At 50.8% G+C, this 115343-nt stretch carries 86 protein-coding genes and 2 tRNA genes; 62 read left to right on the top strand and 26 right to left on the bottom strand.

Going from position 1 to position 115343, the window contains the following annotated elements; genetic code table 11:
- Positions 1-434: 434 nt before the first annotated feature.
- The 3 genes from B0I18_RS06850 to B0I18_RS06860 form a co-directional block, all read right to left on the bottom strand.
- Positions 435-812, bottom strand: a complete 378-nt coding sequence (locus B0I18_RS06850) for a hypothetical protein (RefSeq protein ID WP_106521884.1) — start codon at positions 810-812, stop codon at positions 435-437.
- Between the two features lie 180 nt (positions 813-992).
- Entirely contained in the window at positions 993-1364 is a 372-nt protein-coding gene (locus B0I18_RS06855; RefSeq protein WP_106521885.1) for a hypothetical protein, read from the bottom strand.
- Positions 1365-1646: 282 nt separating this feature from the next.
- Positions 1647-1859, bottom strand: a complete 213-nt coding sequence (locus B0I18_RS06860; RefSeq protein WP_106521886.1) for a hypothetical protein — start codon at positions 1857-1859, stop codon at positions 1647-1649.
- A 285-nt stretch (positions 1860-2144) separates the two neighbouring features.
- On the opposite strand from B0I18_RS06860, the gene B0I18_RS06865 reads away from it, so the two are divergent.
- Positions 2145-4163 (top strand): hypothetical protein, encoded by a 2019-nt coding sequence (locus tag B0I18_RS06865; RefSeq protein WP_106521887.1) that lies wholly within the window; start codon positions 2145-2147, stop codon positions 4161-4163.
- 74 nt (positions 4164-4237) lie between these two features.
- On the opposite strand, the gene B0I18_RS06870 is transcribed toward B0I18_RS06865, so the two are convergent.
- Both B0I18_RS06870 and B0I18_RS06875 read right to left on the bottom strand, forming a co-directional pair.
- Entirely contained in the window at positions 4238-4627 is a 390-nt protein-coding gene (locus tag B0I18_RS06870; protein ID WP_146146675.1) for a hypothetical protein, read from the bottom strand.
- Positions 4628-4831: 204 nt separating this feature from the next.
- Positions 4832-5206 (bottom strand): hypothetical protein, encoded by a 375-nt coding sequence (locus B0I18_RS06875; RefSeq protein WP_106521889.1) that lies wholly within the window; start codon positions 5204-5206, stop codon positions 4832-4834.
- Between the two features lie 503 nt (positions 5207-5709).
- On the opposite strand from B0I18_RS06875, the gene B0I18_RS06880 reads away from it, so the two are divergent.
- The 10 genes from B0I18_RS06880 to B0I18_RS06925 all read left to right on the top strand — a co-directional run bounded on the left by B0I18_RS06880 (position 5710) and on the right by B0I18_RS06925 (position 15182).
- On the top strand, positions 5710-6582 hold the full coding sequence (locus tag B0I18_RS06880; RefSeq protein WP_106521890.1) for a toll/interleukin-1 receptor domain-containing protein: 873 nt from the start codon (positions 5710-5712) through the stop codon (positions 6580-6582).
- Between the two features lie 3 nt (positions 6583-6585).
- On the top strand, positions 6586-7398 hold the full coding sequence (locus tag B0I18_RS06885; RefSeq protein WP_106521891.1) for a hypothetical protein: 813 nt from the start codon (positions 6586-6588) through the stop codon (positions 7396-7398).
- Between the two features lie 79 nt (positions 7399-7477).
- Entirely contained in the window at positions 7478-8161 is a 684-nt protein-coding gene (locus B0I18_RS06890) for a vWA domain-containing protein (protein ID WP_106521892.1), read from the top strand.
- A 14-nt stretch (positions 8162-8175) separates the two neighbouring features.
- The gene (locus B0I18_RS06895; RefSeq protein ID WP_106521893.1) at positions 8176-9174 is read left to right on the top strand and encodes a protein phosphatase 2C domain-containing protein; all 999 of its coding nucleotides are present in this window, start codon (positions 8176-8178) and stop codon (positions 9172-9174) included.
- Positions 9171-10229, top strand: a complete 1059-nt coding sequence (locus B0I18_RS06900; protein WP_106521894.1) for a protein kinase domain-containing protein — start codon at positions 9171-9173, stop codon at positions 10227-10229. Before B0I18_RS06895 ends, B0I18_RS06900 begins: the two co-directional genes overlap by 4 nt.
- Positions 10230-10237: 8 nt before the next feature.
- Entirely contained in the window at positions 10238-11458 is a 1221-nt protein-coding gene (locus tag B0I18_RS06905) for a hypothetical protein (protein ID WP_106521895.1), read from the top strand.
- Complete coding sequence (locus B0I18_RS06910) at positions 11455-12036, top strand: hypothetical protein (protein WP_106521896.1); 582 nt, start codon at positions 11455-11457, stop codon at positions 12034-12036. The genes B0I18_RS06905 and B0I18_RS06910 overlap by 4 nt, the downstream gene beginning before the upstream one ends.
- The gene (locus tag B0I18_RS06915) at positions 12029-13429 is read left to right on the top strand and encodes a DUF4407 domain-containing protein (protein ID WP_106521897.1); all 1401 of its coding nucleotides are present in this window, start codon (positions 12029-12031) and stop codon (positions 13427-13429) included. The genes B0I18_RS06910 and B0I18_RS06915 overlap by 8 nt, the downstream gene beginning before the upstream one ends.
- 227 nt (positions 13430-13656) lie before the next feature.
- Positions 13657-14454, top strand: coding sequence for a class I SAM-dependent methyltransferase (locus tag B0I18_RS06920; protein WP_106521898.1), 798 nt, complete (start codon positions 13657-13659; stop codon positions 14452-14454).
- 26 nt (positions 14455-14480) lie between these two features.
- Positions 14481-15182: a uracil-DNA glycosylase family protein gene (locus B0I18_RS06925; protein ID WP_106521899.1), complete on the top strand. Its 702-nt coding sequence runs from the start codon at positions 14481-14483 to the stop codon at positions 15180-15182.
- A gap of 110 nt (positions 15183-15292) precedes the next feature.
- Here the strand turns inward: B0I18_RS06925 and hmpA are convergent, their stop codons facing one another.
- Complete coding sequence (hmpA, locus tag B0I18_RS06930) at positions 15293-16498, bottom strand: NO-inducible flavohemoprotein (protein ID WP_106521900.1); 1206 nt, start codon at positions 16496-16498, stop codon at positions 15293-15295.
- Between the two features lie 70 nt (positions 16499-16568).
- Positions 16569-17009, bottom strand: a complete 441-nt coding sequence (locus B0I18_RS06935) for an RrF2 family transcriptional regulator (RefSeq protein WP_106521901.1) — start codon at positions 17007-17009, stop codon at positions 16569-16571.
- Positions 17010-17496: 487 nt separating this feature from the next.
- On the opposite strand from B0I18_RS06935, the gene B0I18_RS06940 reads away from it, so the two are divergent.
- On the top strand, positions 17497-20010 hold the full coding sequence (locus B0I18_RS06940; RefSeq protein ID WP_181358358.1) for a PKD domain-containing protein: 2514 nt from the start codon (positions 17497-17499) through the stop codon (positions 20008-20010).
- A gap of 98 nt (positions 20011-20108) precedes the next feature.
- Positions 20109-20618, top strand: a complete 510-nt coding sequence (locus B0I18_RS06945) for an ATP/GTP-binding protein (RefSeq protein ID WP_106521903.1) — start codon at positions 20109-20111, stop codon at positions 20616-20618.
- A 225-nt stretch (positions 20619-20843) separates the two neighbouring features.
- Here the strand turns inward: B0I18_RS06945 and B0I18_RS06950 are convergent, their stop codons facing one another.
- Both B0I18_RS06950 and B0I18_RS06955 read right to left on the bottom strand, forming a co-directional pair.
- Positions 20844-21626 (bottom strand): TIGR03915 family putative DNA repair protein, encoded by a 783-nt coding sequence (locus B0I18_RS06950; RefSeq protein WP_181358359.1) that lies wholly within the window; start codon positions 21624-21626, stop codon positions 20844-20846.
- An 8-nt stretch (positions 21627-21634) separates the two neighbouring features.
- A complete protein-coding gene (locus B0I18_RS06955; RefSeq protein ID WP_106521905.1) occupies positions 21635-22891 on the bottom strand; it encodes a putative DNA modification/repair radical SAM protein in 1257 nt (418 codons plus the stop codon).
- Positions 22892-23063: 172 nt separating this feature from the next.
- On the opposite strand from B0I18_RS06955, the gene B0I18_RS06960 reads away from it, so the two are divergent.
- The 6 genes from B0I18_RS06960 to B0I18_RS06990 all read left to right on the top strand — a co-directional run bounded on the left by B0I18_RS06960 (position 23064) and on the right by B0I18_RS06990 (position 30943).
- Positions 23064-23894 (top strand): hypothetical protein, encoded by an 831-nt coding sequence (locus tag B0I18_RS06960; protein ID WP_106521906.1) that lies wholly within the window; start codon positions 23064-23066, stop codon positions 23892-23894.
- Positions 23895-24004: 110 nt separating this feature from the next.
- Entirely contained in the window at positions 24005-25918 is a 1914-nt protein-coding gene (locus B0I18_RS06965; RefSeq protein ID WP_106521907.1) for a WG repeat-containing protein, read from the top strand.
- Between the two features lie 97 nt (positions 25919-26015).
- Positions 26016-27095 carry an aminotransferase class V-fold PLP-dependent enzyme gene (locus tag B0I18_RS06970; protein ID WP_106521908.1) on the top strand — a complete coding sequence of 360 codons (1080 nt, stop codon included), beginning with the start codon at positions 26016-26018 and terminating at the stop codon, positions 27093-27095.
- Between the two features lie 12 nt (positions 27096-27107).
- The gene (locus B0I18_RS06975) at positions 27108-27467 is read left to right on the top strand and encodes a hypothetical protein (RefSeq protein ID WP_106521909.1); all 360 of its coding nucleotides are present in this window, start codon (positions 27108-27110) and stop codon (positions 27465-27467) included.
- 228 nt (positions 27468-27695) lie between these two features.
- The gene (locus B0I18_RS06985; protein ID WP_106521911.1) at positions 27696-28229 is read left to right on the top strand and encodes an RNA polymerase sigma factor; all 534 of its coding nucleotides are present in this window, start codon (positions 27696-27698) and stop codon (positions 28227-28229) included.
- Between the two features lie 2 nt (positions 28230-28231).
- Positions 28232-30943: a VWA domain-containing protein gene (locus B0I18_RS06990; protein ID WP_106521912.1), complete on the top strand. Its 2712-nt coding sequence runs from the start codon at positions 28232-28234 to the stop codon at positions 30941-30943.
- A gap of 66 nt (positions 30944-31009) precedes the next feature.
- Here B0I18_RS06990 and B0I18_RS06995 read toward each other — a convergent pair whose 3' ends face one another.
- Positions 31010-32563, bottom strand: a complete 1554-nt coding sequence (locus tag B0I18_RS06995) for a M28 family peptidase (RefSeq protein ID WP_106521913.1) — start codon at positions 32561-32563, stop codon at positions 31010-31012.
- Positions 32564-32814: 251 nt separating this feature from the next.
- Between B0I18_RS06995 and B0I18_RS07000 the strand changes: the two genes are divergently transcribed.
- From B0I18_RS07000 to B0I18_RS07040, 9 genes are all read left to right on the top strand, one after another.
- The gene (locus B0I18_RS07000) at positions 32815-34209 is read left to right on the top strand and encodes a S41 family peptidase (protein WP_181358360.1); all 1395 of its coding nucleotides are present in this window, start codon (positions 32815-32817) and stop codon (positions 34207-34209) included.
- Positions 34210-34219: 10 nt separating this feature from the next.
- The gene (locus B0I18_RS07005; RefSeq protein ID WP_106521915.1) at positions 34220-35224 is read left to right on the top strand and encodes a sensor histidine kinase; all 1005 of its coding nucleotides are present in this window, start codon (positions 34220-34222) and stop codon (positions 35222-35224) included.
- Positions 35221-35985, top strand: coding sequence for a LytR/AlgR family response regulator transcription factor (locus B0I18_RS07010; protein WP_219905914.1), 765 nt, complete (start codon positions 35221-35223; stop codon positions 35983-35985). Before B0I18_RS07005 ends, B0I18_RS07010 begins: the two co-directional genes overlap by 4 nt.
- Before the next feature lie 353 nt (positions 35986-36338).
- Entirely contained in the window at positions 36339-38708 is a 2370-nt protein-coding gene (locus B0I18_RS07015) for a TonB-dependent receptor plug domain-containing protein (protein ID WP_106521916.1), read from the top strand.
- Between the two features lie 38 nt (positions 38709-38746).
- Entirely contained in the window at positions 38747-40000 is a 1254-nt protein-coding gene (locus B0I18_RS07020) for a DUF4374 domain-containing protein (RefSeq protein ID WP_106522065.1), read from the top strand.
- 92 nt (positions 40001-40092) lie between these two features.
- Positions 40093-40425, top strand: a complete 333-nt coding sequence (locus B0I18_RS07025) for a hypothetical protein (RefSeq protein WP_106521917.1) — start codon at positions 40093-40095, stop codon at positions 40423-40425.
- Between the two features lie 3 nt (positions 40426-40428).
- Entirely contained in the window at positions 40429-40719 is a 291-nt protein-coding gene (locus B0I18_RS07030) for a hypothetical protein (protein ID WP_106521918.1), read from the top strand.
- 12 nt (positions 40720-40731) lie between these two features.
- A complete protein-coding gene (locus tag B0I18_RS07035) occupies positions 40732-42312 on the top strand; it encodes a PepSY-associated TM helix domain-containing protein (RefSeq protein ID WP_106521919.1) in 1581 nt (526 codons plus the stop codon).
- Positions 42313-42632: 320 nt separating this feature from the next.
- Complete coding sequence (locus B0I18_RS07040; protein WP_106521920.1) at positions 42633-48953, top strand: choice-of-anchor Q domain-containing protein; 6321 nt, start codon at positions 42633-42635, stop codon at positions 48951-48953.
- Positions 48954-49038: 85 nt separating this feature from the next.
- On the opposite strand, the gene B0I18_RS07045 is transcribed toward B0I18_RS07040, so the two are convergent.
- Positions 49039-49602: a Crp/Fnr family transcriptional regulator gene (locus B0I18_RS07045; RefSeq protein WP_106521921.1), complete on the bottom strand. Its 564-nt coding sequence runs from the start codon at positions 49600-49602 to the stop codon at positions 49039-49041.
- Between the two features lie 81 nt (positions 49603-49683).
- Between B0I18_RS07045 and B0I18_RS07050 the strand changes: the two genes are divergently transcribed.
- The 12 genes from B0I18_RS07050 to B0I18_RS07105 all read left to right on the top strand — a co-directional run bounded on the left by B0I18_RS07050 (position 49684) and on the right by B0I18_RS07105 (position 65019).
- Entirely contained in the window at positions 49684-50379 is a 696-nt protein-coding gene (locus tag B0I18_RS07050) for an HAD family hydrolase (protein ID WP_106521922.1), read from the top strand.
- Positions 50376-51011, top strand: coding sequence for a chloramphenicol acetyltransferase (locus B0I18_RS07055; protein ID WP_106521923.1), 636 nt, complete (start codon positions 50376-50378; stop codon positions 51009-51011). The genes B0I18_RS07050 and B0I18_RS07055 overlap by 4 nt, the downstream gene beginning before the upstream one ends.
- A gap of 123 nt (positions 51012-51134) precedes the next feature.
- On the top strand, positions 51135-52658 hold the full coding sequence (locus B0I18_RS07060) for a tail fiber domain-containing protein (protein ID WP_106521924.1): 1524 nt from the start codon (positions 51135-51137) through the stop codon (positions 52656-52658).
- 40 nt (positions 52659-52698) lie between these two features.
- A complete protein-coding gene (locus B0I18_RS07065; protein ID WP_146146676.1) occupies positions 52699-54060 on the top strand; it encodes a T9SS type A sorting domain-containing protein in 1362 nt (453 codons plus the stop codon).
- Between the two features lie 267 nt (positions 54061-54327).
- Positions 54328-54888 (top strand): RNA polymerase sigma factor, encoded by a 561-nt coding sequence (locus tag B0I18_RS07070; RefSeq protein WP_181358361.1) that lies wholly within the window; start codon positions 54328-54330, stop codon positions 54886-54888.
- 46 nt (positions 54889-54934) lie between these two features.
- Positions 54935-55879 carry a FecR family protein gene (locus tag B0I18_RS07075; RefSeq protein WP_181358362.1) on the top strand — a complete coding sequence of 315 codons (945 nt, stop codon included), beginning with the start codon at positions 54935-54937 and terminating at the stop codon, positions 55877-55879.
- Positions 55880-55933: 54 nt separating this feature from the next.
- A complete protein-coding gene (locus B0I18_RS07080; protein WP_219905915.1) occupies positions 55934-59437 on the top strand; it encodes a SusC/RagA family TonB-linked outer membrane protein in 3504 nt (1167 codons plus the stop codon).
- A 38-nt stretch (positions 59438-59475) separates the two neighbouring features.
- Positions 59476-60924: a SusD/RagB family nutrient-binding outer membrane lipoprotein gene (locus B0I18_RS07085; RefSeq protein ID WP_106521928.1), complete on the top strand. Its 1449-nt coding sequence runs from the start codon at positions 59476-59478 to the stop codon at positions 60922-60924.
- Between the two features lie 23 nt (positions 60925-60947).
- Positions 60948-62228 (top strand): DUF5689 domain-containing protein, encoded by a 1281-nt coding sequence (locus B0I18_RS07090; protein ID WP_106521929.1) that lies wholly within the window; start codon positions 60948-60950, stop codon positions 62226-62228.
- Between the two features lie 27 nt (positions 62229-62255).
- Positions 62256-62564 carry a hypothetical protein gene (locus B0I18_RS07095; protein WP_106521930.1) on the top strand — a complete coding sequence of 103 codons (309 nt, stop codon included), beginning with the start codon at positions 62256-62258 and terminating at the stop codon, positions 62562-62564.
- Positions 62565-62605: 41 nt separating this feature from the next.
- Positions 62606-64060, top strand: coding sequence for a calcineurin-like phosphoesterase C-terminal domain-containing protein (locus tag B0I18_RS07100; protein WP_245882063.1), 1455 nt, complete (start codon positions 62606-62608; stop codon positions 64058-64060).
- 107 nt (positions 64061-64167) lie between these two features.
- Positions 64168-65019, top strand: a complete 852-nt coding sequence (locus tag B0I18_RS07105; RefSeq protein WP_106521932.1) for an NAD(P)-dependent oxidoreductase — start codon at positions 64168-64170, stop codon at positions 65017-65019.
- 91 nt (positions 65020-65110) lie between these two features.
- On the opposite strand, the gene B0I18_RS07110 is transcribed toward B0I18_RS07105, so the two are convergent.
- Complete coding sequence (locus B0I18_RS07110) at positions 65111-65749, bottom strand: response regulator (protein ID WP_106521933.1); 639 nt, start codon at positions 65747-65749, stop codon at positions 65111-65113.
- 14 nt (positions 65750-65763) lie between these two features.
- Positions 65764-67725 (bottom strand): tetratricopeptide repeat-containing sensor histidine kinase, encoded by a 1962-nt coding sequence (locus B0I18_RS07115; RefSeq protein WP_106521934.1) that lies wholly within the window; start codon positions 67723-67725, stop codon positions 65764-65766.
- Between the two features lie 168 nt (positions 67726-67893).
- Between B0I18_RS07115 and B0I18_RS07120 the strand changes: the two genes are divergently transcribed.
- From B0I18_RS07120 to B0I18_RS07135, 4 genes are all read left to right on the top strand, one after another.
- Positions 67894-70881 carry a DUF7948 domain-containing protein gene (locus B0I18_RS07120; protein WP_106521935.1) on the top strand — a complete coding sequence of 996 codons (2988 nt, stop codon included), beginning with the start codon at positions 67894-67896 and terminating at the stop codon, positions 70879-70881.
- A 68-nt stretch (positions 70882-70949) separates the two neighbouring features.
- Positions 70950-73499 carry a T9SS type B sorting domain-containing protein gene (locus B0I18_RS07125; RefSeq protein WP_106521936.1) on the top strand — a complete coding sequence of 850 codons (2550 nt, stop codon included), beginning with the start codon at positions 70950-70952 and terminating at the stop codon, positions 73497-73499.
- A gap of 18 nt (positions 73500-73517) precedes the next feature.
- Entirely contained in the window at positions 73518-75623 is a 2106-nt protein-coding gene (locus B0I18_RS07130) for a T9SS type B sorting domain-containing protein (protein WP_106521937.1), read from the top strand.
- A 52-nt stretch (positions 75624-75675) separates the two neighbouring features.
- The gene (locus B0I18_RS07135) at positions 75676-75984 is read left to right on the top strand and encodes a GIY-YIG nuclease family protein (protein WP_106521938.1); all 309 of its coding nucleotides are present in this window, start codon (positions 75676-75678) and stop codon (positions 75982-75984) included.
- A gap of 638 nt (positions 75985-76622) precedes the next feature.
- Here B0I18_RS07135 and B0I18_RS07140 read toward each other — a convergent pair.
- The 5 genes from B0I18_RS07140 to B0I18_RS07160 all read right to left on the bottom strand — a co-directional run bounded on the left by B0I18_RS07140 (position 76623) and on the right by B0I18_RS07160 (position 86720).
- Entirely contained in the window at positions 76623-77795 is a 1173-nt protein-coding gene (locus tag B0I18_RS07140; RefSeq protein WP_106521939.1) for a TIGR03364 family FAD-dependent oxidoreductase, read from the bottom strand.
- 63 nt (positions 77796-77858) lie between these two features.
- Entirely contained in the window at positions 77859-81539 is a 3681-nt protein-coding gene (locus B0I18_RS07145) for a LamG-like jellyroll fold domain-containing protein (RefSeq protein WP_106521940.1), read from the bottom strand.
- 62 nt (positions 81540-81601) lie between these two features.
- Positions 81602-82900 carry an alkaline phosphatase family protein gene (locus B0I18_RS07150; RefSeq protein WP_106521941.1) on the bottom strand — a complete coding sequence of 433 codons (1299 nt, stop codon included), beginning with the start codon at positions 82898-82900 and terminating at the stop codon, positions 81602-81604.
- A gap of 385 nt (positions 82901-83285) precedes the next feature.
- Positions 83286-86225 carry a TonB-dependent receptor gene (locus tag B0I18_RS07155; protein WP_106521942.1) on the bottom strand — a complete coding sequence of 980 codons (2940 nt, stop codon included), beginning with the start codon at positions 86223-86225 and terminating at the stop codon, positions 83286-83288.
- 3 nt (positions 86226-86228) lie between these two features.
- Complete coding sequence (locus B0I18_RS07160; protein ID WP_106521943.1) at positions 86229-86720, bottom strand: hypothetical protein; 492 nt, start codon at positions 86718-86720, stop codon at positions 86229-86231.
- 171 nt (positions 86721-86891) lie between these two features.
- Between B0I18_RS07160 and B0I18_RS07165 the strand changes: the two genes are divergently transcribed.
- From B0I18_RS07165 to B0I18_RS07175, 3 genes are all read left to right on the top strand, one after another.
- Positions 86892-87461 carry a helix-turn-helix domain-containing protein gene (locus B0I18_RS07165; protein WP_106521944.1) on the top strand — a complete coding sequence of 190 codons (570 nt, stop codon included), beginning with the start codon at positions 86892-86894 and terminating at the stop codon, positions 87459-87461.
- A gap of 83 nt (positions 87462-87544) precedes the next feature.
- Positions 87545-88861: a DUF5690 family protein gene (locus B0I18_RS07170; RefSeq protein WP_106521945.1), complete on the top strand. Its 1317-nt coding sequence runs from the start codon at positions 87545-87547 to the stop codon at positions 88859-88861.
- Between the two features lie 48 nt (positions 88862-88909).
- A complete protein-coding gene (locus tag B0I18_RS07175; RefSeq protein ID WP_106521946.1) occupies positions 88910-89611 on the top strand; it encodes an HAD-IA family hydrolase in 702 nt (233 codons plus the stop codon).
- Between the two features lie 50 nt (positions 89612-89661).
- Here B0I18_RS07175 and B0I18_RS07180 read toward each other — a convergent pair whose 3' ends face one another.
- Positions 89662-90204 (bottom strand): GNAT family N-acetyltransferase, encoded by a 543-nt coding sequence (locus B0I18_RS07180; protein WP_106521947.1) that lies wholly within the window; start codon positions 90202-90204, stop codon positions 89662-89664.
- Positions 90205-90319: 115 nt separating this feature from the next.
- Between B0I18_RS07180 and B0I18_RS24915 the strand changes: the two genes are divergently transcribed.
- On the top strand, positions 90320-90505 hold the full coding sequence (locus B0I18_RS24915; RefSeq protein WP_146146678.1) for a hypothetical protein: 186 nt from the start codon (positions 90320-90322) through the stop codon (positions 90503-90505).
- Between the two features lie 183 nt (positions 90506-90688).
- The gene (locus tag B0I18_RS07190; RefSeq protein WP_106521949.1) at positions 90689-93976 is read left to right on the top strand and encodes a tetratricopeptide repeat protein; all 3288 of its coding nucleotides are present in this window, start codon (positions 90689-90691) and stop codon (positions 93974-93976) included.
- Between the two features lie 1033 nt (positions 93977-95009).
- Here the strand turns inward: B0I18_RS07190 and B0I18_RS07195 are convergent.
- Positions 95010-97031 (bottom strand): T9SS type B sorting domain-containing protein, encoded by a 2022-nt coding sequence (locus B0I18_RS07195; RefSeq protein WP_106521950.1) that lies wholly within the window; start codon positions 97029-97031, stop codon positions 95010-95012.
- A gap of 181 nt (positions 97032-97212) precedes the next feature.
- Between B0I18_RS07195 and B0I18_RS07200 the strand changes: the two genes are divergently transcribed.
- The 3 genes from B0I18_RS07200 to B0I18_RS07210 all read left to right on the top strand — a co-directional run bounded on the left by B0I18_RS07200 (position 97213) and on the right by B0I18_RS07210 (position 101315).
- Positions 97213-99339 (top strand): S46 family peptidase, encoded by a 2127-nt coding sequence (locus B0I18_RS07200; protein ID WP_181358363.1) that lies wholly within the window; start codon positions 97213-97215, stop codon positions 99337-99339.
- 112 nt (positions 99340-99451) lie between these two features.
- The gene (kdsB, locus tag B0I18_RS07205) at positions 99452-100189 is read left to right on the top strand and encodes a 3-deoxy-manno-octulosonate cytidylyltransferase (protein ID WP_106521952.1); all 738 of its coding nucleotides are present in this window, start codon (positions 99452-99454) and stop codon (positions 100187-100189) included.
- A 49-nt stretch (positions 100190-100238) separates the two neighbouring features.
- On the top strand, positions 100239-101315 hold the full coding sequence (locus B0I18_RS07210; RefSeq protein WP_106521953.1) for an iron-containing alcohol dehydrogenase family protein: 1077 nt from the start codon (positions 100239-100241) through the stop codon (positions 101313-101315).
- Positions 101316-101369: 54 nt separating this feature from the next.
- Here B0I18_RS07210 and B0I18_RS07215 read toward each other — a convergent pair whose 3' ends face one another.
- Positions 101370-101819 carry a hypothetical protein gene (locus B0I18_RS07215; protein ID WP_106521954.1) on the bottom strand — a complete coding sequence of 150 codons (450 nt, stop codon included), beginning with the start codon at positions 101817-101819 and terminating at the stop codon, positions 101370-101372.
- Positions 101820-102049: 230 nt separating this feature from the next.
- On the opposite strand from B0I18_RS07215, the gene B0I18_RS07220 reads away from it, so the two are divergent.
- Complete coding sequence (locus B0I18_RS07220) at positions 102050-103471, top strand: T9SS type A sorting domain-containing protein (protein WP_281257987.1); 1422 nt, start codon at positions 102050-102052, stop codon at positions 103469-103471.
- The gene (locus tag B0I18_RS07225) at positions 103471-103962 is read left to right on the top strand and encodes a hypothetical protein (RefSeq protein WP_106521956.1); all 492 of its coding nucleotides are present in this window, start codon (positions 103471-103473) and stop codon (positions 103960-103962) included. The genes B0I18_RS07220 and B0I18_RS07225 overlap by 1 nt, the downstream gene beginning before the upstream one ends.
- Positions 103963-104014: 52 nt before the next feature.
- On the opposite strand, the gene B0I18_RS07230 is transcribed toward B0I18_RS07225, so the two are convergent.
- The 3 genes from B0I18_RS07230 to dnaN form a co-directional block, all read right to left on the bottom strand.
- Positions 104015-105097, bottom strand: a complete 1083-nt coding sequence (locus tag B0I18_RS07230; protein WP_106521957.1) for a hypothetical protein — start codon at positions 105095-105097, stop codon at positions 104015-104017.
- Positions 105098-105109: 12 nt separating this feature from the next.
- Positions 105110-106291 (bottom strand): carbamoyl phosphate synthase preATP-grasp domain-containing protein, encoded by a 1182-nt coding sequence (locus B0I18_RS07235; RefSeq protein WP_106521958.1) that lies wholly within the window; start codon positions 106289-106291, stop codon positions 105110-105112.
- A 69-nt stretch (positions 106292-106360) separates the two neighbouring features.
- Positions 106361-107500, bottom strand: coding sequence for a DNA polymerase III subunit beta (dnaN, locus tag B0I18_RS07240; RefSeq protein WP_106521959.1), 1140 nt, complete (start codon positions 107498-107500; stop codon positions 106361-106363).
- A 192-nt stretch (positions 107501-107692) separates the two neighbouring features.
- Between dnaN and B0I18_RS07245 the strand changes: the two genes are divergently transcribed.
- Positions 107693-107765: transfer RNA gene (locus B0I18_RS07245), tRNA-Phe, on the top strand.
- A gap of 70 nt (positions 107766-107835) precedes the next feature.
- Positions 107836-107908: transfer RNA gene (locus tag B0I18_RS07250), tRNA-Phe, on the top strand.
- Between the two features lie 72 nt (positions 107909-107980).
- Here the strand turns inward: B0I18_RS07250 and B0I18_RS07255 are convergent.
- A complete protein-coding gene (locus B0I18_RS07255) occupies positions 107981-108487 on the bottom strand; it encodes a dihydrofolate reductase family protein (protein ID WP_106521960.1) in 507 nt (168 codons plus the stop codon).
- Positions 108488-108574: 87 nt separating this feature from the next.
- Between B0I18_RS07255 and B0I18_RS07260 the strand changes: the two genes are divergently transcribed.
- From B0I18_RS07260 to B0I18_RS07275, 4 genes are all read left to right on the top strand, one after another.
- Positions 108575-108919, top strand: a complete 345-nt coding sequence (locus tag B0I18_RS07260; RefSeq protein ID WP_106521961.1) for a winged helix-turn-helix transcriptional regulator — start codon at positions 108575-108577, stop codon at positions 108917-108919.
- Between the two features lie 137 nt (positions 108920-109056).
- Complete coding sequence (locus B0I18_RS07265; RefSeq protein WP_219905916.1) at positions 109057-109236, top strand: hypothetical protein; 180 nt, start codon at positions 109057-109059, stop codon at positions 109234-109236.
- 484 nt (positions 109237-109720) lie between these two features.
- On the top strand, positions 109721-110053 hold the full coding sequence (locus B0I18_RS07270) for a type II toxin-antitoxin system HigB family toxin (protein WP_106521962.1): 333 nt from the start codon (positions 109721-109723) through the stop codon (positions 110051-110053).
- A gap of 32 nt (positions 110054-110085) precedes the next feature.
- The gene (locus tag B0I18_RS07275; protein WP_106521963.1) at positions 110086-110544 is read left to right on the top strand and encodes a helix-turn-helix domain-containing protein; all 459 of its coding nucleotides are present in this window, start codon (positions 110086-110088) and stop codon (positions 110542-110544) included.
- A gap of 394 nt (positions 110545-110938) precedes the next feature.
- Here B0I18_RS07275 and B0I18_RS07280 read toward each other — a convergent pair whose 3' ends face one another.
- Entirely contained in the window at positions 110939-111571 is a 633-nt protein-coding gene (locus B0I18_RS07280; RefSeq protein WP_106521964.1) for an NAD(P)H-dependent oxidoreductase, read from the bottom strand.
- A 102-nt stretch (positions 111572-111673) separates the two neighbouring features.
- Here B0I18_RS07280 and B0I18_RS07285 point away from each other — a divergent pair, with 102 nt between their 5' ends.
- Both B0I18_RS07285 and B0I18_RS07290 read left to right on the top strand, forming a co-directional pair.
- On the top strand, positions 111674-112027 hold the full coding sequence (locus B0I18_RS07285) for a winged helix-turn-helix transcriptional regulator (RefSeq protein ID WP_106521965.1): 354 nt from the start codon (positions 111674-111676) through the stop codon (positions 112025-112027).
- A 232-nt stretch (positions 112028-112259) separates the two neighbouring features.
- The gene (locus B0I18_RS07290) at positions 112260-115160 is read left to right on the top strand and encodes an ATP-binding protein (protein ID WP_106521966.1); all 2901 of its coding nucleotides are present in this window, start codon (positions 112260-112262) and stop codon (positions 115158-115160) included.
- The last annotated feature ends 183 nt before the right edge of the window (positions 115161-115343 follow it).

A 115343-nucleotide genomic window follows, 5' to 3' on the forward strand; every position in this document is an offset into this window, starting at 1 on the left:
AGGTGAATACCTGTAGAGCTGCTATAGCTCCCATGCGCAACGCCCTCTATGAGAGACGTCGCGGGGAAGTCGATCATTTGTTGTGGTTGGAGTATCTCCCTGAAGTACGCTGCGAAGAATGAGGAAAGTATTATTTGCAGTCGTCGCAGCGTCTCCTGCAAGGGACGCTGCGAGAAAGGTGGATACCTGTAGCGCGGCTATAGCTCCCCCGCACAACGTCCTCTATGAGAGGCGTCGCGGGGAAGTGTGCGCTTCTGTCGTCGCAGTGTCTCCTGGTAAGGGACGCTGCGAGATAGGTGGATACCTGTAGTGCGGCTATAGCCCCTCCCCCGCAACATCCCCTGCGAAGGACGTTGCGCGGGAAGCCAATTGTTTGCTGTCCGGTAAGGGGTACTGGAGATCGTGAATCCGGCCGGGCAGCGTAAGCTTGGGTTTTAGAATATAATTAAGGTTGCATTAGCAGTAGGCGAAGACTGGGTCCAGATCGCAGAGTAGAAATTGCCGTTGACACATGGCGGATTGTTCATGTTGGTAGCGCTGGTTGCGTAAGTGTTATAGTTGGGCGATATGCCTACGATAAGAACAATCCGGTTAGGCGAGTAGTAGTCGTAGGTCACTTTGCAGGCGATGAAGTCGTCTTCCTGCCAGAGGGGATCGATGTATGTCGTACCCGGTGGTGCTGTAGCGTATTGGGTAAAGCTGAAATCCAGCGTAAACGTACAGCCCGTATGGTTATTTACCGTTACGGAATTGGCACGGGAGTTGCCGGCAGCACCGGCTATAAGGCATGCTGCTAAAACGAATCTTTTCATGACGCAAAAATTAAATGGTTGAGCTAGAAAAAAGAGGAAGAAGCGGACCAGGTTGCGATTTGTAGCTGTTTTTGCCTGAAGGAGGGAATGCCGGGGGCGCGGTAAATTAAGTGAGATGCGGTTATTATGGAAACAGCCCGGTCGATAAAATCGGCCGGGCTGTGTTGCTTGTGCTTTTGGTTAGAATATCACTAATGTAGCATCAGCGGTAGGCGTGGACTGCGCCCAGCTACAGGTATAGAAGCTGGAGCTGGTAAGGCAGGCCGGGCCAGGCGAGTAAGCCGAGCTGTTGGCATAAGGCGGAAAGCCCGGAGGAATGCCCACACCGATAGAGATAGACCCTGGCAAACCATAGTTGTACACGATCTTGGTGGCAACAAAGTCGGGGCTGGACGTAAAGGTATACGTGCCGGGGCCTACCACCAGTAAGGTGCCCGCGCTGGTGCTCAAGGTGTAGGTACATGGGGTCAGGTTGTGCACGGTCATGGTGTTGGCCGTAGTGGTGCCATAGGCGCCCAGCAGGGTAGCGGCAGCTAATAGTAATCTTTTCATAAAATAAAAATTGTGAGGTTAATGGATATTTAAATGTATGTATGTTGTTTGAATATTACCGGCCCCGTTTGACCAAGCGCTATTTTATCGGTACGAACACATGGTTTTTTTGATAACTTCCTTTTACAGTTCTTGTCGTCGCAGTGTTTTCCGAAAGGAAGCTATGTGCAGTATAGAAAGTACCCGCTTGTTGTAATAGGCTGCTGATCGCTATTAATAGCCAAAAAGCAGACCACCCGTTGGGGTGGCCTGCTTTTTTTAGTTTTTCGCATCAACAAAAGCTTAGCAAATAGGGGTGCGTGTGGTCCAGGTACCGCCGCATTCCGGTCCGCAGGTGTAACCGGCAGTAGCGCAAGCTACCTGGGGTGTAGAGCAAGCCGATACTGTCCAATCTGTAGCGGCGCCACCGACAACTTTTTCCTGTACGGTCAGGCTGGAAATAATGCCTTTGCTTAAAAAAAGTTTTTTGTCCAAAGCTAATTTCCCTTTTTTCATAAAATGTGGTTTAGGTGAATGTCAAAGTTCAGAAGCTACAAGTGCATTTTATGCCCCTGCTCATTTTGTTTGCCGGAGTCGTTTAATACGGCTGTGTAGATTGAATCAGCTTTCGATTGCTATCGGTCGAACAAACTTAAGGATTGGGTGTCACTGTAGCGTTTCCTGCCAAGGGGTGCTGCAATGTCTAAACCTGCTCTGCAGGAAGCATCTCACGCCGAAATAATAAACAACATACCGCCAATCCTGGTTTTTAGTTATTTTGCGGAGCCCTTGCGTGTCACGATGAATAAAAAGTATAACGCCGCAATACGCCTGCGCCTGCCGGTAATAAGAGCATTGCGCTTCCTTAGCCTGCTTGCCTGTTGTGGCATGTATTATACCTGTCCTGCGCAGCAAAAGAACGGCAACAGTTACGAGGCAGCTATCGCCCTGATAGATGATGCTACCGGTTATGATATAGCCGGCTACGACACCCTATACCGGCTTATGGTATTACATAGCAGTCGTAATAAACGGCAAAGTACCGTGTATTGGGGCTGGATTATATCCCGCAACAAAGACGGTATTGATTTTCTCTGCGACCAGGGGCGGGAAATGCACATCGCCAGTGCGCATATCGTGGGTACAAAGGCGTTTGCCCACCACAGCAAGGACATCGGGGCTTACCTGGACGAGCCTGTATACGATGCCTGGACAGCGGTTTGGGCTTATAATTATTTGCCCGCTTTATGGTTCCACAAAAAAGAAAGATCCGATGATGCGCGCCGTTTGCTGAGCAGGAATAATATCTTCCCCGACAGCGCAACGATAATTACCAATGTAGGTACTTTTTATTTTGATGCGATGCTCAAAGCTTATACCGAAGAGCGCAACTATGCAAAAGCAATACAGTTCGGTACTCATTTAAGCAAACCGGTGTTTAAGGACTACCCTTACCAGCCGGAAATTGTAAAGCTTACGGCACAGCTCCGGGGGCGCCCCGATGATTTTATGACGTTCCGTTTGCCCGGATATAAAGCATGGGATAGTATAAAGCAAACCCTGAACAGGACCGGGCAAATTCAATTCCTGGCAGACCGCCTGCGCCTGATCAATTGCATCCAGCCCGGGCAGCCGGCCGGTATCAGTTATACCATGGACCAGGTTGCTGTTTCCTATGCTTATTGTACCGAAAAGAAGGATTGCGATTACTGGGAGCCTGCCGGACGATACGCCGTACTGAATCCCTATAACGAGCTAAAAGCAATGCACCTCAATACGCAGGAGCTTAAGCTGCTCCTGCCTTTAATGCCGGAGGGCGCCTATATCCCGTCCTATTCTTATTTCCGGAACTTTGCACCCGGGCGTACGTTGCATCGCTTAAGCTGGGTGGTAAACGACCTGCTGTTCGATATCACGCAAAAACGGTTTGTTCGTAACGGCGATTTCGATAAGCTGGATGCTGCGCAGCAAAAAGAGCTGGTAGCCAGGATAGCCGCCTGGTGTGATGAACATAGAGATCTTGACGCCGCGGGAATAACCCGGCAAATCCTTTATGAAACAGATGCCTGGCAGGAGTTTAATAAAGCGCTGGCTTCGGCTGTTAACGCAGGCGATAGTGTGGTCGTTCCCGTACTGGAAAAACGGTTTGATGATTTTACCGGTGGTAGCTGGCCCAGTCAGCAAGGTGTGATGGCCCGTGTTATGTTTGAAAAAGGAAGCATAAAAAATAATGCCACGGTAAGCCGCTGGCATAAGGACGCTGCAGACAATTGGGTCGTGTTGTGGACTTCGCTTTTTCTTGTAAAAAATGATCCTGCCGCTTATACAATGGCGATGCAGCGCTTAACGGCCCTGTTGAAGCAATGCGACGGTACCACCTATTATCCGCACGTTATAGATCTGCTGCTGGCACTTCCTGATCCGGCGGCGCGGCAATTGGCCGAAGGTATACTGGCTAAAGAACATTTTCAAAGCATGATGGATTGGGAATACTATTGTGGCTTTGTCAAAAAACTGCTGCAGGCCCGCAGCGATTATACCTGCCGCTTTCTGTGTGAGGGGCTCAATGGTCTGAAGTTTACCGAAAGCAAGGCCGGTAGGCTTTATCCTGACGATAGGTTTGTAATGGCGGCCGAACAGTTGCGTGGCCGGGCTTATGATTCCGGGTGGCCGGCCCGGAAGAAGAAGGACTACAGCCTGGAACTGGCACAGTGGCTGGCCCGGGAATATGAGGTATATAAGAACGGTGGCAAGTGTGCTTTAGACCTTTCGGTTACTAAAGCGGGCGCCCCCGATTTTTTCCTGGATGCACCGGAGTAAAGCCGCTTAAGGGTTTGACGCTATTACCCGTCCATGATGCGGCTGCCCGGTTGACCGGGCAGCCGGGCAGCCGCTTAGAATATGACCAGTTGTATATCGGCGGTCAACGATTGTTGCTGCCAGAAGATCGTATAATAACCATTGGCAACGCAAAGCATATCGTTGATTAAAAGGGAGCTGTTGGCATAGGAAGGGAACAAGGGGGTAAAACCCGCTTCGATTGAAATGGCATTCGGTGTGCCATAGTTATAGATGGCCGATCCGGAGATGAAATTGTTCGCAGTCGTAGACTGGGCGGTAACTGTTCCCGGTACAGACTGGAGGATATAGTAGGGAAAAGGAACATCTGAGCGGAGCTTAACCATAAAAATGCAATCCGTCAGGTTGTAGACCGTGATTTTGTTGGCGTGGACCATGCCCGAACTAAAGAGCAGGACGAGGACGCCTGTTAATAATCGTTTCATTTAATAAAATTTGTACGGTTAAAAAATAAGGAGCGGTTGTTAATACGCAAATACGAAGAAAAGCACATTGCTTGCCGGTTCTGTTGCAACAACTCTTTTCTGCAGCCGGGTGAAAAAAAAATCCTGGCGCAGCAGGAGCAGGTTCCTGTTATTAAAAAAAGCCCGGTCACTTATAAAGTGGCCGGGCTTTGTGTTTGATCGCTATTAGAATATCATCAATTGCGCATCTGCCGTTGGCGACGACTGCGACCAGGCTACGGAATAAAAACCGTTGGTAACGCAAGGCGGATTATTGGGAGACGAAAGACTATTGGCGTAAGAAACGTAACCGGGCACGATACCTGCACCGATAGAGATACGGCCTGGTAAGCCATCGTTATAGATGACTTTACAAACGGTAAGATCAGCGGCTCCGGGAGCGGAAGTGACGATGGTTTCGCCGGGAGCCATGGTCATCATTATAGAGCTGAAGTCTAAGGTAAAGGTACAGCCCGTAAGGTTGCGAACGGTTACTGAATTGGCGTGTGTAAAGCCGCAAGCGCCGGCTAAAGCAACTGCTGCTAACAGTAGTTTTTTCATGAAATAATAATTTTTTAGGTTAATGGATACGCTAATGTAGCGGTATTCAACCTATGACTGATTACATATTGTGCAAAACGATAATTTGTAAGGACGAACATAGAACTGCAAATGGCAAACGAAGTACCGTATACATACAGGCATCGGAACGCCTGTTGGCCTGAGCTGCCTTTTCCTGGTTGTTAACTACACGAAGCTTAAAGCTTGTCCTTCCTTTCCTGTTGATGGCGACATAAATATCCCGGTTTTGTAGCCGGTTATTTCGTGATCGACGGGATGATGCGTTGGGCATTATATTGTCCGGCCTGATGTTAGGGACTATTGAAAGTCTTATGCAGCGTGTTTTTTAGGCGGAGGAGCGGTGTCGCTCCGGAGTGCCTGGTCCCGGAGTATGCTGGCGCCGGTTTTTAAAACTACCTATCGATAGGTATATGGTATTTTTTTAATGCCTGTTAGTTTTGTCCCATTGTTCATCATTAACACGTATACCCTTACGCTTCATTATGCTAAACGACGTATTTATAAGTTATACCCAACCGGACCGGCATGTTGCGTGCTACATGCATGATATGTTGCAGCATAACGGTTGGGTCAGTTGGATGGCGCTTTCCAGCAGCCACGGTATCTCTACCGGGATCCCGTTTGAAAGTCAGGTAGTGGAAGCGATCCGCAATAGCAGGGTATTTGTTTTGATCTACTCCGATTATTGTAACCGGTCGGCAGATGTGATCCAGGAAATACGGCACCGTAATAAACTGCATCCGACCATCATTATACGGCTCGATGATTCTGAGTACCGTGCCGATCTTTCTTATCACCTGAGGGGCATCCAGCATATACAGACAGATCCCGATAATCTGGCACCCGCGGCAGACGCTTTATCGCGGGATGTGCAAAAAGTTATTAAAGGCGCCAACCCTGAAGGTATAGGATCGGCAGACTCTACGGACAAAATCCTTTTCAAGGAAGGGCTAGCGGCACTTCGCGTAAAAAACTATGCGCTGGCCGTCGAGAAATTCCGGAGGCACAAGACGATTGCGTCATCCGGTGCCGATACCCTGTTCTATTTGTCGCTCGCCACTATCGGGGGCAGGAAGATCAGGAAAATGGATGGCCTGCAGGTACATGCATTGGAAGATATATTGTCTCCTGCCGTGCCGGATAAAAAGGGAGCCGGGCACGCCAGTATATTGCTTGCGATCATCAAACAGGATTACTACCAGGGAAATGGCTTCAGGATACCTGCTCCGGGGATCGGGGAACTGCTTGCCGGTGCCGTTTTACCCCCCGACAAAAGGGATGATTTGCTCTGTCATCTTAATGAGCCGCAAAGCCAGGTATGGCGCGAGTTGCTTCACAAACAAAAACATGGATAACATATGACTACCTATAGCCGGAAAGAACGAAAGGAACGCGTACTTAAATATTTTATGGCAACACCGTCGAAACCCAAAAATGTGTTTTGGGGCATTATATTGGTTGGCCTGGTAGTGCTCATAATTAAAGGTTACCTGCAAGATGATGCAACGGGTATTGCGTTCATCATCGTTGGACTGCTGGGTTTATACGCCGCGCTGAAAAAGTTTATAACGATTACGCGTAAATATTGGTTTGAGTTTAAGCGCTCGGAACCCAAAGCTACCGATAAGGAAATGGATGGATGGCTTAGTGACTGCTACCGCATTGTGCTGGAAGAGGCGAAACGAAGGCTGGGTATTGATGAAGAAGACATCAGCGCAGATCCTTTCTGGATCGACGGACCGGGCGCCGCATCATCGATAGCCCCGGGAAGAGACCTTGTACTGCGTTTTAACCAGCACAATATCCTGCTGCTGTTTCTTACGGATCATAATATAGCAACCTATAAGTGCATCTTCGACCTGGGACTCGGCGAGATCCTGTCGGATAGTACGCAGGAGTTTCCTTATCGCGATATTACCAACCTGGAAACAAAAACGGCTGCAGATACCTTCTACTACTACAAAGGGGCGGAGAAAACTATGGTAAGAGGTATCCAGACGTTAAGCCTGCACACATCGGGCGGCAACCTGACTTCGGCCAACTTCTTTTTTAGGAGAGACATCGATGAGGATTATAAAGTGCCGCCCTCGAATGCGGATCTTACCATAAAAGCCATTCGCCAAAAACTTATGGAATACAAAAACAGGTATGGCCATCACCGTACTGCTTAAAACACAAAAGGACAGCAGGTTTCCTGCCGCCGCGATCTGAAATTGTCATCTCTTCTTTAAACGCAAAACAAACATAAATATGAGCAACCAGGGACTTAAATACAATGTAGACCTTGTATTCTGTATCGACGTTACAGGAAGTATGCACGGTATACTGGAAACCGTGAAATCAAATGCATTGAAAATGTACCCCGATTTACAGCGGGCTTTGGAGGAAAAGGATAAGAACGTTGAAGCCCTCCGGATTAAAGTAATTGCCTACAGGGACTTCTATGCCGACGGTAGTGATGCCGTCCTGAGTACCGAGTTTATAGACATAAAGAATGATGCCGGTAAATTCGAATCCTTTGTGCGTACCCTACGTCCCGAGGGCGGCGGTGATGAGCCGGAAAATGGCCTCGAAGCTTTAGCGCTTGCCATGAGGTCCGACTGGGTAAGGGAAGGAGACCGGCAGCGGCATATCATCGTCGTATGGTCCGATGCTTCTACTCATCCCCTCGAGAAAAGCAGGCATGGTGCTGGCGAAAACTATCCGGAAGGTATGCCTGCTGACTTTAACGAGTTGACGGATTGGTGGGACGGCCAGACTTATATGAGCAACCGTTCGGCAAAGCGCCTGGTTATATTCGCACCGGATTGTAATGCCTGGACCGATATTGCCACACATTGGGAAAACACGGTACACTACCCGTCGAAGGCGGGACAGGGACTGGCCGATGTGGATTATAAAACGATTATGAGTGCAATTATCAATAGTATTTAAATACGGGCTTTATCATGAACTTTGAAATAGATGTACCCAAAAAAGAAGGCGCAGGAGAAGATGCGCCCCCGATCAATCTTATCGCGGATAACGGGATACAATTCCTGGTCGCGGTATTCGACGGCCTGGGTGGTTCGGGGAGTACGGTATATGAAGAAAACGGCATTGCGCATACAGGCGCATATGTCGCTTCCCGTGGGGTGAGGGACGTTGTAAACGAATACTTCGGAAAGACCGGTATGCAGGACATCCGGGTCGATGACACGATGATTGCCGAACTGAAACAGAAAATAAAGGAACAACTGGAGGCCCGGTTAAAATCGCAAAAGTTTGAACCGACAAAATTGAGAAGCTCCCTGATCCGGACCTTCCCCACCACGCTGGCATTGGGCCTGGTTACGCAAGCAGCGGACCAGGCAACCATAGACGTGCTCTGGGCAGGCGATTCCAGGGTTTATGCTTTGAATCCTGTACAAGGTTTGATCCAGTTGACGAAGGACGATCTGGCGCTGGGTAATGACCCTTATGGTAATATCGAACGCGATTCCCCGATGTCCAATGTCGTTTACCTGGGAGATGATTATACGATTAATAGCCTCCATGTGTCTATGGCATATCCCTTCTTCCTGCTCGCCGCAACAGACGGATGTTTCGGGTACTTTCCCACGCCCATGCATTTTGAGCATTTGTTGCTGGATAGCTTGTCCCGGGCATCTTCCGCAGAAGACTGGAAGGAACATATTACCTCGGCGCTGCAAGCGGTATCCGGCGATGATTTTACCCTTTCCCTGAGATTAGCCGGCATGGAGCATTCCTCCTTCACTGCGATAAAAGAACTGTTCAGGGAGCGAACAGAAACCATGTACCGGGACTATATGCAAACTATACAGGAGATCGAATCGGCACTGTTGAAGCTGGAGGACCTGAAGGCGCACCAGAAGAAGACCTATAAAGAGCTGTGGCATAAATACAGGGAGGTGAATTATGTACATTTTAATAAAGAACCGTTATGAAGCAGGGAGATGTAATCGGAGGATATGAGATTCTCCGGGATTTTATAGTGGCGGGTGGTATGAGTAAGGTTTCCTTCGCAAGAGAGGGGGAGACCGAATACTTTATCAAAGAGTTCCTGTCGCCGAAATACCCGGTAGCCGGGGCTCCCGGCGGTGCGGCAACCCTTGCCCGGCGGCAAAAGCAGTGTGATGAATTTGAAATGCATCATAAAAAGCTCAATGATGCCATCGGCAGTAAATGTGGCTTTGGAGGCAACCTAGTGTATGCCATCGACTTTTTCCGGGACGGAACTTCTTATTATAAAGTCACGGAAAAAATAGAGATCGCATCCCTGTCTACCCGGGATATCGCAAAGCTTCCGCTCGAAAAGATCCTGATCATATTGAAAACGGTAACGCATAGCGTCAAGATCCTGCATGATCTGGGGATCGTCCACGGAGACCTGAAACCGGACAATATCCTGATCAAACAAACGGTAACCGGTGGTTATACAACCAAGCTTATCGATTTCGATAACAGTTACTTTTCGGGCCTGCCGCCCGAAAATAAAGAGGAGGTAGTGGGCACTCCCGAATATTACTCACCCGAGTTGGCGCACTATATTAAATCGGGAGAAACGGGCGAAGACAAAGCCCGGCTTACCGTTCAGTCGGACCTGTTTGCATTGGGCGTAATTTTTACGGAATACCTGACCGGCGAAAAACCCGGTTTCCCCAAAGCCTGCCAATATACCTGGGAAGCCGTCAATCGCGGTATAGCACCGGAGCTTAAGGGCGGTGGCCGTACCGGGAAGCTCCGGGCATTGCTGATGTCCATGTTGCAGGCAGATAAAGACAAACGCCCTTCTATAACAGAAACGTTCAGTCAACTGAAAGACCCCGATATCACGAAGGAGGTTATTACAGAAACAAAAGAAGGTGTTGCGGGCACTACCACGTCGAAGTTGGTCATGAGCAAAAATCTCCGGCCGGAAGCCGCCGTGGATAGGACCCCGGAGGCTATGAAACCGAAGAGCGGAGGACTCCGGGTAAGGGGATTGAACACCGATAAATAGCACATATCATGTATAGAGATACCTGGATCTGTAATAACGACGAACATGTCAACAGCAGTATAGCTACTGCCTGTGAGATATGTGGCGCATGGCCTCCTGCGTTACAAACCTTCAGCTATGAACTTACGGATGTTTTTGGCCAGGTCAGCATTTGCTGGGATGTGGATCATGCCGACCGGGTGGCCGTATTGAGAACCGGCGCCAGGGTAGAACTGCCCTCGGGAAAAGGGACACAGATACTAAAAGGGCTCAGGAACGGCGAGGATATCACTTTATGCATGGCCAATGAAGTGGCCTCCTGTTATAAGTCGATAAGGGTTGTGCTGGAGCGGCCCGGGATCATTTTTTTCAAGACAGACAAGGAGAAGGTATTGAAAGGAGGGCGCTTCGCGCTTTCCTGGAGTACGAAAAACGCGGCTGCAGTCTCCATAAGCGGTATCGGGCCGGTGGCGCTGAGTGGTATGCAGGAACGGGATGCTACAGAGGCTTCGTATAAGATCGTTGCGGAAAACGAAGTAGGCAGCACGGAATTGATATTGGAACAGGAGTTACTGCCTGCGCCCGGAATCAAGGTGTTTAAGGTGCGGCGCGGAAAACTTGCCTGGGGCGAAGAGACGCAGCTGGTGTGGGATGTAGCCACTGCCAGTAAGGTGGAGTTATGTTATGGGGATGTGAGAGAGGCAATCGGCCCTGCCGGCGAAAAAAACGTACGCCCCTCGGAAACTACCGTTTATAAATTGCTTGTTCAGGCAATGGACGGTATAACGCTGCTGGAACAGGATCTGGAGCTTAAAGTCTATCGTAAAGTTGAAGTCCGGAGTTTCGAGTCGGATATGAAATTTGTGGTGGAGAGTCTGCCGGTTAGGCTGACCTGGGATGTTGCATATGCCGACCAGGTTTTTATTGAAGATAATTTCGGAACTCGGACGGAGGTGACACACGAAAGCAGCCTGGAGGTGATAACCCGTAAGGATACGCGATACTTTAAACTTATTGCTTCCGACTTGTTGCATAACGTGCTGGAGCGCAAATTAGAGGTAAGCGTCAAAGAGCTTCCCGCCCCGGTAATTACGCTGCCGCAAATAAAGCTACCGGATTTTGACTTGTCATTGGGCGCCAGGGTTATGGAGCAAACCCTGTTTGAACAGGCATTCCGCGAGGCAAAAAGAACACGTAAACCATCGGTATCATTTAAAAGCCTGGTTAGGTTTCTTTATAGTAAATCATGAATCGAAATGTTTTTAAACTTTCCGCTTTCGATGCGGAAGCCTTGAAAGAATGTCCCACACTGCAATCCGGTGCTTCATTCATCAGGTACATCGCTTGGTTCCCGGTCTTACTTTCATTTTGTTCCGGTTATGTTGCCTTGTCGCTGGTCAACTGGTCGCATTGGTGGAGCGATTTGGCCTTGGCATGTCTGCTGGCCTTTTTACAGGCACAGCTCATCCGCAAATCCGATGCCTGGCTGCATCGTAAAAGAAGTTGGAAGGCCCTTTTGGCGATCTCGTCCTGCCTGATCCTTATTGCTTTTTTACAAACAATGATCATCAGCAATTACCTGTTTCGTACCGAAATGCAGATAGACGCCATATTAAGACCTCTGCACAGTAAAAGCCTGTGGCCGAAAAAAGATTTGCTGTATGTTTTATCCTTCCGCGATCATACCGTAAGTGTGATAACGATCGCTATGGCTATAGTCAGCAGCTTTATCGGCATATTACCTTTCGGACTGACCTTCTTCTACAGGAAGTCAAAATACTATCCTGTTTTCCAAATAATTGAAAATTTCAAAATGAGTTATGACTGAATCAACAAGATCGGGGCATCAGCCCTATACGCAGCTGCAATACTTCTTTTGGTTGTTTTCCGGCGCCGAAATAAGTATACTTAAGGACTGTCCGACCGATTACAACAGGCAGGCTGGTGTTGGCTTTACCATTTTTATGACAACCGTATTTGCGATGCTTGCAGGGGGCTATGCCGGCTGGTATTTCAGTCAAAGTCCGTTTGTGACCATTGTATTTGCAATGGTCTGGGGTTTACTTATTTTCAGTATCGACCGTACTTTGGTGATTACGCTTAAAAAAGATCCGGATAATCCCAAGCAGAATTTCTGGTTCCAGTTTGGTGGCCGTGCCGTGCTGGGTGGCTTAATCGCTTTTGTTATTTCTATCCCTTTGGAGCTATTGATTTTCAGGGATAAAATCGAAGAACAGAAAATGATCGATAAAGAGGCTACTGTACTGGAGTACCGTTCGCTCATGAGATCTTCAAAAGGTATCGATACGGATCAGGGCCTGGGCACGCAGGCAACAGATGCGGCCAATAAGGCGCGGGAAAACGCAGGCGACTGTGGTACAGATCCTGAATACAGCAACCTCGAAAACCAGAGAAAAGCGCTGTTCTCCGATTGGCGGGCCAAAGGTATCCGGAAGGACGAGGTGGTGAGGAAGTACAGGGCATTGTTCAATTCGGGCCAGCCCAATACGGCTGCGGCCTACCGCGGAAGTGCTGCCTACCAGGGGGCAATCGGCAATTTCAACAAGATCAATACCGAGTACCAGGATGTAATCGCCAGGCAAAATGCACGTTGTGCTGCCTATATCGCAGAACAGAAGAAAATTGAAATAGAGCAGCAAACCAGTGCCGCCGAGCTTACTAAAAAGATAATCGAAAAGAGTAAGATAGCCGACCAGATGGCCAATACGCTTGATTCACTGCAGAAAGAAAGCTTTATCCGGGATTATATCGCATTGGAAAATGCTGCCAAGCTGAAAGTTACTTATGTGGCCGATTCTATTCAAACCAAGGGCCCCCCGGCTGAGAAAATATATATAAAGAAGACGAAGTATGCCAACGAAGGTATGCTGTTTTTTCTCTGGCTGTTGCGCCTGCTGTTTTTTACGATTGAAATTCTCCCGACGTTAGCCAAAATAGCAACTCCGGCCGGGGCTTATGATACGGCCATCAAGAAACGCGAGGAGGACTATGCACTGGAGCTGGACGAAAAGACTACAGACTATTTGGCAAAACAAAAAGAGATCAGGGATAAAGTTCATGAGCATGAACTCCTCCTGCTTAAAGACAAGAGTAAGGTAGAACGCACCTTACAAAAGGATATACTGGGAAAAGCGGCGGAGGCGCAGAATGCCGTGGCATTGAGGGCTATCGAAGCGTTCAAGGAGCGGCACCTGGCATAAAGAAGCTACCTGGCCGGTCCTGGCCGGATCGTGTTTGTATAGCGTTCTCCATGCCATCAGTTTAATCCTTGCCGGTTTAAAAATGAGACGTACCCGGCCTTTGTCGCATCGAACCTGTTGGTAGATGGTTGTATTATCGCTGCTGCTATAGCCTGCAGCGGAAGCGTGTTTGAACAAAGAGCTTTGTCCTATATTTGCCGGAGTACTCATCAAACTACAAGAGGAACATGGCGAAACAGATCACAGACAATACCTTCCTGGCACATAATAAATCATCCTGGGATAAACAGGCGCAAACGCAGAGTCCCTGGTCGCAACCCCTAAGCTCCGCCCTTATCGAAGCTGCACGGAGCGGACAATGGGATTTATACCTGACTCCTACACCCCTGCCCAAAGAATGGCTGGGTGAGGTGAAAGGCAAAAAGATCCTCTGCCTGGCTTCGGCAGGCGGACAACAGGGGCCGCTGCTGGCGGCATTGGGCGCGCAGGTAACGGTGTTCGATCTCTCGCCCGGGCAGCTGGCGCAGGACCGTATGGTGGCCGACCGCGATCACCTGGACCTGCAGACCGTCGAAGGCGATATGCGCGACTTGGGAGTATTTGAAGAGGAGACTTTCGACCTGGTCTTTCACCCGATCTCCAATCATTATGTGCCCGATGTAAACCCCGTATGGCGGGAGTGTTACCGGGTGCTGAAACCCGGCGGCGTGCTGCTCGCCAGCTTTTATAACCCGGTGATCTTTATCGGCGACCGCGACCCGGCCTTTAAGGATAAAGGGCTGATCCATCCGAAATATAAAATACCCTATGCCGATATGACCGATCTCGACCCGGATCAACTCGAACGGAAAATAGCCCGTGGAGAAGCCCTGGTGTTCGGCCATTCGTTAACCGACCTGGTCGGGGGACAGCTTGCCGCAGGCTTCCTCGTTGCGGGTTTCCTGGAGGATGAACAACCCCAGCCCAGGTTCCTGGTCGACCAATACCTGCCTACTTTCCTGGCTACAAGAGCGATTAAAAGCTAAGCGGCATTTTATCAAAACAAAAAGCAATGGCGAAAAAACAACAGGTCTTTTCAGGCAGGGTCAATGCCTTCAACAAGGCCTTGCATTTCGAAGGCACTTTGCCGGATAAGATCGGGATCATGAATCCTTTCAAAGAAGAAAGCGTGTACCGGACGGCGTGTTCCTTTTATGATAAATATTACCAGGACCACAACCCGAGAACATTGATCCTCGGTATCAATCCCGGTCGCCTGGGGGCGGGCGCTACCGGTATTCCCTTTACCGATCCCAAAAGGCTGAAAGAGGTCTGTGGCCTGGAGTTTGACGGGCCTATGCTGCATGAGCCTTCTTCAGTATTCATTTACGATGTGATTGCCGCCTATGGGGGACCGGAGGCTTTTTACGACCGGTTCTATATCAATTCCGTTTGCCCGCTGGGTTTTGTGATAGCGGATGACCGGGGTAAGGTGAAGAATTACAACTACTACGATAGCATGCCTTTGCAACGGGCCGTACAGGATTTTATTGAATGGAATATAGGTGAACAGATCCGCATAGGCTGTATAACCGATACGGTATACTGCCTCGGTACCGGAAAAAATTACCGTTACCTGTTGGACCTTAATAACCGTAAAGGTTTTTTCAGAAAAGTAATTCCGCTGGAACACCCGAGGTATGTCATGCAATACAAAACGAAGGACAAGGAAAAGTACGTAGCGGATTACCTGCAAAAATTAGCCGGTATATAACCTTACATGCGGCGGAGCACCGGGTACATAGCCATACTGAAAATGTCCTGTATGCGCGGGTGATCCGGTACATACAGGACGGGGGGCGGGATAAATGCTCTTGTTACCGCTTAATGGATCTCGAGCGAGGCCGGTCCGAATTCTTCAAACCGGATGGCTTCTTTGGGAACACCTTGCTCCGTTAAAAAGTCATAGTGTTTTTTTATAAATGCTGCCGGTCCGCAGAGGTAATAATCCGCTTTCTGGTTCGGTATACCGGAGATCAGCCCGAGATCTACCCAACCCTGGTATTGCCGCATAGCCGCTATTACCGGTGCTGCTTCATCATAAAATATATGGCAATCCAGCTCATTGTATTTATTGTTCCACTCAGCAAGGCAGCGCTTGAATGCATGTGCATCACTGCTTTTGCAGCCATGGATCCAGGTCTTTTGCTGACCCGGGTTGTCTTTCAGGGCTGTTTCCAGCATCGACATCAAGGGGGTTAATCCTACACCACCGCTTACAAAATACAGGGGGCGGCTCCGGTCCGAATCCAGCATAAAGGTGCCTGCCGGCGCCGATACGTCGATCTTGTCGCCGATCTTTACTTCGTCGTGCAGGGTATTGCTGATGATACCCGAAGGGTGTGAACTACCCGTTTCTTTTTTTACCGAAATACGATAATAGGTACCGTTGGGCATGCTGGAGATGCTGTACTGCCGGGGTTGGCTCAGGTTCAGTTGCGGCAGGAACATCCGGATGCTTATGTATTGACCCGGGATAAAATCTGCTACCGTACCGCCATCGGCCGGGTACAGGAAGAAAGAGGTGATCTCCGCCGATTCTCTTACCTTGTCTTTGACGATAAAGGGCCGCCAGCCGCTCCAGCCGCCGGTTTTGTTGACCTGGTCGCTGTATAATGTGCTTTCATGGCCCGACATGATTTTCGCCAGTTGTTCATAGGCGACCTTCCATGCGGCTAAAAGTTCGGGTGTGGCATCGGGACCCAGCACCTCCGAAATAGAGGCTAGCAGGTGTTTGCCAACGATATGGTAGTGCTCCGGCCGGATGTCGAGGCTGGTATGTTTATGTCCTATAGTATTGATCACGGGCATCAGTACGCCCGGGTTGTCGATCTGTTCGGCATAGGCCAGTACGGCCATGGCCAGCGCTGTTTGTTGTTTCCCGTTTTGCTGGTTGCCCAGGTTGAACATGTTTTTCAGTTCGGGATTGTGGGTAAACATGCGTTGGTAGAAATGCTTGGTCAGTAATACGCCGTGTTCCTGTAAAACCGGTACGGTGGCTTTAATCAGCGCTTTTTGTTCTTTCGTCATCTCGGTTGTTTTTGTTGAAATAAACAAAGTATATAAATATCTTTTTATCTTTTATTAGGCCTGGAAAAGATCAGGGCTTTTTCAGGAGTATTTTGCCCAGCAACAGATCCTTGTTGAATTGTCCTATGGTTGTACCGGTCAGCATTTTTGTGATCCGGTTCCTGATTTTTTTAAATTCATGGTGTAAAGGACAGGGGTTGATCTCGGAACAATAGGTTAGTCCCATACCGCAGCCAGTAAAGATATTATCGCCGTCTACGGCAGAGACAATATCCGATATTGGTCTTTTAAGTGCCTGCCGGGTCAGGAAAAAGCCGCCATTGGGGCCTTTTGCCGAGTCGATAATGCCTTTGCGGCTCAGGTCCTGTAGTATTTTCCCGAGAAAGTGTTCGGGGGAGTCTACGTTTTTCGCAATCTCCCTGATGCCCACTCTGCTGCCGTCGACCGTTTTACTGGCAATGTAAAATACTGCGCGTAAAGCGTATTCACAGGTTTTTGAAAAAATACTCATGCAGGGATAACGGGCTTTTTAAAATACAATTACGATGCAATGCCGGCGCCTGTGTCCAGGACGTATTCCGTTTGCATAAGACAAAGGTACGGCCTGTTTTTTTAATAAAAGACATTTTTGTCTTTATTTTATGCGGCGCCTGTGTTAAGATCCCGGCAGGCGCGGCCTTGCCCGGCCTCCCTGTCCCGGATCGATTCCTGTAAATTCTGTTTGTAATCGTTTTGGGTTGTCGTCAATGTTACAGTCCGGAAACCGGAGTGTTAATTGCGGTTAATGCGCGGGGTATCACTTAACATTACTTCAAATCAATTTGCAATAAATGGCTATCACCGGGTAAAAATGTGTGTTATGTTTGAATTATTGATCGGGCGAAGAATACGGCAATGGTGATGTTCCTACGAGACAAAATGCACTTTGAAAACATGTAAAATTTACCAGGATGACCACGCACCTGCGTCTCTCTTTTTTTGCGTTATTAATTTTGCTTATGCTTGGCAAGAGTACCGGTACCCGGGCTCAACTGCCCGATTGCTCATCGGACAGCAATCTTGTTTATTCGCTTTCGGGTAGCGTGGTGCTGGGGGCTTTGTATGTAGCGGAGCGTATCTACAACTGGGATCCTTACCTGCCTTTGTCCGCAACCAACCCCTCGCTGAATACCATTGTCCCCGACTCTAGTTTCATCGGGCTCGCCGTAAGCGAGAATATCAATGCGACGACCGGGCCTTCTCCTACCTTTTATGCCGTTGAAAACAATACGACGAAGCTTTATTACTACGATGGGGCTGACTGGGTCTATACCGGCCATACAGCCGGCGCATCTGCGATCAATATCGGTGCGGGGGGCGGCTATATCTATAGCCTGGATGCCGCCACGGGCAATATTTACCGGTACGATGGCACAGCCAACGCTACATTCCTGACTACAGTAACAGATTTCAACGCATCAGGACCTTTCGATCTTGTAGCCGATTGCGAAGGCAATTTTTATATTATGAAATGCGGCAATCCCGGCTGGCTGCGGAAGTACACCGCTGCCGGGGTATTGGCCTATCAATGGAACGTTACGGGGGCGCCTGCGGTTGGCGTTGGTTTTGGTCTTGCGATCAATGGAGACCTGTTGATGCTGTATACCGACAAATTATACCAGGGCACGATCAATCTATCCGCTACTTCGATAACCGTGAGCCCGGTTACCGGCAATTTCCCAGCTTCCTTCGATTTCGGATCCTGCCAGGTTGGAGGGGTTATCAAGCCGGCCAACGATACGGTCTTTGCCTGTAAACCCGGAACAGCCGTACCGCTTAAGGCCAAGGGCATTGCGCCTTACTCCTATACGGTGGTCAGTGGTACGGCAACAGTGAGTGGCAACGGACCTGTATTCCAGGTGACCGATACCAGTATGGCTACCGTGGTACTGCACTCCTGGAAGAACCCGCTGTACTGCGGAGTGGGCGCTATCCATGATACTTTTCGTGTTGTGCCCGCGCCCCTGGTCAATGCCGGGCCCGACCGTACGGTATACGCCTGCAGCAATACCGATACCTTTACCCTGTACGGGCAATTAACACGCACACAACCCTGGATCAATTATACAATTGCCTGGTCGCCGGTCACCGCGATTTTCTCCGGGGCCAATACCCTTAATCCCGTTATCCAACCGCCCACCGGAACTACAACCTTTGGGCTCACCGTTACTACGGCTGCGAACCGGGGCGGCTGCTCGCTTTCAGACAGTGCAACTATATTGGCACGGGACGAATCCGTCAATCCCCGCTTTACTTTCAGGCTGCAGCCTGCCTGCCGGGAAGATACCGTATATTTTGCGGGTACGGTTACCGCAGGCGCAGCGCCGACCTGGAGTTTCGGCGATGGGCATACCGATAGTGTCATCAACCCGGTACATGTGTTCCGGCCACAAAGCCTTTATTCCGTTAAACTGGTGGCACGCAACGATCACTGTGTAGATAGTGTTATCAAGCCGGTCGACACGCGCCATCCGCTTATCGCTGCTTTCCGCTTAACTGAGGATACCCTCTGCCAGGATAGCCTGGCAACCTTTGTCAATCATGCTGTGGTAAGTTTACAGCCCGGAACTTTTTATTGGGATTTTGGCGACGGGGCCACATCTGCGCTGTCTGCTCCCACGCATCGTTACCGGGCCGGTGGCGCATACCGGGTAATGCTCGTCGCAAAAGACAGCCTGGCTTGCCTCGATACCGCCTATGTGATGGTAATGGTAGACAGTACACCTTACCTGGATATCCTGGCCGACCAGCATATACTGTGTACCGGCGAAGAGCTCCGCTGGGCAGTCCGTAATGCCGGGGAAGGCAATACGGGGCTAGCCTGGGACTTTGGCGACCAGAACAATATGGCCGGACCACGACAAATCGTACATGCTTACGATCAGGCAGGCAAATACTACATCCGGCTGGAGGCTGCCTACCGTGCCTGTGGCGGGCTCAGCTGGCAGGACTCGGTAATCGTATATGACCCTCCGGTAGTATATATCGGGCCTGATACTGCGATGTGCCCTCAAGGCAAAGCTTTACTCCTCGCTAACACGATACCGGGTAATGCGGGCGACCGTTACCTTTGGAGTACCGGCGACACCACGGCAGCACTGCATGTTCCGGCGCCGGGACATTATAACCTGAAAGTAACGAACAGTGCAGGTTGTACGACCATTGACGATATCGAAGTGCGGAAAGATTGTTATACCGACCTACCCAATGCATTTACGCCAGATGGCGACGGGGTCAATGATTATTTCTTTCCCCGTCAGTTGCTGGCCCGCGGCGTCGCGGCATTTAAGATGCAGGTGTTTAACCGCTGGGGACAACCGGTATTCCAAACGATGAATACAAACGGAAGAGGATGGGATGGGCGTTTCAACGGCATACTGCAACCGGCCGGCGTTTATATGTACCTCGTGGAGGTGGCCTTCAATAACGGGGGCACCGAGCAATATGAGGGTAATGTGACGTTGTTGTATTGACAAAGTGTGGGCGATAAGCTTTTTCGTTTGTCTTTCTTTTTTCCGGACAGGAACGGTAATGTAAGCTTTCTTAATTTTACATTACTTAATCCCCTACCATGAAAATAGCGATCACCGGTGCGCATAACACGGGCAAAACCACCCTGGCCGAAGGACTGCAGGAATTTCTGCCCGGTTACACCTTCAAGCAGGAGCCTTATTATCAATTAGAAGAACAGGGGCATTTGTTTGCAGCAACACCCGATGTGGACGACTTCCTGGTGCAGCTGCGGTACGCTTTAGCAGCAACCGGTACTACCGGGGAAGATATCGTGTTCGATCGTTGTCCCCTGGATTTTCTTGCCTATATGCAGGTGCTTGGCGCCGGGGAGTTGGTGCGCGATTGGTACGACGAAGTAGCCTCCTTTATGGCTGCAATAGATCTATTGGTTTATGTGCCGGTCGAAAGACCTGACCGCTTGGGCTGCCCGGACGATGAATTACCGGAGCTTCGCGAAGCCGTAGATGAAATATTAGCGGAGTGGGTTTATGATTTCGACGTACCCGTCCTGGAAGTGCGGGGTACCCTTGCTGAACGCGTCCGGCAGGTAGTAAACAAGACCGGTTAATGGAGGTCAGTGCTGGCCGGTAAAGCCAGCTAAGGGATGAGCTCCTTCGCTGTGCTCCCGATGACAGGCTTCCTCATGGTACTTGGTGCTGGACCCTCTGATACGGCCAGCTAAGGGATGAGATCCTTCGCTGCGCTCCCGATGACAGGCTTCATCTCATATCTCACACCTCATATCTCACATCTCATATCTCACATCTAATATCTCACATCTCATATCTCACATCTAATATCTCACGTCTCCTTTTTCCGTCAGATAACGCCAGTATCTTTTCGGTACGTGTTGTATGTGTAGTTTCAGGTTGCTGCGTTCTTTGATATTCGTATTCCTGAAGTAATCCTTCCAGAGCGTGGCGTAGAGCGCCTCCTGGCTATCCAGCAGCGTATCCTCCTGCCGTATGGCGGCATGCTCCTGTGCTGCCGGTACAGCTTCAAATACCACTTCCTGTACCTGGTGCAGATCGTAGTACAGGCCGTAATGTCTTTGCTCATCATAGATTACCCAGGCCTGGTCGGCGTAACGTTGCCTGAAATGCTCTGCAATCAGCGGCAGTACATCATAGTCGGGTTTAATGACAGCATGGTACAACTGATTAGCGCCTTTTTCGAACCGTATAAAGGCTTTCATACGGTGCCGCTCGCGGCTTACCTTCCTGGCGACCTGGCTCAGGCCCAGTACCAGCGCATGACCATAATCCCGGTCGGCGCCGGCAGGATGCTCGAAAATATATAAGGCATAATCGAACAGCAGTTGCCAGGTTTTCAAATCGTCGGCATACCAGCTGGTATAAAATTCTTCGCGGTGTTGTGCATCTATCCTGCCGTTCAGTCCCTTCCATACCCGTAATGCTTTTTCCGGGTTAGTGGTCACCGTAATAGCACCGCCAAACATATCGCTGCTATAAGCGGTATGGGTGTAGAGCCGCACCTGTTTATGCTTTCGTTCATAAGACTCGAATACCGCGCTGAGCAGGCCATAAAATGTGCCGTCGAAAATATAGGAAGTCATGGCCTTGTTTAAAATAAGGATAGTTGTGCCGTGTCTTTCGGACGCCATTTGCTCTGGCTTTCCTGCAGCAGGATTTGTCTTACCCGGCCGGCATCCTGTTCGCCGAGGCTAAAGGGGGAATCGGCACAACGGATAAAGTGCTGTGCCCGGTTATAGGCTATACCCAGTTGCCGAAGCTGGTGACTGCGTAGCTTCCCGAACTGACGCGCCGACACAATCTTTTTCGCCGACTGTATGCCAATACCGGGTACGCGCAGGATCAGCCGGTAATCGGCGGTATTGATATCTACCGGGAACTGGTGTATATTTCTTAATGCCCAGCTGAGCTTCGGGTCGATATCCAGTTCGAGGTCGGGGTGTTCGTCGTTCACGATCTCGTGTACCGAAAAGCCATAGAAGCGCATCAGCCAATCGCTCTGGTACAGGCGGTTTTCGCGGATTACGGGCGGCGGTGTGCCGATAAGCGGCAACAGGCCGGTATTATTCTGGATGGGAATATAACCGCTGTAATAAACACGTTTCAGCGAAAAGTCCTTATAAAACCGGTCTGCGGTCCGCAATACCTCTTTGTCATTTTCGGGTGTGGCGCCGATCACCATCTGGGTGCTTTGCCCGGCTGGTACAAACCGCGGTACCGATTTAATAACGCCGCGTTCGCTTTCGTATTGCAGGGTTTTATTGCGTACCAGGCCCAGTTCTTTTTCTACCTCTGCATGTGATTTCTCGGGGGCTACAGTTTTCAAACCCTGTTCTGTGGGCATTTCCAGGTTAATGCTCATCCGGTCGGCATACAGGCCGGCTTCGGTAACCAGTTCTTCACTGGCGCCGGGTATGGTTTTTAAATGGATATAACCGTTGAACCGTTGTTCCTGCCGCAATTTTTTTACGATACTCAGCATACGTTCCATCGTATAATCGGCGTTTTTGAAAATGCCTGAACTCAGGAACAGGCCTTCGATATAGTTACGCCGGTAGAAGTTCATGGTCAGTTCCACTACTTCATCAACGGTAAATGCCGCACGTTTTACGTCATTGCTTTTGCGCGATACGCAGAACTGGCAATCGTAAATACAGAAATTGGTCAATAGTATTTTGAGCAGGGAAACACAACGGCCGTCTTCGGTATAGCTATGACAGATACCGTTGCCGGTATCGCCTATGCCGCCATTGGTGTTTTTGCGGTTACTGCCGCTGGAGGCGCAGGATACATCGTACTTGGCAGCATCGGCTAAAATGGATAATTTCTCACGGATTCTTTCGCTCATAGGTGGGGGATTGGTAGGCTAAAATTAAGCCGAACGGCGTTAATAACCGCGGGATCGGAAGCGGTTTTTTTCCGGGTTCTTTAAATGCCCGCCAGCCTTGAATTTATATATGCGACATTTGTGTTTCAACAAGCGGAACGTTGTACTTTGATGATAAAATGTGTATTTATATATGGTTAAAATAGTGTTGGTATGGTTGTTCCTGCTCTTACCTGGTAGTGCTTTTGCCCTGGATATGGAAATGGATGTAATAGAGCGGCAATTGCTTGATGCAGTCCGGCGGATTGAATACTGGACATTGCCGGAGCAGCAGGACCGGTATACCGATCCTTTTGATTCCCTGCTGCTCGCAAACGATCATCTCGAGCGGTTATTACTGCATTATACGACTATCTATCCGGGCACGATCGACTATGACTTTAAGGCGTTGCATACATTCCGCCTGGGTATAACAACGTCGGAAGACGGCAACCTGCGCATTTATTCCTGGGATACCCGTACCGGCGGCACGATGCGCTATTATAAAACGGTTTTCCAGTACAGGAATAAAAGCGGCGTATTTTCAAAAGCCTCAGTGGAAAATAGGCAGCAGGAAAACGATCCACCCGGCACTATGGGTTGTTTTTACGACCAGGTGAATGATGTAACCGTTGACGGTAAAACCTATTACCTGGTGCAACGCAGGTATGTCTTAAGCAGCGCCTGTAGCTATCATAGCCTGAAAATATTTACCATCAACGATCGCGGCCTGGATGAAAAGGCGAAACTGATTAAGACGTCAAAGGGATTGCAAAACGAGATCAGTTATGAAACCGACTGGTCATACGGGGTAAACAGGGAACAAGATACCGAGATCGACGATGCCATACGCTACGAACCGGAAGAAAAGGCATTTACGATCCCGCTGGTATTGAAGAATAATAAGATAACGGATCGCAGGATCCGGTATGTGTTCCATGGGCGCTATTTTGAAAAAGATCCGGCTAAAAAGTCCAAAGAATAATACCTGCAGTTCTTTGCAGATGTCTTGCCTGGCGTCCTGAGCAATACAGTATATAACCCGTTTAATTACGATGTTTTGTTCCTAATTTGTGCATCCAATAAATCCAAACCATGAAGCCCTTTATTTTTTTGTTCTTTGCTGCAATTGCGATGCTGCAACCGCTATACGCCCGGGAAACGCCTTTGTTTAAAATCGTGGACCAGGGTATGATAGGATATATGGATCGTACAGGACATGTTGTTATTCCTTCCGTTTATTACAATGGCGGCGATTTTGCTGAGGGCCTGGCAGCGGTAAGACGCGAAGGCTATTTCGGGTTTATCGATGCCGCCGGTCGCGAGGTTATACCTGCCGTATACGACTTCGCACGTAGTTTCGACCATGGTGTTGCGCGGGCATACAAAAACGGGCAGGTTTATTTTATCGATAAAAATAATGAGCTGGCACTCGATACGGCATTTGCCGACCTTGTTTTTATCAACGGGTATATGGCGATCGTAACCACCAAAACCGAAAAGCAGGGCCTTATGAATATGCATACCCGGAAACTGTTGGTGGATACGCTTTTTGAAACCATCGACGGTGTTTACAGGAATATTGTACAGGTGAAGATCAAAGGCAAAAGTGCATCGGATCCCTGGGACCGCAGTTATGCCGTGCTGGACACAATGGGCAACTTTATTGTTCCTTTTGAAAAATATACGCAGATCGGGCCGTTTAGCGACGGTTATGCGGTAGCAAGAGGTTATAAGGGAGGCGTGGAAAAAAATATCGTGATCGATACCGAAGGCAAAGAAATCTTTGAACGCGCCACCAGCGGCCAAAGTTATATCTACAGCTCATTTGCCGAAGGCCTGGCCCGCTTACCGTTGCAGCGCAAAGTAGCGGGCCTGTACAGTGAAAGGGACGTATCCTATGAGGCGTTTATCGATACGGGCGGCAAAATCGTTTTTGCGGATACCACGGCCCGGTATATGCAGGACTTTGCACGGGGACGGTCATTTGTGTATTGTTATGGAGGATATTACCTGATGAACAGGAGCTTCGGGCAAGTGGGAACAGATACTTTTACCCAGGTGCCGGAAAACGGTTTTACGCAATCTTATGCCATCGTCAAAAAACAGGAAGCGGGATACGGCATAATAGATACCAACGGTGTTTTCGTGGTAGCCCCTAAGTATGAACGGATACTCGAAACGGGCCTGGAAGACGGCTTTTTTTTCTTTGCAGTACAAGACCAGGAGGGCGCAGAGCGCATCGGTATCGGCGCCCTGACCGGCGTTGAGCTCCTGAAGCCGGTTATGCAGGATGTGGATCGCAGCGGTTTTCATAACGGTTTGCTGAAAGCCATAATTGACAACAAGCTCAGCTATATCGATAAAAGCGGCAAGATTGCCTGGCAGGAAAAGCAGGCAGTGCCTGTCGCATGGCGCAACAGGAATATCGACTTTATGGAACGCGCCGGGTTTTATGCTTATTCGGAACCGGACAAACAAGCCCTGGGCGGTTATGGTTCATCGAAAAACTATCCGCAGCGGGTAACCCGTAAACACAAATTTCCACCTGCCCGGCTTGCGGTCATCGTTGACACCGGTAAACCGGATACCCTGGGAGAAAGCAACCCTGCCTGGAATGTTTATGTCGTGAATACGACAACGGGAGCGAAGCTGTTCGGCGCCCAGGATAGCCGCCTGGCCATGTATGTACAGGCAAAAGGCCAGGATGGCACCTGGAAGGATATCGAATACCTGCCCCGGAGTTCCTGCGGTAACAGTTACCACAAACTGGCCTTAAAGCCGGGTAATTTCTGGGCCTTTAAAACGGCTGTTTACGCGGGCGTTTACCCGGCTAAATTCCGGATCGCGCTCCGTTATCTCGATCCGGCAACAACGGGTAAGGCCAAAGAAAAGAGCAAAGAAATTACGATTTACAGCAATGAATACGAAGGCGGTGTAAACCCGGCCCAGTTCTGGAATAGAAATGCGTACAGCCCGCGTAATATTATGGATCCCTATTGGGAATAAGGTTTGCATTTACAGTCTGTTGCGCCCCGTGCCGGCATCACATGGCCAGGATGCCCGGCCCAAGGCATATTTAGCTACTTTTGTCAAAACAAAAAACATGTCCGGTAATACGCAAGCGGTTTATTTAAATACAGCCGGTTGTGGCCTGATTCCTGAATCGGTGCTGCAGCCTGGTATCGACCTTTATAAAAATTTCGAATCGGTGAGTTCGGCGGCTAGCGAGCACTGGCGTTCGGTAACCTACCATGAGGTTAAACAAACAGTGGCGCAGTTCGTGGGCGCAGGCCCGGCAAACATCGCGCTCATCCCGAATTGCTCCTGGGGCATCAATGCCGTGGTACAGGCGCTTCAAGGCGATGAAAAGGTACTCCTGTACAAAAAGGATTTCCCCTCGGTGTATATCCCTTTTGTAACCAATAAATTCAATATCGTCTGGATCGATGATGAAGATGGTTTCATCATCGACCTGGAAAAGATCTTGTCCATTGTAAAGGAAGAAAACATACAGGTAGTGGCCATCAGTCATGTGCAATGGCAAACTGGTTTTATGATCGATCTGCAGGCCTTATGCAGCAATTGCCGGGCACTCGGCGTACATACCATTATCGATGCCACGCAAAGCCTGGGCGCCGTACCGCTTGATGTATCGGTGATCAGGCCAGATGTATTGGTGGCCAGCAGTTACAAATGGATGAATGCCGGCTTTGGCACCGGTATCCTGTATATGGACGACGCTTTCCTGGAAAAATACCCGCCCGTAATTGCCGGTGCGCATAGCAATGCCTATGCCGCATATACCGGCGAAACAGCGATGGGCATTGGCGGTTACGAACCGGGCGGTATGAATATGTTTGGCTTAACCATCCTGCAAAAGGCAATAAGCCTGAAGCTCGAACGTGGGCTGGAAGCCATTGGTAAGCATAACGCCGCGCTGACGGCCCTCTTGCTCGACCAGCTCAGGGCATTGCCGGTACAACTCGTAGGATCGGCAGACGGTAAAAACAGGAGCTCTATTGTCGTGATCGTGCAGGAGGATGGCCTGGCCGAACATCTCGCGGCGTATAATATCGTTACCACGGTGCGCAACGGGCATATCCGTGCCAGTATGCATATGGACAACGTGGCCGGCGATGTGGAGGCTTTCGTGGCGGGTATCGGTAGCTGGACAAAACCATAAAAGAAAGACACTATGAGCAGGAGCATTTCCATCTGGTACAAAGTGGGGGATACGGATGTAGACCTGGATACCGGTTATCACCATTTGCTGGGTACTCAACAGGCCAGTATGAAGTTCTGGAGCCTGCCGCAATTGCGCAAACTCGGGCTGCGGGAGCTTACCGAGCTGGGCCACCTGGACCCGGTATATTTTTCTGAGGCCGAAGGGCTGGCGATCCTGGAACAGGAGCTGGTCTTACTCGAACAAAACAGGGAACAGATACCGTTTGATGATGAGCTCAAAACACGCTGGATCCACAACCTGCGGTTTTGCCTCGATATGCTGAAGGCGGAAACACCGCCCGGCGCCATACCGGTGTTGATGATCGGCTGACCTGCCGGATGTGCCGTTATTTATATAGTGTCTGAAAGCCCCGTTTTGCGGGGCTTTTGGCTTGCCGGGAGATTTCGTTCGCCGGCTGCCGGGCCGTTGTTGCAGATCATATCAATATCCGTAATTTTAAAGTCGCTTCTCCTTTTCGCAGCTTACATAAAAAAATATTTTTTGACCATTCCAACCCCGGTGCCTATATTATCCTCTATATAGGTAAAGACGTAGCCCGTGATTAATGAAAAACTACTAACCGACTGTAAAGCCAGGGTCCGCAGTGCGCAGCGACAACTCTATGAGTATATGTCTCCGAAGCTGTACCAGACCTGCAGGCGTTACCTGAAACAGCAGGCCGATATCGAAGAGATTATGGCTGATGCTTTTTACACCATATTCACCAAGCTGGATCAACTGCGCGATGTCGCGGCCTTTGATGCCTGGGCCAGGAGAATAGCGGTAAATCTTTGCCTGTCGCAATTGCGCAAAAGCGGCAGCCTGGATATCTACCTGGAGGATATGAAGCAGGAACCCCAACCCCAACCACTCGTCTCGCGGCTGGAAGAGCACGACCTGCTCCGGCTGCTGGACCAATTGCCGGCAGGATGCCGGATGATCTTTAACCTGTTTGCTATCGAAGGCTATAGCCATAAAGAGATCGCAGCCATGTTACAGATATCGGAAGGTACGTCCAAATCACAGCTCAGTTTTTCAAAAACAAAACTCCAGTCATTAGTCAACCGGTTTTATTACCTAAAAGAAAATTAACCATGGAAGCGCATGATCAAATAACAGAACAATTCAGGGAGGCCGTCGGCAAATCGGAAAGCGGCGCATTCCCCGGTATGGAGGAGGTATGGGACCGCGTAACTGCCGAACTGGATAAAGAGGAGCCCAAAAAGCGCAGTGCACTTCCTTTTTACAGGATAGGCATCGCCGCCGCTGTACTGGTCCTCCTGGGACTGGGAGTGGTAATGCTGCGGCAAAATGGGGAACAGTCCCTTATACCGGCCCTCGCAAAACAAAAGCCGGAATCCTTGCCGGGGCGCCAGTCCCAGCCACAACAGCATCCAGGCCCGGCGTCCGGCAATACAGATGCGGTCCTGGTACAACAACCTGCCCCCGCGATACCCGCAAAGAGCAAAACAGAGCACCCGCAACACCCGGCCCCTGTTAACCCATCACCCCTGGTTGCCGCACAAGTCACGCCCCGGGATACCCCGTCTTTCCTTTTGAAAGGCATCGTCCTCGACGAAAATGGGGAAGCCGTACCCGGGGCCGCCGTGCGGATCGACGGTACGAATTATGGCACGGTAACAGATATGGACGGTGCGTACGAACTGAATGTGAAAGGCCACAATACGCTGACCATCGAGGCCGTCGGTTATACCCCCTGGAAAGTGAAGGCAGAGCCGGGGACGGCTATGCTTACAACGACCTTGCCGGCAAATTATCTTGCCTTGAACGAGGTAGGCCTTACAACACCTTATGGCCGGACCATGACGAAAGAGAAATACGTAGGGGCAGCGGACCGGATCGAAGGGAGACTGCTGGAGCGGATGCCGGTCAGTGATATTACCAAAGCGATCGAAAGAGCCGCACCGGGCATTCAAATCACGAATGGCGGTGGTCAGCCAGGTTCCGGGGCGAACATCAGGATGCGGGGTACGGGCTCACTGAGTGGCCAACCCGGGAAAGGGTATAGCGCCAATAAGGCCGGTTATAACAATACCTTGAACGGTGCGGGTCAACCAGCGTCCGGCGCGGCGCCAGGGTTGCATTGCCAGGGCAGTGCGCATGTTAATGCCATGCTACCGCTTTATGTGTTGGACGGTACGATCTATACCGGAGATATTACCCGGCTCGATCCCAATACCATACATAATATTACGATTCTTAAAGAGGCCACTGCTACAGCGCTTTACGGCTCCCGCAGCGTCAACGGCGTTATCGTGATAACGACTAAAAATGGCTACGAAGCCAAACAGAAACGGCGTTTCTTTCAACGCATAAAACGTCTCTTCCGCAAACAGCAGGCGCCCGGTACCACCATGCTGCAGGCGACGCCGGAAATAAACGGGCAGGAAACGTATAACCCTTATGTCGAAAATCCTTTTGAATCGCCGGTAGCACAGCCGCTTTCCACCTTTTCGATCGATGTCGACAACGCATCCTATACCAATATCCGCAGGTTTATCAACAACGGGCAGGCGGTGCCGGCAGATGCCGTCCGGATCGAAGAGATGATCAATTTTTTTGAATACAAATACCCGCAACCCCAGGGCCCGCATCCCTTCTCCATTACAACAGACTACAGCGATGCGCCCTGGAACAAAGGACATAAGCTCTTACGTATCGGTTTGCAGGGTAAAAGCATCCTGCCGGAGCAATTACCGGCTTCGAACCTGGTCTTCCTGGTAGATGTATCGGGTTCTATGAACGACCCTAACAAACTGCCATTGCTGAAAGCCTCGATGAAATTGCTGGTACGGCAATTGCGTCCTGTGGACAGGGTTGCGATCGTTGTATATGCCGGCGCGGCAGGCCTCGTATTGCCCTCCACGCCCGGCGACCATAAAGCAGAGATCAATGCGGCTCTCGAACAACTGCAGGCAGGCGGTAGTACGGCAGGCGGCGCGGGTATCGAACTGGCTTATAAAATTGCCGCGGAACATTTTATAAAAGACGGCAATAACAGGGTAATACTGGCTACAGACGGTGATTTCAATGTAGGCGCCTCTTCCGACGCCGATATGCAAACGCTGATTGAACAGAAGCGGAAAACCAATATTTTCCTGACCTGCCTGGGTTATGGAATGGGTAATTATAAAGATTCGAAAATGGAAGTACTGGCCGATAAAGGAAATGGCAATTATGCCTATATCGACAACCTGCAGGAGGCCAACCGTTTCCTGGTCAAAGAGTTTTCCGGTACGATGTACAGCATAGCCAAGGATGTAAAGATCCAGGTCGCATTTAACCCGCAGTATGTACAGGACTACCGCCTGATCGGGTATGAGAACCGGCGCCTGAAGGCCGAAGATTTTGCAAATGATGCTATCGATGCGGGCGAACTTGGCAGCGGTCACCGGGTTACGGCGCTTTACGAAATTATTCCGCGGGGTGTTACCAATGTGTTTGCCCAAAAGCATGCCGAAACGGAAAAAGCAGGCGGGGCAAAGGCTGTAGCTGCCTTCGGGGATGAACTGGCCGGTATAAAGTTTCGCTATAAAAAGCCGGATGGCGATAAGAGTATAGAGATGATACAAACTATCGATCATACGCCCCAAAGTCTCGAACAGGCAAGTGCCGACTTTAAACTGGCTGCAGCGGTTGCCTGGTTTGGGTTGAAGTTAAGGCATTCGGACCTGGTACAGGATACCACGCGGGAGGCTATCCTGAAACTCGCCAAAGCGGCTGTAGCCAGCGATAGCCAGGGCTATAAAGCGGAGTTGGTACGGTTGGTGGAGACGGCGCTATAAGCAAATGGAAATAATAAAGCGGCATGAGATCAACTCATGCCGCTTTATTATTAACCTGCTCCTTAATTAATAATCCTTTCCTGTACGGTTAGCTTCCGTCGGTTCGGGCCATTTCATGCGTTCCCCTTTCTCCACATTCAGGGGCAGCTGCGCCTTTCTGCGGCTGAACATTTCCGGTTCTTCGCAGGCCAGGTATACCAGGGTAGCTACCGTTACCGCATTACGTTTCATGTCTTCCCACACAATCTTATCATAAGTGTCGAGCGTGGTATGCCAGGTATACATGCCATAATCCCAGCTATTGCTCAGCAGGAAAAACGCGGGCACATCATAAGGTACAAATGCCGCATAATCCGATCCGCCACGTCCGCCGGGGTTGCCGGGGAACGTGGTTTCTATCGCATCCCTGTTTTCATCGGGCAGGTAGCTGAACCATCTGCCGAAGTAATCGTAGGCATCGAGGAAACCCAGGCCCGTCAGTTTGCTGATACGGCCGGTCCCGTTGTCCTGGTTGAAGAGTACGGATATTTTGGGCATCATATCCTTATGGTCTGCTGCAAATGCTTTAGAGCCGTTAAGGCCTTGTTCTTCGCTGCCCCAGTGCCCGACAATAATGCTGCGCTTAGGGTTGGGATAATATTGCTTTAAGATACGCATCACTTCCATCATCAGGATGCTGCCCGTACCGTTATCGGTAGCGCCGGTGCCACCGTCCCAACTATCGAAGTGGGCCGATAACATCACGTATTGTTCGGGGTTGACGGCGCTCCTGATCTCTGCGATCGTATTCTGCGCCGGCATGGGGCCCAGGTGTTTCGATGTAGTGGTTACCTGCAGGCGTGGCGTAATGCCCCGCTGGGTAAAACGCCAGAGCATCTGGTAGTCTTCCATACGCATATCCACGTGCGGAATTTTTTTGGTCTTCGTACCGAATATCCGGTTGCTCGACCAGCCGCCTGTCCAGAAAGAAGATACGATGGCTGCGGCGCCCGCTGCTTCCAGTTGCGTTTGTATTTTGTTATAGGTGGTGCCCATGGCCTTTAAACCTTCGGTCCAGGCGCTGGCCGCTTTTTCTTTGCGTGCCAGGAAGTTTTTGTAGTCCGCTTCCAGCGCAAATTCTTTCCAGCTTGCTTCGGGTCTGCCGGATATTTGTGGTTGTGCGATCAGTACGATCTTGCCCTTTACCTGGGGCAACCATTGTTGCAGGGCTATCGAATCTTTCAGGAGTGGTAATGCGATCACATCGGCTTCTACGGGTTTGCCCTTCGCAGTAGCCGGCGACCAGGCCAGTTGTATACCATCGAGCTGGTCCACGCGGGGCGCTGTCATCATGATCTGCGTGGTGCCACGCTCCCAACCCGGCCAGGTGCCATACTGTTCGTTGCGGGCAGTTATGCCCCAGCTCTTATAGGTCTGTACCAGCCAGTCGTTGGCTTTCAGCAATTGCGGACTGCCGATCAGGCGCGGCCCGATATCGTCGGCCAGTTGTTGCCCCAGCATTTCCAATTGCGAATGGTTGGCTACTTCCTGCCTGATGTTGTTGATGATATTGGTGTCGATCTGCGCATGTGCCCACAGACCCTGTACAACGAGACTGCCCAATAGTAAATATCTGGTCATTAATTGCTGTTTAAACGAAGGTTAAGTGTAGCGGCTAAAATACGCATTATTGTGTTACCGCAGCTGCCTGTCAGTACCGCGGATAATACTGTTCGATGCAAAGTTTTGCCGGTAAAGGATTTGCGCTGTTGAGGCAGCACGACAGAGGTATGCAGGACCGGCTACGCTTCATGACAGGATCATGACGGTTCAGCCGAATCTTCTTTTTTTATAAAATGACCTGGCGCAGCTTTGCGACAAAACATAAAGCGATGAAAAAGATCTTATTCCTGTTGTTGTGCCTGCTTGCGTTGACGGAACAGGGTTGTGCCGGCCCCCGTATCGAAGATGCCCGTATATCAGGCCCCTGGCTGCTTACAATCACTACACCCGATGCGGGCGCCCTGCGCGTGGTTATGGACTTTGAAGTGGTACGCAACGATAAGGATACCTGCCGGTTTACAGCCTGGTCGCAAAAGGATATGGACAAAAAGATATTGGGCAAATGGAAGGCGATGGCGGCAAGGTCGTTCGGCGGTAATTTCGAAGGTGGCAGCCTGATGCGTATCGTAGCAGGAAAGCTGTTTGGAATGGACTCCCTGACTGCGATCCTGGTATCGCCCTTTGGTAATAAATACCTCGATGGCCGTCTTGTAAACGGGAAAATAGAATGCGTACTGAGCGACGGCGCGAGGCAGGTCAATGGTAGCCTGACCGGCATTAAAGGAGCGCCGGCATTGCCTTTGCGCAATTACCAACGTATTTGCGACAGCCTGATAGCGATCACCGAACGGAAACTCTACGACCCCGTTTTACTACAGGGCAGCGCATGGCTTGACTTTAAGACTTCGTTGCAGAAGATCGCAGGTTTTACCGGCGATGACGCCGCATTGGTGATGGGCTTTTTTTATTTTGCCCGTACATTACCCTTCAGCCATTTTTATTTATTGCCGGCTACAGACCGGCCGGTGGCGGCAACCGGCGAAAGTGGCGGCAATGTTACACTCCAAACACTCAGCCCCTCGGCTGCATTGCTGCGTATCCGTTCTTTTGGCGGAACTTCGTCCGAAATGGATAGCATATTCCATATCGTCTCAGCCGCGAATTACCCGTTATTATTGGTAGACCTGCGCGATAACCCCGGTGGCGCGATCGATGCCGGTATGGCCTTTGCCGGGCATTTGATCAGTGATACCCTGTATGGAGGTGTATTCCTGACCCGGCGCTATTTTGCCACCCATAAGGCAATACCTGCTCCGGAGGCTTATCGTCAGTACCCGCTGTTTTCGGCGGCCAACCATAAGCTGCTCCTGCAGGGCATATCGGATTATGAAGCACTGGGCCTGGTGGCTTATCCCCGGCCGCCGGTGTTCAGGGGCAAAGTTGTTATCCTGGTCAATGCAAATACGGCCAGTACCTGCGAGCCCCTGATCTATGCGCTCCGGCAATCCGGCAGGGCCATACTCGCCGGCACGAAATCGGCCGGAGCCATGTTGAATGGAGAGACCTTTGATGTGGGAGAAGGTTTTACCTTTACCTTGCCTACCGCCACGTATTATACGGCCGATGGTCAGAAAATAGATCAACAGGGGGTAATGCCGGACTTTAATACCGGCAGCAGCGATGCCCTCGATTTTGCTATGCATAAATGGATAAACGGACAATAAATAAGTAACTATGAAAAAGCTCCTGGCTATACTGCTTTGCCTGTACCTGGTTGTGCTGACCGTAAATCTTACGGCCAATTACCGTTGGTATAGCCAGGGCGGCGACTGGCGCTTCAGTATCCTGTTCAGCCTGGGATTGGTAACCCTGGGCTGGCTGGGTTATATGCCGCTTTACTATGGCCTTTTTAAAGACCGTCTTAACTGGAAGCACCGGCCCTACAGGAGCTTCGCGATTTCTATCGTTATCTCCGGGGTATACGGCGTGGTGCTTATGGTAAGTGTTATGAAACTGCTGGTACTTACCGGTGTGCTGGTACAGGACAAGAGCCCCGATGCGTATGCCATCAACAGTATGTACGCGGCGCTATTTGCCATGATGTGCGGACTGATCATCAACGGGCAACTCTTTTTGAGCCGGTGGAAAAAGAGCGTGGAAGAAAATGAACGGATGCAGCTTGAATTATTACAGGCCAAATACATGGCCTTAAAATACCAGGTTAACCCGCATTTCTTTTTTAATGCGCTCAATACCCTGAATAGTCTCATCGCTGAAGACCGTGCGGCGGCTACACAATTCGTCAATTGCCTGTCGCGGGTATTTCGCTATTCCCTGCAGTACGGTAACGAACGTACGGTTACTTTGCGAGATGAGCTGAAAGTTGCGGAGGACTTCCTGTTTATGATCCGGCAGCGGTTCCAGGATAAGATACAGGTACATATTGATCTGCCGCAGCAGGCGATGGAGGCGCATATTGCGGGTTATGCCCTGCTTACCCTGGTAGAGAACGCGATCAAGCATAACGAGATCTCTCGGGAGTACCCGCTTACGGTCCGTATATTCCGGGAGCCGGGCTATCTGGTCGTTTGCAATAACTACCAGCCCAAAGATACAGCGATGCCGGTATCCGGTATAGGACTATCCAATATACAGGAGCGTTACCAGGCCATTACCCAGATGCCTGTTGTAATTGAGCATGGGCCTATATTCACCGTTAAAATTCCTTTACTGTTATGATGAACGTGTTACTGATTGAAGACGAAACGGCTGCCGCCAGCCAGATGAAACAACTGATGGGCAGGCTGGCGCCCGACATGACAGTCGTTGCGGTACTGGAAAGTATACGGGAAGCGGTGACCTGGCTGGCCGCCAACCCCGCGCCCGACCTGCTGATCACCGATATACAGCTTGCCGACGGCGATTGCTTTGAAATATTCCGCCTGGTCAAAATTACGGCGCCTGTTATTTTTACGACCGCTTACGACGAGTTTATGCAACAGGCCTTTAAAGTCAATAGCGTAGATTACCTGTTAAAGCCCATTGACCCCGTTGAACTTGCCGCGGCCTTACAGAAGTACCGCGACCTGTATACCCGGAATGCCGCGCCAAGTCCCGGCGGGCTGCAACACTTGCTGGACGGCATTTTGGCGAACCGGCGGTATAAATCCCGTTTCCTGGTACGCCGTGCCGCGCGTTTGTCGGTAGTGCCGGTAACGGATATTGCTTACCTGAATGCCGAGGGCCGCCTGGTGATGCTGCACACGCTGGCAGGTGAAAAATACCTGGTCGATGAAGCGCTGGACCAGTTGGAACAGCTGCTCGACCCGCTGGTGTTTTTCCGGCTTAACCGGAAGTATATCGTGCCGCTTACAGCCATCGAAAGGATACAGCCCGATCTGAATGGTAAGTTATGGATCAGGATCAGGGACTGCGCCGATGAGCAGGTATTTGTAAGCCGGGAAAAAGCCGGCGCCTTTAAAGCCTGGCTCGATGCCTGATACTACCGGGTTGTCTGCTCCGGTCAAAAACTTGTACTGTACACCCGCTTGCCCTTGCCCGCATAGTACCCGTTTGTTGTCCATTTGCAACCTGTAAGCTACCCCTCCTTATCTCCTCTTTGCTATACACGTCATGGTCCGTCTTCTGCTTCCGGCGCTGGGCTATATCATACGGATCAATTTTGGAAGTCATTTGTAAGGCTTTGCTGACAGGCTTTACAAGCGATGCTGCTATTGTCACTCCATTGTAATTTTTTACGGTATAGGGTCTAAACACTAACCACCTGTTTATTCTTCTTATACCTTTGCCCGCGATTTACATCCAATCTTAATCCTGATTTAATCCCTACTGAATGACCGCATTTTTACGGACTGTATTGTTATGCCTTGTCCTGCCGTTTAGCGCCTTTGCCGGCCCCGGCACGGTTAAGGGTACCATCCTGTCGGCAGACGGGCAGCCGGTTCCCGGTGTTGCCGTACTACTCGATGGTACTGACTTCGTAACCGAAACGGATGCCGAAGGAAATTATGTATTAGAACATATTCCCGAAGGCTCCTATTCTTTATCCGTCAGCGGTGTGGGGTTTAAAGCGGTACACCGCGAAATAACCGTTTCCGGTGGCGATCCTAAACCGGAAAATTTCAGTATCCGTATGGAGGGCGTAGCCCTGAAAAATGTAACCGTATTGGGTTTGACGGAACTGCAGGCCGTAAACAGGCAGGCTTATAATGTAACGACCATAGATGCGAAGAAGCTGTATAATACGACCCTCGATCTATCGCATGCATTGGATCGCCTGGCTGGCATCCGCGTAAGAGAGTCGGGTGGTGTAGGCTCCAATATCGATTTTTCACTCAATGGTTTTTCCGGCAACCAGGTTCGCTTTTTTCTTGATGGCGTGCCCATGGATAATTTCGGGTCTTCTTTCCAGATCAATAACGTGCCTGTCAATTTTGCGGAACGCGTAGAGGTATACAAAGGCTCCGTGCCTGTGTGGCTGGGTTCCGATGCACTGGGCGGCGCCGTCAATATCATCACCGGTAATAAGCTGCGTAACTATATCGATGTATCTTATTCTTTCGGCTCTTTTAATACCCACAGGAGTTGTATCAATGCCGCGCTTACCTCGAAGAAAGGTTTTACAGCGCAGATCAGCGCATTCCAGAATTATTCCGATAACAATTACAAGGTAACGCTCGAAGTTGCCGATATCAATACCGGCGCTTATACGCCCGACCAGACCGTACGCCGGTTTCACGACCTGTATCACAACGAAACGGTAGTAGCGAATATAGGCGTATTGGATAAAAGCTGGGCGGACCAGTTATTGCTGGGCATTACCCTGGGCAACAATTACAAGGAAATACAGACCGGGGCCCGTATGGTAGCGGTTTTCGGCGCCAGGCATACACGGGGTAATATCATTATGCCTACACTTAAGTATAAGAAGCAGAACTTTTTGATCCGCGGCCTGGATGTAGTGCTCAATGCCAATTACAACTTCGGTAAAGAGCAAACGATCGATACGGTGTCCGGGCGTTACGATTGGTACGGCAATTATAAAGCGTATCCCGGCCTGGGTGGCGAAAGCGCCCGCACCATGTACAAATACGGCAACAACAACGGCCTGGTTACCACTACCTTGTTTTATAAGATCTCCGAGAAACAATCCCTGGCACTGAATAACGTGTTCTCCACCTTTAACCGGAAAGGCGCCGATGAGTTATACCCCGAAAGTACCGTGAATGCCCAGCCGCAGACCACGATCAAAAATATAACCGGGCTCAGCTATAAGATCGATTTTACAGATAAATGGACGGCTACCGTTTTTGGTAAAATATTACACCAGAATGCGCACCGGCGCAGTGTGATCACCGCTGTGGGCATGCCCGATGAAATACTGGACCAGTACAATAAATCGACCAACTATGGTTATGGCCTGGCCACTTCGTATTACCTGCTGCCACAGCTGCAGGCCAAGTTTTCCTATGAGAAAAGCAACCGCCTGCCGGAGAACTTCGAGTTGTTCGGCGATGTGGTAAACCAGGAAAGCAATTTCAATCTCAAACCTGAAATAAGCCACAACTTCAACCTGGGACTTAATTATAACTTTTCCATCGGCGAACAGCACCGCTTTATGGCCGGGCTTACCGGTATCTACCGCGATGCCAAAGATTTTATTTTCTTCCGCTTCAACGCCAACCAATGGAAAGTGGTTGCCGATAACCTGAATGCCGTATCCAACATCGGTTTTGAGTCGGAACTGCGGTATTCGTTCAAACAATTGCTGATGGTAGAGCTTAATGCCACCTACCAGGATATCCGTAACCAGGTAAAATACGATCCGCCGGGCAGTATTGGTATCAGTCCGGTATATCATGACCGTATGCCCAATATACCCTTCCTCTACGGGCATGGCAGTGCTTCGCTGTTTTTAAATGATGTGCTGTGCCGTGGCGATAAGCTAAGCTTCGGTTATAACCTCTTGTATGTTTATGCCTTTTACCTCTATTGGCCGAGCAGGGGCAGCAAAGACGATAAGTACGATATACCGACCCAGCTCTCCCATGACGTGAACATGATCTATACCCTGAAAAACGGGCGTTACAATATCGCCCTGGAATGCAGGAACCTGGCCAACGAGCGGCTTTACGACAACTTCAGCCTGCAGAAACCTGGGCGCTCTTTCGCCATCAAACTACGTTACTTCTACGCTAAATAAGCAGCTATTCATAACCACATAAAAAATAAAGAATGACCATGTTGAAAAAAAGTACATTAATGCTTGCGTCCGGTATCGTATTGGGCTTAGCCTCCTGCAGTAAGGATAACAAGGACAACGGCGGCAGCGGTAATGCAGGCGCAGGGCGCTTCATCATTGCGGCAGTACCCACATCAACCGGCAGCGAAGGCGTTGCCGACTACCTGCTTACTGCAGAGAACCTGGAGTCCGGCACACTTTCTACCGAGGGTAACGGGTTAGAGCAGGACGGCACCTATCGCTATTATACGACATCGGGTACCAAGTTTTTCAGTATGTTGTACGGCCAGGGCAACCCGGGCGCCGTTACGGTATACCAGCTGGATAAGAACGGCAAAATGCAGAAACTGACCAATTTCCAGTCGGAGACTGTGCAGTCGTTCGCGGCAGTGGGCAAGGATATCCTGATGGTCAAAGAAGCCCGTAAATATGCAACCCCTACCAGCCGTTGGTACCGGGTCAGCACCGAAAGCCTGACCATCGTGGCCGAAGGACAATTCAATTCTGCCGAGCTGGCCAATAATGGTGAACTGGCACATTTCAGCTGGATAGAGCAGGTGGGTAACAAAGTGTTTGCGCCGTTTTTCAGCATCAAAGCAACCGATGCCGGCGGCTGGTCTACCGACTATCCCGACAGCGCCTGGGTTGCCGTATATTCTTATCCTGATATGACCCTGGAAAAAGTGATCAAGGATAACCGTACCAGTTCGATCGGTCTCTACTTTACCAATGGTCTTACCAAGGTGGAAAATGGCGATGTGTACGCGTTCTCGCCTTCCAATACCATTAAGATCAACGGTACAGCGCAGTCTTTCAATTCGACCAAACCCTCTTCCATTATCCGTATCAAATCGGGCACTACCGAGTTTGACCAGAGCTACCTGTTTAATATCGAAGCGGTAGCCGGCGGTGCTTATATGACCTCCTGGATCAATGTGGGTAAAGGTGTTGTGGTAGCGACGTTAAATACGTCCGATAAGAAAAGCCAGTGGCAGGTTGCCAATAAACTGGCTGTGATCGACCTGGTCAACAAAACCTTTAAATGGGTGACCGGCGCTCCCGATGCCGCTGCCATTACGGACTTCTCCATGACCAATTACTCGGCGCAGGATGGTAAGGCCTATATCGGTATTACCACTTCGGACAAGAAGAGTGCGGTATACAAAATCGATGCCGGTACCGCTACGGCTACACGCGGGCTCGAGCTGGTGGGTGGTAATATCACCGCGATCCAATGGTTGCCCGCCCAATAATTTTTTTCCGTTCCCCATATGCATAAAAAGCAGGCTGGCTATAACGCCGGCCTGCTTTTATACCGGCTCCGGGAATACCGAATGAACATGTTATGCATACCCTTATCATACTCTTTAGCTGTTTAGGCTTTTTCATGTTGTACCATACGTCGCAGAAGGCAAAACTGTCGTCCGCCGGCAAACTGGAACAGTGGTTGCAACGTGCGCCGCAACGCGCACGGATTACAGGCCTGTTGCTGATACTGGCCGGTACGGCCGCCTTCGTATATCTCGATGGCTGGACGGCCGGGCTGTTTGCGGCGCTGTTGCTGCTCATGGTGGCTGCTGCCTATACCGTTGCCATTGCCCCGCTTTACTACCTGAAACTAAAACATGTGGCCATCCTGGTGCTGGGCTGTCTTTTCTTTGAACTGTTTATTTTTTAAAACATGCCTGCTAATAAAAAACACCTCACGGCTTCGCCCTGGCAGCGCCTGCTTAAAATTACCGCGGCAATAGTGGGCGGATACTTTGTTACCAGCTCTTTCCTATTATTCCTGATGTATTGCTGCAATAAAAAAGATGTGCTGGTAACCATGAAGTTTATGGCTTATCTCATCTGGGTGGCGCTAATGATCATTGCCTTCCTGGCTAAGAGCGGTTGGAAAATATGGGGCTGGTACCTGTTGATCGGTACGCTCTTCTTTGCGCCTTCTATTTACGGGATGATCTTTAAATAACAGCTACGGCCTATGAACATCAGAAATTACAATATTTATTTCCATACCCATACGATCAGTGGTATTATCGTGACGGCGCTGTTGTACGTGATCTTCTTTGCCGGTTCCTTTGCCTTCTTTAAAAGCGAAATATCCAATTGGCAAAGGGGTACACCCGACGATCGAGGCCTGATGCAGGTTACCGATTACAATATCCTGGCCGATTCGCTGGATAAGGAATACCAGCTCTATGGCCGCGATGTTTCTTTTTATTTCAATGAACATGCCCGCCAGATCAGGGTTTCTTTATCTGCTTCGAAAGACGCCTTGCTCCCGGCCGGTAAAAAAAGACATTTTTTCAGCTTCGACCCCATAAGTCATAAAGCCCTGGAGTATGACGAAGGGTATGACCTGGGCGAGTTCCTGTACCGCCTGCACTTCCTGGCGCCGGTAAACAGTGTGGCTAAGCTTGGCTTCCCGCTGGGTTATTACATTGCAGGTGCAGTTGCTGTCATGTTTCTCTTTGCACTGATCACGGGCTTGTTGTTGCATTGGGAAAAGATCGTTTCCAATTTTTATGTATTCCGGCCCTGGGAAAAACTAAAGACCGTATGGACCGACCTGCATACTGCCCTGGGGGTTATCAGTTTTCCTTTCCTGCTGGTCTTTTCGATTACCGGCGCTTATTTCCTGATCACCTCGGTATTGTTTATGCCGCCCGCCGTGCAATTCGGTTATGGCGGCAACGCCGACTCCCTGTATGCCGATATGGGCTATAAAGAACATACCTATGCATTTAAAAACAGTCCTGCTGCGGTAACGGTTCATTTCAACGCTTATCTCGATAGTGCCTATGCGCGCTGGGGTAAGGACGTGAAAATTCAAAGCCTGGAAGTGCAGAACTATGGCGACCGCAATATGCATGTGATCGTTAATGGTGCGGTGGGATATTCGAAAAAGCTGACCAGCAAGGGTTGGCTGGTTTATAACGTGGAAAGCGGCCGCTTGCTCGAGCAACGGCATCCGCTCAGCGACAATTCTTATGCCGACGTAGCGGATAACCTGTTGTATGTTCTGCACTTCGGGAGTTTCGGCGGTTTCGCCGTTAAGATCCTGTATTTCCTCCTGGGTATATGCGGTTGTGTGGTCATTATTTCCGGCGTGCTGATATGGCACCGGGCCAGGGATAAAAAAAGTACCACCGAGCGAAAGCGAAAGTTTAACAACTGGCTTACGCATATTTACCTGGCCATTTGCCTGGGCATGTACCCGGTTACTGCCGCGGCCTTTATCGTGTTCCGCGTTTTCCCCGACCGGGGTATGGGCTTTACCTACCGTGTTTATTTCTGGTCCTGGCTGGTAGCGGCGCTCCTGCTGCTGATCCGGCGCAACAGTTATAAGATCAACCGGGATTGTTTATTACTGGGTAGCCTGCTTGGGTTATTGGTGCCGGTTACCAATGGCATCGTAAGCGGCAACTGGATATGGGTCAGTTTGAAACACCGGTATCACGATATCCTGCTCGTCGACCTGTTCTGGTTATTGTTTGCAAGCGGTACTTTACTCTGCTGGCGTTTAATGGTCAAAAAACAAAATGCTAAAGGCATTTCCTGAACCTGTTTTTCCCGTTTCTTTTTTTACCGGCTGTATCCTGCAGCCGGTTTTTTTATGTGTTCGTTCAATAATTAAGCCAAATCTGTTATTTGTATATAATTGTAAATAGGAATTGGGATGAGCTATAAAGCCGTGTAAAATTCAGGGAGCTTGTGCGTTTTTTGTTAATGTGCGATGGGCTGAAATGCATAACTAAAAAGGGTTTTTGACTTTAAATATGGATATATTTCCCTTTTGATATTTTATGCTCCCGGAAAACGTTTATGGTTTTGTGAAGCCATTTTTTGTGATTTATTTTGCACCGATTTAACAAAAATCTCATGAAAAAAAACCTCGTATTTCTCGCCGTCCTGGCGGGCATGCTTTTGCATGCGCAACAGGGAAAGGCACAAAACAAGTGGTATGTAGATAGTGCAGCCACGGGTGCCAATAACGGCACCAGTTGGGTTAATGCATTCAGATACCTGTCTGATGCAACCCATGCGGCACGTAGCAGTAGTACCAGCGACACCATTTTCGTCGCGAAAGGAACCTATTATGCTACGGGTCCCCAAAGCGGTACCAACCGGGATACCGCCTTTATCTTTACCCGGGGCAACCTGGCGGTACTGGCAGGCTACCCGACAGGCGGCGGTACAGTACGCAATGCGAAAGCCAACCCGGTTATCCTGAGCGCCAATATCGGGTTGCCCGAGTCGGAGTACGACAATGGTAACCGCGTAGTTGTCGTAACGGGCAGCAGCGGCACGCCCATCGGCAATTCCCTGGTGTTTGACGGCCTTCGGCTCCAGGAGGCGCGTACTAATTATCCTGAAGGTGCGACAATGATCAATAACCAGTACATCAAACGTAACCATGGCGGCTGGTACAACCGTTACGCATCGCCGACTATCCTGAACACCACGATCAGTAGTAACAAGGGTATTGGGGTAGGCGGCATGTATAACATTTATGCCTCGCCGGTAATTACCAATACCATGATCAATGGGAATGAAGGCAATACCGGCGGTATGCTGAATGATTCTGCTTCGTCGCCTGTAATGACAAATATGCTTATAGCCGGGAACGTGGCTTACTATACCTACGGTGGTGTCTACAGCCGATATGGTTCTTCCCCGGTTATTACCAATACGACTATTGCCAGTAACTACGGCGTGGGGCTTGCCAACTTTGCCGCTAACCCTGTTATCCGGAACAGTATCATTTATGGTAACAGCCAGGCGGCCGGTATCACCAATGTGACAGGAGCAGTGTCTGCACCGGTTATCAGCAATTCGATTGTACAAGGCAGCGGTGGCAGCGCCGCATGGCTGGCAGCAATGGGTACCGATGCCGGTAACAACCTGGACGCAAATCCGCTGTTACTGAATGCCCCGGCTCCGACCGGCAACGGTACGACTGCAGGGAATTTCAGGATCACGACCGGCAGCCCGGCCATCAACGCCGGTTCCCTTAGCGGTGTTACGGCCTATCTGCCGGCAACCGACATAGCGGGTGCCCCGCGTGTACAGGATGGTACTATCGACATAGGCGCTTATGAGTTTACCCCGCCTGAACACATCGTGTATGTCGACAGCAGTGCGACTTCGGGTAACAATACCGGTCTCGACTGGGCCAATGCTTTTACGACCTTGTCGACGGCGCTTAATGTTGTTGCTTCGAGCTACAATTATATCGATACGATCCTGGTGGCTAAGGGCACCTATTACCCTACCGGTGCACAAAACGGTACCAACCGGGATAGCGCCTTCTTTATCACCCGCAGCAACCTGGCCATTGTAGGTGGTTACCCAACCGGCGGCGGCGTACGCGATTGGAAAAATAACCGGACGCTACTGAGTGGCGATATCGGCACTGCCGGTACGAAAACGGATAACTCCTATCACGTTGTCGTTGCGGCTGGTACCAGTACCAATACCTTACAGTCGGTTATCCTGGATGGTGTTACCATCAGCAATGCCTATAGTAATAATACGTCAACCGGTAGTAAACTGGTTAACGGGCAGCCCATCTCCCGGTACACAGGTGGCGGTATGCATAATGTTTATGCCAATCCTAAAATCGTAAACAGCTTGATCGTATTCAACGAAAGTTACCTGGGGGCTGGTATGTATAATCGCAGGGCTGCACCCTGGATCAGTAATGTGGCGATAAAAGCGAACTCGGCTGCCTATTCGGGCGCTGCCATGTATAACGACTCCCTTTCTTCGCCTTTGATCGTAAATACGGTAATGAACTCGAATGAAGGTTTGTACGCGGCTATATATAACCGTTTTGCGACACTGCGTTTATTCAATTCCTCGTTGAGCGACTACCCATCTATTATAATTTTAAATACCAACTACTCCGATGTGTTGGTTCAGAACTCCATTATTTATGAAGGCTATACCACCATCGATAATTCCTCGAACTTGGGCTCTTGCCTGGTCCGCAATTCTATTGTGAAAGGCAGTGGCGGCAGTGCGGCATGGGTAGCTGCGAGGGGTACCGACGGCGGCAACAATTTAGATGTCGATCCGAACTTCGTTATCCCTATGAGCACGGCAACGGGACCTATTGATACGCGCGGCAACCTGCAGATCCATCCGGGCAGCCCCGCGATGAATGCGGGCGATACCACGGGCATCAGCCAGTACCTGCCGGCTACCGACAACTGGGGCAACGCCCGTATTTATGACGGCATTATCGATATCGGTGCATTCGAAGTGGTGGCGCCGAACCATGTTATTTATGTAGACAGCACGGCAACCTCCGGCGCCAACAATGGTACCAGCTGGAGCAATGCCTTCCGCCAGTTATCCTGGGCTACACAATATGCACGTTTCTTCCCCGGTATAGATACCATATTGATCGCGAAGGGTAATTATTACCCGACCGGTGCGCAATCCGCAACAAACCGCGACAGCGCCTTCGTCTTTACCCGCGGTAACCTGGCCCTGGTGGGTGGCTATCCTAATGGTGGCGGTACCCGCGATACCCGGGCTTACCCGGTTATCCTGAATGGTAATATCGGTGCTGCCGCAAACCAGGCAGACAACAGCTATCACGTGATTGCTGCGGTAGGCCAGAGCGGCAGCCCGATCGACACGACACTGATCTTCGACGGTCTGACGGTAACAGGTGGTTATGCCAACAACACGGCAGGCGCTTATGTGCTGAACGGGGCAACCCTCAGCCAGGGCAACGGCGCCGGCGCTTATAACCATTATGCTTCCCCCAAATTCGTATCCGTGAAAATGGAAAAAGATACGGCGATGGGCAAAGGCGGCGGTATATATAACTACAGCGCTGCTCCGCGGATCATCAACAGCACCGTGAGCCTTAACTATGCTGGTATGAATGGTGGCGGTATTTACGATACCCTGGCTTCGGCATGTTATATTTATAAATCAGAGATCAGGGGAAATAAAGCGGCCAATAACGGCGGTGGTTTATACAACCACAGTTCCCCGGCCCAGATCATCAATTCTCTGTTCAGCGGTAACAGTGTAAATGTAAATGGTGGCGCTATCTGTAACGTAAGTTCTACACCGGTGATCACCAATACGACGATTGCCGGCAACTATGCCACCAGCCTGGGTGGTGGTATCATCAACCTGTCAGCCTCCCATGCCGTAATTAAAAACTCGGTTGTTTATGGCAACAACTCCCCTATCACCAATGTGGCATCGACTCCGTCGGTAAGCTATTCCCTGGTCCAGGGTGGAGCTTATGCCGGTTCTAATAACAATATCAACCAGGATCCGCTGTTCTCCGGTCCGGTTACGGCTTCGCTTACGGCGACTGCAGAAGGGGTTTATCACCTGCTGGCCGGAAGCCCGGCTATTAATGCCGGCGATACCACAGGCCTGAGCCAGGTCCTGCCGGCTACCGACCTGGGATCCATTACCCGTATCCTGGGTAGCGGTATCGATATGGGCGCTTATGAATATGTAAGGGCGCTGTATGTAGACAGCTCGATTGCAACACCGGGACCTGGTTCGAGCTGGAATACGGCCTTTAGGTACCTGTCTGATGCAACGGATGCTTCGCGGTACAGGGTTTCTGTAGACACGATTTATGTGGCCCGGGGTACCTATTATCCTACGGCTATACCGCAGTCCCGTAACCGCGATTCGGCCTTTATCTTTACCCGCAGCAAACTGGCGGTATGGGGCGGATACCCCGCAGGTGGCGGGGCCAGGGACCTGGTTGCCAACCCTACCGTACTGAGCGGTGATATCGGCAATGTAAACGATACCGCAGATAACGCTTTCCATGTGGTGATCTGCGTAGGTAAAAACGATCCGGAAGGACTCGATTCGACCCTGGTCTTTGACGGCTTGCGCATCAGCAATGGTAATGCCAATGCCCCGACCTATTCGTCTGCCTATTTTATTATTGTAAATACCCGTACGATCACCAAGAACAGGGCCGGTGGCATGTACAACCTCTTTGCCTCCCCGACCATCAGCAATGTTTCCTTTACGAACAACTATGCTTACGAGGAAGCCGGGGCCATGTATGACAGTGTTTCCAGCCCTATAGTAAGAAATAGTAGTTTCCGTTTTAACGCAACAACAGGCGCCGGCCCCATAACGGGTGTCGGTGGTGCGATCAGCAATGTGGCCTATTCTTCGCCCACGTTTACGAATGTGGTCATCAGCGATAACATTGCGGCGGGTAATGGCGGTGGTATGGCCAACAACGTGTCCATGCCGCGCATTACCAATGCTACCTTCGAAAGAAATAAATCTGCTGCGAGCGGTGGCGCAATGTATAACTACAGCACTTTTGCTACTTCTAGGATTGCAGATTCCCGCATGACGGGCAATACGGCGCAGAATAGCGGTGGGGCGATCTACAATTTCAATGATATCTCCATGGTTATCGACAATTGTACCCTCAACCAGAATACGGCTACTACCGGTGATGGCGGTGCGATTTCGAACTACTCTTCCACGACCAAGGTCTTCAGGTCGAGGATCAGCGGTAACCGTACCCTCGGTACATCGAGGGGTGGCGCCATTTACAGCTATCAGGGTTCGCCCCTGATCATCAATTGCGTGATCTCCGGTAACAAGAGTGAGGTAGCTGGTGCGGCCATCTTTAACAGTGCGGCATCTGCTACGATCGTCAATACGGTGATCAGTGGTAATTCGAGTGGCACCGGCACTGTATTGTATACCCAGTCCGGTTCCGGCACTGCACCTAAAATCAAAAACAGTATCATCTATGGTAACAGCGGTGGTATCAGCGGTGTCAATTCAACCAACATCGCCAACTCGATTGTACAGGGTAGCGGTGGTAGCGGCAGCTGGAATGCCGGCGCCGGTGTTAACGGCGGCGGTAACCTCGACGTGGTTCCGAACTTCGTACAACCACGCAGTTATACCAGCGCCCCGGATACAGCAGGTATCTACAGCATTACTACCTGTAGCCGCGCAGTGAATGCCGGCGATACAGCCGGTATCGGTCAGTATCTCTTCAGCGGTTTGGATATAGCGGGTAATCCGCGTTTCAAAGGTGCCATCGATATGGGCGCCTACGAGATCGATTCCCTGGATGTAACTACCATGCTCACCCCCGAACTGCCGGGTACCTATGTCAGCAACCGGATTTTCCGTCGCGATACGCTGATCCATTTCTGTAACTGCGATAGCAATAAACTGCTGCTCACCCTCGATACCACGGGTACCGGTGCGAAAATCAACCCGACAGGCGCCAGCCTGAAGATCGGCTCTGCGATTGCCTCCTACTACCAGATGGGTGATGGCTTCGTTACCGATCCTGCCGGTACTATCCTGTTCAACAGGGAATGGTCGGTATTGCCCTTGGTCCAGCCTTCTACCCCGGTTACTACTTATTTCTATTATACCGATAATGACTTCAATAGCGTAAATGCCGCACTGAACAGCCTTTCTATGCCGCCCCTGTTGTCTGATACACAAATGTATTTCTATAAGGTTACCGATCCGGCCCTCGGACAGTTCCCTTCGGTATACAACATCGGTGTTAACCAGGTACAGATCATCAACCACGGTTCTGCCCCGGCAGTAAATGCCTGGATCGGCGGTTATCATGGTTTGAATAAATATGCGAAATTCAAAGTGGCCAGCTTCTCCGGTGGTGGTGGCGGTTCGGGTGCAGGTGGCGGTACGCCGCTGGCTATCCAGCTGTTCGCTTTCGGTGGCGAAGCCAAAGGCAGCTATAACCAGCTGAACTGGGAAACTTCATCCGACGTGAAAACATGGACCTTAAGCCGTAGTAACGACGGCTCCCGTTTCGAACAACTGGCGCAGGGCCTTGGTTACAGCACCGGTTTCCGCGACGAAAACCCGCTTGGCGGAACAGGTTACTACCAGCTTAAGATCACCGACATTGCAGGACGTTCCCTGCTCAGCAAGGTGGTGCCGATCAGCAGGAAAGCAGCTACAGGCGGCGTAACCCTGTACCCGGTTCCGGCTACACAGCGTATTACCCTGCATTGTACCAATGACCAGCTGCTGGGTAAAACCGTTTATATCTTTGATAATACCGGTAAAACGATCCGCAGCTTTATCCTGGAACAGGAAGGAAGCGTGGACGTGAGCGGACTGGCTGCAGGCGTTTACCTGATCCAGTTGCCGGATGGTACTTCAATGAAAATGATCAAACAGTAAGTACACAAACGCTTGATACGAGAAAGGCCGCAATATTGCGGCCTTTCTTTTTTTATGACGGGTAATGTGTCGTTGTAGTATTGCTTTAATCCAGGTCTTTTAAGGCCCGGTTAAGACTGCGCAGGGTAACGCCGAGATAGGCCGCCATATCTTCTTTGGAAATGGAAATCTCCTGCCGTTCCTGTAGTTCCAGTATCTTGCTCAGGCCATGCCCGATGGTATACAACTGTTGCGACGAAGACCGGCTGCTGGTATTGATGATCCGTTCGGCCAGCGCGTTCAATAACATATGGTTCAGGTGCAGGTCCTTTTCCAACATGCCTTTGAAAAAGGGCAGGTTCAGTGCATAGGCCTGTACATCCGATACGGCGGCCACATTACAGAGGCAGGGTATGGTGCGTAAAGCTTCCAGCTCGCCCAGGATCTCGCCTTCGCTCAAAAATTCCAGGATATATTCTTTCCCGTTGTCTTCGCTGAAATAACATTTGGTAACGCCTTCTTTTACGATAAACACCTTGATGGGGTCCTGGCCCTGTGCGAATAGCAATTCGCCTTTGCGGAAGGTCTTCATGACGATGTCCTCCTTGCGGGGCATGGCATCGTACAGGCGTTCGATATACGATAAAAACGAGGGGTTCTTGCGTAACATATCTGTTTGTTGCGGGACAAATGTCCTTTTAATTTGCGGGCAGAGGTCCGAGCTTTGCTCCCGGAAAATACAAAAGTAACCATGAACACTGAAATTAAAACGATCGCATTTGATGCAGATGATACCCTGTGGGATAATGAACCTTATTTCCGGGAGGCGGAAGACCGCTTCTGCGCCTTGCTGGAGGACTACCTGCCGCATCACTCTGTATCGCAGGAGCTCTATAAGACCGAATTGCAGAATCTATCGCTGTATGGCTACGGCATCAAAGGCTTTATGCTGAGTATGATCGAAACCATCTGCCGCGTATCGGCAGGCACAGCCAGCCTGCAAGGGGTACAGGCGGCAATACAGCTGGGGCAGGATATGCTGCGGCAACCCGTAGTATTGCTTGATGGGGTAGAGCAAGTGCTGGGCACGCTGAAGGGTAAATACAGGTTGGTAATGGCCACCAAAGGCGACCTGCTCGACCAGGAACGTAAGTTGAAACAATCGGGACTGCAGGACTACTTTCATCATATTGAAATTATGAGCGACAAACAGGTGGCCGATTATCGTAAACTGCTCCGGCATCTCGATTGCAACCCGGGCCAATTCCTCATGCTGGGCAATTCCATTAAATCGGATGTATTGCCGGTGCTCGAGCTCGGAGGTTTCGCGGCACATATCCCGTATCATACCACCTGGGTGCACGAACAGTATGAACACAGCCTGGAACACCCGCACTTTTTACAATTAAATACCATTACGGACCTTCTTCCATATTTATCCTTATGAAACAGATCATAGACCAGGCAACCTGGGTAAGACGCGATCATTTTGCTTTCTTTTCCCGTTTCGAAGAACCTTTTTTCGGCGTAACGATCGCGATCGATTGTACCGAAGCATATGCATATGCCAAAGCGGAGGGGTATTCCTTCTTCCTGTTGTACCTCTACCGCGCTTTAAGGGCAGCCAACAGCATACCGGAGTTCCGCTATCGTATTGCGGACGACGATGTGGTGTTGTTCGATGAAGTACATGCATCGCCTACCATCAACCGGCCCGACGGCAGCTTCGGTTTTGCCTATATGGACTACCATAAAGACGAAACTGTTTTCCGCGCGGCGGCGCAAAGCGAGGTGGCGCGCGTACAACAGGAAGCAGGGCTGGTGCCGGGTACAGCAGGACAGGACATGATTCATTTTTCCGCCATTCCCTGGCTCGACTTTACGGCCCTGTCGCATGCGCGTAGCTTCAGTTTCCGCGACAGTTGTCCCAAGATCAGTTTCGGCAAAATGACGGAGCGGGAGGGGCGCAAAACCATGCCGGTGTCCGTACACGGACATCATGGCCTGATGGATGGTTATCATATCGGCTTATTTGCCGACCGGTTTCAGCAGTATATGACCCGGCCCGCGCAGTTGTAACCTGTAGGAGAAGAGGTTAAGGCGGGGTAAGGCCGGGAAAATACGCGTTTTCACGTATGGTACAGGGCCCGGTAATCAGGTACTTTTGTGGCAGCATTTTTAATGAAACCAAAAATTACTGCTATGAAAAAATATATACTGTTTGCCTTATGTGCTGTACTGGGTGCCGGGCCTGCATTAGCGCAGGGCATTGCCGTTAACGGGGATGGCGCCGACCCGGATGCCAGCGCTATGCTGGATGTAAAGAGTACCACCAAAGGTTTCCTCGCACCGCGTATGACGCTTGCGCAACGCGATGCTATCGCCGCGCCGGCTACCGGGCTGATTATTTACCAGACCGACGGCGTAACGGGTTTTTACTTTTACAATGCAGGCTGGAAGCCGGTTGCAGATCATCTCGGCAATCACATCGCCACGCAGAACATCCAGTTAAACGGTAACCGCCTGACCAATAATGCGGATACTTCGATAGGCCTGAGCCTTAATAACCGGGGCGCGCTCCGGCTCCGGGCTAAGCCCATATCGGTCATCCCGGCCGATACTGTGGCCAAAGATAATTTCGTACTAGGCAGCGATGGCAGCCTGCTGGCTATGGGTAAATATTTGACCGGACCTATGCCGGCAACCGGTCCGGGTATGCGGTTTATGTGGTACCCGGCCAAAGGCGCCATACGCTCCGGTAATGCAACTGGTACGGAATGGGATTCATTAAATATAAAAGACTATTCCGTTGCGATGGGCAACCAGGTAACCGCCAGTGGATACGGCGCTTTTGCCATGGGCGACCAGGTAACCGTAAGCAGTACTGTGGGCACGGGCTTCGGATCTGCGGTACGGGTAACAGGCACGGCTGCCTTCTCGGCCGGAGCCAGTAATGTGGCCGGCGGGTTTTGTTCTACAGTGATCGGTTATACGGATTCGGCCATGGGGCAGGGTTGTGTTGCCCTGGGTTACCGTATGCTGGCAGCTCAAGACTATTCAGTAGCTATTGGATACCGGGGCAGGGCTATTCATGAAGGTTCCCTGGTACTTTCCGATGCCTCCAGTCTCAGCGCTACGTTATCCTCCTATACCACATCCTCCGCCAACAACCAGTTTACTTCCCGGTATGCGGGCGGCTACCGTTTGTTTACCAACGATGACATGACCGTAGGCGTATCGCTTACGCCAAGTGATAATTCCTGGAATATTATCTCCGACTCTACTAAAAAAGAGCGTTACCTGAAAGCTGATGGGGAAGCCATGCTGGTAAAACTGCGGGGCATGCGCCTCGGCTCCTGGAATTATAAAAGCAGTCCTGCTATGCGCCACTACGGGCCTATGGCCCAGGAGTTCTATGCCGCGTATGGAAAAGATGCTTATGGCACGATCGGCAACGATACCACCATTAACCAGGCCAACCTGGAAGGTGCGATGATGATCATGATCAAAGCGCTGGAAACCCGTACTGCGGACCAGGCCAGCGAGATCGCCCGCCTGAAGGCAAAAAACGAGACCCTTACGGCACAGCTTGCCGAAGCGGGCAACATAAAAGAAGAATGGCAGGTATTAATGGATCTGCTGCGCCAGCAGGAAGCCACCCGGTCGCTTCCCGAAAAGATCGGCGCTGTATTGGAGGCCAGGAAAAATACCGTAGCAGGCCGCTAAGCCCGTGACAGTATATTTTTTCTTCTTTAAAACAGATACCATGAACCGAATTATTTTCTATACCCTGCTGGGATCGCTGTTTGCCGCGCAGTACGGCTTTGCCCAGGGCATCAAGATCATGCCCGGCACCACCTTTAAACTCACCGGCGGCAGTTATAACCTGGTGCTGGCCAACGGCGCCCATTTTGAAAATAACAGCCCGGTACAAACCGGCAACCTGGTGCTGAAAGCTACCGGCGCCGGCACCAGCCAGATCCGGGGCAGCGCTCCCTTAAGTGTGGCCCAGGTGCGCCTGGACAAGACGGCCGGGCAACAGTTGGTACTACAGAAAAACCTGGATGTACGGCAAGGTGTTTACTTCAACAGTGGCCTGCTTGATCTTAATGGTTTCGACCTGGTGCTGGCCGATACGGCCCTGCTGGTCAACGAAACCAATGCCAGCCGTATCACCGGCAATGCAGGCGCAGTACAGATCACCCAAAACCTGGATGCACCCCTGGCCGAGAATCCGGGCAACCTGGGCCTGGTTATTACCTCTGCCGCCAATTGGGGCAGCACCCAGGTACGGCGCAGTCATAAAAACAATACCAACCCCGGTGGTGGCGGAGCCAGCGTTGGGCGCAACTTCCGGGTTACACCGGCCAACAACAGCGGCCTGAGCGCTTTCCTGCGTATGTATTATCTCGATGCCGAACTCAATGGGCTCGATGAAAATACCCTCGAATATTTCCGTTCCGAAGATGGCGGTGTGCAATGGAGCAGTATTGGCGCTGCAGGCCGGAATCCCACGCAGAATTTTGTCAATATCAATGGCCTGCAGACTATGGCCATGTTCACCCTGTCGACCCTGGGCAATCCTTTACCACTGGCTTTTACCGATACGCGTATCTCCTGTGCGGCTAACCGGGTATACCTGGAATGGCGTTACGAAAACCCGGTACAAGGCGCGTTCTTCCGCGTGGACAAAAGCCGCGACGGCGCCGTCTGGCGCAATGTAGCGGCGCATCTTAAAGTCGAAGCCAGTCCATCTTACCGGTACAGTTTTACCGACGATACCGAGCCTTATCCTTATTACCGGTTGCAGTATGTTGCCGTTGACGGATCGGTCGCTTATTCGCCCGTAAGCGAAGTCAATTGCCGCGAATCGGGTTATGCTTTCAAACTGGTACAAAACCCGGTGGGCAGCCAGGTGCGTGTATGGATACAGGGTAAAACCGCAACCACGGTATCGGCGCGTGTTTACGACCTGCAGGGACGACTCCTGCTGGAGCGTCCTGCCGAGGCTGTAAATGCCGGTGTGTCGTACCTCAACATCGATGTCTCCAGCCTGGCGGCCGGTGTATACCTGTTGCAACTGGGCAATACGAGCGGCGCCTTATGGCAGGTTAAATTTGTAAAATAAAATAGACATAACATTTATCGATAACAACAACAGCAGGCCTGCCGGTCTGCTGTTGTTGTTATGGGCGGGTATTAAGGCTGTGCAACTATTGGCGGGTAACTATAAAACAGCTGTTGCCAGGCCGTGCAGGGAAAAAAACTTTGTTGTTAGAACGCTGAAAGCCCTGGCGGATAGTACATTACAGCCTGCGGCATTATTTCTTAACATTTACGTAAAACGCAGTTTCTTTCTTTGCAGCTCGATAGCACAAATTTTTTTATGGCGAGCATGAAGTTGCGGGGAAACATGGCGGCGTATAATACATTGGTAACAACCTGGTGGAATAAGCTCTATGGTATTGCCTATGCGAAGACGGCAGATCGTGACCAGGCGCACGATATGGTCCAGGAAGTGTTTCTCACCGTATGGGAAAAATGGGACACCGTACCCCATAACGAAGAAATTGAATTTTACCTGCTGCATGCCCTGCGTTACCGGGTACTGAACTATTACCGCGCTTCTGGGCGGTATAAGGTGCAGTTGCAGCAACTCGACGAGCTCCTGCACGAGATCAGCGACAGCGAAGACAGTCATGCCTTTGCCGATCAGCGGCTTGCGCTGGCGGAGCATGCCGTTACTTTACTTGCTCCTTCGCTGAGGCGGGTATTTACACTCCGCATCGAAAATGGTTACTCCTACGATAAAATCGGGGCCCTGCTTAATATCGACCCGGCATCCGCCCGGGTATTGTACAGCCGTGCGCTCGACCAGCTGCGCAAAAATGTGGCTGCCCGTCCTACCCTTGCCGTCAGTGTATTGATGGCCCTGCAATTGGTTACAATTTCTTAATCTTAATCCGGTTAACATTTTTTCCTGCCCGGTTATTCTGTTAATGATGACCCACAGGAAACCCAAGAATACAGAAGCGCTGCTGGAGCGTTATTTACGCCAGGAATGCAGCCCCGAAGAACAACAGCTCGTAGAGCAATGGTACGATAACCTGGAACTGGACCCGCAGGATACAAGCGCCTGGGCCGAGGCGTCGCGTGCCCGCTTCCTGCAAACGCATATGCCCGGGATGCCCAACCGGCGCAGCTTCCGGCCCTGGAAACGGGTGGCAGCCGCTGCTGCTCTGCTCCTGCTGGCAGGCACGGCCTGGTTCTGGTTGCAACAAACACCACACAACAACAAAACACAAACTTTATTTTCTGCCACTACTGCTGCCGCCGCGCTGAAGCAGGTGGTGCTGCCCGATAGCACCATCGTATGGCTGAATGCCAACAGTACCCTGCGCTGGACCGGCGATTACCGCATGGGACAACGGCGGGTGGAACTGGATGGCGAAGCCAGCTTCGACGTACGGCACGATACGGCGCATCCTTTCGTAGTGCATACTGCAGATGCCGATATCCGCGTATTGGGTACCTGTTTCAACGTAGCGGCCGGTAAGGCGGAAGCCGCTACGGAAGTGGCTTTGCTGCGTGGAAAGGTGGCCATAAAACTGAATGATCAATCGGCTGCGGACCTGGTGCTCTTGCCTGGCGAAATCGCGACCTGTTCTGCCCGTAAAGGATCCCTCGAAAAACAACAGGCCGATGTACAGTCCAGCTTCTCCTGGATGCAGGGCGGGTTTACGGCGCGGGATATGCCGCTGAAAATGGTACTCGAAAAGCTGTGTACGAAATACGGCTATTCCCTGCAATGGCATAACCGGGGCGGTGGCGATAAACATATCTCCGTTGCCTTTGCAGCCCAGGGCTTCAACAGCATGCTGGAGAGCTTATGTTTTGTAAATCACCTGCACTACACGATACAGGAACACCAGATACTTATTCAATAAAAAAGGACGTGCGTCAACACGTCCGCATTATTCACTCCGGAAAATGAACAATGAATGAACCACAAAAGTACATTAAACCAATTAAACCGAAAACCGCTACCGGGACGTTTCCTGTTAAGCGGCGCCCTGCTGGGCCTCGGGCTTGCGGCATTGCCGGCCCGCGTACGGGCGCAGAGCATGGAAGACCGGATCAGCATCAGCACGGAAGGCCACCAGTCCCTGGCTGCTATCCTGCAACGTATCGATCCCCAGACCGGCTATTCTTTTTCTTTCCTCAAAGAAGACTTTGAAGCGATAAAGGCCGGTCCGGTCGTATTTAAAGGCGAAAAGCTCGAAGCCGTACTGAAGTCCCTGCAACGGGAGTATCATATCGAGTATGTGATTAACGGTAATGTGATCCTGCTGCGTATTGCCGCTCCCAAGGCCGCTGTACGGCAGGCTGCGGGTTACCTGCAGGGCAGGCTTACCGACGAAAGAACCGGTGAAGCCCTGATCGGCGCCGTAGTGGCCATAGACCGGCAAACCCTGCAGACCGATATCGACGGCCGCTTCCTCCTGGCCCTGGCCCCGGGTACCTACGAAGCCCGGCTGAGCAATATGGGTTATGCCACACTTACCGTACAACAGGTGCAGGTCAACAGCGGGGATACCACCCAAAGCCATTTTAAATTAAAACCTGCCAACAGCGACCTGAACGAGGTGGTCGTAACTGCCCTGGGTATTAAAAGAGAAGAGAAAGCCCTGGGATATTCCATTACCCGGCTCGACAATGAAGATGTAACAGATGCCATGTCCAACAACTGGACCAATACCATGGAGGGCAAAGTGGCGGGTTTGAATATGCTGAAATCCAATGGTGGCCCCTCGGGCACCAATGCTATTATCCTGCGGGGCGAGAATTCGCTTTCCGGCAACAGCCAGGCCCTGATCGTGCTGGATGGCGTCGTGATCAGCGGCAGCAGCGGCCAGATATCCGGTACCGGTAGCGGCGCCTACCTCGATGGCGACTCGCCGGTTGATTTCGGTACTTCGATGAATGATATCAACCCCGACGATATCGAATCCGTTTCGGTATTGAAAGGCCCGGGAGCGAGCGCGCTGTATGGCGCCCGTGGCGCAAACGGGGCTATCGTGATCACCACCAAGTCGGGCAAAAAACAAAAGGGCCTCGGCGTCACCTTCAATTCCAATACCACCTTCGAGTCTATCCTGCAATGGCCCGATTTTCAATACGAATACGGGCAGGGCGTGGATGGCAGCGATACCTGGTACTCCTACGGGCAAACCATAGATGGCGCCAGCACCAAGAGCACCAGTTCGGCCTGGGGGCCTAAGTTCAACGGGCAGTCTTATTTCCAGTACAATCCCAATACGCGTACCGGTGATACCGTAAGGACGCCCTGGGTACCGTATAAAAACAACCGTAAGGATTTTTTCCAGACGGCGAGGACCATTACCAATACCCTGACGCTGGAAGGCGGTAACGATAAAACTACCGCGCGACTCTCGTATACGAACCTGGCCAACCGGTGGATCGTGCCCAATACCGGCTATTCCCGTAATACCGTGGCCCTGGCCCTGGACCAGCATGTAACGCCCCGGCTAAAGATCTCGACCCATATCAATTATACCAATAAGAGCAGCGATAACCTGCCCACAACCGGGTACAACAACCAGTCGATCATGTATTTTATCCGGGGGCTGGTACCCAACGCCAACCTCGATTGGTTTAAGGATTACTGGACGCCCGGCCAGGAAGATATCATGCAGACCCGCCCTTTCAGCAGCCTGCTGGATAACCCTTACCTGATCGCCAACGAAATGCTGAACAAGGTATCGCGTAATAACGTGATCGGTAACATTATGGTCAGCTACCAGGTTACCAAAGAGCTGAACCTTATGATGCGTACCACCATGGACTGGGCCTCTGAAGCCCGCTCCCAGCAAAGGCCCTTCAGTAGCCAGAAGTTTGCCAGTGGTATGTACCGTACACAGAACATCTTTACCCAGGAGATGAACTACGATTTCCTGCTCAACTACCATAAAGTATTCCGTAAGGATTTTGTGCTTAACGCTTCGCTGGGCGGCAGCCGTATGCGTAACCGTTATATCAGCGATGAGATGCGGGCAGAGAAACTGTTGTACCCCGGCGTTTATAATTTTGCCAACAGCAAGGACCTCGTGCTGGCCCTGCCTTATCGCAGCCAGTACGCTGTTAACAGTCTTTACGGTACTTTCGGCCTTTCGTACAAAGACTTCCTCTTTCTCGATATCACCGGCCGCAACGACTGGACCAGTACCCTGGCTACACCGAAAGACTATGGACACTCTTCTTTCTTCTATCCTTCTGTAAACCTGAGTAGCATCGTATCCGAAATGCTGCCGCTGCCCAGGTGGGTAAGCTTCTGGAAACTGCGTGGCTCCTGGGCCCAGGTGGGTAGCGGTGGCACCACACCTTACCTTACCGCCTATGCTTACAGCCCGACCAATTTTCCTTCCGGCCTGGCCAACCCTACCGAGATCGCGAACAGTGATCTGCGCCCGCTGATCACCACCAGTTATGAAGTCGGTACAGACCTGCGCTTGTTCCAGAACAGGGTAGGGGTTGATGTAGCGCTTTATCTCAACAATACCCGTAACCAGATCATCAGTGTACCCATCGACCGCTCAGCCGGTTATAATGCTACGATCCTTAATGCGGGCCTGGTGCAGAATAAAGGCATCGAAATCGAAGCCTATGTAAAACCCTTTGTGAGTAAACGCAAGGGCGGCTTTAACTGGCGCAGCTTTGGTACTTATGCGGCCAATAAAAACCAGATCGTAAGCCTGGCCCAGGGAGTAACCAATTATATCATGTCGAGTGGTCCTGCAGGCCGCGGCACCATCGAGGCCCGTCCCGGTGGTACCATGGGCGACCTGTATGGCATCGGCTACCAGCGCTCACCCGACGGGCAGATCGTTTACGATGCCACGGGCTACCCGCTCTGGACCGATACCGCGATCTATATCGGCAATACCACCCCGAAATGGCGCGCCAGCTGGGGCAACGAGTTCAGCTATAAAAACTTCCGCTTTTCCTTCCTGTTCGACGGGCAGTTTGGCGGGGTAGGCTACTCGCTTACCCATTCGGTACTGGCCGAAGAAGGCAAACTGGCTAAAACACTTCCAGGGCGCTACAATGGTATCATCGGCAATGGTGTTGTGAAAAATGACGACGGCTCTTACCGGCCCAATGATATTATCGCAACCGATATCCAGACCTATTACAAATCGCATTTCGACCGTACCAATATAGAGTCCAATACGTTCAGTACCGACTATATCAAACTGCGGGAACTAAGGCTGGACTATGCCATAAAAAATAAAAAGCTGCAACGCGTGGGTGTAAAGAACCTGGTGGTCGGCGTATACGGCAGGGACCTGCTGATGTTCTCCGACTGGCCCGCTTACGATCCCCAGTTTGGTACCCTGGGCGACGGGCAGATCTATAAAGGCTTCGAGATCGGGCAGTTCCCGAGCACCCGTAGTTATGGTTTCAATATCAAAGCGGAGTTCTAAACACCAGGCTGCGCAACACAATTTAACCGGATAAGACAATGAAAAAATATACCAACAATTACCTGCTGCTTGCCCTGGTGCTTTTGCTCGGGGCCTGCCGCAAGGATTTTAAAGAGATCAATAAAAATCCCAATGCCTCGGTAGCGGCCCGGCCGGAATCCCTGCTGGCGCCTGCTTTGTACAATGTGGTCAACAATAACCTGAACCGTGCACTGCGGCTGAATAATGTGCTGATGCAGGACCATGTGCCGCTCAGTAACAACAACGATATCGGCCGTTATATGATACGTCCTGCCGAATCGGACTTTATGTGGAACAACTGGTACCTGCAACTGAACAACTTCCGCGATATGTATGCCAAGGCTACCGATGTAAACGATACCACCCTGATGGGCATGGCCCTGATCTGCGATGTATGGCTTTCGGCGCAGATCACCGATATGTTCGGCGATGTGCCTTACTTCAACGCGGTAAAAGGTAAAGAGGGGATTTACGAACCCGAATTCGACCGGCAGCAGGATATCTATACCGACCTCTTTAAAAAGCTGGAAGCCGCAAATACTTTCCTGGCGCTGAACAAAGCGCTGGCTGCAGAGAAGAAAGCCGCAGACCCGCTCTACCAGGGCGATCCTGCCTTATGGCGTAAATTCGGCAACGCCCTTTATCTCCGTTTGCTGATGCGCGTATCCGGCAGGGCGGAGATGAATGTGCCTGCAACGGTAAAACGCATCGTAGAGACCGAAGTCGCACAATACCCCATGATGGCGGCCAATACCGAATCGGCGGTCCTGCGGTTTACGACCACGCCGCCTTATACCTCTGAGTTCTACAATTATCGGGATTACGATTTCAACGGCGCCGTAAGTTGTTCCGATTTCTTTATCAGTAACCTCAACCAATGGAAGGATCCCCGGCTTGCAGTATGGGCTACAGAAGCCTCGCTGGGCGTATACCTGGGTGTACCCAGCGGTTATGCGGAGGGGCAGGTGCCCGAGCAGATGTCGACCTACCTGGCGGCTTTAAAAAATAACCCCCTGCTGGGCAATATCATGAATTATGCCGAACTGCAATTCCTGCTGGCAGAGGCTGCGCTACGGGGTATGATCAGCCTGCCGGCGCAGGAACTGTACGAGAAAGGCGTGAGCAGCGCCATCACTTTCTGGGGTAAGGAGCTGCCCGAAAATTACCTGCAAAAAGACGGCGTAGCCTGGCTGGCCGATGGCACTGCTGCGCAACGTATGGAACAGGTGTTGTTGCAGAAATACTATGCTTTGTTTTTTACCGATTTCCAGCAGTGGAGCGAATACCGCCGCACGGGCTACCCGGTATTGCCCCGTGGCGCCGGTGTGCAAAATGGCGGGCAGATGCCGGCACGGTTTAAATACCCGGTGTATGTACAGTCGGTAAACGGCGCGCATTATAACGAAGCGGTAAGCCGTATGGGCGGCGACGACCTGAATATTAAAGTTTGGTGGAATAAACCTTAACCGATCAAAATCTGCAAAAGAAAATGAAAAAGATAATACAAGGTACACTGGTAGCGCTTTGCATCTGCTGCCTGCTGTCCTGCCTTAAAGAAAATAAGAACCCGGCTACCGGTACGGTGAGCCCGCTTACTTCCGTAACCATGTTGCGCAGTGTTTATAAAGGCAATGACCTGACGCTTGCTGCAGATATGCTTGCCGGCGCCGTCAGTGTCAGAGGTGTGGTGATATCCGACCACAGCGGCAATAACCTGCCTGCGGGGTATGTAGTGATCCAGAATACGGCCAGGGGTATTACCTCCGGCATTATCCTCAACATGGATGCTGCTGCGGCAAGGGGTTATGTGCCCGGCGACTCGGTAGAGGTGCGTGTGGAAGGCCTGGCCCTCGGTAACCGTAATGGTGCGCTGGTGCTGGACGGCGTAGCGGCAACCAGGGTAACCCGGCTGTCTGCCGGCGTTGCCGTTAAAATAACACAGATCCCCGTAAGTGCATTGGTCAAAGATTTTGCACAATACGAAAGTACGATGGTGGAAGTAACCGCTGATGTGAAACCTGTGCCCCAACCCGGAGATACTTATAGCGGTGATAAGGCCCTGAGTGATGGATCGGTAAATACCCTGCTGCTGTCGACCGCTACAGGCGCCACTTTCGCCGGCGATGGCATCCCGGCCAGCGCCACCTTTAAAGGTATTGCCGGCTATTACAATGCATCGGCACATACGGCCAAGGGAGCGCTTACCCGGCTTTACTTGCGTACCAAGGCCGATGTAAGTTACGCCAGTGGCCCTCTGTACAATGGTTTTCCGGAAGATTTTGAAAGCCCGGATGCCGCGATGAAAGGCAGTTATAATATGACGGCCATCGATAATAACCTCGATCTTAAAACCGGCAACTGGAAACTGTATTACGCGATCCTGGGTAATACCGCGGGCCGGGACCGCTTCAACCCGGCGGGTAAACAATGTATCCGCCTGCAGCAGCAACTGGACTTCGATGCGTATGTGCAAATGAACTTCGACCTGCCGAATGGCGCATCCAAAGTAACCTGCTCTTATGGCGCTTATTATACCGATGCCAGCAGTACGCTTAAACTGGAATACTCGCAGGATGGCGGCCTGACCTGGCAACAAGCCGGTGAAAAAGTAAGCGATGCCTCGGCAACACCTAAAGTAGCCATCTTTCTGATGGACCTGAAAGGTAAGGTCCGCTTCCGGATCAATAAACTGGGCCTGGGCCCCACCAATGGCGTAGATGTATTCAACGGCCGCCTGAGCATCGAAGACTTCGCTGTTTTCAGTAACTAGATTCAAACACACCTCAATAAAAACACAATGACGTCAATCAGTAATGCGCAGCACAAAGCTTTCCTGGAGCTGCTACACAAAGAACTGGCACTGGCCGGCCTGACCGCTGACAACCCGGTTATGCGCGACACCGGGCTACAGCAGAGCCTGGACGAGCTGCTTACACTCTATGAAGATTATACCGCTTGCCTGCTCCGGATCCAAACCCTGATCCGGCAATATGAGCACCGGAAAAAGGAAGCCCGGATACAGCTGCGCAAACTATTGGCCCTAAGTAAAAACAAGACATTCAGGGGGGGCAAGCTTTTTAATAACACCATCGGCAAGGCCTCTTAAATCAATTATCGATTATGCAAAGAAGGAATTTTATAAAAAACATGGGTCTGCTTTCCGCGGTATTCGGTGTTTCGGCGCCCGCGGTATTTGCCGGTACGCCTAAAGAGAACGAAGATTATTCTTTTCGCCGGGTAAGCGGCCGGATCAACTGCGAAGGCAAAGGACTCGAAAAGGTAGTGGTAAGCGACGGCTTTTCCGTAACGCAGACCGATGCCAAAGGAAATTATGTATTAGAAGCACATTACGATGCGCGCTTTCTCTTTTATACCCTTCCTTCGGGTTACGAGATCCCCAATGAAAAAGGTATTGCCCGCTTTTATATGGCGCTGAAAAAAGGCCAGAAACAGCAACAGGCCGACTTTTCGCTGGTAAAGGCCAAACAGGACGATACCCGGCATGCCTTCGTGGTATGGGCCGATACCCAGATCAAAACGGAGGAAGATGCGCAAAAGCTGCTGACCATATCGGCGCCTGATGCCCATACGCATATTCAGAAGCTGATGGACCGGCCCGTATTCGGCATCGGTTGCGGCGACCTGGTCTGGGATAATTTCGACCTGTTTAAAGATTACCGCGAAGCGGTAGCGATGACGGGCATACCCTTCTGGCAGGTGATCGGCAACCATGATATGGACTATGGCGCGCGCACCGACGATGCCTCACAGGAGAGTTTCGAAGCCCAGTTCGGACCATCGTACTATTCCTTTAACAAAGGCAAGGTGCATTACGTGGTACTCGACGATGTGTTCTTTATCGGTGCCGGGCACCGGTATATCGGTTACCTGACCGAAACCCAGCTGCGTTGGCTGGAGAAAGACCTGAGTTATATTCCCCAGGGCAGTACGGTAGTGGTTGCCTTACATATTCCTTCCAATACCGGCGATAAACGCCGCAATAAACGGAAGGAGGAAGAGATGGGCGGTGTATTGACCAATCGCAAAGCGCTGTATGAATTGCTGAAGCCTTATAAGGTGCAGATCGTATCGGGCCATACGCACTGGAACGAAGTATGGGAAAAGGATAATATCACGGAACATAACCTGGGTACGGTTTGTGGCGCCTGGTGGTCGGGGCCGGTATGCGGCGATGGTACGCCCAATGGTTTCGGTGTATTCGAAGTTGCGGGCGACGATATCAGCTGGTATTATAAATCTACCGGCTACGAAAAGGAGCACCAGCTGCGGTTATATAAGCCCGGCGCCGACAAGGAAAGGCCTCAGGCGGTGATCGCCAATATCTGGAACCACGACAAACGCTGGACGGTAGAATGGTTTGAAGATGGTGTGGCAAAGGGCAAAATGGAGCAGTATACCGGTTATGATCCTTCAGCAGCAGAGCTGTACGAAGGTGCTGCCTTGCCGCAGCAACGCAAATGGATCGAACCCATCCTGACCGATCACCTGTTCCAGGCGGTTCCAGCCGCGGGCGTACGCGAGGTCAGGGTAAAGGCTACGGACCGTTTCGGGCATACCTTTGAAGAGAGAATCCAGCTATAGGGCTGAGTTTCTGATCGTGATCAATAAGCGTTAAGTTCCCGGCCTTTGCCGGGAGCTTTTTTTTATTCCGCCGGGTCAATACGTACCTTTATAAAAAAAACGACACGATGATCGCATTCTTGGGGATGGGCCTCCTGGGCTCTAATTTTGTAAAAGCCATGTTGCAGCAGGGTAAAACAGTACAGGTATGGAACCGGAGTTCTGCTAAGGCCAGGGCGCTGGAAGCCTTTGGAGCACGTGCTTTCGACGATGTGTCCGCAGCCGTGAGCGGTGTGGAAAGGGTACATATCACCCTGCGTGATGATGCCTCCGTGGACGAAGTGCTGGAACAGGCCCTGCCGGGTTTGCAACCGGGTACATTGCTGATCGATCATACCACCACTTCGGCAGAAGGTGCGCTGGCGCGTACCGAAGCCTGGAAAGCCCGCGGGTTCCGTTACCTGCATGCCCCTGTTTTTATGGGGCCGCAAAATGCGTTCGAAAGCACGGGGTATATGCTGGTCTCCGGCGACCAGGACCTGATCGCGGAACTGGAGCCGGCGCTGGCTGCTATGACGGGGACGGTGATGAATTTCGGTACGACCATTAACCGGGCCGCGGCAATTAAACTGGTGGGCAATGCCTTCCTGGTAGCCTTTACCGCAGGCACGGCAGATACCCTGGCATTGGGCAAAGCCCTGGATGTGCCGCTGGATGATATTTTTACCCTGTTCAACGCCTGGAACCCGGGCGCCATGCTGCCTGCAAGGATCAAAAAGCTGACGGGCGGCACCTTTGATCAGCCTACCTGGGAACTGGTAATGGCCCGGAAGGATACCCAACTGTTTCTCGATGCCGCCAGGCAGGGTAAACGGCCGCTTACCGTAATCCCGGCAGTGGCCGCCGAGATGGATCGCTGGATCGATAAGGGCCATGGGCACGACGACTGGACGGTGATCGGTAAGGATGCGGTGTCCTGATCGCGGTCTCGATAACGTTATAAAAAAATCCCGGTCTCTGTTTCGAGACCGGGATTTTTGTTTTAATAAGATAGCAGCGCCTGAGCTGGTTTTATTCTGCCAGGCCCATGGTGAGTGCCTTTTTGACCAGCATGGCCGTATTGTTGACATCCAGTTTCAACATAATGCTGGTGCGGTAATTGACTACCGTGCGCAGGCTCAGGAAGCAGGTTTCGGCGATCTGCGGCGCGGTATAACCATTCACCAGGAGTTGTAATATTTCCGATTCGCGGGGCGTAAGCGTCGACTTGGAAAAAGAAGCGTTCTTATCCCGGATATTCATTTGCCTTATTTTTTCCTGCATCCGTTCCTCCACGAATTGTTCGCCACGGTATACTTTTTCAATCGCGCTGATCAGGGTAATGTTCTCCGCCGTTTTTAAAAGATAACCATGTGCGCCGCGTTTAAACATATTGTTGGCATACAGGGCGCTTTCAAAATTGGTCAGCACCAGGATCTTAAGCCCCGGATACTTTTTCAGCAATATGGGGGTAAGCTCATCGCCGGTAAGATCGGGCATTTGTATGTCCAGCAGCAATACATCCGGCAGGTAATGCTCCAGGCCGGCCAGCAGGGTAGTGCCGTTCTTATAACTGCCTTTAAGCACGATATTGGGGTAGTGGGGCAGGATGTTCTGCAGGCCGTCCCTGATCATCGGGTGATCGTCGGCGATGGAAATGGTAATACGCATAGGCAATTCACCGGTTATAAATTCTTCAGTTTTAAAAAATCAAATTCTATATGTATGGTTGTACCTTTCCCGATCACGGAAGAACAGGCCAGGTACCCCTGCAGCGTCTCTACTTTTTTGCGGATATTCTGAAGACCCGCGCCGGTGGTGGCCCGACCGGTATCAAAGCCACCCCCGTTATCCTCAACTATAATACTAAGACTGCTTTCGTGCAGCATAAGTTGGATGACCGCATAATTTGCGCCTGCATGTTTCACGATATTCTGTACCAGTTCCTGTATAATGCGGTAGATAAACAGTTCCGCATTCTTGGGCATCGCTTCTTTTACATCGTACTGCAGCGCTATTTGTAACAGGCTGTTGCTGTTGTTCTCGCTGTATTGCAACAGGGCGCCGCGCAGGTTCTGCTTGGTCAGCGCGTCGGGCATCAGGTTATGCGCGGTTTTCCGCACTTCGGTTACCGTATCTGCCAGCATGCCCGACACCTTATTGATGCCCGCAAGCTGTTGCAGCTGCGGTTGTTCGTCCTGTATCGCCTGCAGGTTCATCTTGATCGAGGCCAGCATACCGCCTATGCCATCGTGCAGGTCCTGGGCAATACGGATCCGTTCCTTCTCTTCTCCTTTCATCATGGCCCGCAGCTGGCCGATCTCCTGTTCCTGTTCCAGGTTGCGGAACTTCTCTTCCTGGAATCTTTGCTGGTGCCAGTTGCTGCGGTACATGCTGTACAGCAGTGCTGCGATGGCCGCAAGGAGTAAGGCGCCGGCCGATACGCCTACGATCCAGAGGTTCTTCTGTTTAATCTGCGCATTTTGCCTGCTGATCTGCAGCTCTTTTACGATCAGCTCCTTGTCCTTTTGGGCGGTCCGGTACTTGATCTCGAGGTTGCTGATATCGTGTTTGGTAGCCTGGCTTTCTATACTGTCCTTAAGCTGTATATAACGGTACTGGTGCTCGTATGCTTTATGGTATTCATGTGTTGCGGCATAGAGTTCCGAAATAATGCGGTGGCCTTCCGTAATGTCCCGGGCAATATGCTTTTGTTCGGCGGTGCTTATGGATTGCAGCAGGTAGCTTTCTGCTTCTTTATAATTACCCAATGCCAGGTAGACCTTGCCCAGTAAGGCAATATTGGTGTTTTGATAATTGGGATCTACATCGCCTTTAAGCGATATGGCTTCTTTCAGGAACCGGAGTGCCTCTTTATTATGTCCCTCTGCATGATGGGTAGCGCCGAGGTTACTTAAAGCCAGGTGTTTCCATTGCAGGAAATTATACTTACGGGCTATGGCAAGCGCTTCGTCCAGGTTCCTGATACTGGCATCGAGCTGGTCCATACTGTTGAGGGTATTGCCTTTATTGATCAGTACCAGGGCCAGCAGGTGCATGTACTTGATCTGCCGGGTAATCTTTTCTGCCTTATCCAGGTAGACCAGTGCATTGGGATAATCGCCCACGATCTGCAATACCCCGCTAAGGTTGGTATACAAGGTCGCGAGTGAATTGCGGTTAACCGGTGTATCGTTTTCGATTACGGCAATGGCATTATAATAATAGGCCATCGACGAGTCGTATTGTCCCGTGCGCTGGAAGCGGTTGGCAAAGCTGTTGTAGATCGTAGGCAGCATGCCTTTCATATTACGTGCTTCTGCAATGCGCAGCACATCCTTCGCAAAGGTATAAGCGCGTTCATACTCTCCCCGGTTATTATAAAGCGTAACGATATGGCTGTAGGCTTCGGTGGCCTCGGGAATATTGTGATTCTGTATAGCAGCCCCCAATGCCGTGCGGAACATCGGCATTGCCGTGTCCGATTGTGCGGTGGCACGCGCAATAGCCGAATCGATCAGGGTATGGATCTCCCGGTTGCTCATCGCCGGCCGGTTAGCGGAAAGCTGGAAATTATCCTGGGCGCCTGCCTTACAGGCAATACAGGTAAACAGGAGCAGGAGTAAGCGGGTATAAACTGGAATCATATCTGTAACAGTGCTGTGGTAATAGGTTATTTGATATTAAGAAATATAATATGGATTATTCACTCTCTTTTCAGGACCGGTAAAGAATATTTCTTTGTAATGAAAAAATAACAGCAATACTGTCTATACAGACCAGATTAATTCAGGGTAAATCTAAAAACAATAATTATGAAAAGGAAATTATTTACAATCCTTACACTTGCCATTGCTTCCTGGAGCGGAACGGTAGCGGCCCGTTCGGTAGCCCGGCCGCTTCAACTGCCTGCAGCGCCTGATGCACAACAAAAAGCTACCGCAGCGGCAGGTCTGGCAGCAGCCGGCAGCGATGGGGCCTTTACGGAAAATATCGGCCAGGTAAAGGATCAATATGGTAAGCTGCGGCAGGATATCGATTTTAAAGTAAGGGGAAATGGCGTAAGCGTATTCCTGGGTGATGCCGCAATCCGGTACCAATGGATAACCGATGATAAACAGGCCGCCAATAAAGCGGTAGCCAAACTCGCAACCGTTGCAGGAACGCCTTTACAGAAGATGATGTACCGTATGGATGTGGAACTGGTGGGCGCCGATAAAAATGCTCCTGTGCTGAAAGAAGACCGCCAGGCCTATTTCGAACAGTACCTGAACAAAGGTCTGAACGGGCAGGCTTTCACGTTTAAAAAAGTAACCTATAAAAACGTTTATCCCAGCATCGATTGGGTGTTCTACTTTAATGCATCGGGTAAACTGGAGCATGATTTTATCGTTCACCCCGGTGGCAATGTGGCTGATATCAAAATGAAATATGGTGGTGCAACGGGCCTGAACATTAATAAAGACGGTAGTCTTACGGCAACAACACCGATGGGCAGTGTTACCGAATCTGCACCGCACAGTTATACGGAAGACGGCCGTACGGTTGCTTCAGCATTTTCGCTGAAAGGCAATATGCTTACATTCCGTACCGCGCCCAGCAAAGGAAAGCTGACGATCGATCCAACCCTGGCTTGGGGTACCTATTACGGAACGGATGCAGGCACCAGTGGTTCGGGTATGGAGATGCTGGCCATCCGTCCCGACTCCGATGGCAATATTTATGTAGCAGGTACAGCCGGCGACGGGTACAGCAATGTGGTAACCACGGGCAGCTACCAGAGCGTGCTGCATGTGGAATACTATATGACCTGGGCGATTGGTGTAAATCAATTCCTACTGAAGATGAACAGCCAGGGTCAACGCCAGTGGGCTACCTATTATGGCAATGATGTATACGTGATCGGTACCGGCCTGGCCTGCGACACCAAAGGCAATGTATACCTGGCCGGCGGCACGATGGCCGATACGGCGATCGCCACTACTGGCGCGCACCAGGCTGCTTATGGCGGCGGCACGGAAAGAGATGCTTACCTCGTTAAATTCTCCGGTACAGGACAGCGCCTGTGGGGCACCTATTACGGCGGCAGCGGCGAGGATATCGCCTATGCGCTCGCCTGCGATACTTCCGATAATATTTATATGGTAGGCCGTACGCGCAGTAATACCAATATCGCCAGCGCAGGCAGTCATAAAACGACGCTCGTCGGTACTGAAGTATTTTTCGCGGCAAAATTCAATAGTTCGGGTGTGCGCCAATGGGGCACCTACTATGGTGAAAACGCTTCGCCGCAATATGGCTGGCTACCTTATATGTCCGCCTCTGTAGACCTGGCGGGTAACCTTTATTTTGCAGCGAATGTAGGTGTATATCCCAGCACGGTAAACCTCCCCGCAGATATGACGACAGCCGGCAGCCATCAGCCTGCATACGCCGGCAAAAACGATGTACTGCTGGTTAAGCTCAATAAAGATGGCGTACGCCAATGGGGTACTTATTACGGTGGCGCTAAGGAAGACCTGGTCGTGCGCGAAGCCCTGACCCATGATAAATGGGGTAATATTTACCTCTTTGGCAGGACGCACAGCGCGAGTGGTATTGCTTCTGCAGGCGCCCACCAGACTACGCTGGCAGGTGGCGGATCAAGCTTTGTCGATTCTGCGCACTATGGCGGCGACGGCTTCCTGGCCAAATTCAATCCTGCAGGTGTAAGGCAATGGGCTACCTATTATGGTGGCGCCGGCAGCGAGAACGGTTACGGCTACGGCGGTGTTACCTGCGATGCGGCCGGTAATATCGTAATCGCGGGCACTACCGAAAGTAACACCGGTATCGCTACCGCGGGCAATTACCAGTCCTTCATTCTTTCTGAAAGCAGCGGTTATATTGCCAAGTTCGATACTGCGGGCGTACGCAAATGGGGCACTTATTTCGGTAATATCTCCGAAGGCCGTATCGAAGGCCTGTGTACCAATAACTCCGGCAATATTTATATTACAGGTACTTTCAACGATTATTATAACCTGTCTACAACAGGCGCCCACCAGACTACGCCAACGATGCTGTACATCGGCAAATTCGACGATTGCGCAGACCTGCTGGCCAAGCCGGATACCATTCTCGGCAGTATCGCCCTCTGTAAAGGCGCTACCAAAACATACAGCGTGGCGCCGGTAGCCGGGGCTACCTCCTATACCTGGATACTGCCTTCCGGCTGGACGGGTAACAGTACGCTTGCTACGATCGATGTAACGGCCGGCAGCAATAACGGTAAGATCGGGGTACTGGTCAATTCTTCCTGCGGTAAAAGCGATACTACCTTCCTGGATGTTACGGTAAATGCCCTGCCTGTACCGGTAATCACGGTTACCGGCAATGTACTGAGCACCGGCACTTTCGATACTTACCAGTGGCAGCTCAACGGGATCGATATACCCGGCGCAACAGCGAATAGTTATACCGCCACCGCTAACGGCAACTATACGGTAGTCGTAACCAACGATAAAGGTTGTAAAGGTACCTCTGCCATAAAATCGCACAACATTACTGCGATCAAAGATCCGGCGTTGCTCAGCCAAATCCGCATCTTCCCGAGCCCGGCTACGGCTTACCTGAATATCAATAGCCCCGTAGCGCTCTATGTTACCTTATGCAGTATCGAAGGCCGCGTGCTGAGCACGAGCCAGGTAACGGCAGGTACGCATACGATCGATATTAAAGCACTGACACCCGGTATCTACCTGGTGCGTATCGCGGACAAAAACCAGCAACTGCTGAAAACCGAGAAACTGGTTAAACAATAAAACTCCGGCCCGGCTACCGGAATACTACCGCGTAGCCGGGTCTTTTTTTCCTCTCTGACCATTTGGCCATGATCAATAACCTGCTGAAAAAGATATACCTGGTACTGTTCTGCTGTTGCGGCGCTTACGTCACGTGCGCCCAGCAGGAGCAGTTCTGGGCTTTCGGCTTCGGGGCCGGCCTCGACTTTGCTTCGGGTACACCGGTGCCGGTGACCACGGCAATCGATGCTGCCGAAGGTTGCGCCTCGGTATGTAATAACAGCGGCGCTTTATTGTTTTATACGAATGGCACGGATATATGGCATGCGGCCGGTAATGTAATGCCCAACGGGGCTAACCTGCAGCCCGACGGCGCCGGCACGATCTCGCAGGCGGCGGTTATCGTACCCTTGCCGGATAGCAGCAGCAAGTACTATGTATTTTCGCTCACCAATAACCACCGCCTTTTCTACAGTGTGGTGGACATGGATCTTAATGGCGGGCTGGGCGATGTGGTGCCTGGCAGGAAAGGTATTCTGGTCGATACGGGCCTTACCGAACAAATGACGGCCGTAGCCGGCGATGATTGTAATATCTGGGTATTGGTTGTCGGTCAGTTGGGTCTGCTAAAGGCTTACCGGGTCGATTATACCGGTGTGGCCACTAGCCCGGTGGTGTCGCCGGTAGTACAGGTCAGCGGCTGGCTTTCCGATGGTATCGTAGGTTGTATGAGTGTATCGCCTAACCGGCAAAAGCTGTCCATAGCCAGGAACAATAGTTTGTCGCTGTATGATTTCAACCCCGCTACCGGCGCCTGCAGTAATGCGATTGTGCTGGATACCCTGCGGGTCAATAACTATGCGACTTGTTTCTCGCCGGATAACAGCAAGGTATATTATTCCAATTTTTCCGATGGCCTGTGGCAATACGATCTGGGCCAGCCTACACCGGCGCAGGTGATCGCTTCTAAATTTACCATGGCCTGGAATGGCTACCTGGGTATGAAGCTGGCTGCCGATGGCAAGATCTATACCGTTAACCGTTATGGCGGTTTTGGTAATTACCTGATCGATATTATCCATGCGCCGAATCTCGCCGGTTCCCTGAGCCAGCTGAGCAGCGGTATAATCGGTATCGGTGGCTTGAACAATGGTTTGCCCAACGTAGTACCTGCCTTTATACAAAGAAGTATAAGCAGCAGTACGAAAACCGTTGCTGGTGGCTGTGCTGCGATCGATATTACCCTGCAGGCCGATACGCCCGGCACGCATTATGTGTGGAGCAACGGGCAAACGGGGAGCAGTCTGGCGGTTACCGATACCGGCATGTATTGGGTACGTTACGAAGCGCCCTGCGCTACACATACCGATACGTTCCGGGTGGTGTATGGTTTTAGCGGTGTAAACTTTCCACAGGTGGTGATCACGGAAGCCTGTAGAGGCAGTGCCAACGGCCGGGCCCGCGTGCAGCGCAGCCCCGGCGATAATACCGCGTATACTTTTACCTGGACCAATAGCGCCCTTGTGGTATTGTCTGCCTCCGATACCCTGGAGCATGTGCCTGCGGGCAGTTACTGGCTGCGGGTCAATGCCGGTCCGGGTTGCGACACGACCTTGCCCGTACTGATACCCGACCTTGAATTCCTGGCCTCCTTTACTGCCGATACGCTGGCTTGTGCCGGTTCGGACATCCAGTTCAATAATACTTCCCCGGCGCATTTCACGGCCTTTTCCTGGTCATTCGGCGATGGTGCGTTCGCTACACAGGCAGCCCCTGTACATCCCTATACCCATCCCGGCCGCTACCCGGTAAGCCTGGTGGCTACCGGGGCCATATGTAGCGACACGGCCTATACGATGATCACCATAGATCCGCAAGTATCCGGCTTTGCTTTTTCGAAAACGCCGGGAAGTCTTTGTATGGGCGATGCCCTGCAGATCGTTCCCAGCCTGGATGATACGGTAACCTATACCGGCTTCGACTGGGAGATAGGCGGTAGCAGCAGTTTCAGCTTAGACGGCCTGCAGCCTTTCTCCTATGCCTGCGACCGTTCAGGTTTGCTGTATATCCACACTACGGCCAATTTCAGGGCCTGTCCCGGGATCAGTTATACCGACAGTGTGATCGTGCATGCTTTCCCCGTGGTCAACCTGGGTAACGATACGGTGCTTTGTTACCGCGGTATGCCGGTTTACCTGCAGAACCTGGAGCCGCGTGCACCGGGCAGTACGTACCGCTGGAATACCGGCGATACCTCGCCTGTGCTGAAAGTGTTGCATCCCGGGCTGTACAGCCTGGAAGTTACTTCGGCTGCAGGTTGCACTACCACAGAAAATATAGAAGTAAAAAAAGACTGTTATGTCGATATCCCCAATTCGTTTACGCCCAATGGCGATGGCAGCAATGACTATTTCTTCCCGCGCCAGCTCTTGTCCCGCGGACTGGAGCAGTTCCGTATGAAAGTCTTTAACCGCTGGGGGCAGGTCATATTCGAAACGACGAATCTTTCCGGCCGCGGCTGGGATGGCCGCTTCAACGGCCAGGCGCAGCCCGAAGGCGTGTATCTCTACCTGGTCGACGTGGTGCTGAAAAACGGCTTCCGCGAACAATACGACGGCAATGTAACCTTGTTACGATAACCAGATAATAAACATAAAATGAAACGATTGCTACTTTTTGTACTCCTCGCAGGATTTGCTTCCTCGCTTTACGGCCAGGGGCAGGAGAATGTATGGGCCTTTGGCGGCTTTATGGGGATCGACTTTAACTCCGGGAGCCCGGTCCTTACCTTTTCTTCCCTGGATCACCAGGAGGGATGCGCCTCTATTGCAGATAAGAACGGTAACCTGCTTTTTTACACCGACGGCGACCGGATCTATAACCGGGATCATGTGATCATGCCCAATGGCGTATTGTTCTATGGTCTGCCTTATCCCTTATTCGGTGCAGGGCCTATCTGGAGTGCCACACAGTCTACCGTGATCGTACCGGTACCGAACGACACGATGAAGTATTATGTCTTTTCCATGGCCAACTCCAACTACGGCTACCTGTGGTACAGTGTTGTCGATATGACGCTAGACGCCGGTAAGGGCGATGTAATACCCGCAAAGAAAAACGTGATCTTAAGCGATGCCGGCATTCTATCCGAAAAAATGACTGCGGTCAGCGGTAATAACTGTAACGCATGGCTTATGGTGCATGATAAGGTGCAGAATAAGTATATGGCCTACGAGGTTACCGGGCATGGTGTGGAAACTACGCCCGTCCTATCCAATGCCGTGGTGCGCACCTCTGATATCGGTGTCATCAAATTTGCGCCCAACAGGCGGCGCATGGTTGCGGCTTCATACGGCGGTTTCTTTATACAGCGGCCCAAAGGGCTTTCCGTGTACGACTTTGACCCCAACACCGGCGTGTTGAGCAATGCAATGCCCGTGGATACGTTCACATCTTATTACGGGGCCTGCTTTTCGCCCGATAACCAGAAGTTGTATGCTACCTCGGGCGAACAATACAGCAACTGGGGTACTACCAACAGGAATTTATTCCAGTTCAACCTGGCGGTGCCGACCCCCGTTACGATGCTCGCTTCCAAAACCTTTCTCGGTGTTGCCGATGCCGATCTCAAACGGGGGCCCGATGGTAAAATTTATTTTGGCGAAGTGGGCGCCAACAGGATGGGCGCCGTAAATTTTCCCGACCTGGCCGGTGCTGCCTGTAACCCTGTAGCCAATGCACTTTCCTGGTTTTATCCCAGCAGGTTGTTGTATGGCTTGCCTAACGATATCGTGGTATTGGTAGACTCGGCCAAAGCAAGAACGTATACCGTTGATGCCTGCTTCCGCGACAGTGCCGTATTACAGGCCAACTCCGGCGGTTTTAATTTTATCTGGGACGATGGCAGTAACGGTATGAACCGTACGGTAACAGAATCTGGCAGGTACACGGTCCGTTTCCAGTCGGGTTGTAAGGAGCTTACCGATACCTTCGATGTAACCCTGGCCCGACTGCCGCTGATCAACGCAGATACCGCCTGCCCGGGCGCAGGCACTGCAAGGATTATCGCGGAAGCAAGGGATGAGACCAATTATAATTATACCTGGAAGGAAGAATCAGGCCGTGTATTGCTCGAACAGTTAAGTAGTACCGGCAGCACGCTGCCCTCGCTTAATCCCGGCAACTATACGCTGCAGCTAACCACGACCTCCGGTTGCGATACCACTTTTGTGGTCAAGGTACAGGGCTATCCGCCGATACACGTTACGGTTAACCCGGATAAAGCGAAGATCCGCTACGGCGATAGTATAAGGCTGGAAGCATCGGGCGCCTATTATTATACCTGGTGGCCTTCCGGTACGGTAAGTAACGATACCGTGCGTAATCCCTTTGTCCGTCCCCTGGCGCCTACGGTGTATACTGTACTGGGTCTTAACGAGGCGGGCTGTACGGATACGGCTTTGGTAAAGATCGATATCGATTATACCATGCCCGATTTTATACCCAATGCCTTTTCTCCCAATGGCGACGGGCTCAACGACATCTTCCGGATCGAGAATATTACCTACCAGAAACTGCTGGCTTTCCGGGTATTTAACCGCTGGGGCGCCATGGTTTATGAAAGCGCCGACATCACCAAAGGCTGGGATGGCTCGGATAAAGGTAAGCCCTGCGATATGGGCACGTATTATTACATGATCAACCTGTCCTATCCCGATGGCACGGTAAGAAATTATAAAGGAGAAGTGATACTGATGCGGTAGTATACGGCCGGCAAGGCCCGCACACAAGCATATTGTTTATTTAAGTACTGGTATGGAAATTGAATTCAGGAGTTGTTATTACGTATATATATTAACCGACCGCCAGCGCGAATCACTGAAAGTAGGGGTTACGGTAGATCTTAAAGCATTACTTCATCCTTCGCCCGACGAAGTGTTGTTCCGGCCGGGCGAAGAGCAACGCTGCCTGTTGTACTATGAGAAATTTGAGGAGGTAAGGGCAGCGGTGGCGCGTGAAGGAGAGTTGTCGGCCTTCTCTAAACGGCGCCTGCGCAGGCTGGTGGCCATGAATAACCCCCACTGGCAGTTCCTGGATGAGTTTGATTCAGGAGCAGATCTGTAACAACAAAAGAGGTAACGATGTACAATCGTTACCTCTTTTTATTTTGAATACTATGGATAAGCAATCATGGGATCAAGCGGAAAAGTTGGGGACTCCGGTATACTTACCCTGATTTTTTATTCTTCTTTGTCTTAATACAAAGAAGCAAAAATCAAGACTGTAGAAAAAGTGCTAAAAATGCCTTGTACGCCTAAAAGAAATAAGTCCGGGCAGTAGTAAAAAAATGGACGAAGGAATGACGAACGAACTAAAGTACTGGGCCAGACTGTGGGAACTGTATTTCTTTCTATACGGCGTCCTGCAGCATTTTATTAACGCCCTTTTTCTAAAGGTCGGTATGTTTGGTTGTTTCCTGGCTTGACGTCCCGGCAGTGCATGTAATGGACCTTAAGCAAAGCATTTCTACGCGGTTGGTGACCATATGTTACGTCCAATATGCACCCGTTCGCTGCGTCGCCGTATCGCTGCGAGAAAAACTCGTATTCACTACTGTAAATAGTAGTAGCGGCCAGGCCATGTAAATCTGTAGCGAGACAACACGAATAGCTAAGCAAATAAATAGGGGTCTGGCAAAATGATGATTCGTTTTAAAAACAAGGCTTTTGTCCCCCAGAAATTCTGCTTGATCCCAATCATGTTTAAGATCCGGATAAAATGCGGGTTGTATGAACAGCTGCAAACCCGGCTGAAGTGGTCATACCCTTGCCGCCGATGCCGGTTACGATATGGATGCCGGGAGCAACCTGTTGCGTAAAGATTTCGTCCTTATGCTGGCAATAGAACCCCGTCCAGTTGCGCGCTATACGCCAGTCGTCCAGTTGTACGATTTTTTTGGCTTCTCTCAGGATAATATCGTTGATCGCCATTTCATTGTAGAATTGCCCGAGCCGGTCCTGTTCGGTAATAGGGGCGTATTCATGCGAGTCGCCGATAATGATACTGCCGTCCGTACGCTGTTTGAACAGGATATGGATACCGTAGTCCACACAATCCTGCGGTACATCAGCAGGGTCGAGCTGCTGGTAAGCTGCACAGGAGGTGAAGCTTTCGTAACGGCGTATCGTGAGACCGGTAAGGATATTGCCGGGCAGGGCCACACCGGGTTGCGGTACCGTAGACATCATGTTGAGTTTGGATACCACGAGTCCGCTCTCCGCAAATACCTCGGGGAATAACAGCTTAAAGTCCCTGCCGGAACAGATGATGCAATGTGCCGCTTCGTAAGTGTTTTTATCCGCGGTAGTTATGCGGCAACCTTCCGGGATACTGGCTACATCGATTACCGCACAGTTATTCCGGTTGCTGAACTGTGCACCGAATTTTGCAGACAGGTAGCGGAGTACGCTATGGATCATCATCTCAGGCTCTGCCGAAACTTCCTGTGGAAAGAAAAGAGCGCCTTTGCTATAGGTATCCAGTACGGCGGGGTAACGCTGTTGCACCTGCTCAGCGGTCCATAAAGCACATTCATAATCGGCTGCCGTAAACTTTTGCTGCATTTCTTCCAGCACGGCCATTTCGCTTTCCGTATGGGCAATATAACAGGAACCCCGCTGCCGGATGCCGATCGGGAATTCGGCCTGTATCTCTTTGTACAGTTCGGTGGCGATCCTGCCATAGGTATGCCATTCGCTGTCCGGTGCATGTCCCGAAGGTACTACCTGTCCGAAGTTCCGTACGGTGGCCTCCTGGGCTTCCCGGTCCTTCTCCAGCAATAATACTTTTTTGCCTGCTTTCAGGCAATGGTAAGCGTGGAAGACACCGAGGGCTCCCGCGCCAACAATAATAACATCAAATTGATTCGAACGCATAAGGATAAAAGAGAAAAAACCACAGCTGTTATGCTAAGATAACAACTGTGGTAAAATTAAGAACTAGTGCTGTACAACAATCTTGCGGTTGCCGCTCGATTGGCCCTGGCTCAGGCTGATGAAGTAAATACCTGAAGTCAGCTGGCTTGTGCTGATTGCGGTAGTGGCGTTCCGGGTTATTGTCTCGTAAACGATACTGCCCAGGTTATTGCGGATAATGATCGTGGTGGCTTCGCCGCTTGCGGGCAGCTGAACGGTTACCTGGTCCTGTGCAGGGTTGGGGTAGAGGCCGAAAGCAAGACTGCCGGCGGTTTTGTCGATAGCCGTAGGTTGGATGGTCCTGAAGCTATACGGGCCTTTCCAGGGGTTAATACCCACTGTGCAACTGTCCTGCAGGTAGAAGTCATAAGCTGTATTGGCGGCCAGGTTGCTGAAGGTATAACTGGCGGCTGTAAGGTTGCTCACTGGTGTGCCGGTGCCGCGGTTAAAGCCTTCAGTACCGTATTCCAGGTTCCAGTGACCGCTGGTGCCGGTCCAGCTTGCTTTTGCGCCGGTGCTGGTTATCTGTGTGGTGCTTACCCCCGTGGCTACATTGCAGGCCAGTGTGCTGAAGGTAAATGGTCCGGCCCATCCGCTGTTGCTCACACTCGAGTTACAATTGGTACGCACATAGAAGTCGTAGGCGGTATTGGCGCCGGCGCCGGTCAGTTCAAACCGTTTTTCGTTTACATTGGTCTGGATGCCGAATGCGGGGTTGCCAAAACCTTGTACGCCCCAGCTTACAATATAGTCCTGGGTTACCATACCGTTGTCTACCCATTTGATCACCATGGAAGCATCGGTAATGCTGTCGGCGGTAATATTAACCGGCAGTGGGCATGGATTCAGTGTAGTAAAGGTGAATGGGCCTACCCAGGCGCTGCTGCTGGTAGCCGAGCAGGAGTCCTTGATGTAGAAGGTATAGGTCTGCGCTGCATCCAGGTTGTTCAACGTTAAGGACGCACCGGTAGCCGATACCGTAGTGCCGGTACCCGGTACAAAACCGTTATTGCCGTATTCGATGATATGGCCTGCGGCGGTAGAGGTCCAGTTGATCGTGGCTTTGCCGGTATCGATACCGGTAGTGCTGATATTGGCGGGTGTAGGACAAGCCGCAGCGCTGAAGTCGGCCAGTATATACTGTTTTACGGCTGTCGCAGGCGAAAGGCCGATGGTATTGCTTGTTGTATTATTCTGTGCCGGGGTCTGGATCCAGGTCATATCGGCATTGGAGCCACGGTTATAGATATGCAGTTGCGTATTGTTGGCAACAGCGGTAGGGTAGGCGCTGTAGTTATAGCTCATTTTGTACGCTGCATTTTTATTGCCCGGTATAAACACGCCAAAGTGATTATTGGTGCTGCCCAGCTGCACGATGCCATTGGTAAAGTTAGGCGCATTGTTGATGCGGTATACATGCATACCCAGCGCACCGGCTGCGATGCTGTCGATCGTGATCGAGCCCTGTGCGTTGCTGCCCAGGCTCAGGCTTAAGCCGGTCCAGTCGGTGGGGTAATTGTTGATACTGGTATCGCCGATAGCTGCACCGCTGATAATACGCTGCGGATTGTTCATCAATACACCGTTGAACACTGCGCCGGAAGCCTGTGCCAGGTTGGTCAGTACATTGCCTGCGGTTTCGTCCATGCGGTAATAAGCGATCAGGTTGGTGTCGTTGCCATTTACTTTCTGGCAGATGTGCTGGCGAAGTTCATTTACAGTCAGTGCCTTGTTCCATATTTTCAGTTCGTCCATAGCGCCTTTAAATTTAGGGCCATACACACCGGTGCCGTCCTGGCCTATACGCAGGGGCAATACGCCGTCGAGGCTCCTGCCGCTGTCTGCAGCGATATTGATCGGGGTACCGGCCTGTATGCCGTTCAGGTAGGCGGTCAGCATACCGGAGCGGTCTACTACCATTGCAATATGGTTCCAGGCCGAAGGGTCGGGTACCGTCATGTCGTAATCGCGACGGGTACCGCCGGCGGGTTTAAAGTTGAAACGCAGGCTGTTGCCGCCGTTCCAGCACCAGAGTATACCGGTGTTCTGGCCGCTGGCCCAGTCTTTGTTGCCGATAAAGGAAGGATCGCTGGAAGGGTTATTGAACCTGATCCAGGTCTCGATCGTGAAATTGGTTTTCGCGATAGCGCCGGATAAGGAGTCGCCGAGGTTTACATGCTCATTGGCTGCCGTGCCCTGGAAGTTCATGGCATAACCGCTGCCGAAGCTGCTATAGTCCATAGCGGTGGTAAAGGAGAAAGGACCGGCCCAGGCGCTGCTGCTGTTCAGGGCGGCACAGCTATCCTGTACATAGAACCGGTAGGTGGTATTGGCAGTAAGGCCGGTAAGCGTAGTAGCTGCCGTGCTGAGGTTATGCAGGGTTGTACCGCCTGTGCCCGGTGTAAAGGCGCCGGTACCATAACTCAGGTTCCAGGTATTGGAGCCGCCGGTGGTCCAGCCCAGCGTAGCACCGTTGGCACTGATGTTCTGGGCATTGAGTGCAGTGGGTATATTACAGGTTACAGAAGGGACGAAACTGCCCATCACCAGGTCGTTGCGGCCTTTGGCAGCAGTTTTGGTCAGGGTATTGGCCGTGGTGTTTTTCAATGCGCCCCAGAGCGTCCAGGTAGAATCGGTCGAGTAACGGTTAAACAGGTCGATGCCGCCTTCGTTGCTGATGGCCGCGGGGAAATTGGTATAGTCGTAAGCCAGGGTATAACTTGCCGTATCGTTTACAGGGAAGATGCCGTAATAAACATTGTTGCTGCCGGGGTTGGGAATGCCCGCGGTTGTGTTGGGTGCGGCATTTACTTTAAAGATGTGTACACCGTACATGCTGTCGCTGATACCGCTGAGCTGGATATTGCCGTTGGCGGCAGACGTGAGGTTAAGGCTCTGCCCGGCAAATGAGGTAGCATAGAGGTTTACTGCGGCATCGCCGATCGCGGCGCCGCTTGCGATGCGGACCGGAGCGCCGGCGAAACTGCCGTCAAAGAAGCCGGTCGATGCGGCAGCGCTGTTGGTCAGGGTATTGCCGGAAGTCTCATCGATGCGGTAATAGGCCATCAGCCCGCTTTCTGCGCCACTGATCTTCTGGCACATATTGTTACGGATATCAGCTTCTGTACGGATGGTGTTCCAGATGCGTACTTCATCCATATCGCCGTCGATGGTATAGGCATTGTTACCATCTGCGCCAAGGCGCAGCGGGAAGTTGGCATGCAGCGCATAACCGGAGTCTGCAGCAATATTGATAGGCGTGCCGTTCAGCCTGCCGTTTACATAACCGGTAATGCTGCCGTTACGTTTTACGGTAATGGCAATGTGGTTCCATTTTGCATAATCCAGGGTCATGTTGTAATCCTTGCGGGTACGGCCATTGGCCCTGAAGTTGAATCGCAGGGTATTGGCAGCATACCGGCACCAAAGGAACCCGGTGTTGGCACCGCTCGCCCAGTTTTTATTCCCGATAAATACGGGGTCGGAGGCATTGCTTCTTACTTTGACCCACATTTCGATGGTAAAGTCGGATTGCGACAGCGCCTGCGACAGGGAGTCGCTTAAGTTAGCGCTGCTGGTGGCTGCGCCGGTAAAGCGGATGGCCGAACCTGCGCCTTGCGCCTGTGCCTGATCTGTGGCGGCCAGGGCTACCGTCAGGGCAAAAGAATAGCTTATAAGCTTTTTGAGCTTATTAAAAAGTTTCATTTTTTTTGTTTTTGTATTTAAGAATATTGCCTGCCCGTTAAGGCAGGCAATGTTTTAGCATGTTAGCGTAAGACGATTTTGCGGGTGGTGCGTCTGCCGTCATGTTCTACCTGCATCAGGTAAATGCCTTTGGGCAGGCTGGTGAGGTCGAACGGTACTACGGTCAATTCCTGGATCGCTTTTTCTTTCTTCTCGATAAATACCCTGCCGGTCATACTGATCACTTTGATGTCGATGATGCCCTGCAGTTTGTGGAAGGCTGCTTTGAATACGCCGTTGTTCGGGTTGGGGAAGATGCCGAACTGGATCGTTGCGTTGTTTACGTCTTCGATATAGGTTGGCGGATGCGTTGAGGTATCGGTTGGTACCGTATCGGTCATCAACCAGGATTTACCATCTAGGTTCCAGGCCGGGTTGGTCTCCGGGTTGCCACAGTTGCTGCCTTTCAGGATATGGGCCAAAGCCGTAACGGCGATGTCGGTCAGTACCGGCGTGCTTTTCAGCAGGGTAGTGTCCACCGGGTTGGTAGGCATATAATAGCTGCCCGGATCGGGGCCTGTAATTTGCAGGTGGGGTACGCTTGGGCCTGCGGCTACCCACCAGATATGGCGTTCGGTATTGGACTGGCCACCATGCGTGGTGCCGATACCGCCGTGGTCGGTGGTCAGTAGGATCAGCCAGTCTTCCTGGCTGTAGGTAGGGCGTTGGTATAACTTCTGCAATACCTGGCCTACCTGGGCGTCTACATCCTGGATGGCATTCATGTATTGCGCATTGGCCGGGTTGAAGCCCGAAGAGTGGCCGGCAGCGTCGGTTTCATCATAGTGGATGAAGAGGATGTCCAGGTTGGGATCGGCCAGCTGGATCTTGGCAGCAGCAGTTACTGCGCCCTGTCCGTGCGTACCCGCATCGATCGACTGGTTAAAGCCGCTGTTAAATACGAAGCCGGCACTGTTGTTACTGTTGGTCGGATCGTTCATAGGGTCCCAGGTAATGATCTGTACGGCCTTCAGGTTAGGAAGGCATTCCTTCGCTCTTTTCGGGAAGTAAGGATAGTTCAGGAAGTTCGGGTTCGGGTAGTTGTTATTGGTCACATGGTGCTTGGCTTCCCATACACCGGTCATCATGGAGCTCCAGGAGGCGCCGCTGGAAGTAGCGCCGCAATGCCAGGAGTCGTAGGTGTAAAGACCGTGTGCCATCAGGGTGTCTATATTGGGCGTATTGGCCTGTAATAAGGCGTCTGATCGTACACCGTCGATGCCGATAAAAAGTACTTTCGGCTTTTTTGTGGTCTGTGCCTGTACGGCTGCCGTAGCGCCAAACAGTAAGGCCCCGGTAAGGAGTAAAGCAAAAGGTTTCATTGTATTGAGTTGTTGGATTTTAGAATTGGATATGAGATGTTAGATATGAGATGTTAGACGTTAGATGTTAGATATGAGATGTTAGATGTTAGATGTTGGGTATTGGGTATTGAGCGTTGGGTATTGGGTATTGGGTATTGGGTATTGGGTATTGAGTGTTGAGTGTTGAGTCTTGCTGTTCCGTGTTGGGTATTGTGTATTGGGTACTGTGTATTGAGTGTTAAGTGTTAAGTGTTAAGTGTTGCTGTTCCGTGTTGGGTATTGTGTATTGGGTGTGGCGGTTGTCATCCTGAGCGCAGCGAAGGATCTCATCCCATAGCTGGCTTTATTATAGCCGGTCCTTGCTCCTTGCTCCTTGATACTTGCTACTTGATACTACTTACTATCATAGATTAAACCGGATACCGGCCAGGCCCCTGATGGAATAGTATTCCGTTTTTAATGGGCGTTCCTTGCGGCCGCGATACATGGTATAAGGCGTATTGGTCAGGTTGTTCAGTTCCACGAAGAAGCTGAAGCGTTCTTTGAAACGATAGGAAAACGAATAATCCAGGGTCATGCTGCGGCCGATATATACGTCATAGTCGTTGTCCTGGTGCAGGATCAGTGTTTGTTGCGATGCGGGATCTTTTACGGCATAGAGGTTCAGTTCGTACAGGTAGGGATCACGATAGTTCAGGCCCAGGCGGGTGGTAATTTTCCCGTTCTCGAAGAAGAGGGCTACGTTCATTACGTTCGGCGACTGGCGGGGCAACTGTTGCGGTTTGTCCCTGGCGTCGATGTTCATCCGGGAATAAGTATGCGAATAGTTGATGCTTACACCCAGGTTCTTCATGATGCCGGGCAGGAAGCGCAGCTTGGTCATCAGCGCCGCTTCGAAACCCGCAGCCATGGCCTGCGGCGCATTCTGGAATTTTTTTGCGATCACGCCTCCCGGTATCTGGAATTCGTTGGAGATGCCGGTATTGTCGGTGCTGCTGGCTTCGAATGCCGTGTAAATATGGTCTTTTACGTTCTTGTAAAATACGGAGGCGCTGAACATACTGGTGGCGCCCAGGTAGCGTTCGTAAGCCAGGTCGAAGTTCCAGGAATAGGTAGGCTTAAGATCGGGATTGCCATAAAGCAGGTCGTTGTTGGAATAGTCGATTGCTGCAGCGCCGGGTTTGATCTCGTTAAAGTTAGGCCGGCGGAAAGACCTTGTAGCTGCGAAACGCAGGTTCTGCCGCTCGGTAAGCGCATACTTGACATTCAGCATCGGTAATAGCGAAAGATAAGCCTTACCTGCTCTTACATTGGTCAGGGCTACGGTACCCAATGCCGGATCTACCGTCATGATGCTGTCGGCCTTTACTTCAGGAGCTGTATATTCGGCCCTCAGGCCGGGTACGATAGTCAGGCCAGGTACAGGTTGCCACTCTGCCATGGCATAACCGGCATATACATTTTCGGTATAGCTATAACTCGATCCGACCATTTGCTGGAAGTAAGGCGTCTTTACGCCAAAGGGAATATAACGCAGCGAATCGCCGAGGTTACGGACAAAGTTGTCGGTGCCTTTTACATCGAAGAAGGGGAAGAGTTTGCCCGCATAAGGACTGCCCAGTTCCTTCAGGAACCCGCCGCGTTCATTAAAGGGCGCGGGGTTATAGTTGTTGTAGATAATAGCGGGGCTCAGGTCTTTATTGCGCTCCCAGAGTTCCAGGCCTACTTTTCGTTCCCCTTCTTTCATGCGCAGCTTACCGCCGAATTTGATCTTCAGGTTGTTGTTGATGTGGTATTGCAGGTCCAGTTGGGCTACGATCGGGTCTTTCTCTATAGTCTGGTTCGTTTCTGAATAGGCGCGGGTAAAGGCAAACAGGCTGTCGGTAGGATTTACGAGGTGTGTATTGCGATATTGCGGTTGTATGTTTTTGTAGTTATCGCCATAACCCGGTACGGGGCTGTCGATATCAAGCAGCTTCAGGCGATCGTAGGCATTCATCTCATCGGTAACGCGGCCCTGCTCGTCGAGGTAGAGGAAATCGGTAAAGTCGACGGCCTTCTCAAATTCTACTACGTGATACCCGTTTCTTGCATCGCCTTTGCTGTAAGGCACGGCGCCATAAGCGAAGGAGTTGCGGTAGCTGGCTACCCGCCAGTTGGCAGACAGGTTCCTGCCGGCTTTAAAATCGCCGCCGAGTTCGGCGCCCCAAAAGCGCGTCTGCATGATATTATGGATGTTTTGCAGTTTGATCGATTGTCCCCAGCCGGTGCTCCAGTTATACATGGTCTTCCGGTTAAACTCGTTGTCGTTCATGCTGCCGTAAACACCTTTGGCATAGATCTTGGCATCGTCGTTGAATTTATATTCGAGCGCGCCGTTGAAGCCAAGTGTCGTTCTTTTGCCCTCGTAATCCCGGAGTTCGAGGCGGGTGAGCGACTGGTCGCGGTTACTGCCGTAAAACACCTGGTAGTTGTCAGTGGCCCAGTTGCGGCTGTATAGTGAGCCCCCGGCAAAGTAGCCGAACCTGCCGTTGCGGCTGCTGTTGCCATAAGCCAGCGATGCATTATAAACCGGTTTGGCTGCCTGTGCATTGTAACCTGCTCCCAGCGAGGCTTGCAGGGTTTTGGTAGCCGGTGCGCTCTTGGTCATGAAGTTAGCGCTGCCGCCGATAGCGTCGCCTTCCATATCGGGCGATAAGGTTTTGGAGACTACGATATAATCCACAAGGCTGGAGGGGAAAATGTCGAAGTTCATCGCCCTGGTCTTGGACTCCTCGTCGGCAACGGGCATGCGGTCGCCGTTCACCAGGGCCGAACTCCAATCGGAAGGCGTACCCCGGAACGAGATAAAGCGGCCTTCTCCCTGGTCTGACTCCATTACTACGCCCGGCAGGCGTTGTACGGCTTCTGCAACATTGCGGTCCGGCAGTTTGGCCACACCTTCGGCCGATACGATATTGGCAAATACATTGGAAGCCTTCATCATATTCAGGGCCTTGGTTTCCGTGCCTTTCAGCTCGGCTACTACCTGTACTTCTTTTAAGGATTGTGTGTTCAGGGTAATCACGCCGAGTGACAGGTCCTGGTCCACAACGACCTGTTGCAGCAGGGTTTCATAACCCAGCGAAGCAATCCGTAAGGTATGGGTGCCTTTGGGTATGCCGGTCAGTTCGAAGTTGCCGTCCAGGTCGGTTACGGTATTAAACGATTCGTGCTCCAGGCTTACGATAATGCCTGGTAGCGCTTCTTCCTTATCTTTAACGGTACCCCTGATCCTTAACGACTGTGCGTATAAGGCAAGGGGAAGTAAATAAACAACTACGGTCGATAATATTTTTTTCATAAACTATTGCTTGCTGGATTGATGCCCGTTGCCGGGAAAATGGTGCTCATGTGCATCCTGTTCGTCATGATGTTTGGGGTCGGCGATTAGGGGACCTGGATGCAGCCGTTCGCGATCGCTGATCAGCAGGGCGGCGTCGGCCGGGGAGCGGAAATACTGGGCTACCGGTATGCTCTCGTTATAAAAGTCATCGCTGAAATAGTTTGCCTGTTCTGCCGCGTTGATGTTGTTGCAGATATCCCGGTACTCCTGCATGCATAAACGGAAAAGCGAATCGGGGTTAGTGGTCAGGGGAGCAGGTAAACGGAATTTTTTTATTTTATATAAATTACCTGCGATCAGTAACTGGTGTTTTAAAATGTCGATACGGTAAACGCGGGCTATACTGTCGGTAGTCGTGTGGCGGGTTTGCGCCTGGCTTTTCAGGGTAAGCAATAACAGTAAGAACAGGAGCAAAACTGCCGGCAGCAGCCGTTTTACAAAGAAAGTAGTCATGATATCTGTTATAATGATGAGGCAAAATTAGAGAACAATAGTTTACAAATGCTGAACTAGTGTTTACTAAATTGTTAACTCTGGTGTTGCTTTTATATTATTTCAAACGTGGGAATGTTGCATTCTTGCGCAGAGGTAATATCTTTGGCGTTTATAAATACTAAACCCTATATGGAAGGAGCATTCCTTTTAGAAGTAAGCCGGCGCATCAAAGAGTTCCGGCTCGAAAAGCGCCTCACGGTACAGGAACTGGCCGACCGCGCCAATGTAAGCAAAGGCCTGATCTCCCAGATCGAAAATGGCCGCAGCATACCCTCGCTGCCGGTATTGTTTGGTATTATACAATCGCTGGAAATGGCGGTCAGCAGCTTCTTCGACGGCCTTAACCTGCAGGCGCCCAATGTGCTGGTGCAACGCAAAAAGGATTATGAATCTTTTACGAAAGAAGATGCGAAAGGCTTTTTATATAAACGGATCTTCGTGAAGAACGTATCGGCCTCGACGCTCGATTTCGTGATCCTGGAACTGAGTAAACAAGCCAAACGCGGCGAGGTGGTTACCGAGGCCTTCGAATACAAGTATATTATACAGGGGCAATGCGAATACCTGATCAATGGTGAGAAATACGAATTATCCGAAGGCGATTCACTTTTCTTCGACGGCCGCCTGCCACACCTGCCCAAAAATACCGGTACCGAAAAATGTATTATGCTGATTGTTTACTTCTTCATACAGAAGTAAACAAATACTAAACATTTATTTACATTTAGGTAATATTGGCTTGCTACATTTGCGCTCGATTACAAATACTAAACATTAGTTTAATGAGTTTTGGGCGTAAGATCGGCATCAGTGCCAATTCTTTTTTCTTCGTGGTTTTTGCCACCGTAGCTTCCTTTCTTACCTATACATCTATGTACGCGGTAAGAAAGGCCTTTACCGCCGGGACCTTTGACGGCCGGGTCTTTGCTGGTATGGATTATAAGGTTTGGCTGGTCATTGCCCAGACCATCGGGTATACCCTGTCGAAGTGGTGGGGCATAAAGATCGTAGCCGAGAATACGCCGCGCCAACGACCCTGGTACATCCTGGGGTTGGTAACAGCGGGCATCCTGTCGTTATTGCTCTTTGCCCTGATCCCCGCGCCGTACAGTATTATCTGTCTTTTCCTGAATGGCCTGCCCATCGGTATGATCTTCGGGCTGGTGTTTAACTACCTGGAGGGGCGCCGTACCACCGAGATCCTGGTGGCAGGGCTTACCATCACTCAGATCTTTTCTTCCGGATTTGTAAAAAGCGTAGGCCGTTTCTTTATCCATGACCTGGGTGTGCCTGACCTCTGGATGCCTTTCCTGGTAGGCCTTATCTTCTTCCCGGTACTCCTGTTGTCGGTATGGATGCTCGAACAACTGCCCGCGCAGGATAAAGCCGATATCCAGCTCAAATCCAAGCGCGGCGCTATGACGGCGCCCGAACGACGGACTTTCGTACGCAACTTCCTGGCGGGCCTTTTTATCTTTATGTTCAGTTATATACTGATGACGGCCTACCGCGACTATCGCGATAACTTTGCGGCTGAAATATGGGAGGGGCTTGGCTTTAAGGGACATGCCGATCTTTTTACCCTTACCGAGATCCCGGTATCCGCGGTCATCCTGTTGCTCATGATCTTCCTGCAACGCATCCGGGATAATATGAAAGCCTTCCTGTTTATACATTATATGGGTATCGCGGGCGCGGCCATCCTGTTGCTGGCTACCTGCTGTTATGCGGCGGGCTGGATCAGCCCGGTGCTATGGATCAGCGCAACCGGCGTAGGGCTTTATATTGCGTATGTGCCGGCCAATACTATCTTTTTCGAAAGAATGATTGCTGTGTTCAAATACCCGGGCAACGCGGGTTTCATCGTTGTGATGGCCGACTTCTATGGTTATAGCGGCAGCCTGGGTGTATTGCTTTATAAAAGTTTCGGTAAGCAAAGCCTGAGTTATAGCAGCTTCTTTCTCTATGCCTCTTTCGCGGTCGGCTTGATGCTCCTGCTGGCCCAGGTGGGCTCCTGCATTTACTTTTCCCTGAAAAATAAAAAACAACAGGCCCATACAGCAACACCGGTTGCCCGTTTGGAAATGTCTGATGTTTAGTATTTGTATATTTTTGTTTAATTTTGTAAAAAATAAAATTTCCTATAAATGCTGACAGATTCTATTAAGCTTGTCATTTTCGACATGGCAGGTACCACTGTTTACGATGATCATTATGTTTCGGAGGTGCTGTGTGCATCGCTTGCCCTGCACGGTTATACGGTGCCCCGCGAAGCGGCCGACGAAGTAATGGGTATTGCGAAACCCGTTGCGATCAGGACCTTGCTCAACCAGTTTTACCCGGCTGCAACCGGTGTGTCCATCGAGCCTATTCACCAGGACTTCCTGCGGCTGATGATCGAATTTTATGCAAACGCTGAGGATATACGCGAGATCGAAGGTTCCTCGGTGGTGTTCCGCGAGCTGCGCAGGCAAGGTATAAAGGTGGGTATCGATACCGGCTTCAGCCGCGATATCACCGATATTATCATGAACCGCCTGGGCTGGCAGGAAGAAGGCCTGGTAGATGTGAGCGTGGCCAGCGATGAGGTTGCCCATGGCCGCCCCGCGCCGGATATGGTCTATAGAGCCATGGAGCTTACTGGTATCACCGATGTGAAATCGGTAATGAAGGTGGGCGATACACCGGTCGATATTATGGAAGGCAATAATGCCGGTTGCGGTATGGTTGTGGGCGTATTGAGCGGTATCGGCACACCCGTCGAGCTTAAAGAAGCCGGCGAAGCCTTACTGGTCGACTCGATCTCCGATATCACGGCCATACTGGATAAAACAGTAGTGTATAACTAAGTCCGTTTTGTTTTAATAAAAGGTCCCGTTGGTGTCATGCCGGCGGGGCTTTATTTTTTTAAGTCCAGCCAGGTATCGCGGTCGATCCGGTACCAATGGTGTAGCGCTGTTTCGTGCATAAAGCTGCCGTCCTGAACCAGGCCGCATTTCTTCAGCACTTTGTCCGAACCCGTGTTGGCAGCATCTGCCATGGCATATACGGTATCGGGTTTCAGGGTGCTGAATCCATGATCGAGCGTGGCTTGTGCTGCCTCGGTAGCCACGCCTTTGCCCCAGTAAGCGCGCAACAAGCGGTACCCCAGGTCGTAATAATGGCTATGCCCGTTTACGGTATCGCGTATCAGTTTGAGTCCTGCCCAGCCGGCGAAGTTGCCGGTGGCCTTTTCGATAATGACCAGGCGCCCGGTACCCAGGTCGCGGTATTGTTGCTGGAGGAACAGGATCATATCACGTGCCTCCTCTTTGCGGTGTTGTGGTTTATTGCCCACATAACGTACGACTTCAGGATCGGAGTCGAGGGCAAAGAAGCCATCGGTATCGGTGATGAGGGCGGGCCTGATCAACAGGCGCGGGGTTTCGATTTCGTAGGGCATGAGGATGGTTTCGACGAAAGTACATGATTCCGTTAAAGCCGCCACGGATCACTGCCCGGAAAAAAAATCGGGTTACCCTGTAACTTTTTTATTCCGGCCCCGATATACTGTTGTTATGGGAACGCTCAAGTTTTTATTCCTCGTATTTGTGCTCAGCTTCGTGTCCGGTTTGTTCTACACCGAACCGGAGCAACAGGTTTTGCCCAAACAGGAACAGGACAAGAACGAACAAAAAACAAAGCCCGGTCCTGACTGGGAAACCCTGAAAGCCTGCATCCGGCAGAGCAGCCTGTTTTTCTAACCGGTGCCGGGTTATTTTTAAGAACGCCTTTTTTCCTATCTTTTTGCCTTTTTGTCTGCGATCCCGACCATGCTAATAATCGCCTTGCCAGGGGCGCCAGGATACATTTTTTATTCCTGCAACAGTCATTTTACGGTGTCATTGTGATTTTATTGGGATAAATTTGCGGCAATTTTAACATTCATGAAAGCAATTTATCTTACGCTTATCGGGCTGTTGTACGGACAGCTCCAGGCGCAGGCTTTTAGCAGCCCCCAGGATAGCCTGTCTGCTCCCGGGGTACAACAGGAACTGAAGCGGGCCGACAGTCTTTATACCCTTGGAAGAATTATCGATGCGCGCGACCTCTATCGCAAACAACCGCCGGAGGCCTTATCCCCTGCCGCAAAGGTAAGGCTGGGGTCTTTGCTGATCCTGAACGATGCCACAGGCCTGGACATCCGGATGGGCGCCCGGCTGCTGGAAGAGGAGTATACGGCAGGCAATAAAGCGGCCGCGCCTTACCTGGGCTGGTTATACTACAACGGACGTGGTGTTGCTGAAGACGAGGCAAAGGGGCTATCGCTTATCGAAATTGCCATCAAAGAAGACCTCGCTGCAGGGTACTATTATAAGGGCAGGGTAGCCCAGGACAAAAAAAAGTATACCGATGCCGTCGCTAACTTTGAAAAGGCTGCTGCTGCCGGCCATGCAGCCTCCCTCGTTGCGCTCGGTGCGCTGTATGAGTCGGGGCTTGTGGGCAATGCCGATGGTTTGAAGGCCGAGGCCTGTTATCAACGGTCCGCGAAACTGGGCAATGGCAGCGCCTGTTCACGTTTAGGTTGGCTCTATTATTGGGGTAAAAATGGTGTGAAGCAGGATTACGACAAGGCCTTCCGCAGTTTTAATAAAGCAGTAGTGCAGGGCGATGTGGAGCACAATGAAGCACTGGGACTGGGTTATTGTTATAATTGGGGTAAGGGAACAGCAAAGCAGGCAGACTCCGCCCTGTATTATTACCGGCTTGCCGGCGCATGGGGCCGGGGCAGGGGGTATGCGCAGATCGGTATTATGTATCGTTATGGCCACCTGGTGCCCAAACAAGCAGACTCTGCTTTCTTTTATCTCCGGAAGGCTGCGGATGCGAAAGACGCCTGGGCCTGTTACCACTTGTCTGACCTGTTTTCGGAAGGCATACAGGTAGCCCGGGACGAAGAAGCGGCCATGGCCTGGATTAAAATGGGGGTATCGCTTGGCGATGAAGATTGTAAGGTAAAGCTGGCACGGTATTATAAAGATGGCGTAGGTACTCCGAAAAATATAGAACAATGCCTGGCTATCCTTAAAGATCCGGCCCTGGCGAACTACCCGAGGGCTTTAGTACTTGCCGGCGAGATTGCCGCTCAGGAAGGGAATACAAACGAAGCCCTGGCCTATTTCAAAAAAGCGGCCGAGGGGGGTAATGATGGCGCCATGCTAGCCCTGAGCAAGGCTTACCAGTGGCAGAAAAATCGACGGGAAAGGGAAAAGTGGCTGGATGCCGCAATAACGGCCGGCAATGCCGAGGCCATGTATATAAAAGGCGTAGAGTACAACGCCGGCAACGAACGTAAACGGGATACAGTTAAAGGCAACCAGTTGATCCTGGCGGCAGCCGAGCGTGGGCATATGCCGGCCATCGATGTTGTAGGCTTGATGCCCCAGTTTTTCGGTGCATCGGCAAAGCCGCTGCTGGAGCGCTGGAAGAAAGCGGAAGCCATCCAGGATGTTGATTATTCTGCCGATTATAATCCTAAGCTTTCGGGGCTCGCAGCGAGCGCTTTTGACGGCGATGCCAGTGGCCAGTACCTGCTGGGGCTGAAATACCTGAATGGTATAGGCGTAGAAAAAAATTATAAGCTCGCTGTTCAATGGTTCCAGCAGTCGGCCGCGCAGGGGTTTGCCGAAAGCTATTATGAATTGGGCAAAATGTATTATAACGGAACCGGTTTCCAGCAGAGTTATGCCGATGCGTTGACCTGGTATGAGCTGGCTGCAGAAAAAGGCGTGGCTGATGCTATCAACAGTATCGGGGTTATGTATTACAGTGGGACCGGGCTATCTATGGACAGGAAAAAAGCGGCTACCTATTATGAAAGAGCCGCCGCAGCTGGTAGTGTTCCCGGGCAATCCAACCTGGGCTATTACTATATCTACCATCTTGCACCCACGCAGCAGAACTATAAACGAGGCGTAGCGCTGACGATAAAAGCTGCCGAAGCAGGGTATCCCACTGCCCAGTGTAACCTGGGTATGCTTTATGAAAATGGCACCGGCGTGCCGCAGGATAAAGCCAAAGCCGAAGCCTGGTACAGAAAAGCATGGGCACAGGATGAACTCAGGGCTTTGGGTATGTTGATCAAAATGTATTGGAGTCGTGATATCCGGCACCCGGAGGCCTGTACATTGCTGGTCAGCCTCTACGAAAAAAAGAAACACCTACCTACCCTGGTATGGCTTTACGATGTGTGCAAGCGGAGAGATGTGTTATCGGGTGGGGAAGCGGCAAAATTGCTGGATAGTCTCATGACCGACCGGTATAAGCTGAGCATCCGCGATAAAGTGGCGCTTATGGAGTTTTGGCGCCTGGGTATCGGTACGGCGCCGGATATCGACAAGGCCATAGCGCTGGGGCTGGAATTCGAAAAGGCAGGGAAGGATGTCGAATTAGAACAGGAGCTGGCAAGATTGTACGGCGCTCAACAGCCTGCAAATTATACGGAGGCCTTTAAATGGTGCTCGCTGGTGGCTGCCAGTCAGGGCGAAATCGCTGTTTTCGGTATGGGGGATTATTATGCGGACGACGATACACATATAAGCGATAACGACAGCCTGATTTACAGCTATTTTAAAGCAGAGGCGGAAAAGGGAAACATTAATGCCATGCGTTTCCTGGGCTATCATTACAAACTTGGCCGGGGCGTACCTGTCGATTTCGCCAGGTCCATCTATTGGTTTGAACAGGCTGCGGCTGCAAAAGATACGGCTTCGATGCAACTCTTGTGTCTTGCCTATAGCGGTAAGGGCATTATTAAACTTGCTGATGATGAGAAAATGCGCTACTGGCTGGAGCAACTGGCCGCAGCCGGGAATGTGAACAGCTTTGCTGAGTTGGGCGATTTTTATTTTAATCATAAAGCATATCCGGATGCCGCGCGTAAATGTGTTTATTGGTATGAAAAAGCCGCAGTGCTTGGTCATGGCGTCGCATTGAATAATTTGGGAGAGTGCTATTACCAGGGGTATGGGGTGCCTAAAAATTATGAAAAAGCCCGTCATTATTATGAGCAGGCTGTTGAAAACAACTGCATGTGGGGCAAAGTCAGTTTGTCTACCTTATACCTGAAAGGGCATGGCGTACCCAAAGATAAGAACAAGGCCAGGCAGCTTTGCCGGGAAGCCTGCGAGGCCAACGAGCCCGGCGCCTGTATCGAACTCGAAAAAATCAATTAATACCAAGGAGTACATGGAATAAAACGGGCGCCTGGCCTATTTTCATCGCGACGTACTGTAAGTGACCTTGCGCGTGGATGGCAGTTTACCTGGTCGGTAGGGTTACGCATTTGATGTTATTTACTGCTGTTGTTGCCTGCCGCAGGGTCCCTTTGCAGGAGACCCTGCGGGGACATCTGAGTTCACCCTGTTTGCTTTTCAAAGTTCCTGCTTCTTTCTGCGCCTGTATCGAACTCGAAAAAATCAATTAGTACCAAGGAATACATGGAATAAAAACGGGCGCCTGGCCGATTTTCGTCGCGATACAGTAAGAGACGTTGCGCGTGGGTGGCAGTTTATCTGGCCGGTAGGGATGCGCATTTGATGCTATTTACTGCTGTTGTTGCCAGCCTGCCGCAGGGTCCCTTTGCAGGAGACCCTGCGGGAACATCTAAGTTCACCCTGTTTGCTTTTCAAAGTTCCTGCTTCTTTCGGCGCCTGTATCGAACTAGAAAAATCAATTAACACCAAGGAATACATGGAATAAAACGGGCGCCTGGCCGGTTTCCGTCGCGACGGCACCTGTAAGGAAGCGTGGCGGCAGTTTACCTGGTCGGTAGGGCTACACATTTGATGTTATTTACTGCAGTTGTTGCCCGCCTGCCGCAGGGTCCCTTTGCAGGAAACCCTGCGGGAACATCTAAGTTCACCCCGTTTGCTTTTCAAAGTTCCTGCTTCTTTTATTCCTCTCTTTTTTATCTAAAGGCCGCGGCGCTGCAAGAAAAAATAAAATTTATGGGATCACATTCATTCGCAAGGACCTGGTAAGGTGGAAGATTTATCTATCCCGATGGCTAAAACACGCCCGATTTATTTCCCTTGAATAAATAAGATAGGAACACAGCTGCAGGTTCGACTTTTAATACTCCCCGGAAATTGCGCTTGATCCTTACGCTCTCGTCGCTTCGTTTATCGGCCTGACCAGGACTTTACAAAAGAAAGACAGCAGCCGGAAGGCTGCTGTCTTTCTTTATATTGTATTTTCTTGCAATCGTCATCGTAGTAGTGTGACCGTCCCCGATTTTCGGAATCGCTGTTGGGTATTGGCGCAGTTGGCATCGATCTCCCATACATATACACCGAGCGGGGCGTCTTTGCCATCCACCTTGCCATCCCAGCGGCCGGCCTTGTCTGTGGTGGTGAATACTTCTTTACCCCAACGGTCAAAGATTTTAAAGTAGTTGATCTTTACCAGCTGCAGGTTCCAGATGCCGAACCTGTTGGTGCTTTCGTTGCCTGAGCCTGGTGTAAAGGCGTTTGGCAGGTGGATATCGTCGCAGGGAACAGTAACCTGTACGGTGTCGATATCGCTGCAACCATCGGTATTCCGGACACGCAGGTAATAAGTAATGTCGTAAGGCGGCTGTGCCTCGCTTACCGGCAGGTTGGTCGGACGGGTAAAGCCGATTTCCGGGAACCACTCATAAGTGTATTGCGTACCGAGTGTAGTTCCGGGACCGCCCAGTACGGTACGGGAACCATCGGATATGATCCGGTCCGGACCTGCATCGGCAACGATCTTGCTTACTTTTACTTCAATCGGGTTCTTAACGATACAATTCACATCGTAGTACGCGGTTACATAGTAAGTGGTAGTAATGGTCGGATGTACATTTACGAACTGGCCGTAAAGAGTGTCGATATTATAATTCGGAGACCATTTAAAGCTATCGGCTGAGAAGGACAGGACGCTGAGCCTTGTCGTGTCGCCCTGGCAAAGCAGTAAGTCGTTGGTCAGGGTGATGGGCGGATGATCGTATACCACGATCTGTTCGCAATCGGTAGTAACGTTGGGCAAGCCTTCGTTGATCGTCAGGAATATGGTGTATACACCCGGCTCCATCAGTTTGAAGGTTGGGGGCAGGCGTTGTCCTGAAGAAGGGATAGAAGCATCGGTACAAGGGTTGAAAAAGACCCTGCTTATCGAGTTGTCGCCGTTTACAGAAAGCATGTATACCGAACCGCTGTCGCGTGCAATACCGGACAGTGCCCTGGCTTGTGTAAAGCCCGAGGTATTGCCATGGTTGGTTACTGCAGGCGGGTTGGCGATAGACTGTGCATCCCACTTCAGGGTGATGATGCTGCTGGTACCATAGTTCAGTACATAACCGTAGTAAGCGTCGCAATCGCGGGTAATGGCAATACCTACCGGCGCTACCACACGGCTGGCGAGGTCGCCCAGGTTATCTACATAAGGCGTATTGGACAGGGCGTTACCGAAAGTAATGTGGTTGACGGTGCTGGCGGTGCGGTTGGTAATAAACAGGTGCCAGTTATTCAATTCTACAATGCCTGTAATACCGGATACACCAGAGAAGTGACCATCGATATTACCCATATTGCTTACGGTTGGTACATTGCTCAGCGCATTGCCGAAGCTTAACCGCAGCATTTCATCGGATTTGGTAAAGGAGAAACCATACCATCCGTTCTGATCCTTGGCCAGGAACAGGTGTTTAGGGCCATTGAGCGCACCGCCCATATTACCGAGGTTCACTTCGGTAGGCATTGCTTTCAGTCCGTTTGTGAAGGTATAGTGCATCAGGCGGGAGTTGGCGCTATCGGTACCTGCTACGATGAACAGGTTCCATTTGCCGCCGTCCTGGGCGGCATAGATGCCACGCGGGTTATTTAAAGTAGAGCCTATCTGGGTCACCTGCGAAGGCGCGCCTTCGTACCCGTTCAGGAAACGCATACGTACCACACCGCCATTGGTGTTGATATGAAAAGAATAGGTTACCCCTTCGTCTTCCGCCAATACGATGCCATTAGTCGCATTCATCGATTGCTGGGCCCCCATGTTATTGCCGTTGGGCAATCCGCCGAGGTTGGGCGGACAGAATGTCCAGTTGTAATTTGCTGCGCCTTCAATAATGTCGAACGGGGCGATCTCATGCCCGGTACATACCGTATCCGGAAGCTTGAACAGGTTCGGATCAGTCTGGGCAAGCACTTTACCTTGGGGAACAATCAAAAGCAGTAATAACGAAGCAAGTAATAGTAATCTTTTGCTCATACTTGAATTTATGAAATCGTATTGTTTATTTATGGGGCACTGTCACTTTGCCGGAAGCAGCGTTTCCCGAAAAGTTTGGCTAATGTAATATTTTATTGGAAAAATCTGCAAACAATTATTATTTTTATTTCCAAATTCAAAGAGAAACATGCCGAAACGTACTTACCGAAAAGTAATATTAATGACTACCCTTGCAGGCTGCACAGCGCTGAGCGGATTTGCCCGCGAAGGCATGTGGCAACCTTCCAAGCTTAAAAGACAGGAAAGTGATATGCAGAAGTTGGGGCTTAAAATCCCCGTAGAAGATTTATACAACGACCAGGGAACAGGACTCAATAATGCAGTGGTCCTGTTCGGCCAGGGTTGTACCGGCGAAATGGTTTCTGCTAAAGGATTACTGTTTACCAATCACCACTGTGCCTACAGCCATGCGCAGGCACTGAGCACCCCGCAGAAAAACTATCTCGTAGACGGGTTCTGGGCACGCAACCAGCAGGAAGAGCTGCCTTGCCCGGGGCTTAAGGTAACCTTCGTACGCCGTACGGAAGATGTGACGGAGCACGTGCTCGAGCACATTACCGATTCCATGCCCGAGGCATTGCGCAATAAAAAGATAAGCGAACGCATCGCCAGTCTGCAGACGGCGTATAAAAAATTACAGGGACTCGACGCAGAGATAAAACCTTACTACAATGGCAACCAGTATTGGGTAACGCTCAGCGAAACCTTCTCCGATGTACGCCTGGTGGGCTTCCCACCCAACGGCATCGGTAAGTTCGGCGCAGATACCGATAACTGGATGTGGCCCCGCAATACCGGCGACTTCGCCGTGTTCCGCATCTATGCCAGCGCCAACAATAAACCTGCCGATTACAGTACTGCCAACGTACCTTATAAACCCCAAAAATTCTTCCCGATCAATACCGCCGGGTACAGCGAAGGCGACTTTTCCATGGTATATGGCTTTCCTTATCAAACGCAGGAATACCTGAGCTCTTACCAGGTTAACCAGGTACAGTATATCTCAGACCCCATCCGTATCGAAGCCCGGGATAAAAGGCTGAATGCATGGGATAAGGAAATGCGCGCCAGGCCCGACGTATTCCTGAAGTATGCCGCCAAACAATCGCAGCTCAGCAACGGTTTCAAAAAATGGAAAGGCGAAGTGCTGGGCCTCGAAACCAATGATGTGATCGCGAAAAAACAAAGTTATGAAAAGAGCTTCCAGGAAGCTGCCGGGATGAGTGCCGATTCAAGCGATAAATTATTGCTGACCCGTATCCAGGCCACGGTTTTGGGTAGCGACAATGCCCTGATCGCATCCGAGTACACCCGCGAAACCGTATTGGGCGTTGAAGCCATAGCCCAGGCCGCTCAATTAAATAAGGTGCTGGCATTGTACCGTTCCGGGCCTGTTACCGCAGCGGTGCAGGACAGCCTGTCGAAAATAAGGACCGCGCTCGAAACTTTTTATAAAGACTACGATGCGGCTACCGACCAGAAAGTATTTGATGTGCTGATGCCTTTGTATATGCAGCAGGGCGAGCAGGTAGTGGCGCCGCAGATGAAGTCGCTGATGACAAACTCGGGTAATAACTATGCTTCCTGGTCGAAGAATATTTATAACCATGCCTATACCGCCAGCCCGGAGCTTGTGTTCCAGCTGCTGGACCGTGCCAGCCGTGCCGATACCACGGCGATCAAAGCGGATCCGGCCTTCCAGGTTTATCATGCGGTAACGGCCTTCCAGAACGAGAAAATAACACCGGTACTGAAAAAGTACACGGAGCGTATTGCCCCGCTCAACCGGTTATATATGAAACGCCAGATGGAATACCTGAACAGTGGAAAGGCCTTTTATCCCGATGCCAACCAGACCCTGAGGCTTACCTATGGCAAGGTGCAGGGTATTAAACTGGAAAACAGCGACCGCTTCCAGACCACGCTCGACGACCTGATACCAAGACATAACCCCGCGGTGGAAGAGTTTAATATTCCCCAGGGATTGCGTAACCTTTACCAGGCCCGGAACTACGGCCGCTGGGCGGTAAATGGTACCGTACCGGTCAATTTTACAGGCAGCAACCATACGAGCGGCGGCAACTCCGGCAGCCCGGTACTGAATGCTAAAGGACAACTGATCGGTATCAATTTCGACCGGATCTGGCAGGGTACCATGAGCGATATCTATTACGATCCGTCGCTGTGCCGCAATGTGGCCGTCGATATCCGGTATGTACTCTTCATTATCGAGAAATTCGGAAATGCAGGCTGGTTGTTAAACGAAATGAAATTGACTGCCAAGTGATTATTTCCAGGTAAAACTTTACGACATTTGCACGGTTACCAGGGGCCGTTCTGCTCCGCAGAACGGCCCCTTTATAATTCCTATTCCCCGATCGCTAAAAATTGTCTTATCCTTGAAAAAGATTGCTCTTATTCCCGCCCGCTACGCAGCTACCCGCTTCCCCGGAAAACTGATGCAGCGGCTCGGAGATAAAACCGTTATCCTGCATACCTACGAATCGACCCTGCACACCGGTTTGTTTGACGAAGTAGCCGTAGTGTGCGACAGCGAGATCATTTATAACGAAATAACCGGTAATGGCGGAAAGGCGATCATGAGTCTCAAAGAACATGAATGCGGCACCGACCGGATCGCGGAAGCCGTGCTGGGCCTGCCCGACGCCGACATCGTCGTGAATGTACAGGGCGACGAGCCCTTTACCCGTAAGGAGCCGCTCGAAAAACTGCTCCGGGTATTTGAAGGCGAGGCCGGGGCTTCGGTACAGGTGGCTTCGCTTATGCAGGAGTTGCATGATCCCGAACTGGTGGCCGATCCGAATTATGTGAAAGTGGCTGTGGACAAGCAGTTCAACGCCTTATTCTTTTCCCGTTCCGTAATTCCTTACCTGCGCGACCAGAACGTACAACCCGTTTATTACGAACATATCGGGATTTACGCCTTCCGGAGGCAAACCCTGCTCGACTTTACCCAAATGCCGGTAAGCCCGCTCGAAGCCGCCGAAAAAATAGAATGCCTGCGTTATCTCGAAAACGGCATCCGTATGAAAATGGTGCCGACCAGTTATATGGGTGTAGAGATCGATACGCCCGAAGATCTCGTAAAAGCAGAACGTTATATGCAGGGGCAATAACACCGGCAACGAGATTCTAAAAACATTAATTTATTTAATAAAGCATAGCATGAGTTTCAGAAATTTTAAAATGGTGGATTACGTCGTGTACGGACGTGGCGCCTTCAATCAACTCGATGAAATACTGGCCCCCAGGCGCAAAGGCGAGGCCCCGATGATCTTTTTTGTAGACCAGTACTTCGAACATAATAGTACCTTCCTGGCCCGTGTACCCCTGCGGGGAAAAGATAAAGTGGTGATTATCGATGTTACCCACGAGCCCAAAACAACTTATGTAGACCAGCTGCGCGACGAGCTGACAGCCGAATTCGGCACAGTAAGCGGTATTATCGGTATCGGTGGCGGCAGCGTGATGGATATGGCCAAGGCCGTATCGCTGATGATGACCAACCCGGGTTCTTCGGCCGACTACCAGGGCTGGGATCTGGTTAAACAAGCCGGCGTATACAAAGCCGGTATACCCACCATTTCGGGAACCGGCGCAGAGGTAAGCCGTACCACCGTCTTGACCGGGCCTGTACGCAAACTGGGTATGAACTCCGATTTTACCCCTTTCGACCAGATCGTGCTCGATCCCGAACTGATCAGTACCGTGCCCGCGCAGCAACGCTTCTATACCGCTATGGATTGTTTTATCCACTGTGTGGAATCGCTTACCGGCACCTACCTCAATACCTTTAGCCAGTCGTATGGCGAAAAAGCCCAGGACCTCTGCGAGGAGATCTTCCTGCACCAGTCGGCCTGGAGCCCCGAGTCGGACGAAAAACTGATGATGGCTTCCTATGCCGGTGGTATGAGTATCGCCTACTCGCAGGTAGGGGTAGCCCATGCGGTGAGTTATGGCCTGTCGTACCTGCTGGGTACCAAACATGGTATCGGTAACTGTATCGTATTCGATAAGCTCGAGGAATTTTATCCCGAAGGTGTGGTCAAGTTTAAGAAAATGGTCGACCTGCACCGGATCGAAATTCCCCAGGGCATCACCAAAGGCCTGAGCGATGCGGATTTCGAAAAAATGATGGACGTGTCTATGGGACTGGCCCCGCTCTGGGAAAATGCATTGGGTAAAAACTGGCAGGAACAGATGACCCGTGAGCGTTTGCGGGCTTTATATGAAAGACTGTAATCCTTTTCCGGGAAAAGTAATAACGCCGGGTCCGCAGGGACCCGGTTTTTTTTGTTAAAACACGGCTTCTATAATGTATTCGGTATTCCGGAAGCGGAAAGTGTCGCCGCTGTTTTTGCCCATCAGTACCAGGCCTAGCGGTGCTGCGGGCGACAGGGCAAATACCTGGACCCCGTCTACCACCAGCTTGCCCAGGGCTACGCCCGGAAATAAGTAGCCCTGCGACGTTAATACCAGGCTGCCGGCAATAATAGCGCCGGTATAGGCGTTAATGTCGATATGGGCCAGCGCTGCCTGTTGTTCCGATAGGGTAGCGAGCTGCCGGCCCAGGTTTTCCTGTTCGATATGGATCATGGCGCGGCCGGTTTCGTACTTATCACCGGCGGTACTTTTGGTTTCCGATTGCAGGCCGGTGCTTAGCTCTTCCATCGCCGCCCTCAGGGTCCCGATCCGGGATGCTACCCAATTAATATAGCCTTCATATACCTTTTGCCGGAAGTTCATGAGTTTGAATTAGTGGTTAATAACAATTTATTTGTTAACAGTAATTAACATTGTGAGGGGTTGAAAATTTGCCAATTTTTACCTTAAAATTCGATAACTTTACTACCTCCTGTTTCGGGGCTGCCTTTCTATTGTGTAGGGTAGCTTTGGTTTTCCGGGAGGAAATTATCTCCAATATTCTAAACTAAATCAAAAAAATGCAAAAAAAATCTCTCGGCATCGCGTTACTGATGTCTTGCAGCCTCGGAGCTTTTGCAAGTCCGGTTAGTGTTCAGACGGCTCAGAAGGTAGCAGAAAATTTCATGTCAAAAAAGGTAGCGGCTGCTGCGGGTTTAAACCTCCAGTTGTCCAAAACCTACACTGCTTTAGGTACTTCAGGTCAGGCTTCTCTTTATATTTTCGATGTGAATAACGGTTCAGGCTTTGTGATCGTGTCAGGAGATGATGCCGTTACCCCGGTTCTGGGTTATTCTGCAGAAAATAAATTCCCTGTTGCAGTTTCCAACAGCGAAGTAAATTACTGGATGGATGGTTATAACGAACAGATCTCTGCAGTGATCGACCACCAGGTTGCCGCTACAACTGCGGTTGCATCCGATTGGAACAAACTGATCACCAATACCGGTAGCGATGAAGCAAGGGGTACTGATGTAGAGCCGTTAGTGCGTACCAAATGGAACCAGGACGGAAACGGTTACGAAGACCTTTGCCCGCCCAACACACCAACCGGTTGCGTAGCTACGGCTATGGCCCAGATCATGAAATTCTGGAATCATCCGAGCGTAGGTGTAGGTAACCACAGCTATACCGCACCGGCTCCGATCAATGCCGTACAGACAGCCGATTTCGCCAATACCACTTATATGTGGGCCAATATGCCGAACGAGCTCACCACCAATTCAAACAGTGCCCAGCGTGGCGCAGTAGCTACCCTTATGTTCCATTGCGGTGTGAGCGTAAACATGAGCTACAACTATGCAAGCGCCGGTGGTAGCGGTTCTTACGTTATCTCTTCAGGCAGCCCTATGCAGAACTGCTCTGAGTATGCACTGAAAACGTACTTCCAATACAGCACCGATATCAAAGGTCTTGCCCGTAGCCAGTATGCCAACAAAGATGCAGAGTGGATCGCGCTGCTGAAAACAGAACTCGACGGCGGACGTCCTATCCTGTATACCGGTTTCGGTTCCGGTGGTGGTCACGCATTCGTATTCGACGGTTATGATGGTATCAACAGGTTCCACATCAACTGGGGCTGGGGTGGTTCTTCAGACGGTTACTTTATCGTGAATAACCTTGCTCCGAGCGTTTTAGGTACAGGCGGTGGCGCCGGTAACTTCAACAGCGGCCAGCAGGCACTTACTAAAATCATGCCGAACAACGTTACCAAAATCGTAAACGTAGAAGGTGCGGATAAGATCAATGCCTATCCTGTACCCGCTTCCGATAAACTGAACATCGATCTGAGCCGTTTCGAAGGTAAAGTTACCGCTATCCAGCTGTACAATATCCAGGGCCAGAAAGTACTGAGCCAGGAAGTAAAAGGCGCACAGGCAGTAATGCCGGTAAGCCAGGTAGCCCAGGGCATGTACCTGCTGCACCTGCAGTCTGATAAAGGAACTATCATCCGCAAAGTATCTGTTGTAAAATAATGCAGAAAAAATATCTTACTTTATTGACTTGTCTGAATGTTGCCGGAATCTTTTCCGGCAACATTTGTTTCGGGCAAAGCCCCGCGCCCAACCCGGCCCCCCATGTGCTGGTATACAAGATGCGCAAGGATTACAGTAAACAGGTACCGGTTATCCTGTCGGCCGATAAAAAGGAAATTGTTTCCTATCCCGACCCGGTAGACCTCGGATCCGGTATGGAGCCTGTAAAACTTAAAGGCAACTACTGGCTCGATAACCGGGGTATAGGCGCCGATGTGGCGTTCCTGAAGCTGACTTATAAACAATATGCGGCGCTGAAGAAAGCACCTTCTGAGGCCGAACTTAAAGGCATGATCCTGGATGCCAGCCCCTTGAAAGAGCTTTGCGACTGCGGTCCTAAATCGGCATTCAAACAGGCGCCGGCACAGCAGCTCAATACCTGGATTACCTCCGGTAAATTGCGCAGGCATTGTAAAACGATACGTAAATAACAACGATAAGAAATGCTCAAAGAGGATGCCCTTTACAGGTGCATCCTCTTTTTTATTGGAAGGCTTCGCGGATAGCGTTCATATCGGTGATGCTGAAACGGCGCAAGGCAAAGCTGTCGAGGTGGAAATAGGCCAGGCGGAAGGCACTGTCGTTTATCCTGGGCCGGATATAGGACGCGATATCCAGCAGCATGTCGCGGTCGGGATGTTCGAAGCGGATCTCGGTGCCGGGCTTAAAGCTATAACCGGCCGCCTCTACCGGTTTGGGCACCAGGTACAGGTCGCCTTTGATACGTACCAGGTCGCCCTTTTTAAAATCGTCTTCCGATACATTATAAACCAGCCCGCCGAAGTTTTGCCGTATAAAAAGTACGCCCCAATGATAGAAGGGCAGGGCTACATCGAGCGGCAGAGGGTACTGGCCTATATTTTTCATATAGTCTTTGGCATCCTTCAGGTCGAGAATGGAGTTGGCCGGACCGTATTTTTTCAGGTTGCCCATGTTATAGACCATCAGCAAACCCCGGTCTACCGGCGGAATACCGCTGCTGGCCGTGTACTTAACCTGGTGCATCCTTATCGTACAGGACATCTTTTTGTCCTGCACAAATGCCTGTGCTTTGATCTGGCGTAGCAGGGCAAAATAAAGGTCTGCCCGTTGCTTCGTCCAGTCGCAATCGATCTGGATCTCCGGGGGCTTTATCTGCAGGCCTTTGCAGAGTTCGGCCATCAGTTGTGTGATCCGCGATGCCAGTACGGGCAGGTCTTTTTCCTGCAGCCGGGCAAGGCAGCGTTGGGTAATAAATACCACCGGGATGCAGGTAAGCGTGGTATCCTGTACGGGTGAGGGCTGCAGGAGGCCTACCGGGCGGGGCTGCTGCTGCCGTTCATCCCAATCCACATCGAACAGGCGTATGTAAAGCGTTTTACTGCCGGTTTGCTGCAAGGTACGTTGTTCGTATCCGCCCATGCGGAAATTGGTTTTCCAGTAATAGAATGCAGGTTCAACGGCATTTTTCCGTTTAGGTCCGCAGCCGGCGGCGGTCCATAACAGGAAAAAGCCCGGAATCCATAACAGTATCCGGGCTTTATGCAGTAAACGTGCTGCAATCGTCAGGTGTTTTCCTGAGAACATAACAACAGGTTATTATTTACTAAGGTGCATGCTTCTTTCTTTGTACAGCTGGCGGAACCAGGGATCGCGCAGGTTCTTGATAAAGCGGATCGCTTCGCCCGTGCTCTTCATTTCGGGGCCCAGCTCCTTGTTCACGTTCGGGAATTTGTTGAAGCTGAATACGGGTTCTTTTACCGCATAACCTTCGAGTTTAGGCTCTATCTTGAAATCTTTGAGTTTGGCCGCGCCCAGCATTACTTTGGTTGCGATATTCAGGAACGGTACGCCGTATGCTTTGGCGATGAATGGCGTGGTACGGCTGGCGCGCGGGTTAGCTTCGATCACGAATACCTTACCTTCTTTAATGGCGAACTGGATATTGATCAGTCCGCGGATATTAAGTTTCAGTGCCAGTTTTTTGGCGATATCCACCATCTCTTCCACTTCCAGTTTACCCAGGTTGAATACGGGCAGTACAGAGTGGCTGTCGCCGCTGTGGATACCGGCAGGTTCAATGTGCTCCATGATACCCATAATGTAAACATCCTCACCATCGCAGATCGCATCGATCTCGGCCTCCTGGCAACGGTCCAGGAAGTGGTCGATCAGGATCTTGTTACCGGGCAGGTGCTTCAGCAGGCTCAATACGCTTTTCTCCAGCTCTTCGTCGTTGATCACGATCCGCATACGCTGACCGCCCAATACATAGGAGGGGCGTACCAGTACGGGGTAACCTACTTCATTGGCCACTTCGATAGCATCGTCGGTCGTGAAGGCGGTGCCGTATTTAGGGAAGGGGATATGCATTTGTTCCAGCAGGTCGCTGAAGCGGCCGCGGTCTTCGGCGATATCCATATCGTCAAAAGAGGTGCCGATAATCTTAATGCCTTTTTCGTGCAGGCGTTTGGCCAGCTTCAGGGCCGTTTGGCCACCCAGCTGTACGATTACACCTTCCGGCTTTTCATGTTCGATAATCTCCCAGAGATGTTCCCAGTATACCGGTTCGAAGTACAGCTTATCGGCTATATCGAAATCCGTCGAAACCGTTTCGGGGTTACAGTTGATCATGATCGCCTCGTAACCGCACTCTTTAATGGCCAGCAGGCCGTGCGTACAGCAGTAATCAAATTCAATACCCTGGCCTATGCGGTTGGGGCCGCTACCCAGTACAATGATCTTTTTCTTTTGAGAAGGTATGGACTCGTTGTGTAACATTTTATTTATACAGCGCCAGCGTCTGGCTTTTACTTTGTTGCATAGGTATAATCTGGTCCTGCGGCGGTTTTATACGCCTACCATCAGCGGCATCAGCAGCATCAGCAGATCTTCATTTTCTGTTTTCTCCACGGGGCGGTAAATGCCTGCGCGCGATGGCATGCTCAGTTCCAGTTTGATCTCTTCGCCTTCCATATTGTTCAGCATTTCGATCAGCAGTTTAGCGTTGAACGCGATCTTCATATCGTCGCCGGTATACTGGCAGGACAGCTGTTCTTTACCTTCGTAAGAGAAGTCGATGTCCTGTGCACTGATGCTTACTGTATTGCCTACGATGTCGAATACGACCTGGCTGGTGCTTTTGTTGGCGAAGATGCTAACACGGCGCAGGGAACTGATCAGGTCGGCGCGGTTAATCGTCATGTTGAACGGGTTGTCGGCCGGGATTACCGCTTTATAGGGCGGGAATTTACCCTCGATCAGGCGGCAGCTCAGGCGGATGCGGTCGTTGCGGATAAACAGGTGACTGGCGTTATAGGAAACTTCCAGCGGGCTTTCGTCCGATGGGATAATATTGCGTAATTGTTGCAGGGGTTTGCGGGGTACGATAATACCGCCTTCTTCGGGGCAGTTGATATCGTTGCGGGTCAGCTTTACCAGGCGGTGGGCGTCGGTAGCTACGAAGGTAATACCGTCCTGCTGCAGTTCGAAAAATACGCCGGTCATTGCAGGACGTAAGGTATCGGAGCTGGTTGCAAACAGGGTTTTGGTAATGGCTTCGCTCAGGCGTACGGAAGGCAGGGTGAAGGAAGTTGCGTCGTTAGGTTGCGGTTCTTTCGGGTATTCATCCGCTTTTTCGCCGCCTATTTTATACTTGCCGGTATTGCTTGAAATTTCAATAGAATTATCATCCCTGTTTACCGTGAAATGCACCGGTTGTTCCGGCAGGTTTTTCAGGTATTCCAACAGGATTTTTGAAGGGATACAGATGCGTCCCGAATTATTGTCGTCCCCGTCGGTCAGTTCTTTCTGGATTTCCATCTGAACCTTGATCATGGTTTCCATATCGCCGCCGGTAAGCGTGAGGCTATTCCCTTCCAATTCGAACAAAAAGTCCTCCAGGATAGGAAGAACCACATTGGCGCTGATGATACCGCCAACAAGTTGTAAATTTTTCAACAATGAGGTTGAAGAGACAATAAAGCGCATAGCGTATTCAGGAATTTAGATAAAAATTGAAGCCCGGTAATTGGGGCACAAAGATAAAAGATTGCGCGAACATTAAGGGAATCATTTTATAAAGGGGGATAAAAAACTTAAAAAAAAGATTTGGCCGTTACGTTTTTTGAGTTACCTTTGCACTCCTTTCGGTAACGATTTATTCAACGCCGGCAAGGTAATGGTGCGGTAGCTCAGTTGGTAGAGCAATGGACTGAAAATCCATGTGTCGCCGGTTCGATCCCGGCTCACACCACAGAAGGCCTTAGATCTTTCTAAGGCTTTTATTTTCCAAAATACGGAACTGATTTTTGCAGTTCTACAATGGTGCGGTAGCTCAGTTGGTAGAGCAATGGACTGAAAATCCATGTGTCGCCGGTTCGATCCCGGCTCACACCACAAGAAAAAGCCTTTCAGCGATTAAGCTGGAAGGCTTTTTTGTTTTTTGCGCTCCTCGCAATATAATTGTTGCTATTGTCTAACCCAATGCAACTGTACAAAATCGCCGTTGACGGTATGTGCTGCCAGCCGGAAGCGGGTATGCAATCCGGCATCATGGCCTAAAATACCGCCATTGCCGGTCAGAATCGGGCAGATATTAAAATGGAGATCCGTTACCAGCTCTTTGTCGATAAAGCTATTGAAGGTGCCGGTGCCGCCGCCCACGGTAATTTCCCCGAAACCTTTACGGGCGAGGCTTTCGATCGCGGCTTCCGGGCTTTCCACCACTTCGTAACCCGCAGCAACAACCGGTGTTGCCGATAACACGACGATGGTGATGTCCTTGAACAAGGCCTGGGTATCCGGCGGGAACTTTGCAAAGCTTTCAAAGGTATTCCAGCCGATGACCAGGTTGCCGGTCTGCTGTGCCATTTTTAAATAGAAGGTCATGGCCTCTTGTGGTAATTGGTGCTGCGGGTTATCAGACAGCAATGCCTTTCCATTGACGGAGATATTCGCAATTAAGGTTACTTTCATGAGCTGAATTTTTATCGTTGCTGCAAAACTATCCGGGGCAGGTAATTTTATCACTATCCCTTACCTTTAGGAAAGTAACTTGTATTTATGCATTGTAACGACCAGGCCCCTTCAAAAGAAAAGATATTAGCGTTACAGGATGCGATCGATTTGCTGGGTGGCAAATGGAAAATCAGTATCCTGCGCAACCTCTCGTTTGGTGTTATGCGCTTTAAGGACCTGCAGGAAGCGCTTATTGGCATCTCGCCGAAAGTACTGACCCGCGAATTGCAGCAGTTGGAGCAAAACCTGCTGATCACCAGGACGGTCAATACTACAAAACCCATTACGGTTAGTTATGCGCTTACGCAGCATGCCCTCGAAACAGAACAGGCTATACGGGCCTTGCTTGATTTTGGCCTGGAGCATAGGAAGAAAATAAAAGCGGGATGATTATGCTGCTTCCGGGCGATGTCAGCTATAACCTTTTTGTCCTTTAGGATAATAGATCTTGTTGGTGACAACACCAACGATGGCGAAGGGTAGTACATGTTGTTGGTGATAACACCAACAACGGCGAAGGGTAGTACATGTTGTTGGTGATAACACCAACAACGGCGAAAAACCTGCTGATCACCAGGACGGTCAATACTACAAAACCCATAACGGTTAGTTATGCGCTTACGCAGCATGCCCTCGAAACAGAACAGGCTATACGGGCCTTGCTTGATTTTGGCCTGGAGTATAGGAAGAAAATAAAAGCGGGATGATTATGCTGTTTCCGGGCGATGTCAGCTATAACCTTTTTGTCCTTTAGGATAATAGATATTGTTGGTGACAACACCAACAATGGCGAAGGATAATAGATGTTATTGGTGACAACACCAACAACGGCGAAAAATAGATAATTATGAAAATGAAGACTATTACACCTGGTCGTAGGGGTCCGCTACGGCATTTTTTTATCACTCTAATCTGGTCTTAGCCTTCCTGTCGACTTTCGTAAATCTTCTTTTTGTAAAGATACTCTATTTTTGATGCATTATTATTAATTTTTATTAAATATAAATATTGTTTAATTTTATTTAACTATTTATTCGTTTTTGCTTTTTGAATAAAGCTTTTGTAGCGGACTACTGCTGTGCGCTGGTTGTGTCAAAACTACTATCGTGATATTTAATGCTATCAGATTTACATCGCCCGCGAGACTTGTGTTCTCATTTTGTGAACTTTTGTAAAATACCTATCTTTGATATGAATGTTCATTTAATAAGAAAAGAGACCATTGAAGCTTATACTAAAAAGAACGCTTCAGGTAGAACTGGCTTTAACGAATGGTGTGTAAAACTGAAATACGCAGATTGGCACAAGCCGGAAGATATGCAGGCAACATATCCGGGTACGGATTTACTGGGGAACGGTTCGAACAGGGCCGTATTTAATATCGGGGGTAACAAGTACAGGATGATTGGCAAATATGGTTTTGGTGCAAGCGAGGTACATCTTTTCATCTGTTGGATCGGAACGCATGCCGAATATGATAAGCTTTGTAAGGCGGGGCTACAATATACCGTCAGCAACCACTAAATATACCGTCAGCAGCCACTAAAAAAACAAAAATGAAAACACCGGAAGCAATATTGAAATATAAGGTTATAAGTAGCAAACGGCAATACCGGGAATATTGTAATGCCCTTGAGCAACTTGTATTTTCCAGGGTTAAAGACAGGGATACGAAAGATGAAATTGCATTACTGACGCTGCTTATTGAAAAATGGGATGCGGAACATGCTACTACCGCAGATTTAGACCCAATAGCATTGCTGCATGCGCTTATTAAGGATCATGACTTAAAGGCTAAAGACCTGGCGGATATGCTGGGGATGAGCAAAGGTTATATATCGGATATCCTGCACTACAAAAAGGGGCTTTCCAAGGAAGTGATCAGGAAATTAGCCGCTCATTTTAAAGTGGCCCAGGAAGCCTTTAACCGGCCTTATCAATTGGCCGTTACGGGAAATGCACATTTGAGCAAAGCCAAGGGCATAAATACGAAAAAGAAACTGGCGGTAGCCTGATCTGGTAGCAGCGTCACCCTGGGCCCTCAAACTGGTCGGCCGATTTTCGTCGCGATGGCTACAGTAAGGGACGTTGCGCGTGGGTGACAGTTTATCTGGTCGGTATAGATACGCATTTGATGCTATTTACTGCTGTTGTTGCCTGTCTTCCGCAGGGGCCCTTTGCAGCAGACCCTGCGGGCACATCCAAAAGACGAACTGCTATAACCTTTGCTTGTCCTTTAGGAGAATAGATGTTGTTGGTGACAACACCAACAAGGGCAGGGAGAAAAGTCGCGCACGATAAGAGTGCCGGCCAGCGCCGGTTTGGCAGGTGTCCTGCTCTCTGCTCCCCCTTAAAACAAAACGCCGGGCGAAGTATAAAACCTGCCCGGCGTGTCCTGTTTTTTTTAAATTAAGCAATCTCGGTTGCGAATGCTTCTTTGGATACCCGTACTTTTTTAAGGTTCACCAACCAGTCGTTGCTCTCGTCCCGGTAACCGATAGGCAGGATCACCGCGCTTTTCAATCCTTGTTGTGGCAGACCGAGCAGTTCATCCAGTTTTGCGTTGTCAAAGCCTTCCATCGGGGTTGCGTCTACCTTTTGTTCTGCTGCGGCAGCAATAGCCATACCAAACGAAATATAGGCCTGCTTGGCGCTGTGGCTTTCCTGCCATGTTTTCCCTAAGGGCTCATACATACTGAGCAGCATCTTCTTATAGTCATCCATCGTGTTGGTGGGCAAACCCCTTTCCCGGGTCGTCCGTACAAACACATCGTCTATTCTTGCCTCACTATAACCATCCCAGGCGGCCCATACCAGCAGGTGAGAACAATCCGTGATCTGGCTTTGGTCAAAAGAAAAGGCCCTGATCTGCTCCAGCTTTTCCTTGTCGCTGATCACGAAAATTTTATAGGGCTGTAAACCCGAAGAGGAGGGCGCAAAACGGGCTGCCTCCAATATGTAATCCAGTTTTTCCTGCGGAACTTTTTGTCCGTTCATTTTTTTCGTAGCATAACGCCACTTCAGATCTTCTAATAATGCCATACTGCAAATTTTTAATTAGATAGGCAAAATTAGGATGCAATTGTTTATTTTTGATACCTGGTAACAAAAAGTAACAGTAACTTTTGGGTAACCTGGTAACTTATGGCGAAACTTAAATTTGCAAACGAGGAATGCAAAAAGCATATCATGGCGGTGCACGATGCTATGGATCTGCTGAACGGTAAATGGAAGATATCCATTATCGGGGTATTATGCTACCACGGGAAAAGGCGTTTTTCCGATATCCTGGGCGATATCAATGGCATATCCAACAAGATGCTGAGCAAAGAGCTGAAGGATCTTGAAATGAACCAGCTCGTCAAACGCATGGTGCTGGATACGCAGCCGGTAACGGTCGAATATACCCTTACCGAATACGGGCGGGAACTGAAGACGGTGATCAATCATTTGTCGGACTGGGGCACGAAACACCGGATAAAAATTATCGGTAAATAAGTTACGGGTAAGCCGCCGTTAACCGGCCGCTCCTTTAAACGAAGAGAGCGGCTTACTTAGCGGAACGCTTGCCTGGTAAGGCATACCGGGCTGCCTTTCAGGCCGTCTATCCTGCCTGAGGCATCCAGATGTACATCGCCGGTTGTTATTGAACTTTTTTGTATCCCCGAAGTTATGGTTCTCATCGCCAGGCAGGTCGCCGCCGGATAAACACCACTGAAATAATTTTTTTTTGAAACAGACAGAAGAAAAATACCAGGCCCTTTTTAATTCCATCGATGAGGGCTTTCATATCAGCGAACTGATATACGATGAGGCCGGGAACGTAATGGACTGGCGTTTCCTGGAAGTAAACGCTGCCTTTGAACGGCAGACGGGGCTTTACGATATCGTAGGCAAACTGGGCAGCGAGGTTGCTCCCGATTCGGAAAGTTATTGGCTTGAGGCTTATGACCGGGTAATAAAAACGGGCGAACCACTGCGCGTGGAAAATTACAATGGGGCAACGGGACGATGGTATTCGGCCTATGCATCGCCGGCCGGCGATGCCGACCAGCGCCAGTTCCTGGTAGTGTTTGCAGATATAACCGAGCGTAAAAAAGCAGAAGAAGTGCTGCTGCAACACAAAGAACGGGCCGATTTTGCACTTAACCTGAGCGATGCCTTGCGCGACCTGTCAGACGCCGGAGCAATCCGGGCATTTGTAGCGCAGTTTTCGTTGAACTACTTCGGGGCGGACCGTTGCTTTTTTTGTGAACTGACCGCTACCGGCGCCCTTATCCGGCAGGATGCATGCAGGGACGGCCTGCACTCCGTGGCAGGCGTTTATGCGCTAAACGGCTATAGCAGGCTCCAGGCCATTATAGACGAGGGGCTTCCCTTTATCGTGCATGATGTGAACAGCGATGACCGGGTGGATGAATCCTTACGGCAGTTGTGCGCCGGGGCTGATATTGGTTCTTTGCTCCATATCCCGGTGTTCAAAGCGGGCGGGGTTGCGGGTATGCTCTGTGTAATTCAAAGCCAGCCCCGACGGTGGACCGCGCATGAGATAGTTCTGGCCCGGGAAGCGGCTGAAAGAAGCTGGGCCGCTTTGGAACGTAATAGTGTAGCGGCACGTCTACGGGTATCTGAAGAGAAATACCGGAACCTGTTCAACTCTATCGATACCGGCTTCTGTATTATCGAAGTCCTGTTTGATAAAACGGACCATCCCTATGATTACCGCTTCCTGGAAGCGAATGCCGCATTTGAAAGACATACCGGCTTACGAGACGTTATAGGCAAAACCATACGCGAGTTTGCCCCGGCGCACGAAGCACACTGGTTCGAGATTTATGGGCGTATTGCGCGTACAGGTATACCGGAGCGGTTCGAAAATGTAGCAGCAGCCATCGGGTTTTATTACGAGGTATATGCGTTCCGTGTCGATGCGGCAGCGGAAAACCAGGTTTGCGTCATGTTCCATGATATTACAGAACGCAGGCGCAGGGAATCGGACAACGCTTTCCTTGAAGAAATAGACCAGGAGTTGGCCAGGCTTACCCTTCCGGGCGACATTATAAAAATGGTAGGCGAACGTCTGGGCGCCTACATGCAGGTTGATCTTTGTGTTTTCGGGGATATAGATGAATCATGCGCAACCGTCTCTGTGCTTATGGCCTGGAGCAAATCGCCGCTGCCGGGGCTGATGGAGCAGCATACCTATACCCTGGAAGCTTACGCCACAACGGAATTTATACAGGCCTGCAAGCTAGGCGAAGCGGTTGCCATCCGTGATACTGCTACGGACGGAAAGGTACCTGCAGGCGCATGGGAACGGCTACGCACCGGCGCCTGGCTTACCATTCCTTTTCATCACGATAAACGCTGGGCCGGTTTTATTTCTGTATCTGAAGCTGCGCCACGCGATTGGCGCAGCGACGAAACGGAACTTGTCCGTGCCATTGCCGACCGCGTATTCCCCCGTATAGAGCGCGCCCGGGCCGAAGAGGCCCTACGGCAGGCGAATAGGCATAAAGATGCTTTCCTCGCTATGCTGGCCCATGAACTGCGTAACCCAATGGCGGCTATTTACAACGGTTTACAGTTGTTGGCCCCGGTGCAGCAGGAGGGTGAAGCGGCAGCCGGACCGGCGGATCATGCGATATGGGAGATGCTGGGCCGCCAGACACAACACCTGATGCGCATGGTAGACGACCTGCTGGATGTTAACCGTATCAGCCATGGTAAGATAACGTTGCGTAAGGAACCAACCGACTTAACGGAACTGGTGGCACAGGCGGTGTCATCAGTAAAAGAGGCATTCCAACACGAAGGGCGGGCCTTAGAAGTAGGGCTTCCGGCTGCTGCGCTATGGCTGGATGGTGATGCTGCCCGGTTGATACAGGTTGTGACGAACCTGCTGACGAATGGCCTTCGCTATACAGGAGCAGGTGGTTGCGTATGGTTGACCCTACAGCAAAGAGTTAACGGGGCGGGTAAATCCGAAGCCGTTTTACAGGTACAGGACAATGGCATCGGTCTTGCAGAGGATCAGTTGCTCTCCATTTTCGACATGTTTGCCCAGGCGGATAATGCGCTGGCAAGGCCCAACAGCGGGTTAGGATTGGGTCTGACCCTTGTAAAACAACTTGTGCTCCTGCATGGGGGACAGGTAGAAGCACAAAGCGCCGGACCGGGTAAAGGCAGCACCTTTCTCGTTATCCTTCCAATTACGGAGAAGGTTGATGCCCTCCACCGGCAGCCGGAAGCAACCGGGAGCAGCGGCAAGGCAACAGCATCTATACTGATAATCGACGACAATGCAGATGCTGCACACACACTTAGGATGTTGCTGGAACGGAGAGGATACGGTGCGCATACCTGTAATAGCGGCGCGAGGGGTATTGACGCGTTCCGGCGTATGCGGCCCGATGTTATCCTGCTGGATATCAGCATGCCCGACCTGGATGGTTTTGCTACCTGTAAGATCCTGCGTGAACAGCCCGGGGGTAAAGACGTAACGATCTTCGCACTGACGGGTTATGGCCAGCAGGGGGACCGGGAACAAGCCCGGGAGGCGGGTTTCGACGAGTTACTGGTAAAGCCGGTGGAGCTTGCGATATTGTATAAGCTACTGGCTGAGCGGTAACGGTCGAATATAGCGTTGCCGAATATGGGCTGGCGTTGAAGACCGTGATCCATCATCTGTCGGACCGGGGCACGAAACACCGGATAAAAATTATCGGTAAATAACCTGCGGGAAAGTAGCATGGGCCGGGGCGTATAGCCTTAACGAAGCACCCGTGTTTTAAATACCTCTGCGTATCTATCG

This window comes from Taibaiella chishuiensis (assembly GCF_003014535.1).
GTDB classification, from domain to species: domain Bacteria; phylum Bacteroidota; class Bacteroidia; order Chitinophagales; family Chitinophagaceae; genus Taibaiella; species Taibaiella chishuiensis.

Excerpts from the sequence above, each read along its gene's own strand:
- B0I18_RS07160 (WP_106521943.1), bottom strand. The coding sequence starts at position 86,720 with ATGACTACTTTCTTTGTAAAACGGCTGCTGCCGGCAGTTTTGCTCCTG.
- B0I18_RS07230 (WP_106521957.1), bottom strand. The coding sequence starts at position 105,097 with ATGTTCTCAGGAAAACACCTGACGATTGCAGCACGTTTACTGCATAAA.
- B0I18_RS06855 (WP_106521885.1), bottom strand. The coding sequence starts at position 1,364 with ATGAAAAGATTACTATTAGCTGCCGCTACCCTGCTGGGCGCCTATGGC.
- B0I18_RS07220 (WP_281257987.1), top strand. The coding sequence starts at position 102,050 with ATGTCTTGCAGCCTCGGAGCTTTTGCAAGTCCGGTTAGTGTTCAGACG.
- B0I18_RS07215 (WP_106521954.1), bottom strand. The coding sequence starts at position 101,819 with ATGAACTTCCGGCAAAAGGTATATGAAGGCTATATTAATTGGGTAGCA.
- B0I18_RS07075 (WP_181358362.1), top strand. The coding sequence starts at position 54,935 with ATGACCCACAGGAAACCCAAGAATACAGAAGCGCTGCTGGAGCGTTAT.
- B0I18_RS06895 (WP_106521893.1), top strand. The coding sequence starts at position 8,176 with ATGAACTTTGAAATAGATGTACCCAAAAAAGAAGGCGCAGGAGAAGAT.
- B0I18_RS07025 (WP_106521917.1), top strand. The coding sequence starts at position 40,093 with ATGCATACCCTTATCATACTCTTTAGCTGTTTAGGCTTTTTCATGTTG.
- B0I18_RS07030 (WP_106521918.1), top strand. The coding sequence starts at position 40,429 with ATGCCTGCTAATAAAAAACACCTCACGGCTTCGCCCTGGCAGCGCCTG.
- B0I18_RS07165 (WP_106521944.1), top strand. The coding sequence starts at position 86,892 with ATGGAAGGAGCATTCCTTTTAGAAGTAAGCCGGCGCATCAAAGAGTTC.
- B0I18_RS06880 (WP_106521890.1), top strand. The coding sequence starts at position 5,710 with ATGCTAAACGACGTATTTATAAGTTATACCCAACCGGACCGGCATGTT.
- B0I18_RS06860 (WP_106521886.1), bottom strand. The coding sequence starts at position 1,859 with ATGAAAAAAGGGAAATTAGCTTTGGACAAAAAACTTTTTTTAAGCAAA.
- B0I18_RS06885 (WP_106521891.1), top strand. The coding sequence starts at position 6,586 with ATGACTACCTATAGCCGGAAAGAACGAAAGGAACGCGTACTTAAATAT.
- B0I18_RS07085 (WP_106521928.1), top strand. The coding sequence starts at position 59,476 with ATGAAAAAATATACCAACAATTACCTGCTGCTTGCCCTGGTGCTTTTG.
- B0I18_RS07140 (WP_106521939.1), bottom strand. The coding sequence starts at position 77,795 with ATGCGTTCGAATCAATTTGATGTTATTATTGTTGGCGCGGGAGCCCTC.
- B0I18_RS07090 (WP_106521929.1), top strand. The coding sequence starts at position 60,948 with ATGAAAAAGATAATACAAGGTACACTGGTAGCGCTTTGCATCTGCTGC.
- B0I18_RS06935 (WP_106521901.1), bottom strand. The coding sequence starts at position 17,009 with ATGAGTATTTTTTCAAAAACCTGTGAATACGCTTTACGCGCAGTATTT.
- B0I18_RS07195 (WP_106521950.1), bottom strand. The coding sequence starts at position 97,031 with ATGAGCAAAAGATTACTATTACTTGCTTCGTTATTACTGCTTTTGATT.
- B0I18_RS07235 (WP_106521958.1), bottom strand. The coding sequence starts at position 106,291 with ATGTTACACAACGAGTCCATACCTTCTCAAAAGAAAAAGATCATTGTA.
- B0I18_RS07070 (WP_181358361.1), top strand. The coding sequence starts at position 54,328 with ATGAAGTTGCGGGGAAACATGGCGGCGTATAATACATTGGTAACAACC.
- B0I18_RS07105 (WP_106521932.1), top strand. The coding sequence starts at position 64,168 with ATGATCGCATTCTTGGGGATGGGCCTCCTGGGCTCTAATTTTGTAAAA.
- B0I18_RS07020 (WP_106522065.1), top strand. The coding sequence starts at position 38,747 with ATGTTGAAAAAAAGTACATTAATGCTTGCGTCCGGTATCGTATTGGGC.
- B0I18_RS07190 (WP_106521949.1), top strand. The coding sequence starts at position 90,689 with ATGAAAGCAATTTATCTTACGCTTATCGGGCTGTTGTACGGACAGCTC.
- B0I18_RS06990 (WP_106521912.1), top strand. The coding sequence starts at position 28,232 with ATGGAAGCGCATGATCAAATAACAGAACAATTCAGGGAGGCCGTCGGC.
- B0I18_RS07255 (WP_106521960.1), bottom strand. The coding sequence starts at position 108,487 with ATGAAAGTAACCTTAATTGCGAATATCTCCGTCAATGGAAAGGCATTG.
- B0I18_RS07015 (WP_106521916.1), top strand. The coding sequence starts at position 36,339 with ATGACCGCATTTTTACGGACTGTATTGTTATGCCTTGTCCTGCCGTTT.
- B0I18_RS07265 (WP_219905916.1), top strand. The coding sequence starts at position 109,057 with ATGTTGTTGGTGATAACACCAACAACGGCGAAAAACCTGCTGATCACC.
- B0I18_RS07045 (WP_106521921.1), bottom strand. The coding sequence starts at position 49,602 with ATGTTACGCAAGAACCCCTCGTTTTTATCGTATATCGAACGCCTGTAC.
- B0I18_RS06955 (WP_106521905.1), bottom strand. The coding sequence starts at position 22,891 with ATGAGCGAAAGAATCCGTGAGAAATTATCCATTTTAGCCGATGCTGCC.
- B0I18_RS07000 (WP_181358360.1), top strand. The coding sequence starts at position 32,815 with ATGAAAAAGATCTTATTCCTGTTGTTGTGCCTGCTTGCGTTGACGGAA.
- B0I18_RS07210 (WP_106521953.1), top strand. The coding sequence starts at position 100,239 with ATGAGTTTCAGAAATTTTAAAATGGTGGATTACGTCGTGTACGGACGT.
- B0I18_RS07145 (WP_106521940.1), bottom strand. The coding sequence starts at position 81,539 with ATGAAACTTTTTAATAAGCTCAAAAAGCTTATAAGCTATTCTTTTGCC.
- B0I18_RS07150 (WP_106521941.1), bottom strand. The coding sequence starts at position 82,900 with ATGAAACCTTTTGCTTTACTCCTTACCGGGGCCTTACTGTTTGGCGCT.
- B0I18_RS06870 (WP_146146675.1), bottom strand. The coding sequence starts at position 4,627 with ATGAAACGATTATTAACAGGCGTCCTCGTCCTGCTCTTTAGTTCGGGC.
- B0I18_RS07120 (WP_106521935.1), top strand. The coding sequence starts at position 67,894 with ATGAAAAGGAAATTATTTACAATCCTTACACTTGCCATTGCTTCCTGG.
- B0I18_RS07225 (WP_106521956.1), top strand. The coding sequence starts at position 103,471 with ATGCAGAAAAAATATCTTACTTTATTGACTTGTCTGAATGTTGCCGGA.
- B0I18_RS07035 (WP_106521919.1), top strand. The coding sequence starts at position 40,732 with ATGAACATCAGAAATTACAATATTTATTTCCATACCCATACGATCAGT.
- B0I18_RS06915 (WP_106521897.1), top strand. The coding sequence starts at position 12,029 with ATGACTGAATCAACAAGATCGGGGCATCAGCCCTATACGCAGCTGCAA.
- B0I18_RS06875 (WP_106521889.1), bottom strand. The coding sequence starts at position 5,206 with ATGAAAAAACTACTGTTAGCAGCAGTTGCTTTAGCCGGCGCTTGCGGC.
- B0I18_RS07280 (WP_106521964.1), bottom strand. The coding sequence starts at position 111,571 with ATGGCATTATTAGAAGATCTGAAGTGGCGTTATGCTACGAAAAAAATG.
- B0I18_RS06900 (WP_106521894.1), top strand. The coding sequence starts at position 9,171 with ATGAAGCAGGGAGATGTAATCGGAGGATATGAGATTCTCCGGGATTTT.
- B0I18_RS07010 (WP_219905914.1), top strand. The coding sequence starts at position 35,221 with ATGATGAACGTGTTACTGATTGAAGACGAAACGGCTGCCGCCAGCCAG.
- B0I18_RS07155 (WP_106521942.1), bottom strand. The coding sequence starts at position 86,225 with ATGAAAAAAATATTATCGACCGTAGTTGTTTATTTACTTCCCCTTGCC.
- B0I18_RS07125 (WP_106521936.1), top strand. The coding sequence starts at position 70,950 with ATGATCAATAACCTGCTGAAAAAGATATACCTGGTACTGTTCTGCTGT.
- B0I18_RS07060 (WP_106521924.1), top strand. The coding sequence starts at position 51,135 with ATGAAAAAATATATACTGTTTGCCTTATGTGCTGTACTGGGTGCCGGG.
- B0I18_RS06945 (WP_106521903.1), top strand. The coding sequence starts at position 20,109 with ATGAAAATAGCGATCACCGGTGCGCATAACACGGGCAAAACCACCCTG.
- B0I18_RS07080 (WP_219905915.1), top strand. The coding sequence starts at position 55,934 with ATGAACCACAAAAGTACATTAAACCAATTAAACCGAAAACCGCTACCG.
- B0I18_RS07110 (WP_106521933.1), bottom strand. The coding sequence starts at position 65,749 with ATGCGTATTACCATTTCCATCGCCGACGATCACCCGATGATCAGGGAC.
- B0I18_RS24915 (WP_146146678.1), top strand. The coding sequence starts at position 90,320 with ATGGGAACGCTCAAGTTTTTATTCCTCGTATTTGTGCTCAGCTTCGTG.
- B0I18_RS06950 (WP_181358359.1), bottom strand. The coding sequence starts at position 21,626 with ATGACTTCCTATATTTTCGACGGCACATTTTATGGCCTGCTCAGCGCG.
- B0I18_RS07275 (WP_106521963.1), top strand. The coding sequence starts at position 110,086 with ATGAAAACACCGGAAGCAATATTGAAATATAAGGTTATAAGTAGCAAA.
- B0I18_RS07005 (WP_106521915.1), top strand. The coding sequence starts at position 34,220 with ATGAAAAAGCTCCTGGCTATACTGCTTTGCCTGTACCTGGTTGTGCTG.
- B0I18_RS07100 (WP_245882063.1), top strand. The coding sequence starts at position 62,606 with ATGGGTCTGCTTTCCGCGGTATTCGGTGTTTCGGCGCCCGCGGTATTT.
- B0I18_RS06925 (WP_106521899.1), top strand. The coding sequence starts at position 14,481 with ATGGCGAAAAAACAACAGGTCTTTTCAGGCAGGGTCAATGCCTTCAAC.
- B0I18_RS06910 (WP_106521896.1), top strand. The coding sequence starts at position 11,455 with ATGAATCGAAATGTTTTTAAACTTTCCGCTTTCGATGCGGAAGCCTTG.
- B0I18_RS07065 (WP_146146676.1), top strand. The coding sequence starts at position 52,699 with ATGAACCGAATTATTTTCTATACCCTGCTGGGATCGCTGTTTGCCGCG.
- B0I18_RS06905 (WP_106521895.1), top strand. The coding sequence starts at position 10,238 with ATGTATAGAGATACCTGGATCTGTAATAACGACGAACATGTCAACAGC.
- B0I18_RS06960 (WP_106521906.1), top strand. The coding sequence starts at position 23,064 with ATGGTTAAAATAGTGTTGGTATGGTTGTTCCTGCTCTTACCTGGTAGT.
- B0I18_RS06965 (WP_106521907.1), top strand. The coding sequence starts at position 24,005 with ATGAAGCCCTTTATTTTTTTGTTCTTTGCTGCAATTGCGATGCTGCAA.
- B0I18_RS06940 (WP_181358358.1), top strand. The coding sequence starts at position 17,497 with ATGCTTGGCAAGAGTACCGGTACCCGGGCTCAACTGCCCGATTGCTCA.
- B0I18_RS07200 (WP_181358363.1), top strand. The coding sequence starts at position 97,213 with ATGACTACCCTTGCAGGCTGCACAGCGCTGAGCGGATTTGCCCGCGAA.
- B0I18_RS07135 (WP_106521938.1), top strand. The coding sequence starts at position 75,676 with ATGGAAATTGAATTCAGGAGTTGTTATTACGTATATATATTAACCGAC.
- B0I18_RS06890 (WP_106521892.1), top strand. The coding sequence starts at position 7,478 with ATGAGCAACCAGGGACTTAAATACAATGTAGACCTTGTATTCTGTATC.
- B0I18_RS06975 (WP_106521909.1), top strand. The coding sequence starts at position 27,108 with ATGAGCAGGAGCATTTCCATCTGGTACAAAGTGGGGGATACGGATGTA.
- B0I18_RS07175 (WP_106521946.1), top strand. The coding sequence starts at position 88,910 with ATGCTGACAGATTCTATTAAGCTTGTCATTTTCGACATGGCAGGTACC.
- B0I18_RS07040 (WP_106521920.1), top strand. The coding sequence starts at position 42,633 with ATGAAAAAAAACCTCGTATTTCTCGCCGTCCTGGCGGGCATGCTTTTG.
- B0I18_RS07115 (WP_106521934.1), bottom strand. The coding sequence starts at position 67,725 with ATGATTCCAGTTTATACCCGCTTACTCCTGCTCCTGTTTACCTGTATT.
- B0I18_RS07050 (WP_106521922.1), top strand. The coding sequence starts at position 49,684 with ATGAACACTGAAATTAAAACGATCGCATTTGATGCAGATGATACCCTG.
- hmpA (WP_106521900.1), bottom strand. The coding sequence starts at position 16,498 with ATGACGAAAGAACAAAAAGCGCTGATTAAAGCCACCGTACCGGTTTTA.
- B0I18_RS07130 (WP_106521937.1), top strand. The coding sequence starts at position 73,518 with ATGAAACGATTGCTACTTTTTGTACTCCTCGCAGGATTTGCTTCCTCG.
- B0I18_RS07180 (WP_106521947.1), bottom strand. The coding sequence starts at position 90,204 with ATGCCCTACGAAATCGAAACCCCGCGCCTGTTGATCAGGCCCGCCCTC.
- dnaN (WP_106521959.1), bottom strand. The coding sequence starts at position 107,500 with ATGCGCTTTATTGTCTCTTCAACCTCATTGTTGAAAAATTTACAACTT.
- B0I18_RS06970 (WP_106521908.1), top strand. The coding sequence starts at position 26,016 with ATGTCCGGTAATACGCAAGCGGTTTATTTAAATACAGCCGGTTGTGGC.
- B0I18_RS07270 (WP_106521962.1), top strand. The coding sequence starts at position 109,721 with ATGAATGTTCATTTAATAAGAAAAGAGACCATTGAAGCTTATACTAAA.
- B0I18_RS06920 (WP_106521898.1), top strand. The coding sequence starts at position 13,657 with ATGGCGAAACAGATCACAGACAATACCTTCCTGGCACATAATAAATCA.
- B0I18_RS07170 (WP_106521945.1), top strand. The coding sequence starts at position 87,545 with ATGAGTTTTGGGCGTAAGATCGGCATCAGTGCCAATTCTTTTTTCTTC.
- B0I18_RS06865 (WP_106521887.1), top strand. The coding sequence starts at position 2,145 with ATGAATAAAAAGTATAACGCCGCAATACGCCTGCGCCTGCCGGTAATA.
- B0I18_RS06995 (WP_106521913.1), bottom strand. The coding sequence starts at position 32,563 with ATGACCAGATATTTACTATTGGGCAGTCTCGTTGTACAGGGTCTGTGG.
- B0I18_RS06850 (WP_106521884.1), bottom strand. The coding sequence starts at position 812 with ATGAAAAGATTCGTTTTAGCAGCATGCCTTATAGCCGGTGCTGCCGGC.
- B0I18_RS07055 (WP_106521923.1), top strand. The coding sequence starts at position 50,376 with ATGAAACAGATCATAGACCAGGCAACCTGGGTAAGACGCGATCATTTT.
- B0I18_RS07095 (WP_106521930.1), top strand. The coding sequence starts at position 62,256 with ATGACGTCAATCAGTAATGCGCAGCACAAAGCTTTCCTGGAGCTGCTA.
- B0I18_RS07260 (WP_106521961.1), top strand. The coding sequence starts at position 108,575 with ATGCATTGTAACGACCAGGCCCCTTCAAAAGAAAAGATATTAGCGTTA.
- B0I18_RS07285 (WP_106521965.1), top strand. The coding sequence starts at position 111,674 with ATGGCGAAACTTAAATTTGCAAACGAGGAATGCAAAAAGCATATCATG.